The organism is Rhizobium sp. 007 (genome assembly GCF_015353075.1).
In the GTDB taxonomy this organism is placed as follows: Bacteria; Pseudomonadota; Alphaproteobacteria; order Rhizobiales; family Rhizobiaceae; genus Rhizobium.
This window is the reverse complement of the sequence record NZ_CP064189.1, coordinates 57672-173014: the sequence shown is the minus strand read 5'-3', so window position 1 is coordinate 173014 and position 115343 is coordinate 57672. Positions and strand designations below refer to the sequence as shown.

The window sequence follows — 115343 nt, the reverse complement described above, 5'->3', positions numbered from 1 at the left end:
CATTCTCGAATTTCTTCTGGTGTTCGAGGTCGATCGGCTTGAAGGCGGGGTCTGGCATGTCGGCAGGATCGAAACGCCTTAAATAGTCTTCCGGAGGATTGAGAGGCGGATGAGGCGCGTCTATGTTGATGGCCAGGTACCAATTGCGATCAGAATGCATCTGGATAAAACGCTCGGCCCGATCGCCCGCCCAGCGAACCTGCCGATACTCTGCTGCCGGTCCCGGGCCATAGTGTTGGTCAAGGTACGGTTTGTAGTAGGCCTCGGGATCGATGCCTTTTGACCACAACCACGCATGATAGTCGTGATTCCCCGACCACTCCGGAAATGGCTCAGGGCTCCAGTAGAATTCAGCATATCCGTCGTCGGGACGCTTTTCGATCATTTGACGCGTGGCGGACAGATGCAGCTTGCCGATATGCCCTGTATAGTATCCCGCACTCGCCATCAGTTTCGGGAGCAAAGTGAGGTGGGAAGGAAACACACCTGCACCGTTCTGATGCACTTGATGGGCGATCGGATACATTCCCGTCAGGAAGCTCGTCCGGCTCGGCGTGCAGATCGGGCTTTGACAATAGGCGCGAGCGAAGACTGTACCTCTGGCCGCCAACCTGTTGATATTGGGCGTTTGCGTGCCTTTGAACCCCAGGCACTGCAACGTGTCCCAGCGCTGTTGATCACTGCAAATCCACACGATATTAAAGTTGTTCAACTCTGATCTCCCAAAGGCCAACCGAGGGTCGTCAAGGCGCGTCATCGGTGGCGATATGATAAGGAGTTCAAGTATCCAGCCCGGATACCTCCGCATGGTTCTAACCAAGGTCCAAGGCGGCGTTCGGGCCAGGTTCCAACAACCGCCTTTTTCATAACTGCAGTCGTCTTCTGAGGGACCCAACAAGAAGCACGCTCCGAGCAAGTATCCTCGACAAACGGCAGGGCCAGCGCGACCTGGTCTAGGGGTGTAGCGTCTGTTCGAGCTCAGCTATACTCTTGTCGAACAGGTCCGCCAGCTCATCCGCCTCATCCTCAGACAGAATAAGCGGCGGTGCGAAGCCCAGGACGTCACCCATGCACCGTGCGATAAGCCCGTTGCGGTAAGCAATCCGGTCAAATGTCGCTCCGACCTGCTGATCAGCGTCAAACGGTTCCTTGGTGTGCTTGTCCTTAACGATTTCGATTCCCAACATAAGACCCGCACCCCGAACTTCCCCGATGACGGGAGATCTTGCCGCTGTCTCTTCGAAGCGGTTGCGCAGCCGGCGGCCAATCTTCTGGACCTGGTCCGGAATATTCAGTTCTTCATAAATCTTGATGGCTTCCAGGGCGACGGCAACCCCCACGGGATGGCCCGAATTGGTGAAGCCATGACCGAACGCCCCGCCTTGTTTGTTGAATTCGGATACGGCGTCATAGATTTTGGGAGCGAGAACGACTGCAGCGATCGGGAAATACGAGGACGAAAGACCTTTTGCCAATGCCATCATGTCGGGCTGCATGCCAACAAGATCCTTGCCGAACCACTTGCCTGTGCGCCCAAAACCGCAAACGATCTCGTCATCCAGGCACAAAATGTCGTACTTGTTCAAAACCTGCTGAATGCGCTGAAAATAACCTGCTGGCGGGACGATAATACCACCGCCGGCGTAGACAGGTTCGGCTATGAAGGCCGCAATGGTCTCGGGGCCTTCGCGGACGATCAGGTCTTCAAGCTCATGCGCAAGCCGTTCCACATACGCAGCTTCATCCTCCCCTTCCTGCATTCCACGATAGCTGTACGGTGCGCAGGTATGCACGAACCCGGGGAATGGGAGGCCAAATTCCCGATGCATGAAATTCAGTCCGCACATGGAGGCGGCCGCAATGGTCGAACCATGAAATGCGCGGTCGCGGGCGATTACCTTCCGCTTGCGCGGCTTGCCATGCACCGTGTGATAGATCCAGGCGAGTTTCACCATCGTCTCGTTTGCCTCGGAGCCTGACGTGGTGAAGTAGCTTTTCCCCCCTTTCATTCCGCACAGGTCTACAAGTTTCTCCGAGAGGTTGGTGGCGCCCTCCCCGGTACGCTGAAAGAATGTATGATAGTAAGGCAGTTCGTCGTACTGGGCCTTTGCGGCCGCGATCAGACGCTCATTTGAGAAACCGAGCGTCGCGCACCAGAGCCCCGCCATTCCTTCGATATAGGCTTTGCCCGTGTTGTCATACACGCGGACACCCTCGCCTCTCGTCACAATCAGCGGCCCTTGTTCCTCAAAACGCATGGGGTTCGTCTGGGAATGCAGCTGGAACTGAACGTCTCGCTGCGCGATTGAGTTCGATATAGTCGTCATTGGTATGCCTCGTTTGGACAGTGTTACACACGCAGACCAGTCTTCTGGTCGAACAGAAAAAGGTGAGAAGGATCTATGTCGAAGCCGATCTGGCTGCCGGGGTTCAAGCGGATGAACCCGGGAACGGAAGCGGTAAGCCGCCCCCCGGCCCACCGTAGCGCCACATGCGTAGAGGGACCCACAGGTTGAACGAAGAGAACTTCCGCTTTCCGTTCGAAGTCACCCAGTTTGACGTGCTCCGGCCGCAGGCCGACCTCCACACTTCGCGTGCCTTTCGGAAGGTCAGGTCGTTTTAGTCGCAGTTCGACGCCATTGATTTCCAGAATCGAGGTATGGTCCGACACGCGCAGCTTGGCCGGCAACAGTTCGATTTGCGGATTGCCAATGAACGTGGCGACATACCGCGTTCGAGGTTGAAGATAAATTTCGTCTGGCGACCCGAACTGCTCGACCCGTCCTTGGTACATGACGGCGATCCGGTCGGAGATTGAAAGTGCCTCTTCCTGATCGTGGGTCACGAAGATCGAGGTAACCCCCAGTCGCTCATGTAGTTGTTTTATCTCTGCCCGCGTTTTGACGCGCAGCGATGCATCCAGATTCGAAAAAGGCTCGTCGAAGAGAAAGAGCCGCGGTTCGCGCACGATCGCGCGGCCGATTGCCACGCGCTGCTGCTGCCCGCCGGACAGTTGCCCGGGCAACCGCTGCAAGACGTGTCCCAATTCCAAAGCTTCGGCGACGACCGCGACGCGCTTTGCAATTTCAGGACGGTCTAACCCGCGCATCTTGAGCGTAAAGCCGATATTTTGGGAGACGGTCATGTGCGGATAAAGCGCATAGTTCTGGAACACCATGGCAGCGTCGCGCTGGACAGGCGAGAGCTCGTTGATCCTCTTCCCGTCCAGAAGTATATCGCCCGAAGAGCAATCCTCCAGGCCGGCAACCATGTTAAGAGTTGTCGTCTTTCCGCAGCCTGAAGACCCAAGGAGGGTAATAAACTCACCTTTATCGATCGACAGGTTTATGCTCTTGCAGACCTGGACCGCGCCGAACGACTTGCAGACGTCTTTGAGAATGATGTGAGACATGGAACACCTACCCTTTTGTCATGCCGTCTGCGAAGCCACGGATGATCCTGTTACGGAACACGATCGCCAGCAGCATGACTGGCAAGATGCTGAGAGCTGCCGCAGCCATCATCTGGCCGAAGACGGTCTGGTATTGCCCGGCGAAATTGGCGATCACGAGCGGCACTGTCTGCGCGTTCTGGCGCGTCAGAATGAGAGCGAAGAAGAATTCATTCCAGGCCTCGACGAATGCGAATACGGCGGCGGCAGTAAGTGGAGGAACCGAAATCGGCAGGACGATGTACCAGAAAGTCTGAACCGCATTCGCTCCGTCGATTGCGGCAGCTCGCTCTATGCTTGGGGGTATCGCCTGGAAAAACCCGCGAAGAATCCAGATAACGATCGGAAGGTTGAAAGAGAGATATACAACACCCAAAGCCAGAACGTTGTCGATCAGGCCCAATTTGCTGATCAGCAAGAACAACGGAATGGCAATGGCGATCCCGGGCAACATTTGTGTCGCCAGCACCAAAAAGGCGATTGCATTGGCGCGTGGCAGGGAAAGGCGTGCCAGAGCATACGCTGCCGGTGCACCGAGCGTCAGGGCTATCGACGTCGAAAACGCGGAAACTACGAATGAATTCAGGATGCCGGATGCCAGCGATGCCGCGGATTTTGAGACCGTCACATAATTCTCTTTGGTTAGATCCGAAAGTGACAAATTCAACGGCTGCGCAATGAGCGCGTCTTGCTTGATGACACTGGAAAGGAAGAGCCAAACAATGGGCGCCGTCGACCAGACGACGAACAACGCAAGGCACAGGCCGATGAAGCTTTGAAAAAGCCATCCACCGTTTCGATGATGTTGGAAGCTCATCGGCCAGCCTCCATGCTCTTAGGCGAAATGACTGCGATGTAGACGACGGCAAGCGCGAACGTCGTGACAAAAATCAGATTGGCAATCGCAGCTCCGCTTCCGAATTGGAGGAAGTTGAAGGTCGTCCGATAGGCAAGAAAGTTCATGGATACCGTTCCATCTGCCGGGCCACCGCGGGTCAGAACAAAGACGATATCGAACACGCGCAGCGCCCAGATGGTCTGCAGGATGACCGCGATTGCGATTGCGGATTTCATCGAGGGCAAGGTGACCGCGAGAAACGTTTGCATGCGGCTTGCGCCATCCATGTACGCAGCCCGATAGAGCGTTTGCGGCACTCTTTGGAGACCGGCCAAGAGCAGCAGCGCAATGAATGGGACTGACTTCCAGATATCGACAAGGAGAAGGAAATTCAGCGCTGACCGCGGCGTTCCGAGCCAAACCTGGTTGTGCTGAATAAGGCCCAGGCCGGTCAGTAGACTATTGAGAATGCCGTAGTTGGAGTTGAGAATCCACTTCCACAACACGGCGTTGGCGACAGGCGCAATCGCCCAGGGAACGATCAACAGAATGCGAAATATGCCGTGACGCGCCAGGGGATGTTGCAGGAGAAGCGCGATACCAAGGGAAATGATTGCAACGCACACCACTTCGACAACGGTGAAGTATGCTGTGTTACCGAGCGCTTTTATGAACGTACTATCGCTGAATAACAACGCGTAATTGTCGAAGCCAACCCAGGATCGCTCAAGAAGCCCTCCCGCCAGACGGACCCGCTGAAAGGCAAGTCTGAATGATTCAAGGATCGGGAATGCGAGAACCGCAGTGAGTACGAATAAAGCGGGCGCGACAAAGACAACACCGACCAGCCGCCGGTGTCGCTCAAAAGTGTGAGAGGCGGACATCACATCGCCTCAGCCGCGTTGCTTCACAATAGCGGCAACCAGATCGTGGGCAGACTTCAACGCCTCAGCGGCCGTCGCTTGCCCCTGCAGCGCCTTTTGTATTTCCGTACCGAGCGCCTGCGTAACCTGATTATGCTCTGGTGTGATAAAGTTGTTGTAGGGATGTTTCGCCTGCTCCAGAACAGTTGCAGCGTGAGGCAGCTTAGCCTGGACCTCCGGATCTTGAAGAACGGACAGCCGGATCGGGAGCCAGCCGGTGTCAAGCGCCTGCCGTTTCTGAACATCCTTATCCAGATAAAATTCAACCAGTTTCTCAGCTTTGCCGATGTTCGGGCTGGTCTTTGAAATCACCCAAGCGTCGGTGCCATCCACCGAGGCAGTGCCGGCCGGACCGGCCGGTAACAAGGCACATCCCAGTTTGCCTGCCACTTTCGATTGCTTTGGATCCTGCGCGGGGTTCCACATGAAGGGCCAGTTCATCATCATCGATGCACGGCCAGACATAAAAACGTTGCTGGCGTCATTGATACCGACATAGGAAATGGAACCGGGATCTGTACCGGCAGCCGTCAGGTCGATCATCATCTGCAGTGCGGCAACGCCATGTTCGTTGTTGAAACTCGGCTGTCCGGCGTCGTCAAACATTCTTCCGCCAGCTTGCTGCAGGAATGCCATCCAGTAAGTGCCGCCGAGGCTGGCCGGGTCGCCGTAGTTAGCCACAAAGCCAAACCTATTATCGCGCGACAGCTCTTTGGTGTAGCGCTTGAATTCGTCCCAATCTTTTGGCGGCTCTTTGATACCGGCCTGATCGAGATGCTCCTTGTTGAAGAACAGGGTCAGCAGGGACAATGTGAACACCGCACCATACCGCTTGCCGTTCCATGTCACGGTCTCGAAACTGGAAGGGGGCATGTCCTGGACGAGGGCGTTTGGGAGCCGATCAGCGAAGGGCTCAAGGAAATCTGCGAACTCCGGCACCCAGCCGCACATGTAGATGACGTCCCAGGGGGACGAGCCTGACGCAAAGGCGGTCGCCATACGGTCATGAAGCTGCGGCCACGCCAAAAGCTCGTAGTTGACCTCCGAACCGTTCGCGGCCTTCCACGCGTTGAATGCGTCAAGTGCGAATTGCGCAGCCCCCGGTGGCGCCGGGTCGGGCGGAAGTGGGCCGAAGATGCTGAGGCTGGCCGATTGCGCTTTTGCTGCATCGAGACCGGCGCTCTGCATCGCCAGTAGCGATCCGCAGGCGACCGCCGATGAGAGGAATGTGCGGCGCGAGACGGAATTTGGTGTTTTCATGTTTTTGCCCTCTGGTTTTGACAAGGGAAGCTTGTCACAAGGAGCATAATCGGTCAATAATTATTCTGTCAACTTGACATATTAAGGTGAAATGATGGCTTTAAGTGCGACTAATGCATTGAAATCAAAGTCGATAAACCTCTGGGTCGTCTTCGAGGAAGTGCGTCAAAACGGTCCCCTCCCCCGCATCCGAATTTCGGATGCGACCGGTCTGTCGCGTCAAGCAACGTCTGACATCGTGGAGGAGTTGATCGACATGGGCTTTCTGCGGCAGGAAAAGACGCGCGTGCGGCAGGTGGGAAAGCCCCCTGTGCCAATTGCGCTGAATCCAAAAGGCGCCTTCAGCTTCGGTTTTCATGTTGATGAGGGCCGGCTTGCCTATGTGGAGCAAAATCTTCTCGGTGAGGTAATCAGAGGTGGTGATTTAGCCGTTGCTCGAATGGATATCGAAGACGTTGGCGAGCTGATAAAGCAACAAACGATTTCCATGATCGAGAGCACCCGATTCAAGAAGAGCCACTTTCTTGGCATCGGGCTTGCTACGCCCGGACCTTTTGGGGGAAGCGTTATCCATCCCCCGCACTTGGCAGGTTGGGACGGTGCCCTCTTAAGAGACCACCTGGAACGTAATCTGGAATACCCTGTCGTTCTCGCTAACGAGGGCCAGTGCGCAATCACCGCCGAAGCATATTTCGGGGAAACCGCATCGAAGTATACGGACTTTGTCTATATTTCGCTTGGAAAGGGGCTGGGAAGTGCCTCGATGATCGATCGGATGGCGTTCGGCGGCGCTTATGGAAACGCCGGCGAATTTGGCCACACGATAGTGGTCCCAAACGGAAATAAATGTGTTTGCGGAAAGCAGGGGTGCCTTGAGACCTATGCATCGATGACCTCATTGAAGCGATTTCTTAACAGCCACGGCGACCCCGTCCAATCTTTCGCTGAACTGGAGGCGCGATATTCTGCTGAAAATCCAATTATTGCCAAATGGATTCAGCAAGCGGCGGAGGCTTTGCGCAATGGCCTGAGTACTTTGGAAAATCTCTTTGAACCAGAAACGATGATGTTCGGAGGAGATGCACCCATCTGGCTGATCGATGCACTTTTCCAAATGGTTCAGCCACTCTACCCTTCTCTTCGTCGAGCGGATTGTGCTCGGCCACGATTGATCAGGTCGGAGTTTGGGGCGGATGCCATGCCAAGGGGGGCCGCATATCTGCCCGTACTCGCGCACTTAAATCCGCGCTTCAGTGCCTCAAGTCATCGCGCAAGTCTCTTTTCAAAACCGGACGGCGACAGCAGTGATGTTTAACGAAAGGGGCGTGTAGCGAGCAGGTTGGGAGCCGGTGTGCCGTCAATGGGCGCCATCGTCGATCGATCCAGATGACACCGCCCTTAAACTGTCTGCAAGTTGGGCAACGGCGGCTTTGAAGTCGGGCCGCAGGGCCTCAACTTCCCTTCAGGCACCCGGCGATGCATTCGCTCAAGAGCGCCATTGAAGGCATGAGCCTTGCCGATCCGGCTTCCGGCCAAGGGCCCGAGGAGCTCAACAATAGAACCTCATCGGCGACTTCAGTGATCGCGGATTTTGCACGTGTCGTGATTGCGAGCGTATGCGCACCTCGGTCGCGAGCTGTCCTCAGAAATTCTACCGTCTCTTCGCTCATTCCCTCGTAGGAAATGCCGATGGCAAAAGTCGAAGCATCAAGTCCGTGCGCCAGACCGCGGCCGATGTTCACGATCCCTGTCGAATGAATGGGAATGCCGAGCCAGACCAGGCGATGCGTCAATAACTCGGCGCAGACTGCAGAGACACCCATGCCAAAGGCTTCGACGCGCGTTGCACCTCGCAGTCTCTTCGCGACGCTTTCGATCTGCTCATAGTCGAGAAGGCGAGCCGAGGCCGCTACCGAATGCTGGAGAGCAGCGCTCAGATTGCCAATTTCTGGCCTTACATGTTCATCATCACTGCCGAGATACTGGGTTGCTCGCCGGGCTTTGTCGCGCTCAATCTCTCCGGTGAACGCCATCCTGAACTCGCGAAACCCGGAAAAGCCGAGTGTACGACAAAAGCGCACGATCGACGCATCCCCGCTGTTGGTGTGACGGGCGAGCTCGGAGATCGATAGATCCCCGACGACTTCCGGATTCTGAGCGATGTAATGCGCGATTCGTGATTGCGAGCTGGGTCCGCTGGTGACCAGAGCGTATACGCCATCCCGCACCAAAGTTGGTGATGTATCCGCATTCTTCATTGTCTTGTCCGTAGGGTCGCCGGGCATTCCAGATCTCGTCTCACCACATTATCATTTCTGCATATCAACAATTCCATGGCTCAACGTTGCGACCGCCCGAGCGCTACGCCGTCAACACCCAACCAACTTCCCTCCTCGGGGTAGAGAAAAGCTTTGAGCTCCTCCAGGTTCAGGAACAGTGCCTCGGGCTCAAACGTCCGCAGGATATCCCTCAACGCGATGGAATGGTGGCGGCCGCCCCCGAATGCGCAGTAGCGCATGTTTGCGTTGCGCGCAGCATTGAGGCCGTTGACGCTGTCTTCGATGACGAGACAGTCGCTCGGGCATACGCCCATGACTTCCGCTGCAAAAAGCAGCACGGAGGGGTCCGGCTTGCGGACGCCGATGTCATCGGCGGAAAAGATCCGCGGGCCAACGAGCCCCAGGAGATTGGCAGCCCTCATGCGCCGGATGAGATTGAAGCGCGATGTGTTTGAGGCGACGCAAAAAGGAATGCTTAGCCACTCAAGCAGTTCTATCGCACCGGGTGTTGCCGCCAGCTGCGTCGAAGTGGCCTGCTGAATTTCCATCTCGACCGCCTTCATGAAATTTGTTGGCAAATCGACGCTGAAATAGCGCTCGAGACGAGATTGTAGATGGTCCCGCTCAATGCCCGACAGCTCGGTCGTGATTTCATGCGGATGTGCGTTAATCCCGCGTGCGGCGAGCTTTGCCGAAATAATCTCAGAGTCAATGATTTCCGTTTCCGCAAGGGTGCCGTCAAAATCAAAGATGATGAGCTGCGGGCGGGGACGAGCCAAGGCTGTGGTCGAGGGTGTCGCGGTCATTTCGGGTCACCGGGGCGAATGACGGGCAATGTTTCGAGCCCCTCGTGGCGATGGACGACGACGTCAATCCCATCCAACATGACGACATCATATGAGGGCGCGGCAGCAACGAATATCGGCTTCCCATACTGTTCCCAGTCAAGAACGATATGCTGCGCCGTGCCGCGGCTGGCGGTAAACGGTATGCCCGACAAGCTGCCTGCCGCAGCGACATGCCGATGACCGCACAGCATGTGGCGAACCGCTCCATTCCGCCTGGCAATGGAAAAGAACCGATCGATCTCCTTCATACCGCCCATTGCAAAGCAGGGCACATGCAGGTCCCCAGGGGTATGATGCATCGCGACCAGCACGGGGCGACCGTCGGCATGGACAAGCTGCTCTTCGAGCCATTCAAAGCGGCCACCGTCCAGGCATCCGAAATGACTTATCGCGTCCTTGGTGTCGAGCAGAACCACCCGCCAATCGTCGAGATCGAGTGCCGCCTGAACGAAGCCCTCCCCGCCGAAAACGGCTCGAAACGCCGTGCGATCATCATGATTGCCGATCGTCAAATAGACGGGCAGCTGAACTTGCGACAAAATCTCGCGCAAGAGGGCGTAAGCCGCCGGATCGCCCGTATCGGCAAGATCGCCGGTTATCAGGATGAGCTTCGCATCCGCGTGTACGCGTGAGACGTGGTCCAGGGTGTCCCGCAACCGCTGCGCCGGATCGATGCCGTAAAGCATCGTTTCAGGCGCAACTAAATGGGGGTCGGTTATGTGAATGATTTTCTGCATTTGCTCGACATTTACAAGGGCCCGACTCCTGATGGAGCCGGGCAAGAGAAAAGTTGAAACGGTCAGTTGAGGAGGCTGTTCGTCGTTGAGATCATTTCCTTCAGGCCTTCATCCGGGGACAAAGCTCCGCGCTGGACCTGATCGATGATTTTACGTTGCGCACGCCAGATTTCGGCACCTTTGCCACCTGGGTAACCGTACCATGGCGCGCTGAGCGGTACTTGGGCGAAAGCCGTCGCATAGATTGGATTGCTGGCGTAGAACGCCTTGAGAGCTTCGCCGGACTGCTTGTTGGTGGGCATATACCCCGTTGCTTTTGCCACGTCGGCTTGTGATTGAGCACTGGTGACAAACTTCACATAGTCCCACGCGGCTTTCTGATGCGCCGGGTCTTGGGCCGTAATGGTCACGACGTTGCCGCCGGTCGGCAAGGTGCCATTGGCTGCGCCGATCGGAAATGGCGCCGTTCGCATCGTGAACCTGTCGCCGACACTTTGAGCGAAGTTTGCAACAGCAGATGGTGAAGCAATTTTCAATGCCTCCATAGCCTTCGAATCTGCAGTCGAACGCAAGTCCGTAAGAATTGGAAGCTGCAACACAACGGGTCTGGTGCGGATTATCGATGCCTTGCAACGTGTTTGCAAGCCCACGGACCTGCGAATTTGTCTCGCGCGTAGTGCATCCGACACGGACAAAGCGTACAAGGGATCGCCGAATGCTTTGACATTGTCTCTCGGCCCATCACATCATGCAACTGACCTCAAGCGGTTCTTTCCCGACTTGTCGATTATCAGCTTCGCCTCACATGCCCCGACCAACCATGGTCATCTCATCCAACTTTTCGTCACTTGTACACACCCCGTCAGTGCTGCTGCGGTCCGTGACGCGCTCGCTACGAGCCCGCGCGTGGTTCTGCTGACGGGAGCTCTCGGCTCGACTGCCGATGTCCGGAATTTGGCTGGCAGCGGCTCCCGCAACGATGCGTACGCCGTTGTCGTCTGGGCCGAAAGTGTCGTCACCCAAGGGCACGAGATCGCCTTAACCGCAGCCGTTCACATGGAGGCGATTGTCGTGCCTGAAACAATTGACGCTATTAGAGCGATCGCCGGTCGCGAATGGTCAGCGAAAGACTCACGATACGCTACCGACTGCGCACTTCAGGTACGCTCCGGGCATATCGAGATCTCTGGTGGAGGCGAACCATGTTGATTGCTTACAGCGGCCAATTCTCCGCCGCCTTGCATGCGAATATAAGTCGGACCGCCGAGTTTCTAGCAATTGAGACCGTTCTCGCCGCAGGCCGCGGTGGCGAGGTCGCAGTTCTCGTCACACGAGGCAGTCTACGGGTCGATGAAGCAATCCTCGACTGCCTAAAGGATTGCTGAGGATTGTGAAAGCCGGATCCGGCCTAGATACGATTGATCTCGAAGCATGCGAACGCCGCGGAATTACCGTCTCGCGCACCGGTGGGTCTGAGACAAGCGTCGCGGAGTTGACCCTTGCCCTCATGCTGGCTTGTTTACGAGAAATCTCCCGTCTCGATCAGAGTGTGCGAGCCAGGAACTTCGCTGCGAAGACGGGGGCGATTGGAGGTACTTTAGACGGGCGCACTGTTGGCATAGTCGGCTTCGGAGCAATAGGTGCCAAAGTGGCGAAATTACTTGCAGGTTTCGGCGCCCACATCCTGGTTTTCGATCGCTCGATCCATCAGACCGACAAACGCACCATCCTTACCGCGCTTGGGGCCACCCCAAATTTTGACCTCGACACGTTGCTCAAAAAGGCACAAGTCCTCACCTTGCATGTGCCCCTCACGCCCGCCACACGTGGGCTGATTGATGAGCGGCGGCTTTCGCTCCTTCCTTCAAACGCGATTCTTGTAAACACGGCCAGAGCCGCTTTGGTTGATCGCCTGGCACTAGAGGAGGCCCTTGTTCAGAAGCGGCTCACCGCCGCCGGTCTCGACGTTCACTTTGAGGAAGATGGCGTGACCAATTCCCGGCTTCTGGACCTGCCCAACGTCATCTCCACACCTCATGTCGGTGCGCAAACGTACGAGGCACAAGAGGCCGTTGCGGGGCGCATCGTTTCCCTCATTGCGGACACCCGGAACAGATTGGAATTGGCATGACGCGACGCGAGAAACTCAAGCTCCTTCTTTTGCCCGGCGACGGTATCGGTCCTGACATCTGCGAGACTGCAAGATCCGTGATTGAGTTCCTGACCCGTAGCTACGATCTCGGGCTGATCGTTGAAACTCACCTCTGCGGTCTCGCAGCGCTCGAGAAAAGCGGCTCCACTTTTCCCCCTTCAACGATCGAGGCGGCCCTGCAAGCCGATGGCATCATTCTCGGCCCGCTTTCAACTCTCGAATACCCCCCAGAAAACGAGGGCGGCGTTAACGCTTCGGCTTGGCTTCGTACCCATCTGGGATTGTCCGCCAATATCCGGCCGTCAAAGGCACTCGTCAATTGTGCCGGGGAAGCAGCCAACATTGATCTAGTAATTGTCCGGGAAAACACGTATCGAGACGGAGTATTTCGACCCAACACAATTGGCTGATCTACAAGGGCGGCTTCGTGAAGGGCGTACCAGGTTGGTCTGGGTCGAGGCTCCTGGTTCGACAAGCATGGAAGTTTGTGACATCCCTGCCATTTCCCGCTTGTGCAAGACAGCGGGCGCGTTCCTCGGATGCGACAATACCTGGGCGACCGGCCTGTTGTGCAAACCGCTGGAACTGGGTGTCGACATTGTTGCCGAGGCGCTGACGAAATACGTCGGTGGACATTCGGATATCTTGCTCGGAGCGATCATACTGCGTGACATGGAACTCTACGGAAGAGTGCGCAACGCACTCGGCTGTCTCGGGGTGGGCGTCTCGCCTGATGAATGTTCGCTCGCATTGCGAGGCTTGCAAACCTTGGGCCTTCGATTGCGGCATGTGGGCGCGATTTCGGAAGAGTTTGCTCATCGCTTGACCGGTAGTGGCAGCTTCACGGTGCTCCACCCCGTTATAGCAGAAGCCTCTGGCCACGACTTGTGGCGGCGCGACTTCAAGGGCAGTTCTGGAGTGTTCAGTCTTAGGCTGGAAGAGTGCCCGCGGAGGCCATTGACCGTGCCTTGGATAGGTTGCAGACGTTCGCAATCGGCGCTTCATGGGGCGGAACGAGGAGTATCATCGTGCCGATCGTTCTGGCTGATCGTCATGTCATGCCATGCAGTGACACGGCAACCTATCTGCGAATTAGCATTGGTTTGGAAAACGCAGATCACCTCTGGTCGGATCTGGAACAAATGGTCGTTTCATTGCAATCGAAGTAGCAACTGCCTTACGCACTCGCACACCGCCCTGCAAATTCAGCTTTGTCTCGCCGGCGGAATCGCTGTCGGCGAACGCTTATCATGACAAGGAGCAACCGAGCTATGTCCGAGAAACTCAACACGGTCCCATTCGTGAGCGTCGACCATATGATGAAGTTGGTGCTCGCAACCGGCGTCGAACGCTTCCTCATCCAGCTTGCCGCCTACATCGAGGAAGATTTCCGCCGCTGGGAATCCTTCGACAAAACGCCGCGTGTGGCCTCTCATAGCGCGGAGGGTGTCATCGAACTGATGCCGACCAGCGACGGCGAGACGTACGGCTTCAAGTACGTCAACGGCCATCCCAAGAACACGCGCTCCGGCCGCCAGACGGTGACGGCCTTTGGTGTGCTCGCTGATGTTGGCAACGGCTACCCGATGCTATTGACCGAGATGACGATCCTCACGGCGCTGCGGACCGCTGCCATGTCGGCTGTTGCCGCGAAATATCTAGCGCCCAAGGGTGCGCGCGCCATGCAAGGCTGGGGCACTGTGATGAGCATCGTGACAATCCGTACAAGCGACGCCGAGGTCTGTCTGATGATCCGGCCCGCGTGATTGGGAAGGACGGCAGGTCATCGGCCGTTGGAGTGACGTTGCCCGTGAACAAAGACCTGAAAAGCTCCAACTTCGCCTTAGAGGTCATTTCGCCCCCAACCGGAACCGACCCCAGCTTCCGGCTTTGGAGAAGGGATCGGCGCCAGCAGCTGGTTCTGCGACCCAAACTCGCCCTGGCAAAAGGCTGTCGAGCACCAACAAGCGAATTCGACGCTTCCTGCCTGGCGATACATCTGTCTAACGTCGTTCAGCAGCAACTTGTCGACCTCGCCCATCTCCTGAATTCGCTGCCAAGAAAGTGCCTACAAGCACCGCGCCAAGGTGTTCATGGCGCACTTGCGTGAATGCGGCCGATCCCCTACCCTTCACACGCCCATGTTGCACTTGGTGTAGATTCTCCAAAACCGCGGAGAGTTTCCGATGAGAACAAACTAGGGATATTGGCGTTTGAGTTCATGAAATTGCGAGAACGGACTTGTCGATAGCGAATTTTTGATCTCCAATTTGCTGTCCGAAATAGTGGGGGCACACAGGTCAAGTGAGAAATCATGAAAGCGTGATTGAAGGCTGGGAGGCCCTAACTGAGGACGAGGCCATCGAAGCTGCGATCGACAAATTTGGCAAAGATCCGACGACATCAGTTGCCTATTGTGCGTTCGCCTCAGACAACGGTTGGAAGCCACCCGAATATCGGTTTTGGTTAGATCTGTTTCTTAAGCTTACAAAGGCGGCTCATGTGGGATGGGCGTAGGTATCGGTCCGTGGCAGGAGCATCCTGATGACCAAGAAACAGTCCGACAGCGACTTTCTCAGAGCCGCGAAGCAGAAGCTCCGGAATCGCGTTCTGGCGAACCTGTTCACAACCCTATTGACAGATTCAATGGCGCTGATCACCTATAAGCTGCGCTACACTATCGTCTCAAGTCACCGGATCGAACCGAACCTCACTGTTTCGACGACGGAGTCCGGAGATGAAGTTTTCCTACCGGATCAGGAGACGTCAAACTTTCCGGAAGATTTTTTAGTTTGCGGGCAGCCCAAGCCGCCAACTTTTCCTCATGCGTCATGCATGCGCTTACTATTTCAACGAGGCGCACAACGCTGGCAAGTCAGCTTCGGACGCCAATTCGTCCGTGATTTCAGAAACTTACGAACACGAGCGAAAGAGTTTATCCATCAATTTGAGGAACGGTAAGCAGAATTGTCTTCCATCGCTGACAGCGGCCAAAGTGGCGCACGGGTAGCCTATTACACGAAACTTGCAGAATTTGGCGTCGCTTACGGTTCGCTTGCCTTAGGGGTCGTCCTGGAGGATCAGATCAGTGGTCGCGTCGCCAATTCCTATTTCATGGCGGTGGCCGAAAGAGAAGGCGTTTCGGTCTCCTCGGCCCAATGGGCAGCGGTCGGCGACGCCTTGATGCACGCGGATATCGTGGCCAGACTTGCGGCGCCGACGACCATCATCAATGGCGAAGAAGTGACGCCGGACCTCGGGTATGAGGCCATCCGTAACTACCATCAAACAGTGTTTTCCAGCCTGGGCGGGACAGTCGCTGCTGGAGATGGCGTATCTATCAATGCCTGGACTGCCTATGCCCCGGTCGAAACTCTCGGTCCGGGGACCTGGACCCAGATGCTTTCCGATGCCACTCTCTACCAGCACGCCTATGGAGCAGCGCTGCTCGGCGATATGTGGTTCTATTCCATGTTCGAGAACGATTCGCTTGCAAGTGAATGTCGACGAAATCGACGGCGTTTTTGCAATGAGATATCCATTTCCCGACGAGGCTGATGGCGCACTTGGCTGCACTTTCAATGACATCTGGCCTCCGCACGTCAGACGCGGACGTCTTCGCAGTTGCACTTAATTTGAGATTTTCTTCGCCGCGAATCTCAAATTATCTGCCAAATGAGATGTAAACAGCCGCATTCTTACGTTTAAGTGCCAACCGACATAGCAGCATGAAGCTGGTTTTTGAGTTCAAACGCCTTGGACGTCAAAAGAAACACCGCGACCATTATCTGAGAGATAGGGGGCTGGGGCGCTTCGTCACGGGAATCTATAGTCGCAAGCAAGCTGTTGCCGCGATGGTCGGAGTACTTCTTGACGCCGAACCTGATGTGGTTCCGCCCATCAGAAAGGCGCTCGAAGAAAAAACTCTGGCGTCAATACTGCGATTGAAGCTAGCTCAGAGCGGAGAACCGTTCATCAAACCTTCGAGCCTTTTTACTGCAGCCGATTTCGATACCGAACACGAGCGAGATCCCTCCTTGGGTCCGACGCATGGCACTATCCGTGTGTCCCACTTCTTCTTTTCGTTTGGGTACCCAACCACAACGTCGAAGTCCAAGACGGCTAAATCAGGTCCAACGGAATAATACCCATCCGTCGACGTAGACGTGGCCGTCAACCACGCGAGCGCACTTCGTCAGGAAGAGCAGTTTCCACCCGCTCCCAGTCACCTAAGGTCCATTCTCTTTCGGTCGCTTCAACTCTGACCGTGTAGTCCAGCCGGCAAGCTTCATTTAAATCTTTGGCTTCCAATTCGAACGAAATGACAACTTCGAGCGGAAGCGGCCCCTCGGGTATGATGGCGATTTTGTCGGAGTGGCGCTTTCCCACACGAAACTCTTTGTTCGACAGATTGGCTCGCCGAGAGTTTTTGTCGTCGGGGACGATGTCCCATTCGAACGACACCGCGCCAGGAAATCTTATCCTGGGTATTTGCAAAGACGAAATCGCACCGAAGCGAACCCCGGAAAACCCGTATGATGCTTCAACGCTCGGCGCACTTGGGAACTCCAACGCCGAATTTTCCAGGTCATCCCTATCATCCTCAGGATTTTCTCCTTCATCAACGTAAAGGCGCGCATCGCCCTCTAAGCGAATGGATACGTCCGCGTTTTCGAGGGTGACACGACCACCGTTGATAACTTCAAAAGGAATCTCGAGCGCCATCGGGATCGCGTTCAGTTTTTCGTGGAATCCGGCGGCATGCTGTTTCACTCTTTCGACAAATGACGCATAGTTGATCTCATATTTCACCCAGTCGATTGGATGAGGCCGCCGCGACAAGGACGCTGTCCCGATGTCATTTCGTGGTTTCTTCAACCGCGGGTTTGCTTGAAGGATACGGCGCACAAGTTCGTCCTGCAGGTCCTCAGGCATTGGCGGTAGAAGCGGTCTGACTAGGACGACGGGATCACTCGGACACCCGAGCTTCAACAGCATGCGTGGCCGCTTATCTTCCAGATTTTTGATGATTTGTGTAAGTTCGCGGACTTTCTTCTTGTCAGGCGACTCCTCGGGAGGCAGACGGAACGCCACCGGCGGCTGAAGTGACTTAACGCCGTATTTTGATGCCTTGATGCGGGGGCCGCTGTCATCGGAAACGAGCACCGCATGGCTGTCTTCAATTAGATGCGCAACGAGCCGATCGTCAGGATCGTTTTCGTCCAGCAGGTGGTACTCCTGCCATTCGTGTAAGCGCGGAAAAGCTATCTCCAGCGTGACAACGTAAGGCTGCTTTCGGAGGATCGATTTGCCCTCATTCGGAATGCCGTCAATTAGATGAAGCGCCGCGCGCGTGCGCTTGCGACGACGTTCGGTGCGGTCATTTTTGAGCTTGTCGAGCTCCTTTATGACGTGCATCGAGACCACAATGCGCAGCTCTTCGAGACCGGGAAAGAGTGCGGTCCAGTCGAGCGATCCAAGATCCTTCATCTCAATGAATATGTTCGCGTCAATAAAGACCCTGGTAACGCTCATTCAGTCTGCCTGCGTATTCCGATGAAGCCGGCCATCGATTCCGATTTGAAGCCGGCCAGTCATTCCGATTTCATTCCGGCCAGCATTCCGATTTGAAGCCGGCCATTTTCCGGACTGATCCTGGGTCTCGTTGATGTTTGGGTTGGGTTTCGTTTCAGGTCAAGCTTGGAGTGTATCGGACGGTATTGGTGGTCGCTGTTTTCGCATGCTCTCGCCAGTGAGATCGATGCGATAGGCGTTGTGAACGAGGCGGTCCAAGATGGCATCTGCCAGGGTCGGGTTTGCGATGATCTCGTACCAGCGATCCAAGGGCACCTGACTGGTGATGATCGTCGAGCGACGCTCGTAGCGATCTTCGATGATCTCAAGGAGATCGCGGCGCTGATCATCGTTGAGTTTTTCCGGGCCCCAATCGTCGAGAATGAGAAGGTCGGTCTTGGCGAGAGATTTGAGGATCCTGCCGTATCGCCCGTCACCTCTTGCAAGCGCGAGCGTGGCGAACAGCCGGGGAACCCGGTGGTATGCGACGGAGAAATCCTCCCGACATGCCTTGTGGCCGAGTGCGCAGGCAAGCCAGCTTTTGCCAACACCGGCTGGCCCGGTGACAAGAAGACTGTGATGCTTTCTGATCCAGTCGCAGCCGGCAAGCGCCATGAACAGATTGCGGTCGAGGCCGCGTGCAGCGCGGAAATCGGCATTCTCGATCTGTGCATCGTGACGCAGCTTTGCAGCCCTGGCGCGGGCCTCGAAACGCTTCTGGCGGCGCATGGTAGCCTCGCGTTCGAGCAGTATGGCAAGCCATTCTCCGTGCTCGAGGCCGCGCGCTTCGGATTGCGCATCGAGTTCCTGGAAGGCCGTGGCCATGCCGTAAAGGCCGAGTTCACGCAGCATGTCGATAGTAGGATTGATCAGCATAGGTTTGTCTCCTCAATGAAAGTAATCAGGACCACGCAGATTGGCGTGATCGATAATGGCAGTTGGTTCGGTGGAATGGCGTGCGGCCTTGTGATTGGCGATGAGCGAGGCGATGCTCTTGCAGTTCAGGCCACCGATCTCGACGGCGCGGGCTGACACGGCCTCGGCCCGATCGCGTGTGATATCGCGAAACAGGCGCAGGATGCCCAGGCATGTTCGGAAGCCCTGTTCGGGATGCGGACGGCTGGCGAGAACAGCGATGACCAAACCTTCGGTCTGGGGACCGATGGATGCGGCCCAGCGCCGAAAGCGATCCGGTGTCCACTCAGCATATCGCCGGTGGGAACTGGGCATATGATCCGGATCAGTTCCATGGTGAGGGCCGCCATACCGGCGCTGATGCACGGCAATGCGCTTGCCGCGGTGGAAGATCTCGATGGTGCGTGCCGTAGCCCTCAGATCGACCTGCTGGCGAATGAGGTTGTGCGGCACGGAATAAAAGAAGGTCTTGAACTCGACGTGGTAATCCGTCGACACGCGGACCAAACGCCATTCGGCGAATTCGTAGTCTTCGCCCGGAAGGCTGGCGAGTGCGGGACGCTCGACACTCTCAAACAGCTGCCGGCGACTGACGCCCAGCCGGCGCATGACGTGGTCGTTGATGCGATCGAGTGCCTGGCCAATGGCGGCATTGGCTTCAGCAAGCGAGAAGAAGGTCTGATTGCGCAGACGCCCCAGAATGCATGACTGGGCGAAACGGACGCCGTTCTCGACTTTCGATTTGTCCTTCGGCCGTCGCGGCCGTGCCGGAAGAACACCAACGGCGTAGTGGGATGCCATCATGCCGTAGCTGCGATTGATCTCGGGATCGTAGAAGCTGGCGCGGCTGACGCCCGACTTCAGATTGTCAGGGACGATCAGTCGGGGAACGCCCCCGAAGAAACGGAACATCCGGACATGCGAGCCAATCCAGTCGGGGAGTGTTTGCGTCCAGGTCGCTTCGGCATAGGTGAAACTGGAGGCACCGAGCACTGCCACGAAGATCTCCGCCTCGCGGATCTCACCGGTCTTGCGATCAACGATCGGGATCTTCTTGCCGGAATAGTCAACGAAGACCTTGTCGCCGGCCGCATGCTCCTGGCGCATCGTCGGCGAAAGTCGCTGTTCGAAGCTACGAAAGAGTTCGCAGAAGCGGCTGTAGCCGTATCCTTCGGGGTGCGACCCACGATACTCCTCCCAGAGAATGAGCAAGGTGACGCCTGGCTTTTTGAGCTCGACGGCAAGATCGGCCCAGTTCGGTTCGGTGCGTCGTCTCGTGCCCTGTTTGATGCCGTTGCGAGCGAAGAGTTTGTTCTCGAGCGCATCGTCAGTGAGTTCGCCCGGCAAGGGCCAGCTCAATCCAATTGCTGCTGCGCGCTGAAGGTTATCCTGCACCGTACTTCGTGCAATTCCCAATACGACCGCAATCTCGCGGGAACTGGTCCCGCTTCCGGCAAGCCGCAGCATTTGTCGTAACTGTCTCATGGTCAGCCTTCTCTTTGCCGGCATCAAAATCTCCACGTTTATCGTGGGGCATTTGATGCCAAAGTTGCTGACCCAGGGGGAATGTTCAGTGCCGAAAACTGGCCGGTCTTTGATTGGAATGGTGGCCGGCTTCAAATCGGAATGGTGGCCGGTCTTTGATCGGAATGGCGGCCGGCTTCACGTCGGAATCCGCAGTCTGCCCAACTTGTTGCTGCCATGTACCGGTCAGAGGGTGAGATCTACTCGGCAACGATGGAAACAACAAGCGGTCCTGGTGAGGCAGTTTTACCTCCTTCTCGGGATCGTAACGGCCGGCGTGCGATTGGAGCGTGATCAGAAGGAACTATGCTATAGGCAGGGCCGAAAATAGATACAGTCCAAGAAACCTCAGAAGCGGCCATTCGTTTCGCAGGAAGGCCGAAGCGCCCTAGTCGGTCATGCCGTCGACGATGACTGAAAGCCCGGTGTGAGAGCCCGCAGTGGGGCGGCGATTTACCGCACTCAAAGATCAGTGCTCAGAATATCAAAACGAACGAAGAATTCCTTTGGCGCCGTCCCGACTTGGAAATCTTCACTAAGGATCTCCGGGATCGGAATGAAAATCCGGCCTTTGGTGATCAGCGTTGTCGTCGGAAACATTGCGCCACCGGTCTTCGATTTCTGAATCTGACCCTTAAGCTCAATGTCGTAGTACAGGCTCAACGTTTCCGTCTCTTCCGTAAAAATGTAAACGACGCGGTGGCCGCCCCAGATGATACGGGTCGTGTGCGGCCGGTTGAAAAACTCCGCTTCGCTCTTCATGAGCTTTTCGGACACACCGAGGAACATGGTGAAGTTGTTCAGCAGCGGGTAGTGTTCGTTCGTCGTCAGGATCTTCATCTCCGAGACGACGTTGTCGCGGACGATCGGGGGGCTAGCATTGAACCCCTCGCCTGCGGGCGAGGGATTGGGCGCTGCATCCAGCACGGGTGAATCGACAATTCCAGGAAGTTCGGTTTCGATCCGCCCAACCTGTTCGGCCGACACGCGCTGGGTTTGCGGACGCGTCTTCGAGCGGGCCACATTCAGGACCTTTGCAAAGCTCGACTCTCCCGAAAGGTAATCCCCGAGGATGCCCTCGATATCTCCGCGGTCGGCCTCTTCGTAGCGATAGAGCTCCTTGCTTTTCAGCAACAGCTTACGCAGGGCGTCGACGCCTCCCTTGGTCGAGCTTGGGACATATTGCTGCACCGACGGATAGATGGCGACCCGGACATAGTCTTTCATGAACTGGGAAAACAGCGTGTAGGCAGTTTCGTAAACGCCAAGCAACGGCAGGATCGCCGGGCTCGATCGTGCTATGGAGATTTTCAGCTGTTCGCCGGCCTTTTCCGGCAACACCGTTACATTATGAGAGATATTGGCGAACCGGACTTCGACTTCGGGGATGAGATAATCGTCCCGAAGGATGGAGGCGATCCTCAACAGCACCGAAGCCTCTGCGAACGTCAGATCGCTCGCCGCGTAGATCTTGAGGATCTGCGCAGACGTCGGAACTTGCGACACCTTCAATACCTCCGTCACATAGTGCAGTTGCACGCGTCGCCGGGGATTGTTCTGGGAAACTTGCAGGACACTGCAACTCTCATTGGCAAATGTATTGATAACCTGCCCGGTTGTACCAGTGTAATAGAGATATTGATGTTGCCCGATCGTCTCCCTCAGCTTGCCGAGCGGAACACTGTCTTGCCCGGGATGGACTGAAATCGTGATGTTTTCGGCGAGATCGTAACGGCTATGGGCGACCAGCCATCCAAGGAAAGCATTGCTGCGATCGGCCATAGCAAGAGGGGCGATGGTCTCTGATGCCGCTCCTTCGGCAAGATTGATGAGGCGGTTGACCTGTTCGATACTATCCCGGCTGAGCGCCTCGCGACCTGCTGTCGGATGCAGGAAACCGAGGTTGGCGTAGCCGCCAAATTGGTAATGGCCGCTTGCCGGAATGGGTGCGAGCCCGAAGAACGACCTTAGTCCCATCAGCTGACCGCCGGTTTGCAGCAGTGCCATCGAGCCCTGGATCTCTGTTCCCTCGACCTTTACATTGTCGACCAGCACGAGAACCTGGGAATTGGAATCGACATGAACACTGAAGTCAGCCGATAGCGTTCCGTCGCCCAGCGATTGCGTCCCGAGCTTTGAGAAACTGCGTCCCTGCTGGTAAAGCTCTTCAATCTTTTCTCCGCTGATGAGCTCGTCATTGATGTAGACCGGAACCGGCAACATCCGCACATAAGGCCTAAGATAGTCGCGTGCCTGCGAAAGCGTGATCGTGCTACGATCGTCCAGCGTTGCCGTGATCGTCGTACCGAAATCGCGTTCGGTCTCGACAATCTCAAAACTGATGCATTCTTCCCCGATCTTCAGCGTTTCGAGCTCAGCGATGCTACGCAATACCTTGTCCTGGTCGAATGCCCGGGTTTCGACGACCAACCGGCTGCAAACGCCGAAGTTCGCCATCGCGCCAATCCCGAAAGTGCCGACGACACCAGCCCTGCGGGCGCGATCAGACCGCTTTCCGCTCGATCCAGCCTTCCAGAAGTTCTCCCGCAGGGTCTCTTCCGACATTCCGATGCCGTTGTCGACGATCGAGACAGATCGATCGGTAAGAGTTACTCGGATTTCGCCGCCGTCGGAGAGGGTTCCGTCCATCGCAAATCTTTGGCGAACCGCGTCATAGGCGTTCTGCAGGTTTTCCCGCAGCATCGCCAGGGGCGAGTCATAGATCTCATTTGCCAGGATGGCCAACACGCGCGGTGTGTCGACCTGGAAAACGATCCCACTCATTTCGCGATCTTCCTCTTCAAACGGGTTTTGATTTCCTGCAAGCTCGCATCCGTCTCGCTCATGACGATGTCAAGCTCAAGAAAGCGACGAGCGTCACTCGCCTCGCCGCTTTCAATGATTGCTGTTCCAAGGATGACCGCCTCAACAAGATTCTGCGGATTGCTCAAGCCGTGCATGGTGTGCGAGTTGTCGCCGAGCTCGGCCAAGGCTTCAACGAAAAACCGGCGCGCCAGCGGATCTTCCGTTGCACCATCTAATGCCTCGATCACTTCCTGCCATTTCTTCTGGCCAAAAAGGTCCGATACGCGTTCGAGGACGAGCTGCAGGTCGAGAGAAGGCGATCGCCGTTGGATCGGTGGGCTTAGATCGAAATCCATGTAGGATTTACCGGTATCGATGAACTGGCCCGGCCCCCAGGTCGGAAGGTTTTGCAGTTGATTGACCATCTGTCGCATGTGAACGCGTCCAGCCAATCGGTCGTGGTCGACCTCCACGACATTGTAGCCTCGCGGTATGCCCGGACTGAGATTGGTTGGACCGGCGCACAGCGTACCTGCAGCGACGATCGTCATCTTTCGGGGATCGTCGCCAAGCCTGTTCTTTTGTTCGAAGCAGTCCGATCGGTGGCGGTGGCCGTGGAACCCAATGGTGACTCCAGCATCGATGAGCAATTGGATGAAGCCGGCGTCGAGGAAATCTTCGTGGCCGGCTCCGCCCGCAATATCGTGATGCCAGCTCGCTCCAAGGCACCATCCGGCGCGGGATGGGCTTCGAAGCGCTCGGCAGGCTGCGGCAAGTGCGGCCGGTTGAATCGTGCCGACGCGGTTCATCGGGTCGTTTCTATGACAGCTATTGAGTGCCAGAAGGCAAAAGCTCAGGTCGGGAAAATCGAAGACGTCGAATTGTTGGGACGGGTCGAGGGAATAAGTGCGCTCCCCCTTGTAGAAGCGCTCATACATGCGCGCGAATTGGCGGAGCCGACTATTGTAGAGTTTTTGGTCGTCAACGCGAAAAAACTGCAGTTTCGACCATGACCATCGCAACGCCGAGTTGGCTGAAAACAGTTCGTTGACGAGAGCACCCTTGTCCTTCGCCGACTTGGGTATTGCCAGATAGCTTCCCGACTGAATCATGGCCGAATAGTCGACATCATGATTTCCGGGCAGAAGCACGACGCGATCACGCTTGCCCTCGAAGAAGCGATTACACAGTCCGACGAGAAACTCATGCGCCTGTTCGTACTGGCGTTCGAGTTCATCGGCCGCGTTTGCAGCACCGGGTCCCACGCCATAGACCAGATCGCCGCTGACGACGCAAAGGTCAGGGAAAGGGATATGCGGCGGCTCGGTGCGCGCATACCGCTTGAAGTCATTGTCCAGCGTATCCAGTAGCCAATCCGGAGGGATTTCGTCTTGCAGGTTCTGGTGAAGGTCGGAAATATGCAGAATTGAAAACATGTTCCTCCCCAAATGAGCGGCGTGAAGACTCGCCTAGATGACGGTATAGCGCTCCACTGCAATTACAACATGTATATTCCTTTCAAACTCATCTTGTTGCAAAGCAATACTCTCGATTGGCCAGGGGGGCTTACGCACCGGATTGCCCCGCCGATGTTGCACCTTAGCTTGCTCTCGCTTTCTCTCGACCTCGAAGCAGCTGAACCGAAGCCGAACGAGATTCATGTCGTTTTGCAACCAATCGTAAGACTCTCACTTCAATAGTTTCAATATGATAGCGCGGCACTTAATTTGAGACGAGGCAGTTAATGTGAGATATTCGTGCGGATTTTAGCATTTAATATGAGAACCAGTCGTCGACGAAATCGACGGCGTTTTTGCAATGAGATATCCATTTCCCGACGAGGCTGATGGCGCACTTGGCTGCACTTTCAATGACATCTGGCCTCCGCACGTCAGACGCGGACGTCTTCGCAGTTGCACTTAATTTGAGATTTTCTTCGCCGCGAATCTCAAATTATCTGCCAAATGAGATCTAAACAGCCGCATTCTTACGTTTAAGTGCCAACCGACAAAGATGCCATCGACTCCGAGATCTGAGTGGCATCAGGTGCGCCTAGAGTCCACACCACCTAAGGCTCGTGATATGGAGCGTGCCAGAACTACGCGGTTTTGTGGAACGCTCATCAATGTTTCGTGCCTACCTGGGATCGGCACAGCATGAATGGCCGCCGCACCTAGAACCCGGTCCCAACCGCGCATGGGTGAGCTTGCCTCTGGACCTATTGAGGCTTCATCAGGTGGTACCCGACGACTGATGAGAGGCTCAGTGGCATAAAACTGATGTACCTCAATTGGCAGCGACGGAACCCGATACGACTGTAGCGCCGCATGAAATTGCGCGCTTTTTTCATACATCAGAACAACGTTTTGGAGATCACGATCCAGAGGTATCGCCCCGATTTGCTGTGCCTTTTCAAGCAGCTGTGCGATCGAACTTTGTCCAGTAAAGCGTTCCAACACTTCGAAGCTCTCATCATCCAAGGATTCAAAAGAATCCAGTACTACTTCTCGTATCATTTGGGTGGGCGATATGCTTGATGGATTTGCAGGTAGCGTAACATCGATGAGAGCGATGAACGACACAGCGTCATCGAGACTCAGCAAGCGCTGTGCGATTGCGTAAGCCAATATTCCGCCTGATGAGTATCCAGCCAAGCGATATGGACCCCGCGGCTGAATCTCTCTGATCGCCACGATGATCTCCGCGGCTATCGCCTCAAGGGTTGGTGGACGAACTTCATCGAAAGACGGCCATGGCAAAGCATAGACGGGACAGTCTACGTCCATTTCCTTTACCAAACTGGGGACATAGGAACAATCGCCCAAACCTGTGGGAACAAAGAACAGCGGCGGCTGCGAGCCGGTTGCTTGAACGGATATCACTCCTGGATTGCTGAGCTGTGGTTCCAAGTCAATCTTCGATGCAAAGTCCGTCAGAACAGGGGCTTGGAAGAGGTCGGCGGTGCTGAACTTCAGCCCAAGATCTGATGCTCGGCTGAGCAGCTGCATCGCCAGCAAGGAATGTCCGCCGAGCTCGAAGAAGTGGTCGTGGCGTCCGACCCGCTCGACCCCGAGGAGCTCCGCCCAGATCTCGGCCAGCGCCGTCTCGATCCCGCCCTGCGGCGCCTCATAGCTGCGGCGCGCATAGGCGTCGTCGGCCGGCGCCGGCAGCCCCTTGCGGTCGAGCTTGCCGTTCGGCGTCAACGGCAGCGCCGATAGCCGCACGAACGCCGACGGCACCATGTAGTCCGGCAGCCGCCCGCCCAGATGCGCCCGCAAGGCGACGGCCAGCCCGCTTCCATCCTCGTCGTCCGATCCGGCCTCGGGTCCACACACGACATAGGCGACAAGGTGCTTGTCGCCGGCGCGGTCCTGGCGCGCCACCACCGCCGCCTCGCGCACCCGGGCGTGCTCGCAAAGCCGGGCGGCGATCTCGCCCGGCTCGATGCGGAAGCCGCGGATCTTCACCTGGTCGTCGTTGCGGCCGAGAAACTCCAGATTGCCGTCCGGCAGATACCGCCCCAGGTCGCCGGTCCGGTACAGCCGATCGCCCGCCACAAAGGGACTGGCGATGAACCGCTCGGCCGTCAGCTCCGGCCGGTTGAGATAGCCGCGCGCCACTCCCGCCCCGCCGATGTAAAGCTCGCCCACCGCCCCGAACGGAACCGGCTGGCCATGAGCGTCCAGCAGGTACACCCGCGTGTTCGATATCGGACGGCCGATCGGGACGACTGACCCATCAAAATCATCGGGACAACTCCAAACCGTCGCGCAGACTGTTGCTTCGGTCGGGCCATAAGCGTTGACGATAGATGCCGGGGCCAGACTTCGGACGAGTTCTGCTTTCGGCAGTTCGCCAGCAAGAATGAGAACTTGCGATGCCAAACATCCCGGATCCCTGCTTGCCTGAAGCAAGGCTGGAGGTAACGTCGCATGGGTGATGGATTCGCTTCGCAGGTAATCCGATAGCTTGTTACTCGCGTGGCGGAGCTCGTCCGCAGGCAAGTGCAATGCGGCGCCTGAGCCAAACGCCATGACAAGCTCCCAAGCACTTGCATCAAAACCGAAGGAGGCGAACTGCACGACACGGCTTTTGGAAGAAGCGCCAAAAAGCCCGATCTGAGCCAACCCCAGATTGACCAACCCCCGATGCTCGACCATGACGCCCTTTGGGGTTCCGGTTGAGCCTGAGGTGTAGATGACATAGGCGAGATGGCGTGAGGTCAGGCCAAGGGCGCTCGGGTCCGGGTTCGAGGCCAGCAGTTCGGCCCAGGCCGGGGGCGCCGTCTCCAGATCGACCACCGTCAGATCGGCCGTCGCCTCCGGGCCGAGTGCTGCGCGTCCGACGGCATCGCAAAGCAGCAGGTGCGGTGCGGCATCCTCGAGCACCTGCCGCAGCCGCGCGCACGGATAGGCCGGGTCCAGCGGAACATAGGCGCCGCCCGCCTTGAGGATCGCCAGCAGCCCCACCACCATCGCCGGGCTGCGCTCCAGGCAGATCGCCACCGGCTGGTCCGGCCTGACCCCGAGCCCGATCAGATGATGCGCCAGCCGGTTGGCGCGCTGATTGAGCTCGCCATAGCTCAGACGCTCGTCCTCATGGACCACCGCCACCGCCTCCGGCGCACGCTGCACCTGTGCTTCGAACAGTTCATGGATGCACCGCTCCGACGGATAGGCCGCTTCCGTCCGGTTCAGCTCCTCCAGCAGATAGGTCCGCTCGTCGGATGACAGCAGCTCGATGCGACCGACCGGCTGCCCTGCATCGGCAGCCATCGCCCGCAGCAACGCCAGCAGATAACCACGCTGCCGCTCGATGGTCGCTTGATCGAACAGCGCCGTGGCATAGCCGAACGTTCCGGCGATCTCCTCGCCATGCTCGCCAAGGCTCAGCTCCAGATCGAACTTGACCTGATCGAGCCCCTCCCCGGCCGCCTCCACGCTCAGCCCGGCAAGGTCGAACGACCCGACGGTGTTGTTCTGCCAGGCCAACATCACCTGGAACAGCGGCGTGTGATCGAGATGCCGGGGCGGCTTGACGATCTCCACCACCTGCTCGAACGGCAGGTCCTGATGCTCCTGCGCAGCCAGGGCCGTGCGCCGCGTCCGTTCCAGAAGCTGCGACACATCAGGCTCGCCCGACAGGTCGACCCGAAGCGCCAGGGTGTTGACGAAGAAGCCAATCAATTCTTCGATCTCGCGCCGGCCACGATTGGCGGTCGGCACACCGATCACAATGTCGTCCTGCCCCGACAGACGCGACAGCACCGCCGCCCAGGCCGCCAGCACCGTCATGAACAAGGTCGTGCCATGCTGCCGGCTTAGCCGCTTCAGCCCCCGCGTCAGGTCCTGATCGATGACAACAGGCACACTGGCCCCGGCAAACGACTGCTGGGCCGGACGCGCACGGTCCGTCGGCAAGGCAAGACGGGCCGGAGCGTTTGCCAAGGCGTTGCGCCAATACTGCGCCTGGCTCTGCAGCCGTTCCCCCGACAGCCATTGGCGTTGCCAGGCGGCATAATCCGGATACTGGATCGCCAGCGGCGGCAAGGGATCGTCCTCTCCAGCCTCGAACGCCCGGTAAAGCTGACTGAGCTCCCGCACCAGCACGCCCATCGACCAGCCGTCGGAGACGATATGATGCTGGGTCAGCAGGAAGACGTGTTCGTCCTCCGCCAGCCGGATCAGCCGGCCGCGGATCAGCGGCCCGCGCGCCAGGTCGAACGGCGAGTGCATCTCTTCGTCGCACAGCTCGGAAAGCACGGCATCCGCATCCGGCAGCCCGTGCAGATCGTGCACTGTCACCGGCAGCCCCGCATCCGGCGGCAGAACCTCAACCCGGGGCTTGCCCTGCGGTGCGACAAAGACACTGCGCAGCGCCTCATGACGGGCAAACAAACGGTCAAGGCTGCGCTGCCAGACGGTGCGGTCGAGCCTACCACGCAGCCGCAAGGCCAGCGGAATGTGATAGTTGGTGCTGCCCTCGTCCAGCTGCGCCAAAAACCATAGCCGCTGCTGCGCAAACGACAGCACAAGCGGCTCATGACGTGACACGGCCACAATCGCCGTCAGCTCTTGCGGACCGGCGCGGCTCAACACCTCGACGATGCTTTCTGCCAGATCGGAAAGCACCGGCGTGGCAAACAGCCTCGTCAGCGGCAGTTCCACACCAACAGCCTGTGACAGCCGGCTCAAGAGCTGCACCGCCAGCAAGGAATGGCCGCCGAGCTCGAAGAAGTGGTCGTGGCGTCCGACCCGCTCGACCCCGAGGAGCTCCGCCCAGATCTCGGCCAGCGCCGTCTCGATCCCGCCCTGCGGCGCCTCATAGCTGCGGCGCGCATAGGCGTCGTCGGCCGGCGCCGGCAGCCCCTTGCGGTCGAGCTTGCCGTTCGCCGTCAACGGCAGCGCCGATAGCCGCACGAACGCCGACGGCACCATGTAGTCCGGCAGCCGCCCGCCCAGATGCGCCCGCAAGGCGACGGCCAGCCCGCTTCCATCCTCGTCGTCCGATCCGGCCTCGGGTCCACACACGACATAGGCGACAAGGTGCTTGTCGCCGGCGCGGTCCTGGCGCGCCACCACCACCGCCTCGCGCACCCGTTCATGCTCGCAGAGCCGCGCGGCGATCTCGCCCGGCTCGATGCGGAAGCCGCGGATCTTCACCTGGTCGTCGTTGCGGCCCAGGAATTCCAGATTGCCGTCCGGCAGATACCGCGCCAGATCGCCGGTCCGGTACATCCGGGCGCCTGCCTCATCGCTGAACGGATCGGCCAGGAACCGCTCCGCCGTCAGATCGGGACGGTTGAGGTAGCCACGCGCCACCCCCGCCCCGCCGATATAAAGCTCGCCCACCGCCCCGAACGGCACAGGCCCACCATGACCGTCCAGCAGATACACCCGCGTGTTCGATATCGGACGGCCGATCGGGACGACTGACCCATCAAAATCATCGGGACAACTCCAAACCGTCGCGCAGACTGTTGCTTCGGTCGGGCCATAAGCGTTGACGATAGATGCCGCCAGACTTCGGACGAGTTCTGCTTTCGGCAGTTCGCCAGCAAGAATGAGAACTTGCGATGCCAAACATCCCGGATCCCTGCTTGCCTGAAGCAAGGCTGGAGGTAACGTCGCATGGGTTATGGCTTCGCTTCGCAGGTAATCCGATAGCTTGTTACTCGCCTGGCGGAGCTCGTCCGCAGGCAAGTGCAATGCGGCGCCTGAGCCAAACGCCATGACAAGCTCCCAAGCACTTGCATCAAAACCGAAGGAGGCGAACTGCACGACACGGCTATTTGAACAGACGCCAAAAAGCCCGATCTGAGCCAACCCCAGATTGACCAGGCTGTGATGCTCGACCATGACGCCCTTTGGGGTCCCTGTGGAGCCGGAGGTGTAGATGATGTAGGCGAGATGGCACGCGGTCAGGCCAAGGGCGCGCGGGTCCGGGTTCGAGGCCGGCAGTTCGGCCCAGGCCGGGGTCGCCGTCTCCAGATCGACCACCGTCAGATCGGCGAGCGCCTCGGGGCCGAGTGCGGCGCGGCCGGCCGCATCGCAAAGCAGCAGGTGCGGTGCGGCATCGTCGACAACCTGCCGCAGCCGCGCCGACGGATAGGCCGGGTCGAGCGGCAGATAGGCGCCGCCGGCCTTGAGGATCGCCAAAAGTCCCACCACCATCGCCGGGCTGCGCTCCAGGCAGATCGCCACCGGCTGGTCCGGCCTGACCCCGAGCCCGATCAGATGATGGGCCAGCCGGTTGGCCTGGGCGTTGAGCTCGCCATAGCTTAGGCGCTCCTCCTCATGGACGAGGGCGACGGCTTCGGGTGCGCGCCGGACCTGCGCTTCGAACAGCTCGTGGATGCACCGCTCCCACGGATAATCCGCCGCCGTCCGGTTCAGATCCTCCAGCAGATAGCTGCGTTCGGCGGCCGGCAGGATGTCGAGCTCGCGCACCGGCCTATTGGGGGCATGCTCCAGCGCCTCGGCCAATTGCTCGAGCACCTGCTGCATGTAGCCGCAGACCCGATCCGCAGACACGGGCTCCGCCACCTGCGCCGTCAGGCCGAGCGCCTCGCCAAAATCCTCCACCGACAGGGTCAGCGGATAGTTGGTGCGCTCCTCGCCGCCCAGCCATTCCATGCCGGACAGGAGATCATCCGCTTCGCAGGCGAGCGCCGGCGTGTTGTGACGGTAGTTCAACAGCGCGCTGAACAGCGGCGCCGGCGCCGCCACCCCGCTGCAGCGTTGCGCCAGCGCCAGCGAGGCATGCTCGTGCGCCAGCAGCTCGGAAAGCCGCGCATGGGTGGTCCGCACGCTCGCCTCGACCCCGGTCCCGTCGAGGTCGAGCCGCACAGGCAGGGTGTTGATGAACAGGCCCAGCGCCCGGTCGGCGCCCGCACCCGCATGCATGCGGCCGAACAGCACCGTGCCGAACACCACCTGCTCACGGCCGCTTGCACGCGCCACCACCTGCCCCCAGGCCAGATGGCAAAGGCTCGCCAGGCTTACCCCGAGCCGCCGCGCTTGTTGCCGCAGCCGATCGTTGAGCGCCTGCGGCAGCATCCGCCGCGCCTCGTGAGACCCGATGCCATCACCATAGACCTCGCTCAGCCCAAACGGCATGGTCGGCTCGTCGATGTCGGCCAACTGTTCCTGGAAGAACTCTTCATGCGCCTTGGCATCAACCCCCAGCCGCGCCTGCGCCACCAGATTGCGGAACGGCTGCGGCGCTGCCAGCTCATGCGCACGCCCGTCGAGCACGGCCCGCACCTCGGCATGCATCACTTCCAGCGTCGTGTGATCCCCGATCAGATGATGCTGCAGCTCCAGCAGCAGCCAGCGCCCGCTGCCCGGCTCGCGCGCGATCACAAACCGCAACAGCGGCGCCCGGCCAAGGTCGATGCGCTGCCGGCGTGGATCAAACCGGCGCCGGAGCTCCTCGGCGCCGGAACCGTCACAGTCATCCAGCTCGACCTCGCTCACCTGCAGCGGCGCTTTCCGCCAGACCACCTGGGCCGGGCTCGACAGCCCCTCCCAGACAAAGGCGGTGCGCAGGATGTCGTGCCGATCCACGACTTGCTGAACCGCCGCTAGATAGCGCTCCAGCAGACCCCGGTCGGCGAACGCCATCTGCGAGACCAGCAGATATGGATCGCCCCGGCTGGCCAGCAGATGATGGAACAGGATGCCGTCCTGCAGCGGCGACAGGCCATAAATGTCCTGGATGTTGCCGACGCCGCCGGGAACCGTGGCGACGATCCGGTCGATCTCCTCCTGGGTCAGCGCGATGAGCGGCAGCATCTGCGGCGTAATCGCCGTACTCTCCTCGGTGATCAGGTTGGCAGGCACCGCCACCTCGTGATGGCTGCCCAGGCTGGCGGCGAGATCGGCCAGCACCGGCCTGGCGAACAGGGTGCGCACCTCCACCCCCAGCGACAGCCGCCGCAGCCGCTCCATCAATTGAACCGCCAGGAGCGAGTGGCCGCCGAGTTCGAAGAAGTGGTCGTGGCGTCCGACCCGCTCGACACCGAGGAGCTCGGCCCAGATCCCGGCCAGCGCCGTCTCGATCCCGCCCTGCGGCGCCTCATAGCTGCGGCGCGCATAGGCGTCGTCGGCCGGCGCCGGCAGCCCCTTGCGGTCGAGCTTGCCGTTCGCCGTCAACGGCAGCGCCTCGAGCCGCACGAACGCCGACGGCACCATGTAGTCCGGCAGCCGCCCGCCCAGATGCGCCCGCAACGACGCAGCAAGCCCGGCGCCATCGGCTTCGTCCGACCCGTCCGTCGATCCCGCCACCACATAAGCGACCAGGCGCTTGTCGCCGGCGCCATCCTCGTGCGCCACCACCGCCGCATCGCGCACCCGTTCATGCTCGCAGAGCCGCGCGGCGATCTCGCCCGGCTCGATGCGGAAGCCGCGGATCTTCACCTGGTCGTCGTTGCGGCCCAGAAACTCCAGATTGCCGTCCGGCAGATACCGCGCCAGATCGCCGGTCCGGTACATCCGGGCGCCTGCCTCATCGCTGAACGGATCGGCCAGGAACCGCTCCGCCGTCAGATCGGGACGGTTGAGGTAGCCACGCGCCACCCCCGCCCCGCCGATATAAAGCTCGCCCACCGCCCCGAACGGCACAGGCCCACCATGACCGTCCAGCAGATACACCCGCGTGTTCGCTATCGGACGGCCGATCGGGACACTGAGAACTCCCCCCTGAATCGGACGCACAGTGTAGGTAGCCGCAAAGGTCGTCGTTTCAGTCGGACCATAGCAGTGAATGAGACGTACAGGACCTTGTTCTCTCAGCAACTTTAGGAAGGCGGGGGAGGCATTCCGCTCGCCTCCACACAGGAGGTATTTAAGCTGTGCTAACGTTGGGGCAATCGATGACGTATACTCGTTGAATAACGCCGTTGTTAGAAACAGGGATGTCACTTTCTGACGTTCGAGCGCTTTGGAAAAGCTTGCTGCATCTAAGACTGTGCTGGAATCCATTGCAACAATGCAACCACCGTTAAGCAGCGGCGCCCAGACTTCAAATGTGCTGGCATCAAAGGCAGGATTACCCGCCCATGCCACACGATCTCCGGCATCGATCTTCGCATATCCATTGCTGATCACGAGCCGGTTGACGGCACGATGAGGCACAACAACTCCCTTCGGAAGGCCAGTTGAGCCAGACGTGTACATCACGTAAGCGGCAGCGTCGGCGCTCAATGCGATGCCAAGATCGGCACTGGCCCCGGTTCCAACCATGAGCGGCTCAATGGGCAAAACAGGGATCGTCGCCTCGACCAAATCCCCATCGTCACTCTCGCTAAGCACCAAGCGTGCAGCACAATCGGCAATCAGCCATTCTTGTCGCGCAGATGGAAGAGCGCGATCGATCGGCACATACACTCCCCCAGCCTTCAAGATCGCCAGCTGCGCCACCACAAGAGAGACGGAGCGGTCCAGCATTGTTGCAAGGCTATCACCGGGCTTGACCCCGAGGGCGATCAGATGATGGGCAAGGCGGTTGGCACGGGCATTCAGTTCCCCATAGCTCAGCGTCTCGTCCTCATGAACCACCGCCACGGCATCCGGCGCACGCTGCACCTGCGCCTCGAACAGTTCGTGGACGCACCGCTCCGACGGATAGGCCGCGTCCGTCCGGTTCAGATCCTCCAGCAGGTAGGTCCGCTCCTCGGCCGGAAGAATGTCGATGCGGCCGACCGGCTGCCCGGCATCGGCAACCATCGCCCGCAGCAGCGCCAGCAGATAACCACGCTGCCGCTCGATCGTCGCTTCATCGAACAGCGCCGTGGCATAGCCGAACGTTCCGGCGATCTCCTCGCCATGCTCGCCAAGGCTCAGCTCCAGATCGAACTTGACCTGATCGAGCCCCTCGCCCGCAGCCTCCACCCGCAGCCCCGGCAGGTCCAATGACCCGACGGTGTTGTTCTGCCAGGCCAACATCACCTGGAACAGCGGCGTGTGATCGAGATGCCGGGGCGGCTTGACGATCTCCACCACCTGCTCGAACGGCAGGTCCTGATGCTCCTGCGCAGCCAGGGCCGTGCGCCGCGTCCGTTCCAGAAGCTGCGACACATCAGGCTCGCCCGACAGGTCGACCCGAAGCGCCAGGGTGTTGACGAAGAAGCCAATCAATTCTTCGATCTCGCGCCGGCCACGATTGGCGGTCGGCACACCGATCACAATGTCGTCCTGCCCCGACAGACGCGACAGCACCGCCGCCCAGGCCGCCAGCACCGTCATGAACAAGGTCGTGCCATGCTGCCGGCTCAGCCGCTTCAGCCCCCGCGTCAGGTCCTGATCGATGACAACAGGCACACTGGCCCCGGCAAACGACTGCTGGGCCGGACGCGCACGGTCCGTCGGCAAGGCAAGACGGGCCGGAGCGTTTGCCAAGGCGTTGCGCCAATACTGCGCCTGGCTCTGCAGCCGTTCCCCCGACAGCCATTGGCGTTGCCAGGCGGCATAATCCGGATACTGGATCGCCAGCGGCGGCAAGGGATCGTCCTCTCCAGCCTCGAACGCCCGGTAAAGCTGACTGAGCTCCCGCACCAGCACGCCCATCGACCAGCCGTCGGAGACGATATGATGCTGGGTCAGCAGGAAGACGTGTTCGTCCTCCGCCAGCCGGATCAGCCGGCCGCGGATCAGCGGCCCGCGCGCCAGGTCGAACGGCGAGTGCATCTCTTCGTCGCACAGCTCGGAAAGCACGGCATCCGCATCCGGCAGCCCGTGCAGATCGTGCACTGTCACCGGCAGCCCCGCATCCGGCGGCAGAACCTCAACCCGGGGCTTGCCCTGCGGTGCGACAAAGACACTGCGCAGCGCCTCATGACGGGCAAACAAACGGTCAAGGCTGCGCTGCCAGACGGTGCGGTCGAGCCTACCACGCAGCCGCAAGGCCAGCGGAATGTGATAGTTGGTGCTGCCCTCGTCCAGCTGCGCCAAAAACCATAGCCGCTGCTGCGCAAACGACAGCACAAGCGGCTCATGACGTGACACGGCCACAATCGCCGGCAGCTCTTGCGGACCGGCGCGGCTCAACACCTCGACGATGCTTTCTGCCAGATCGGAAAGCACCGGCGTGGCAAACAGCCTCGTCAGCGGCAGTTCCACACCAACAGCCTGTGACAGCCGGCTCAAGAGCTGCACCGCCAGCAAGGAATGGCCGCCGAGCTCGAAGAAGTGGTCGTGGCGTCCGACCCGCTCGACCCCGAGGAGCTCCGCCCAGATCTCGGCCAGCGCCGTCTCGATCCCGCCCTGCGGCGCCTCATAGCTGCGGCGCGCATAGGCGTCGTCGGCCGGCGCCGGCAGCCCCTTGCGGTCGAGCTTGCCGTTCGCCGTCAACGGCAGCGCCGATAGCCGCACGAACGCCGACGGCACCATGTAGTCCGGCAGCCGCCCGCCCAGATGCGCCCGCAAGGCGACGGCCAGCCCGCTTCCATCCTCGTCGTCCGATCCGGCCTCGGGTCCACACACGACATAGGCGACAAGGTGCTTGTCGCCGGCGCGGTCCTGGCGCGCCACCACCACCGCCTCGCGCACCCAGGCGTGCTCGCAAAGCCGCGCGGCGATCTCGCCCGGCTCGATGCGGAAGCCGCGGATCTTCACCTGGTCGTCGTTGCGGCCCAGAAACTCCAGATTGCCGTCCGGCAGATACCGCGCCAGATCGCCGGTCCGGTACATCCGGGCGCCTGCCTCATCGCTGAACGGATCGGCCAGGAACCGCTCCGCCGTCAGATCGGGACGGTTGAGGTAGCCACGCGCCACCCCCGCCCCGCCGATATAAAGCTCGCCCACCGCCCCGAACGGCACAGGCCCACCATGACCGTCCAGCAGATACACCCGCGTGTTCGATATCGGACGGCCGATCGGGACGACTGACCCATCAAAATCATCGGGACAACTCCAAACCGTCGCGCAGACTGTTGCTTCGGTCGGGCCATAAGCGTTGACGATAGATGCCGCCAGACTTCGGACGAGTTCTGCTTTCGGCAGTTCGCCAGCAAGAATGAGAACTTGCGATGCCAAACATCCCGGATCCCTGCTTGCCTGAAGCAAGGCTGGAGGTAACGTCGCATGGGTTATGGCTTCGCTTCGCAGGTAATCCGATAGCTTGTTACTCGCCTGGCGGAGCTCGTCCGCAGGCAAGTGCAATGCGGCGCCTGAGCCAAACGCCATGACAAGCTCCCAAGCACTTGCATCAAAACCGAAGGAGGCGAACTGCACGACACGGCTATTTGAACAGACGCCAAAAAGCCCGATCTGAGCCAACCCCAGATTGACCAGGCTGTGATGCTCGACCATGACGCCCTTTGGGGTCCCTGTGGAGCCGGAGGTGTAGATGATGTAGGCGAGATGGCACGCGGTCAGGCCAAGGGCGCGCGGGTCCGGGTTCGAGGCCGGCAGTTCGGCCCAGGCCGGGGTCGCCGTCTCCAGATCGACCACCGTCAGATCGGCGAGCGCCTCGGGGCCGAGTGCGGCGCGTCCGGCCGCATCGCAAAGCAGCAGGTGCGGCGCGGCATCGCCGAGCACCTGCCGCAGCCGCGCCGACGGATAGGCCGGGTCGAGCGGCAGATAGGCGCCGCCGGCCTTGAGGATCGCCAAAAGTCCCACCACCATCGCCGGGCTGCGCTCCAGGCAGATCGCCACCGGCTGGTCCGGCCTGACCCCGAGCCCGATCAGATGATGGGCCAGCCGGTTGGCCTGGGCGTTGAGCTCGCCATAGCTTAGGCGCTCCTCCTCATGGACGAGGGCGACGGCTTCGGGTGCGCGCCGGACCTGCGCTTCGAACAGCTCGTGGATGCACCGCTCCCACGGATAATCCGCCGCCGTCCGGTTCAGATCCTCCAGCAGATAGGTGCGCTCGGCGGCCGGCAGGATGTCGAGCTCGCGCACCGGCCTATTGGGGGCATGCTCCAGCGCATCGGCCAGATGCTCGAGCACCTGCTGCATGTAGCCGCAGACCCGATCCGCAGACACGGGCTCCACCACCTGCGCCGTCAGGCCGAGCGCCTCGCCAAAATCCTCCACCGACAGGGTCAGCGGATAGTTGGTGCGCTCCTCGCCGCCCAGCCATTCCATGCCGGACAGGACATCATCCGCTTCGCAGGCGAGCGCCGGCGTGTTGTGACGGTAGTTCAACAGCGCGCTGAACAGCGGCGCCGGCGCCGCCACCCCGCTGCAGCGTTGCGCCAGCGCCAGCGAGGCATGCTCGTGCGCCAGCAGCTCGGAAAGCCGCGCATGGGTGGTCCGCACGCTCGCCTCGACCCCGGTCCCGTCGAGGTCGAGCCGCACAGGCAGGGTGTTGATGAACAGGCCAAGCGCCCGGTCGGCGCCCGCACCGGCATGCATGCGGCCGAACAGCACCGTGCCGAACACCACCTGCTCTCGGCCGCTTGCACGCGCCACCACCTGCCCCCAGGCCAGATGGCAAAGGCTCGCCAGGCTCACCCCCAGCCGCCGCGCCTGTTGCCGCAGCCGATCGTTGAGCGCCTGCGGCAGCATCCGCCGTGCCTCGCGGGATCCGCGGCCGTCGCCGTAGACCTCGCTCAGCCCGAACGGCATGGTCGGCTCGTCGATGTCGGCCAACTGTTCCTGGAAGAACTCTTCATGCGCCTTGGCATCAACCCCCAGCCGCGCCTGCGCCACCAGATTGCGGAACGGCTGCGGTGCTGCCAGCTCATGCGCACGCCCGTCGAGCACGGCCCGCACCTCGGCATGCATCACTTCCAGCGTCGTGTGATCCCCGATCAGATGATGCTGCAGCTCCAGCAGCAGCCAGCGCCCGCTGCCCGGCTCGCGCGCGATCACAAACCGCAACAGCGGCGCCCGGCCAAGGTCGATGCGCTGCCGGCGTGGATCAAACCGGCGCCGGAGCTCATCGGCGCCGGAACCGTCACAGTCATCCAGCTCGACCTCGCTCACCTGTAGCGGCGCACGCCGCCACACCACCTGGGCCGGGCTCGACAGCCCCTCCCAGACAAAGGCGGTGCGCAGGATGTCGTGCCGATCCACCACCTGCTGAACCGCGCCAAGATAGCGGTCCAGCAGGCCACGCTCGGCGAACGCCATCTGCGAGACCAGCAGATATGGATCGCCCCGGCTGGCCAGCAGATGATGGAACAGGATGCCGTCCTGCAGCGGCGACAGGCCATAAATGTCCTGGATGTTGCCGACGCCGCCGGGAACCGTGGCGACGATCCGGTCGATCTCCTCCTGGGTCAGATCGATGAGCGGCAGCATCTGCGGCGTAATCGCCGTACTCTCCTCGGTGATCAGGTTGGCAGGCACCGCCACCTCGTGATGGCTGCCCAGGCTTGCGGCCAGATCGGCCAGCACCGGCCTGGCGAACAGGGTGCGCACCTCCACCCCCAGCGACAGCCGCCGCAGCCGCTCCATCAATTGAACCGCCAGCAAGGAATGGCCGCCGAGCTCGAAGAAGTGGTCGTGGCGTCCGACCCGCTCCAGCCCCAGAAGCTCGGCCCAGATCCCGGCCAGCGCCGTCTCGATCCCGCCCTGCGGCGCCTCATAGCTGCGGCGCGCATAGGCGTCGTCGGCCGGCGCCGGCAGCCCCTTGCGGTCGAGCTTGCCGTTCGCCGTCAACGGCAGCGCCTCCAACCGCACGAACGCCGACGGCACCATGTAGTCCGGCAGCCGCCCGCCCAGATGCGCCCGCAAGGCGACGGCCAGCCCGCTTCCATCCTCGTCGTCCGATCCGGCCTCGGGTCCACACACGACATAGGCGACAAGGTGCTTGTCGCCGGCGCGGTCCTGGCGCGCCACCACCACCGCCTCGCGCACCCGGGCGTGCTCGCAAAGCCGTGCGGCGATCTCGCCCGGCTCGATGCGGAAGCCGCGGATCTTCACCTGGTCGTCGTTGCGGCCCAGAAACTCCAGATTGCCGTCCGGCAGATACCGCCCCAGGTCGCCGGTCCGGTACAGCCGATCGCCGTCCACAAAGGGACTGGCGATGAACCGCTCGGCCGTCAGATCGGGACGGTTCAGGTAGCCCCGCGCAACGCCTGCCCCGCCGATGTAAAGCTCACCCGCCGCCCCGAACGGCACGGGCGCACCATGACCGTCCAGCAGATACACCCGCGTGTTGGCAATCGGACGGCCGATCGTCTCAACGACAGCCTCTCCCCTCGGCATGCAAATCCAGGTCGAGTACGTCGTCGTTTCCGAAGGAGCGTACAGATTACAGATCTTCTCTACGCCACTGCTCTCGAAGACCCTCTCGATCAGATCTGCCTTCAGCCGCTCACCCGCCAAATTGATCACGCTGGTCGAAGCCGGCACGGCTTGCTGGTCGACCAGAGCGGCGATCGCCGAGGGGACCGTGTTGATCAAGGAGACATCCAAAGGCGTCTGCGCCAGCGCCAGTGCATCCTCGACAAGATACAGCGTGCCTCCTTGCGACAGCGGAACGAAGCACTCATAGACGGACAAATCAAAACTGATCGAGGTAGAAAACAGCGTGCGGCTGATCTCTGACTCCGCAAACACGCCGCTGCTCCAATGCAGCAGGTTGACGGTGCTGGCATGCTCGATCATGACGCCCTTGGGCGTCCCTGTGGAGCCTGAGGTGTAGATGACATAGGCGAGATGGCGTGAGGTCAGGCCAAGGGCGCTCGGGTCCGGGTTCGAGGCCAGCAGTTCGGCCCAGGCCGGGGGCGCCGTCTCCAGATCGACCACCGTCAGATCGGCCGTCGCCTCCGGGCCGAGTGCTGCGCGGCCGGCCGCATCGCAAAGCAGCAGGTGCGGTGCGGCATCCTCGAGCACCTGCCGCAGCCGCGCCGACGGATAGGCCGGGTCCAGCGGCAGATAGGCGCCGCCCGCCTTGAGGATCGCCAAAAGTCCCACCACCATCGACGGGCTGCGCTCCAGGCAGATCGCCACCGGCTGATCCGGCCTGACACCCAGCCCGATCAGGTGATGGGCCAGCCGGTTGGCCCGCGCGTTGAGCTCGCCATAGCTCAGGCGCTCGTCCTCATGGACCACCGCCACGGCCTCCGGCGCCTTTTGCACCTGCGCCTCGAACAGCTCGTGGATGCACCGCTCCGACGGATAGGCCGCCGCCGTCCGGTTCAGATCCTCCAAAAGATAGGTCCGCTCCTCGGCCGGAAGAATGTCGATGCGGCCGACCGGCTGCCCGGCATCGGCAACCATCGCCCGCAGCAGCGCCAGCAGATAACCACGCTGCCGCTCGATGGTCGCTTCATCGAACAGCGCCGTGGCATAGCCGAACGTTCCGGCGATCTCCTCGCCATGCTCGCCAAGGCTCAGCTCCAGATCGAACTTGACCTGATCGAGCCCCTCGCCCGCAGCCTCCACCCGCAGCCCCGGCAGGTCCAATGACCCGACGGTGTTGTTCTGCCAGGCCAACATCACCTGGAACAGCGGCGTGTGATCGAGATGCCGGGGCGGCTTGACGATCTCCACCACCTGCTCGAACGGCAGGTCCTGATGCTCCTGCGCAGCCAGGGCCGTGCGCCGCGTCCGTTCCAGAAGCTGCGACACATCAGGCTCGCCCGACAGGTCGACCCGAAGCGCCAGGGTGTTGACGAAGAAGCCAATCAATTCTTCGATCTCGCGCCGGCCACGATTGGCGGTCGGCACACCGATCACAATGTCGTCCTGCCCCGACAGACGCGACAGCACCGCCGCCCAGGCCGCCAGCACCGTCATGAACAAGGTCGTGCCATGCTGCCGGCTTAGCCGCTTCAGCCCCCGCGTCAGGTCCTGATCGATGACAACAGGCACACTGGCCCCGGCAAACGACTGCTGGGCCGGACGCGCACGGTCCGTCGGCAAGGCAAGACGGGCCGGAGCGTTTGCCAAGGCGTTGCGCCAATACTGCGCCTGGCTCTGCAGCCGTTCCCCCGACAGCCATTGGCGTTGCCAGGCGGCATAATCCGGATACTGGATCGCCAGCGGCGGCAAGGGATCGTCCTCTCCAGCCTCGAACGCCCGGTAAAGCTGACTGAGCTCCCGCACCAGCACGCCCATCGACCAGCCGTCGGAGACGATATGATGCTGGGTCAGCAGGAAGACGTGTTCGTCCTCCGCCAGCCGGATCAGCCGGCCGCGGATCAGCGGCCCGCGCGCCAGGTCGAACGGCGAGTGCATCTCTTCGTCGCACAGCTCGGAAAGCACGGCATCCGCATCCGGCAGCCCGTGCAGATCGTGCACTGTCACCGGCAGCCCCGCATCCGGCGGCAGAACCTCAACCCGGGGCTTGCCCTGCGGTGCGACAAAGACACTGCGCAGCGCCTCATGACGGGCAAACAAACGGTCAAGGCTGCGCTGCCAGACGGTGCGGTCGAGCCTACCACGCAGCCGCAAGGCCAGCGGAATGTGATAGTTGGTGCTGCCCTCGTCCAGCTGCGCCAAAAACCATAGCCGCTGCTGCGCAAACGACAGCACAAGCGGCTCATGACGTGACACGGCCACAATCGCCGTCAGCTCTTGCGGACCGGCGCGGCTCAACACCTCGACGATGCTTTCTGCCAGATCGGAAAGCACCGGCGTGGCAAACAGCCTCGTCAGCGGCAGTTCCACACCAACAGCCTGTGACAGCCGGCTCAAGAGCTGCACCGCCAGCAAGGAATGGCCGCCGAGCTCGAAGAAGTGGTCGTGGCGTCCGACCCGCTCGACCCCGAGGAGCTCCGCCCAGATCTCGGCCAGCGCCGTCTCGATCCCGCCCTGCGGCGCCTCATAGCTGCGGCGCGCATAGGCGTCGTCGGCCGGCGCCGGCAGCCCCTTGCGGTCGAGCTTGCCGTTCGCCGTCAACGGCAGCGCCGATAGCCGCACGAACGCCGACGGCACCATGTAGTCCGGCAGCCGCCCGCCCAGATGCGCCCGCAAGGCGACGGCCAGCCCGCTTCCATCCTCGTCGTCCGATCCGGCCTCGGGTCCACACACGACATAGGCGACAAGGTGCTTGTCGCCGGCGCGGTCCTGGCGCGCCACCACCACCGCCTCGCGCACCCAGGCGTGCTCGCAAAGCCGCGCGGCGATCTCGCCCGGCTCGATGCGGAAGCCGCGGATCTTCACCTGGTCGTCGTTGCGGCCGAGAAACTCGAGATTGCCGTCCGGCAGATACCGCGCCAGGTCGCCGGTCCGGTACAGCCGATCGCCTTCGACAAACGGGCTGGCGATGAACCGCTCCGCCGTCAGATCGGGACGGTTGAGGTAGCCACGCGCAACGCCTGCACCGCCGATATAGAGCTCGCCCTCCGCCCCGAACGGCACCGGCTGGCCATGAGCGTCCAGCAGGTACACCCGCGTGTTCGATATCGGACGGCCGATCGTCTCGACGACGGCCTCTCCCCTTGGCATGCAGATCCAGGTCGAATATGTCGTCGTCTCGGATGGAGCATACAGGTTGCAGATCTTCTGTACCCGACTCTCCCCGAAGATCCTCTCGATCAGCTCCGGCTTCAGCCGTTCGCCTGCTAGATTGATGATGCTTGCCGATAGCGGCACGGTTTTCCTGTCGAGCAGGGATGTGATCACCGAGGGCACCGTGTTGATCATGGAGACATCCAGGGACGTCTGCGCCAAGTCCAATGCATTCCCGACGAGATAGAGCCTGCTTCCCTGCGACAGCGGCACGAAGCACTCATAGACGGACAAATCAAAATTGATCGAGGTGGAGAACAGCATGCGGCCGATCTCTGACCCGGCGAAGGCGCAGCTGTTCCAAAGCAGCAGGTTCACGGTGCTCGCATGCTCGATCATGACGCCTTTTGGTGTTCCGGTTGAACCGGATGTGTAGATGACATAGGCGAGATGGTGTGCGGTCAGGCCGAGCGCCTGCGGGTCGGGGTCGGAAGATGGCGCATCCGCCCAGGCGGGTATTGCCGCATCCACGTCGACCACACTCACGGCCGCAAGCGCCTCGGGGCCGAGTGCGGCGCGTCCGACGGCATCGCAAAGCAGCAGGTGCGGTGCGGCATCGCCGAGCACCTGCCGCAGCCGCGCCGACGGATAGGCCGGGTCCAGCGGCAGATAGGCGCCGCCCGCCTTGAGGATCGCCAAAAGTCCCACCACCATCGCCGGGCTGCGCTCCAGGCAGATCGCCACCGGCTGGTCCGGCCTGACCCCGAGCCCGATCAGATGATGGGCCAGCCGGTTGGCCTGGGCGTTGAGCTCGCCATAGCTCAGACGCTCGTCGTCATGGACCACCGCCACCGCCTCCGGCGCCTTTTGCACCTGCTGCTCGAACAGCTCGTGGATGCACCGCTCCGACGGATAGGCCGCCGCCGTCCGGTTCAGCTCCTCCAGCAGATAGCTGCGCTCGGCGCCCGGCAGGATGTCGAGCTCGCGCACCGGCCTATTGGGGGCATGCTCCAGCGCCTCGGCCAATTGCTCGAGCACCTGCTGCATGTAGCCGCAGACCCGATCCGCAGACACGGGCTCCACCACCTGCGCCGTCAGGCCGAGCGCCTCGCCAAAATCCTCCACCGACAGGGTCAGCGGATAGTTGGTGCGCTCCTCGCCGCCCAGCCATTCCATGCCGGACAGGACATCATCCGCTTCGCAGGCGAGCGCCGGCGTGTTGTGACGGTAGTTCAACAGCGCGCTGAACAGCGGCGCCGGCGCCGCCACCCCGCTGCAGCGTTGCGCCAGCGCCAGCGAGGCATGCTCGTGCGCCAGCAGCTCGGAAAGCCGCGCATGGGTGGTCCGCACGCTCGCCTCGACCCCGGTCCCGTCGAGGTCGAGCCGCACAGGCAGGGTGTTGATGAACAGGCCAAGCGCCCGGTCGGCGCCCGCACCGGCATGCATGCGGCCGAACAGCACCGTGCCGAACACCACCTGCTCTCGGCCGCTTGCACGCGCCACCACCTGCCCCCAGGCCAGATGGCAAAGGCTCGCCAGGCTTACCCCCAGCCGCCGCGCCTGTTGCCGCAGCCGATCGTTGAGCGCCTGCGGTAGCATCCGCCGTGCCTCGCGGGATCCGCGGCCGTCGCCGTAGACCTCGCTCAGCCCGAACGGCATGGTCGGCTCGTCGATGTCGGCCAACTGTTCCTGGAAGAACTCTTCATGCGCCTTGGCATCAACCCCCAGCCGCGCCTGCGCCACCAGATTGCGGAACGGCTGCGGTGCTGCCAGCTCATGCGCACGCCCGTCGAGCACGACCCGCACCTCGGCATGCATCACTTCCAGCGTCGTGTGATCCCCGATCAGATGATGCTGCAGCTCCAGCAGCAGCCAGCGCCCGCTGCCCGGCTCGCGCGCGATCACAAACCGCAACAGCGGCGCCCGGCCAAGGTCGATGCGCTGCCGGCGTGGATCAAACCGGCGCCGGAGCTCATCGGCGCCGGAACCGTCACAGTCATCCAGCTCGACCTCGCTCACCTGTAGCGGCGCACGCCGCCACACCACCTGGGCCGGGCTCGACAGCCCCTCCCAGACAAAGGCGGTGCGCAGGATGTCGTGCCGATCCACCACCTGCTGAACCGCGCCAAGATAGCGGTCCAGCAGGCCACGCTCGGCGAACGCCATCTGCGAGACCAGCAGATATGGATCGCCCCGGCTGGCCAGCAGATGATGGAACAGGATGCCGTCCTGCAGCGGCGACAAGCCATAAATGTCCTGGATGTTGCCGACACCGCCGGGCACCGTGGCGACGATCCGGTCGATCTCCTCCTGGGCCAGCGCGATGAGCGGCAGCATCTGCGGCGTAATCGCCGTACTCTCCTCGGTGATCGGGTTGGCAGGCACCGCCACCTCGTGATGGCTGCCCAGGCTTGCGGCGAGATCAGCCAGCACCGGCCTGGCGAACAGGGTGCGCACCTCCACCCCGAGCGACAGCCGCCGCAGCCGCTCCATCAGCTGCACCGCCAGGAGCGAGTGGCCGCCGAGTTCGAAGAAGTGGTCGTGGCGGCCGATCCGCTCGACCCCGAGGAGCTCCGCCCAGATCTCGGCCAGCGCCGTCTCGATCCCGCCCTGCGGCGCCTCATAGCTGCGGCGCGCATAGGCGTCGTCGGCCGGCGCCGGCAGCCCCTTGCGGTCGAGCTTGCCGTTCGCCGTCAACGGCAGCGCCTCGAGCCGCACGAACGCCGACGGCACCATGTAGTCCGGCAGCCGCCCGCCCAGATGCGCCCGCAACGACGCAGCAAGCCCGGCGCCATCGGCTTCGTCCGACCCGTCCGTCGATCCCGCCACCACATAAGCGACCAGGCGCTTGTCGCCGGCGCCATCCTCGTGCGCCACCACCGCCGCATCGCGCACCCGTTCATGCTCGCAGAGCCGCGCGGCGATCTCGCCCGGCTCGATGCGGAAGCCGCGGATCTTCACCTGGTCGTCGTTGCGGCCCAGAAACTCCAGATTGCCGTCCGGCAGATACCGCGCCAGATCGCCGGTCCGGTACATCCGGGCGCCTGCCTCATCGCTGAACGGATCGGCCAGGAACCGCTCCGCCGTCAGATCGGGACGGTTGAGGTAGCCACGCGCCACCCCCGCCCCGCCGATATAAAGCTCGCCCACCGCCCCGAACGGCACAGGCCCACCATGACCGTCCAGCAGATACACCCGCGTGTTCGCTATCGGACGGCCGATCGGGACACTGAGAACTCCCCCCTGAATCGGACGCACAGTGTAGGTAGCCGCAAAGGTCGTCGTTTCAGTCGGACCATAGCAGTGAATGAGACGTACAGGACCTTGTTCTCTCAGCAACTTTAGGAAGGCGGGGGAGGCATTCCGCTCGCCTCCACACAGGAGGTATTTAAGCTGTGCTAACGTTGGGGCAATCGATGACGTATACTCGTTGAATAACGCCGTTGTTAGAAAAGGGATGTCACTTTCTGACGTTCGAGCGCTTTGGAAAAGCTTGCTGCATCTAAGACTGTGCTGGAATCCATTGCAACAATGCAACCACCGTTAAGCAGCGGCGCCCAGACTTCAAATGTGCTGGCATCAAAGGCAGGATTACCCGCCCATGCCACACGATCTCCGGCATCGATCTTCGCATATCCATTGCTGATCACGAGCCGGTTGACGGCACGATGAGGCACAACAACTCCCTTCGGAAGGCCAGTTGAGCCAGACGTGTACATCACGTAAGCGGCAGCGTCGGCGCTCAATGCGATGCCAAGATCGGCACTGGCCCCGGTTCCAACCATGAGCGGCTCAATGGGCAAAACAGGGATCGTCGCCTCGACCAAATCCCCATCGTCACTCTCGCTAAGCACCAAGCGTGCAGCACAATCGGCAATCAGCCATTCTTGTCGCGCAGATGGAAGAGCGCGATCGATCGGCACATACACTCCCCCAGCCTTCAAGATCGCCAGCTGCGCCACCACAAGAGAGACGGAGCGGTCCAGCATTGTTGCAAGGCTATCACCGGGCTTGACCCCGAGGGCGATCAGATGATGGGCAAGGCGGTTGGCCCGCGCGTTGAGCTCGCCATAGCTCAGACGCTCGTCCTCGTGGACCACCGCCACCGCGTCGGGCGCCTTTTGCACCTGCGCCTCGAACAGCTCATGGACGCACCGCTCCGACGGATAGTCCGCGTCCGTCCGGTTCAGCTCCTCCAGCAGATAGGTCCGCTCGTCGGATGACAGCAGCTCGATGCGACCGACCGGCTGGTCGGCATCGGCAACCATCGCCCGCAGCAGCGCCAGCAGATAACCACGCTGCCGCTCGATCGTCGCTTGATCGAACAGCGCCGTCGCATAACCCAACGTTCCGGCTATGACCTCATCACACTCGCCAAGGCTCAGCTCCAGATCGAACTTGACCTGATCGAGCCCCTCGCCCGCAGCCTCCACGTTCAGCCCGGCAAGGTCGAACGACCCGACGGCGTTGTTCTGCCAGGCCAACATCACCTGGAACAGCGGCGTGTGATCAAGATGCCGGGGCGGCTTGACGATCTCCACCACCTGTTCGAACGGCAGGTCCTGATGCTCCTGCGCAGCCAGGGCCGTGCGCCGCGTCCGTTCCAGAAGCTCCGACACATCAGGTTCGCCCGACAGGTCGACCCGAAGCGCCAGGGTGTTGACGAAGAAGCCTATCAACTCTTCGATCTCGCCCCGGCCGCGATTGGCGCTCGGCACGCCGATCACAAGGTCGTCCTGCCCCGACAGACGCGACAGCACCGCCGCCCAGGCCGCCAGCACCGTCATGAACAACGTCGTGCCATGCTGCCGGCTCAGCCGCTTCAGACCCCGCGTCAGATCCTGGTCGATGACAACAGGCACACTGGCCCCGGCAAACGACTGCTGGGCCGGACGCGCACGGTCCGTCGGCAAGGCAAGACGGGCCGGAGCGTTTGCCAAGGCGTTGCGCCAATACTGCGCCTGGCTCTGCAGCCGTTCCCCCGACAGCCATTGGCGTTGCCAGGCGGCATAATCCGGATACTGGATCGCCAGCGGCGGCAAGGGATCGTCCTCTCCAGCCTCGAACGCCCGGTAAAGCTGACTGAGCTCCCGCACCAGCACGCCCATCGACCAGCCGTCGGAGACGATATGATGCTGGGTCAGCAGGAAGACGTGTTCGTCCTCCGCCAGCCGGATCAGCCGGCCGCGGACCAGCGGCCCGCGCGCCAGGTCGAACGGCGAGTGCATCTCTTCGTCGCACAGCTCGGAAAGCACGGCATCCGCATCCGGCAGCCCGTGCAGATCGTGCACTGTCACCGGCAGCCCCGCATCGGCCGGCAGCAGCTCGACCCGGGGCTTGCCCTGCGGCGCGACAAAGACACTGCGCAGCGCCTCATGACGGGCAAACAAACGGTCAAGGCTGCGCTGCCAGGCGACGCGGTCGAGCGCTCCCCGCAGCCGCAAGGCCAGCGGGATGTGATAGTTGGTGCTGCCCTCGTCGAGCTGCGCCAAAAACCAAAGACGCTGCTGCGAATAGGACAGCGCAAGCGCACCATCACGTCCAACTGGCATAATGGCCGGTGCTGCCTGCGCACCAGAACCGTTCAGCACTTCGCCAACACTTAGCGCCAAATCGGCCAATGTCGGCCTGGCGAACAGGGTCGCCAGCGGCAGCTCCACTGCCAAGGCCTGTGTCAACCGGGCAAGCAGGCGCACCGCCAGCAATGAGTGGCCGCCAAGTTCGAAGAAGTTGTCGTGGCGGCCGATCCGCTCGACCCCGAGCAGCCCTTGCCAGATCCCGGCCAGCAGCGTCTCGACCTCGCCCTGCGGCGCCTCATAGCTGCGGCGCGCATAGGCGTCGTCGGCCGGCGCCGGCAGCCCCTTGCGGTCGAGCTTGCCGTTCGCCGTCAACGGCAGCGCCGATAGCCGCACGAACGCCGACGGCACCATGTAGTCCGGCAGCCGCCCGCCCAGATGCGCCCGCAAGGCGACGGCCAGCCCGCTTCCATCCTCGTCGTCCGATCCGGCCTCGGGTCCACACACGACATAGGCGACAAGGTGCTTGTCGCCGGCGCGGTCCTGGCGCGCCACCACCACCGCCTCGCGCACCCAGGCGTGCTCGCAAAGCCGCGCGGCGATCTCGCCCGGCTCGATGCGGAAGCCGCGGATCTTCACCTGGTCGTCGTTGCGGCCCAGAAACTCCAGATTGCCGTCCGGCAGATACCGCGCCAGATCGCCGGTCCGGTACATCCGGGCGCCTGCCTCATCGCTGAACGGATCGGCCAGGAACCGCTCCGCCGTCAGATCGGGACGGTTGAGGTAGCCACGCGCCACCCCCGCCCCGCCGATGTAAAGCTCGCCCACCGCCCCGAACGGAACCGGCTGGCCGAAGCGATCCAACAAGTACAACCGAAGATCGGGGATGGGCTTTCCGATCAGATTGGCCGAGTTGGAGGTGTCAGATTGATTTAGAGGCCGATAGGTTACATGCACGATCGCTTCCGTGATGCCGTACATGTTGATCAATTGCGGGGCACTGTCTGAATGCCTTTCATACCACGGCTTTAGAATGGATGGCTGCAGAGCCTCCCCACCAAAAATCACATATCGAAGGCGGTTTCGAACATTGCTCGGGAATTCTACATCCATGAAAGCTTTAAAAGCCGAGGGCGTCTGATTGAGAACCGTGACGCCAGACTTGCAGACTAGCTCATGGAAGTCTGGAGCAGAACGGGCGGTATTACTCGGCACAAGAATCAAACGCCCGCCATAGCGCAGTGCGCCCCACAATTCCCACACCGAGAAGTCGAACGAGATGGAATGGAACAGGCACCATACGTCGTGTTCGGTGAAGCCATACCAGTCCTGGGTCGCCTCGAACAGACGAGCCATCTGAGCATGCTCGACCATGACGCCTTTGGGCGTTCCGGTGGAGCCTGAGGTGTAGATGACATAGGCGAGATGGCTGGGGGTCAGGCCAAGGGCGCGCGGGTCCGGGTTCGAGGCCGGCAGTTCGGCCCAGGCCGGGGTCGCCGTCTCCAGATCGACCACCGTCAGATCGACAAGCGCCTCGGGGCCGAGTGCGGCGCGGCCGGCCGCATCGCAAAGCAGCAGGTGCGGTGCGGCATCCTCGACAATCTGCCGCAGCCGCGCCGACGGATAGGCCGGGTCCAGCGGCAGATAGGCGCCGCCCGCCTTGAGGATCGCCAAAAGTCCCACCACCATCGCCGGGCTGCGCTCCAGGCAGATCGCCACCGGCTGGTCCGGCCTGACCCCGAGCCCGATCAGATGATGGGCCAGCCGGTTGGCCCGGGCGTTGAGCTCGCCATAGCTCAGCTCTTCGTCCTCATGGACGAGGGCGACGGCATCCGGCGCACGCTGCACCTGCGCCTCGAACAGTTCGTGGATGCACCGCTCCGACGGATAGGCCGCCGCCGTCCGGTTCAGATCCTCCAGCAGATAGGTGCGCTCGGCGGCCGGCAGGATATCGATGCGGCCGACCGGCTGACCGGCATCGGCCGTCACAGCATATAACAAAGTTTGCAAATGCTGCGTCATACGGTCGATCTGCTCCGGTGCTAATCGACTTGCATCAAAATGCCATCGAAGGCTCCCATCCAGAGCGCAAACCTCAAACGTCAGCAAATCGCCGCATGGGGCTGACCCAGCACTTTGGCTTGTCGTCAGATCGCCATCGAGAGAACCGCTGTCTGTGGTGATTGTGATGCCAATCGGCCAGGGCTGGTGCGACCGTAGCGCCTCCACACCACGCAATGTCGGGCAGCGCGCGATAAGATCCCGGGCAAAGCTACCGTGCTCCCTCAACTGAGCGAATTCGGCCGCCACGACTTTGCGCATTTCCTCAAAATCATGTGCAAGGCCAATGGTAACTTCCATCGGCACGACAGAGGCGATAAGCACCTCCACCGCTTTCAAACCGGCTTGCGATCGATCCGATGCAGGCGTCCATCCCAGTTGAAGCTCTGTTTCTCCGGTGATGCGGGCGAGATAGATCAGCCAAGCCGTTACCAAGTATTCCGTGCGATCATTTGGCGACAGCTTAGCCAAAGCACTTGCAATGAACCACGAACTCGACTGCCGTTTGGGCGGCGCCTCAGCCACGCACGACGACAGGAAAGGAAACTGCAATATTCTAAGCTGCTCTAGCCGCTGTCGCCAAAAATCCTCTGAAGGCGCCAGCAATTCATGGGTCGCAGTTATGCTCCGCGCCTCATCTTCGCTCAAAATTGGAAGGCGACCACCTTCATCCAGATTGGAGTGCCTGGCGAGGGCTCGCGCGTCCAGCCCCTGACCATCGGAGCTGCCAAGGCAAACATCGACATCCTGTGTACCCGTCGCCACCCGCCAGTGGCTGGAGTGGATTTCAAGCAGAGAACCTGCCGGGAGGCCCGAGCGTTGAGGCAGCACCTCCAAGCGTCTGACTGTGACCACCTCATCGCCTACGAGAGCCTTGGGCAGACCCAATGGATTGGGATGATATGGGCCCAAGTTCAAGGCACGCGTCATCGCTGACAGATCTTGCGCGGGCCGATCCCATCGCAGACAGCCTGCCGCATCCGGGCGTCGACGTCTCGGAAAGTAGCTTCTGCTCACCAGCGCCTGCGGATAGGCAGTAAGCTCTCCCTTCGCCAAGCCAGTTAAAAGCTCGCGGAAGCCCTCGATCGCGGCTTCATAACATTTAAGGTTCAGGGTCAGTGCCGTATCGGCCGGCGCAATCAGCACTTGGCGCTGAACCACGACGTCACCCGTATCAACACCATCATCGATCCGATGCCACGTGATGGCATATTCGGTCTCCTGCGCCAGCAGCGCCCAGGACGTCGCGTGCGTTCCCGCATATCGTGGCAATGGACCGTCGTGGTAATTGAAAGCACCTTGACGCACTCGCCCAAACACGTCCGGTGGCAATATGAACGGATTGGCAACGGAGAAAATCCAATCTACCGGTTCGGCCTCCAAAAAAGACGAGAGCTCTTCAACGCTCCCTACACACGGGATGTTGGCGCGCGTCGCCCACTCTGCGAATATGGCGTCGTCGCACAGGGCCGCACCAATGACGTGGCCCATCTCCATTGCCAGCTGAGCGCAGCGGATAGCAAGCGTACCACTGCCAACAACGACGCTGGAGGAGATCGATCGGGCTGCAGGATCCATGCCCTGATCGCCAGGTTGACAGGCACGGCCGCGCGTCGGAGAAGACCGATATACCATCTTCACCCCTCAGCCAGTCCACCCAGTAGGCCGGGCAGTGCCCGCCCTAGGCGCCTCGCCACGTAGTGGCCCAAACCAGTCACAGCGGTTCGGATCTGCTCGGGGGTAACCGCGCTGAACGCTAATCGCATCCGGCAGTCTTGAGAGTTATCCAACGCAAAGAAGCTCATCGGCATAACAATGACATTGTCACACCTTACTCGTCCACGCTGTCCGCGCCAAATCTGAAAGGAAGAGTAAGAGTCAGGAAGAAGCCGCCAGAGGGTCGATTCCATCGAATCTGCTCCGGGAAACGCGAAAACACACTACGCAACATGACGTCGCGCTTCGCACGATACCAATCCAGCGCCGGCTGAACCCAGCCACGCAAACTTATCCCCTGTTCGATCAACAGCCCTGCCACGATCGCTTGTGTTATTTGGCTCGTATTGAGGGTAACGAAACTCTTGCGCTGAACCAGATCTTCCCAAAGTGCCCGGCAAGCCCCCGCGTCTCCAAAGATCGTCTCGGGCAGTATCGCTGCTCCCACGCGGAGAGCTGGGCTTAACGTCTTGGAGAATGTGGACAGGTAAACGTCCGCACACATCAATCCCGTTCTTATCTTTTATGTGCAAACGACGTCTGAGCGTAACGCCAAGGACATCTCGAAACAGACAGATAGCGTCATCCAATTTATGCACCGCTGCAATGTGATCAATGCCATGAAATCGTGGGCTCAGATGGCCGACCACTTCGCAAGCGCTTTCCGGACCACCATCAATCGACGAATTCACATAATCAGTCATTTTCAGTCCTTCTATTTAGTGACGTAGTCAATTTAGTGATCACCAAATGCTTTGGCGACAAGCTAATGAGATGAGTAGCTTTGAGAATCTTTGAACGGTCCGTTTTAGACTACCGAGTACCTTCTGACGGACTCGTCACGCTGGGAGACATCACCTGCCCATCATCGCTTGTGAAATGCGGCAGATATAGCGCAGGGCACTTGCCCGCAGCGAGCCCAAACGCGGCATTCGGCCACGCAGGGCCACTGAATGCCGAATTGGTCGGTCCAGCGCTATCCTTTGTTGGCCATCGAAATCAGCAGGCACCCGAAAGCGGAGAGTAACGGCGCTTCCCAAAGTGCTTAGCAAGCCCCCGCCCTCTGCAATACTGTATCGGCAGTATTGCAACCACCTTGACTTCGTCTGGCTTCCAGTGAGCGTGATCAAGGGACCATTTCTCCTTATCCATGCGCGTTCATAGGTGAACGCGCATATACCGTGCCAAAGGAGAAAGTCATTTTAGAACAATATGGTGGCGTTAACACTGCTATGTCGCATGTTCGACATTGTCGGACATCGGACAACGCGGACCCGCCAGCCGCAGCTCCTTCACCAAGCGGTTCTAATTCAATCTATTTCGATCAGGATCTCAAATACGCCAAACCGATTACATTTTTGGAAATAAGTAGCTCTAGGAAAAAAGGCGCGACACGCGGCGGAAGCTTTTGGTGCAGCGTTCGCGCAGTGGCACGCCTTGCAGGCGGCGCGGTTGGTGTAGTCGATCTTCACATTGTCGCGTGACTTGCCGTAATGACGGGGCGAGAGCACCTGCTCTCCGGGGCAAAGGAAAATGTCCTTGTCCGGATCGTAGCGGAATTCCTCCTTGGAAAAGAAGCCCTCGCGCACGGCAGGGCCCGGATCGGCTTCGGCACATAGGCGGTGATGTCCGCTTTCTCGCAGGCCTCGATATCCTCGATCTTGAAGTAGCCCCGGTCAGCAACCGCTTCGATCCGATCGACGCCGAGTGTTTCCATCGCCGCCTCGACCGTCGGTGCAAGAAGCCCCATGTCGAGAACCTGGTTGCTCACCTCTTGCTCGGCGATAAGCTTGTGCTTTACATCGACGGCGAGTTGGAGGTTGTAGCCGACGCCGACCTTGGTCATACGCGCCATGGCGCGGGCATCCGGATCGGTCAGCGATATCTGGTCCTCGCCGCTGCGGTCCAACTCGTCCAGCAGCGCCTTGTGGCGATCTCGCTTGCCCTTGATCGCCGCGATCTTCTCCGCCATGCCGCCGCCCGAACCGTTGCTGCCGGTTGCCTTCTCCTCGTCAGCATCGCTCTCGTCGAGGCGCTTCATATAATCGGCCAGCTTCTCATCTGCCTCCCGGATGAACTTCGAGAGCGATCCGCGCGTGAAGTTGCGATCCTTGTTGTTCACCGCCTTGATCCGGGTGCCATCGACGGCCAGAAGCTCACGACCGAACAGGTCGAGCTGACGGCACAGGATGACGAACTCCCGGAACACCTGGCGGAAAGCCGACCGGTTGACCCGTCGGAAATCGGCAACGGTGCGAAAGTCAGGCTTCAGGTGTCTGAGCAACCAGATCACCTCGATGTTGCGGCGCGTTTCCGCTTCCAGTCGCCGGCTGGAACGCACACGGTTGATATACCCGTACACGTAAAGCTTCAAAAGGTCGGCTGGGTCGTAACCCGGACGGCCGGTCTCCTTCGCCGCCACTCGCACGAACCCGGCGGCTTGGAGATCGAGGCCGTCAACGAAAGCCTCAATTGCGCCTCGACCTCTCAGGGAGTTGGTTACGCGTCGCTCGATCGTCGTGATCAATCTCGATGTCCCCGTCAGGCAGCAATGCTCTGCCGGTAGCGCGGCCGCAAAGGCTCATCTGTTACTCGATAGCGAGGCGCAAATTTTGAACGAGATGAAAGCGATCCGCCACCTGAGACGCTTGCGGCGCCCCTTCACGAGCCGCCTGCGCGTAAAGCCCGCATCGATCTCGGCTCACGACCTCAATAGAGGGGGGTGCCGCTTCAACCATTGTGCAACGCTTATCACGCTCCGATCTTTGAGAATGTCCACGACCTTTCGACGCTCAAGATCGACGATGATCGTGCCGTAGCGCCATGATTTCCTCCAACTCCAGTCATCGATGCCGACGATCCGCGGCGGGGCGTCGTCGTCGGCTCGTGCAGCATTGCGCTTCAAGTGCCGAAGGATGGTGTCGTCGCTGATCGACATCCCAAGCCGCTTCATCAAGCGCTCTCCGGGCCGCCCGCCCGTATTTGGCCAAGAAGTCCGACCATTTCGGCGACCCTCGTTGTCCTGCGGGCATAGGGGGAGGCTATCGCTGGGATCCGGTCAGTGAACGTTTGCCGTCCGCACTGCCGATATGTGCAACGCCAGCGGCTCAACTGGAGCTTCACCGTCACGGCACTGCCTTGGATAGGCAGGTCCTGAAAGTTGCGGTACGACCAGCCGTGTCGACTTCTGCTCCGGCATCGGCAATCAGGGCATATGCCAGACGTTGGCCCGTAGGCAGACACAACCCAGTCGCCTTCATCGCTAAATACAACGCTCTGCACTTTAATACCCGGACCGGGCGACCATTTCGATTTCGTTCGCATGCCAGCCCATAGCGGCGTCACTGCTAACGATTTGTTAACCACACAAAGTGAGGAAGACCCGATTAAATGCCATGGGCTGCAGGAACCGCCGCATTCTTACGATTAACTTCTGTGGTTGCCGTCCGTTGCGCAAGTAGTGTCTGACCCTTTTTGACGTGTGATCGAGTGCGGTCTTCTGTCAGGCCTTTATTTGCGGCACTTTCAGCAGCCGCGGGCCGGTATGGTGATCTGCGGATCGGGTCCAAATCTGCCAAACGAGCTCTACGCCCTCAGTTAATTTCTGGTTTTCCCGGTCCAGATCTGTTCGATCATGCGCCCCATTCAGGTCATCGACTTCTCACACCTCCTTGCCAGTCCTGGTTATCCGCGGTGGTTCCTTGTCACGCCGCTACAGCCAGAGCCGGGTCTCGATAATCTTCCTGCTTCGTCAGCATGGCCCATATTTTCCGAGCCATCTTGTTCGCCAGTGCGATCGCCACCAGCATGCGCGGCTTCTTCGCGAGCATCCGCGAAAGCCACGATCCTTGGGCTGGCGGTTTGCGACCCGCCCAACTCACGCGGGCCATTGCCCCGAGGATCAGGAGCCTGCGGATGTCGGCCTGACCAGCCTTCGACACCCGGCCGAGCCTTTCTTTCCCGCCAGAAGAGAACTGTCGTGGAACGAGGCCGAGCCAAGCGGCAAAGTCCCGACCGCATCGGAAGCTCTGCATCGCTGGCGCGAAAGCTTCGACGGCCAGTGCGATCAGCGGCCCCACACCCGGCATGGTCTGAAGCCGGCGCGCGGTTTCGCTCTGCCGGGACAGTTCCGCGAGCTTCTTCGCCTTTTCCTCGATCCGGGCCGTCTTCTCGCCGATCTGAGCCAGAAGGTCGCGGCATTCCTCCTGCACAAGCTCGGGCAGGCCGATCTCAGCATTCTCGACAATCGCCTCAATGCGCTTGATGTGACCAATCCCCTGCGGAATGACCTGCCCATATTCGTAGAGAACGGCGCGCAGAGCGTTCACCAATTCCGTTCGCTGATGAACTATACGCTCGCGCGCCCGAAACAGAACGCCCGCGCTTGCTGATCGGCGGTCTTCGGCTCGACAAAGCGCATTTCAGGCTGACGGGCCGCAATGACGATTGCCTCGGCATCGGCCGCGTCGTTCTTCTGCCGCTTCACGAACGGGCGCACATATTGCGGCGCGATCAGCTTGACTGCATGGCCCAGCTTCACCAACTCGCGCGCCCAGTAATGGGCGCTGCCGCAGGCTTCCATAACAACAAGTGCCGGTGGCTGCTCTGACATGAACCGGAAGAACTGCCCGCGAGACAGTTTCTTGCGATACTTCACATCGCCTGTCATCGACGCCCCGTGTAGCTGGAAAACATTCTTTGCCAGATCCACTCCGATCAACGTATCCTTCATCCGCCGTCCTCTCTGTTCTGTGTGGCCTACACCACATCACCTTGGCACATTGCGATGCCGTTAGGGGAGGACGGCAACCACCCCATCTGCCAAACGACATTGTGGGTGCCCAACGATCAAATTGGATGACCGTTTATCGAGTTTCACCTTACATCTCGGGACTTGCCGGGATCGACGTTTGTACCGCGCAACTTCTTGACAGATTAGTTAGTTTGCGCTACGTACAAACAAACTATTCAGGTAATGGCTTTCAGATCCAGGGTCGGCAAACAACGAGGAGGTTTTGACAATCTGTTGGCTATGTCGCGCCCGGTTCTCCCGCGCCACGCCGCGCCGTGCTTTGATAAAGATGCCTGCCTTTCGTGGGCCCGGAGCGAGCGTCAGCGCATAGTTCACACATTTAAGCAGTCACAACTGGAGCTAGGGATGCATTGCAATCAATATGCCGCAAAAGCCAGCCTGCTCGCGAACCTTTCTAACAAGGTTCGCCTGCAACTGCTTTCGATTATCGTAGAAAAAGAGGTGTCAGTCGGCGACCTGGCGCAAAAGTTGAACATTAGCCAATCGGCATTGTCACAACACCTTGCGAAGTTGAGGGGAGAAGACCTCGTCAGTACCCGCCGAGAGGCGCAGACTGTATATTATCGGTGTGAGGATAAAGCCGTCCAAAACATTCTTGGGGCTTTGGAAGAGATCTTCAGGCCAGAGACCGGCCCCAGGGCCGCTGCAACGGCTCTTAGCCCCCTCCGACCGACCGACTAAACAGTCATGTGCGATATTTGGAGCGCTTGTCCACTAATCGTTGCGGCTTGCGGCGCCCGTGAGGTTTAACTGCGCTGCCGAGGCCCCCCAACGTTACATTTCGCCTTCGAAGCTATCTAAACCTCCGCGCGTCCAGACGTGCGTTCAAAAACATCCGGTAAGCATTTCACGAGATTGAGTCAAAGCGGCCCTCAGTACCCTTACGCCACATTGACACGCATGTGTTGTACACCCTTTCCTGAGCGAGGTTTTGCGACGCACGCGCTCGACTGCTTCAACATATTGGGTTTATTAAACAAATAAGCCAATATTCACAAAAGTGTGAGCGGGATATGTCGCTATTAGAATTATTCTTCTTCCCTGATGGCTTTGTGTTTATTAAACCATAGGTAGGGTATATGGAGAGCCGCATCAGGCGTATGAGCCTCCGGGGACAAAACCGGCACTACGCCTGACATTCGGCATCCAACGGCTTTCCGTCATGCAAAGCTGCAAACGCTTCGTTGATTTCCAGCAGCGACTTCACTTTTTCGAAAGGCAGTTCTTCAATGTATCTCATCAGTCAGTGGCGAAGGTTCGCCTCATCCTCCGATCCTCCCAACGAGTAGAGAGCCGCCGCAAAGATTAACCCTAGGCGTTATAACTAAACAGTCTGCCGAGCTCGATTCCTCCCTCGTCCGGCTGGCGGCGAGGCTGGACCTCCCTCCACCATCCAAGCGGCCTGCCCTCATCGAGCTTTTTAAGGAGGCAAAGCTGGTTCAAGCTTTGATTGTCTGCTTATGGATACCGACGCACACGACGTCCACTGCATATTCCGGAAAATTGGCTCCGCAGGCATCGTCATTCTTGAGCGAGATGGCATTCTCCTAAAGCACAAGCTTCTTCAAAGGGATCTGATGCTGGGCGATATCAATGATAAACTTGTCGAGATGCTGCGACAGCTGCGCGAGCAGAATGTTCTCTTTGGATTCCTCTCGCGCCAAACAGGCGTAGCGGGTGGCTTCGATGATTGGTCGGAATATGTCGGCCTGACGAGGATGCTCGACGAGTTGCTGAACGTGCGAGGGGCTTTGCCTGATTTCTGGCTCGCCTGGTCTGCTCGAAGAAGGAAAGCCGAACCTCAACATCGAAATAATACGTGGCGCAGGCCGGACGCCGGAACGATCTTGCGAGCTATCGAGTGGTATGGGATTGATAAGAACAGAGCTGTGGTTGTCAGTAGTTCCTCAGCAGGCGTTCTCGCTAGCAAAGACGCCGGCATCACGGGCATCCAATATTCTGGCTGGCGAAACTATCAGGCCGATCCTGGCAGGGCTACAGAAACGCCTCGAGTTGCGTTGCCGCCTGAGATAACCGAGGTGCGAGGGCTTCGCGCCACCCTCGAACGAATTCTGGGATTGGGTCGTTGAGCGGCGTTTAGCATCTCGTAGCGATGCCGGGACCGTAGCCACTCTAACGCAGGCAGCTACGGAGAACCGGCTCACACTATTCCATGCATCCCGCTGGCCGATCATCAGTAGCTCAGCGGCTTCGGTCCCGGTCCTTATCTTGGGGCGGGCGAAGCTTGATCGATTTCGGTATCTCGCGATCGCGCTGTTGGGTTTTCTCGCGCTTGCGATCCAAACGATCCGTTTCCGGCCGATCTTGCTCGGCGTTGGACCGGGCCACGCGCGATGCATCGACCGTACGATTGTTCGAGCTCCTATTGACGGCGCCCTGCTCCGCAATGTGATCGCGACCGGCGGCCGACTTGGTTTCCAAGCTTTCCGAGTTGCGTTTGTCTCTGCCATCTTCAGCGCGAACCCGGTTCTTCGCCACCCGCGAATCGAGCTGTAGCCCAATGACCTTTCCGATGATCTTCGTCGCCTGCTCGAAGATCAAACGATCGGACGGATTGGTAATTTTCGCGGCAACGCTGAGGGCGGTATTTGCCAGCGTTTCCTTGGCTGCCTTTGCCTGGGCGGCATTGATGGGTGTGGCGCGTAACATGTGCTCTTCACCTTTCTCTCCAGTGGGGTCGCGTCCTTCACGGACGGCCGTTTCAAGCCGCCGGTATTCACGTTGCAATCCGATCGATAGGTCATGGCTTAGTTCCCGCGCCGTGCTGGGCGCAGTTCGATCTTTAGCAATCCCTTCCAGCATTTGAATGACCCGACCGACCGAGCGCCGGCTCCGATCGAGCCGCTTTGTGGCCTCTTCAAGCTTCGGCGCCGTTGGAAGGTCACGAACCTTGGAGATCACCTTTTCAACGACGTTGCTCGGCGCCGTTGCTCCCATTCGCCGGAACATTTCCCATTCCCATCTCTTGACGGGTGGTGGTCCTGCACGCTCGAGACGCTTCTGACGATCGATTGCAATGCCACGCTCACGCGCCTTGTCAGCAAAGCGCACACGCCATTCGGTAAAATCGCGGATATTAGGATTGAGCATCTTTCCGTTGCTGTTGCGCAGTGCGACGATCACGTGCAGGTGTGGATGCTTCGCGAGGTCGTTCCGATTGTGGATGGCATAGGCATAACGGTGACCGGAAAACTGTTCCCTCAGAAAATCACGACCCGCCAGGATAAACCGATCGCGATCGACGTTGGCCGGCCCCGACAGCAATAGGTGCATGAAATCCCGCGGTTGCCTGGTCTCCATAAGAGCACCGACGATCTTGCCCTCGGCCGTGAGCTGCTTGTGATCCTTGGTCATGATCTCGCGCCGCTCGGCGCCGTGCTGGTATCGGCCGCTCTTGCCAGGGCGCTCCTCGATATGCGTTTTCGTCGAAAGCGTCACCTCAACGCCTGCACGCTGCATAGCGTGGAAGGTGGCAATCAAGCCTTTCGGACCGGACGCGAACTCGGCCGGATAGCGCGAGATCGGCGTGATCCCTTCCCCCCGCATAGCCTTGTCCAGGCGAGCATCGATCGCGTGGACGTTGTCGATGTCGGCAGCAATGCGATTGCGACTGCTCCGATCCGATCGGTCCTTCTTTTCATGGGCAATGACCAGAGCGAAATGGAGACGGGTCTGTCCCTTCACCCCTTCGCTCACGCTAAAGGCATAGGTCCTATCGGTATCGCCCGCATCACGAAACCCCTCCTCCGCGAGCGAGCCAAGCGCGCTGGCAACGCGTTCCCGATCGGTGTTTTCGAGTTCGTAGGTCAGACGGAGAATGTCCTTGCTGCCTTTCCGGTTGCCAAACTCCCGCTCCCAGGACCGCAAGGCGGCATTGAGGTCGGTGACTTCACGGCCGTCCTGGTCGTGTGCCTTTTCTTCCTTGCTCTGGTAGGCAAGGACGTTGCGAGCCGAACTTGCGCCGGCGCCGTAGGACAGGACTTTGACAACGACGGCGTTGTTGCCGGCCGCACGGCTGACAGCGGTGGCGGCGCCGGCGTGTCTCGCGGACGGTAGCCCAGTTTTGGCCGATACCGGCCTCTTTTTCGCACCTCCACCGCCGCCGCCCCGCCGACGCAGTTCGTCTTCGATCAGATCGAGATAGCTCGGCAGCCGGCGACCTTCAGGTCTAGACCGGGAGCGACTTCTGGATAGGTCGTTCATCGTGCTTCCTGATCAGGTCGGCGATATAGGTGGATGGTCGGACGAAGGCTGCGTCGCGGATGGAATCCAAGGCGACCATCACCTCGTCCAATTTTGTTATGATCGTCTCAGCCGCGGCGATGTGTCCTCCCTTCTCGGCGAGGAATTCCTCGTTTCGAAAGGCAAGTTCCCGCAGAAATTTGTGCATGTTTCCCAGTTGCCGGTCATGCTCTTCCAAGATTGCCGGAATATGCATGATCTCCCTGGTGACGATCAGCTTGGCGACGATGTTGACGGAGATATCGAGCCGCCTGGCAAGGGCCTCGACATTGCTCAGGACGTGAGCAGGCAGGCGGAACATGACGGCTGGTTCCCGCATCTTCCTACAGCCCCCTCGCCTTTAAAGCCTCGAGGATCAGCCTGTGCGTGGCGGATGACAGTTGCTCGTGCCGTTCCAACGATACCCGAAAGATCTTCGTCAGCACGTTGTCGTCGAGATAAAGGGAGATACGCTTGCGTTTCGTGGCCCCGCCGACCGCCGTCGCCTGGCCCTTCGTCGCCAATCGCTCCCTGCGTTCGTTTTTGCTTGGAGAGCGCCGTTCCTGTGCACCGGCGTCCGCAATGACGCTTTCCTCTGGTGCTTGAGGAAAATCCTCGGGCATGAGCTTTTTGAGATCGACATTGATCGGCATATAAGAGGTCGCGGTTTCCTCCACGTCCTTCGCCTGGTCCTCTCTCGATCGAGCAAGAGCGAGGATGTTGCCGGCCGGCGTCCTTTCTCTCGACATCGCGCTCAAGCGGCCTCCGCCTGCAGGAGACTGATGAACTCGTTGTTGATCCTCTTCACGAGATCGATCGCGTCGAGCACGCTTTCGGAGGCCCGACGCTTGGCCGACGGCGTTAGCGACGGATTACTCTCGATGCTGGCCAGCTTGGAATAGAGCGACCCGAAGCCGGCGCCGACATCGCTGAAATGGTTGCTCTTCCGGATGACGGTATCCACCATCGGGATGCTGCCGCTGGTCAGGATCGCGTGGACCTCGGGAAGCGAGCGGTTGTGTTTGAGGGCAATCATGTCCACGTAATTCCAGATCGCCGCGTAAGGGATCGGTCCCCGGGCCCGCTTCCGGGAGATCTCCTTCAAGATTGTCGCCACTTTGATGGCGGAAGTCGCAGCCGTCGGTTCCGGTATGACGGGGATCAGAACGGCATCGCACTCGTGATAGACTTCGATCGCACGTTGGTGGACGTATCCACCAACGTCGTAAATCCGAATGTCCGCCTCCGGGGAGTTGGCGAGGCGATCCACAAATCTGTCGTCTGGGGCGACCCGCAGATGCAGCAGCGTGCCGTCGGTCGGAAGCAATCCTCTTTTCATGGATACGTTGTACCAACGGGTCGAGGATTCCTGTTCGTCGCAATCGATGAGCAGTGTTCGATGTCCCTGTTGCGCGAACTCGGCTGCGAGATTGACGTTCAAGGTCGATTTCCCGGCGCCGCCTTTGAAAGTCGAGATGGCAAGCGAAAGTGGTTTGATTGTCATGGAATCCTCAATCCCGCCGCTTCGCTCGTAGATGCTCCTGCTGGCTCGCCGCTATCAGATCGTCATTAAGCCTCGTCGCTTCGCGCTGGCGAGCCGCATCCGTCTGCGGGTCCCTAGCCGGCCAGAACCTCAGGATCGGTAGAAAAAGAAACACGAAGCAGGTGATCGTCGCGGCCTTAAACCAGATGGACTGCGCATAAAGATCTGCGGCCCACTGCCACAGCGCTTGCGTCCATGCCGCCGGAAGGAAGGCGTATGAAATCGTCAAAGCCAGAGCGTAGGCAATGAAGGCCGCGAATACGGCGCAGACGGCCGATACCAGCAAGAAGTTCGCAATTAGAACCAGGATCCAGACTGCCCAAAAAGGAAAAGTTGCGATCCTGACGGCATTTCGGTAAGCCGACATCTGCCTTTCTCCAAACGCTCATTCAGTGTCTGAGTAGACATATCGCAATCCATGAGCGTTTTCCAGACTTGCACTGCAGTATAATTTGTGCATGCTTGAGATAGCCAACTGACGACGGATGCGAGCATGAATCTTGGCGCGTGGCGGCTCGACAGCCTCCCCTTCTCCACCCTTGCAATCACGATGATCGCCCTGCCGCTCTCCGCGCGGGACGACACGGCTACGACGTTTGTCGGCTATTATCAGGCTGCCTACGCGCAGGGACGAGACCTGATCCTCCCACCTCAAACAGCGCTCGATACGTCATCCCTCGCCACTCGGCTTGACCTGCAAACGATCAGACCCGAAGCGGCGCTGACCGGCAGCGCGTTTCTGTCCTCAGATGGAACGATCGTCAAATTAGCCGGTGCCCAAGGCTGCCTCTCGACCGAGCCAATGGAATTCGCTGGCCTGCAGGCGACATGCGCCATGGTCTCGCTCGCCGGCATGACCAAGACCCTCGATGAGGCAATGGCTGCCGCCGGCAACGCTTTTCCGTGCCATTTCCTCGGGCAAAATCCAGGCACGCCGACTGTGCGCTTTGCCGAGTGCTTTTTCGTCAAAGACGGCACGGTGCAATCGCTCTCCGAGACGCTCATCAGCAAGGGGCTGGCGTTCGCCGCCCGTGACCGGGCGGGCCGGGCAGTATTTCCGGAATATTTGCAAGTGGAGGAAGACGCACACAGGGGAAGAGCTGGAATTTGGGCGAACGCTCATTTCATGCATCCCTACGGCGAACGCTATCGCGCCAATCCTTCAACGAACTGATGCGGATGAGGTCCTTCATGTTGATGTCCACACTCACCGCTTCCGGCCTCTATGCAGGTATCACCGTCATGCCCATGCTTGGCGGCGCCGGTCACGTTGAAGGCTCCCATCTTCAGCCTTCGATCATTCCTATTCAGGCACACCAAAGCGAGATTCCAGCCGAAAGCGGCCAGGGCGGCGATCAATCCGGATTCACCCCATTTCCGGCTGAGGCGCAATTCGAGACCGGCGACACCTGGATCTCAGGCAGCCGGCGATATCGTCTGTATGGCCTGCAGGCCTGTCTTCGAGGAACCGCTGCCACGATTTCTCCCGGCGTTGTTCGAGACTGCGGAGAACTCAACCTGATCATGGCGCAGGCATTGATCAGAGATGCGAGACCGGTTTGCACGAGCATCAAGGAGATCGACCAGAACAACGCGGTGGCCGTATGCCAGACGACGACAGGCAGGCGGCGTTATGATCTGGCAACCTATATGATCGCCCAAGGATGGGGCTTCGCCGCCGTCGACAATGCCGGCCATTTGATCGTTCCTGGCTACAGGGTCGCGGAGGAAAGTGCGCGATCGGCGCGCGCCGGGCTTTGGGCCTACTCGGACATGCCGCACCCAGTCTCGATCCTCACCCAGCAGGCCGGAGCGCAGCGATGAAAATTGCCTCGATCTCGATCATATTGCTCACGTTGAGCCCGACGGCTTCGCTGGGACAGAACCGGCCAGCCGACTTGCCCCGCCAGATTTATGGCAAGGTCCAAGTCGTGGACGCTACCACGTTAGAATTCAAGAAAAGCGGACAGACCGTCCGCCTTGCTGGATATGAAGCATCCCGCCTTGAGCAGACGGCAACGAGCGATGGAGTGGAGTGGCCGGCCGGTCAGGTCGCGCGCGCCTGGATGGTCCTTCGCACCCTCGGGCAAGACGTCAACTGTGCACCGATTGCCCGTGATGCGAACGGTGTGATTATCGCTCATTGTTTTGTCGGAGAGACGAACCTTGCCGCCACCGCGATTGCGGAGGGTATCGGTTACGCTTTCAATTATCGCAACGAACCTCAGGTCCCCGCCTATTTCGACATCGAGAGGAAAGCCCGAGGCCTAGGATACGGCGTTTGGTCTTCGCCCGACCTGCTTCCTCCGTGGCTCTACACCGCATCGATGGCCAATGAGAACATGGCCAAAATCCCTTCCTCAGAACCCGACAGCGGCTTGCCCCTGCCGTTGCCTGTAACCCCTAACAATTCGCTATCGCTCAATGATGTGCACGGAGGTTGAATGTATCGCTTTTTTGGAACCGTCGCGATGATGTCGTTGCTCTCCGTATTTTCTCCTTTGGCCACCGACGCACAAGACGGCGCCACCCAAAAGCAACTCGAGCAGCGCGATCCTGACTTTTGTGGTGCGGGAGGCGCTGGCTGCGATCCGGCGGACGTGCAGCGGTGGAAGGCGGTTGGCAACAAGCTTGCGGACCTGTCTTCGGCGGACCTCAGCCAATATGCCTACGCCTGCGCCAAACATCGCGACTGGAAGAGGGACTGTGAGACCGATCCGGTTCTTATCCTGAAGCGCCTGGGAATTGAAGGATATTGAGGGTACCGATGAGCAAGTCCCCTGATAGAGCGGTTTTTGCTGCGGCGATCGCCTTCCTCCTTGGAACAGCTGGAGGCTACGCGATCAATGAAATGGTGAAAAGCGGCCAGACGGAGGAGCTCGAACAAGAGATCGCCCGGCTGCAGAACGAGGCTCAGCGAAAAACGCAGGTAGACGCTCCCAACGACGAGGAGGCAAGTGCGGCGATTGCGAAGTCCGGACGTTCGATGCGGATTTCGGAGTGCACGCCGCGCGAAGCTCTGCCTGGTGTCACCTGCACCGGCATCATTACCACCACGACAGGCTCATTTGCCGGAACCACGCAGCCAGGAGTGCTGTCGTTTGCAAAAATCGACGGCGCCTGGACGCAGATTCAATGAGGCATTCGAAAGGAGACGAATTGTGAGACCGTTCGTGATCGTGGCCACAGTCCTGGCTGGCTCAACCTTTGCACCGCCGGTCACGCCAGCAAACGCCGAGGACGCCTCTTGGGGATGCCAGGTTCTACTCTGCGCGGCATCGCAGAAACCCTCCTGGCACGGCGTTCCCTATTGCGTTCCGCCCATGACAAGGCTGATTGCTGCAATGTCGAAGCCCGGTTTTTCGTGGCCGATTTGCCATGAAGCCAATGCTGGCAAGCCGGGGCGCGAGACCTACGAGGATTGCCCACCCGATACGACGGTCGGCTACAGCTCGCAGGGCGACAATGGTTGGCGGGGAGAACCTGACCAATGCATCAAGACGGTCGATATTTGTCGGTCTCCGAACAAGCGCGGTATCGATACAGAGCTGAAGAGTGCAACGGTTCGCCGCGTTTTCGGTGACCGAGGCGATAACTGCATCCGGCAAATCGCAATACCGCGGCCGCGACGCACGGACCCCTACTTCTTCGATATTCCGAACGACAAAGGCGTGAAGGAAAGATTTTGGTTCAATCTGAACAACTAGGCGCAGGGCAGCAGATGCTGGCACGACGGCGAAGCTCAGGACGATGGCTGGGCGGTCTTCCTTTTCGTGCGGCGCGCTTTCGCAGCCGCGATCCGGGCGAGATCGTCTTCAGTGACCGTGAACAGATCTTCGATCGTGACATTCCATTCGCGCGTCATCTTGTCGAGCGTGGTCAGCTTCACGTCCCGCATTCCACGGGTCACTTGCGACATATAGGCTTCCGACACGCCGAGTTGCTCAGCCAAATCCTTGTTCGTCAATCCGCGCTCAGACTTCAGCCGCCCCAAACCGATGGCAAGTCTATCCTGGAACGAAAGGGTGTTCAGGTCCGTGACGTTCACCGCCTTGCCGGGGATGTCGCCTTTCAAACGAGGCATGGGACGTCATCCTTGGCCGCAGATGCCATCGAGTTGGCATGATGCCGAGGACAGCGGATCCTGCCATGGCTGAAGGCGCGTAAGGTTCTTGAAACTATATTGCTCATCCGATGCCCGACGTCGTCCAGAAACCGGCCAAGCGTCAACGCTGTGTTGCCTATCTCTCGCATTCAGCTATTCCCAAGTTATCAGGCGTCTTACACCGCGACGATCGGCCCGTGCAAGAGGACCGGAGGCGGCGTTTCGGATCGCAACGCCACCGTCGCGAGAAACTGCCTCCCGCTGGCGACGAGTACCGAAGCGTCCGCCTGCGCCAGACTTGTCGGTTGACCGATGCTCCAATCTCAAAACTGCAATTTAACTGCAGTCAAAGTTCTGCTCAATTCAGCTTAAAGGAGGCGGTTGATGACATTGCTCGAAAGGTTTGGCTACCAGTTTGACTTGCGGCGGCTGGCAATAGCGATCTTGATCCTTGCGCTGGCCTTCCTGATTTTTCGTGTTGCAATCAGGGATAGCCTTACTTTGGGCTATGCCATGGTAGTCCCTTCCTATGTCTTCCTATCGGCTGCAATAGAAGGTGCTCGTCTCGAAAAGAGTAGCTTTCGCGAGATCCGTGGGTGGGCAGAGACGATCGTCGCTGCCGTTGGGGCAGCTGGCGTGGGATATCTCGGTTATAGCCTTTGGTCCCTCGGTTATTGACCGCGCAACATGCGTATTGTCGTTCGCAACAGCCCGGCTCACGCATTGGCGGAACTGACAGAACGAGAGGCCACCGCGTTGCGTGCCTGGTACGGCAATGCGGCTTCCAACGAGGACGAGGCAATCGCGCTTGCTATTATCCGGCGCGTGAAGGTGATGAACGGCTGGATCGAGTGCGACTGCTTGGTCGGTCGACACCAGCCGTTGCTCGCACCAATCCAGCAGGAGCGCACCTTTGCCCTGCGACGGCTAACGCCGAAGGATGAGACCCCTGACCGACATGAAGAACGCCCGAACCATGCCCCTACCTGCCCATTTCACGTCGACAAGGATACCGACCCCGCCCTCTTCGATCGCGGCTATCACCTTCGCCCGCTGCCTAGGTCCGATCGCACCTACATCGATGCACTTCCCGCCATTCCCACCCGCCTCGCCGATGTCGCGAACCGAGATCAGTCCCGATCGACGGAGAGGAACGACAGGCCGTCTAGACTTGGTGGCATCCTATGGCGAATGATCGAGAAGGCGGATACGAACGTCATCCCGCCGCTGCAGGACGATCCCGATCTTACGCTCGGCACTCAGCTCGCCAGGCTCCGTTCGGCGGCACGCGAATTCAGAGTGCTGCGGACTTGGACGCTGAACGCGCTTTTGTCGACGTGGGCCGCAGACTATTGGAATCCTGGCAGCAGATGGCAGCGGTTGCTTGGGACGTCGCGCCCGGACTGGCCGGAGGCGCTTCGCCGAACCGGCTTCATGTTGCTGTTCTCGACGAGCGTATCCGCACAGGCGATCATGCCCGCCTCTTCGTCGCGAACAATCGACATCCTTGCCAAAGTGCGGCAGCCGCTGCGGGGCGATCCAGCACGTCGTGGTCCATTCCTGACTTTGCTGAATGTGGATTTTCAGGAGGATGACGAGGGGCCGGTTCGCGCGGTGCAGGCCTACGCCCAGCCGGTCTACAACGGCGACACGCTATTCCCGGTCGAATCGGGGTTTGAGCGGGATGTATCGCACCTTTTGTTCTGGCTCCAGCAATCGCTGTTCGACGCCGCGCCGGAGCTGCGGGTCAAGATCACCAAACCGCTTTTCGCATCGGAAACGCGCGTCGGACTCTGTAGGCCGGACTTCGTTTTGGAGGTGAGGTACAAGGACTATCCACCCCGGAGACTGATTGTCGAGGCCTTCGGGATGGAGACGGACGAATATCGGGAAGCAAAGGAAAAGACGATCCCGCGAATGAAGCATCTTGGGCCGATCTTTAGTATTTTTCCAAAGGATCTCGCCGAGATCAATTCCGAAGGCACCGGGCGGCGGCTGCAGGCGTGGGTCGTCGATCAGATTCGCACGGGCTGAAACAACGACGCGACGAGTGGTTGATGGGCGGAAAGGATAGCTCGGAGATTTTCAGGGGTTTTAGGTCGGCTGCGCCATGTCTGCATCCAGCTCGGATTCCGCAGCCAAGAGCAAAGCCGCCTGAGCACGGGACTGCATGTCTGGCGGGCAGCTTCCGAATATGGTGGACACAAGCTCTTCCGTGAGTTCGGTGATCGTCGGCGTCAACCTCGTCGGAAACAGGCGATCAATGTCGCTTGCGTCCACTCCCAACCGTCCGAGCTCGGACTTGAGCGCGCGCGTTTCCATCGCGCGCTCTTTGACCATCGGCCAAAGGCCGGCGTTGGACCTGGCTGCTGCGACTATCCGGTCGAGAACGTCATGTTTCGAAAGATCCCGATTGGCGAGGTATCTGATTTCGCCCACGGCATTTTCCTCCCTCTATCAGTCGGACCGGAACTGCAAAAACGCTTGTAAGATTTCCTATCGAACGCTGCTCTCGCGGACATCGTCGCCACCTATTCGAAGCGGTTCTCGGTCTCGGTTGGCTCTGTGTCTTCGCGTAGCGGATCCCGAGCAAGATCGGCAAATTCGCGCAGATACGTTTTCGAACTATCCTCGGTCAGACGCTCGGAGAGGGTTCCGATCAAGAGCTCAACGTCTGCGTTCAGCTCGATCGGCTCGACTAAGCCCGCGTCAGCCTGCTCAAAAATCGCGGCGTTCAAGGCTTGGATGTCACCCCCGAATGCGTCGCGAACGTCCTGTCGCCGCAGGAGAGCCGAGGTGCCCGCTTCGGCCTCGACAGCAGAGGCGCGATCACGCCGATTAAGTGCTCCTCGCGGAGACCCTGTATAGACGCTGCGATCCAGCTTCGCCTGATCGATATCGAGATTGACGCCATCAACTGGGATGGCTCCGGAAGCTTGGGGAGCGCTCCGCTTTCCTTGCCGGCCGGCCGTCGCAGCCTGTTGCTTCTTCCGCGTCACTTCCTGCTTTTCTTTGTGAAGTTCTTCCTCTGTCACTCCAGCCTCGCGCTTCTCGTCGAGATCCAGACGCCGACGGAGTTCGTCGAGCGATGATATATAGACATGGCGCACGCCGTCCTTGACAATGAAGCGCATATTCTGTGGTTGCTGCGGTCGGTTGACGGCGCCGAAATCGATGTCCATTCGAGGGCCAGGCGACGGGCTTCTCTTTTTCCGAGGTAGGGCCGTCTCAGCGTCCGACGCGATTGGCTGAAATGCGTCGCTATCCGCGATCGTCCATTCGACCGGCTCCATACAGGGCCTAGTTACCGGCTTGAACTTCCGCACCTTCGAAAACATCCGCTCGCCGCCGGAATCGAGTTTCATGATGCGCATCAGCGGCATGCCGGTGACCTGCAGGATTGCCTCCTCGGGTTTCATCATCATCAGCGTGTTGACGGGAAGAAGGTCGACCGAGATCGGCACTTTCGCAATCGACCGGTCTCGACGCCCGTGGCGATGGGTGTAGGAGGATTGCTCAACCCATTCCGTCGTCCTGCCGGCGGCCATCGACACCGCCGTCGCATCCCCCTGGTTCTGGAAGTTCATGAACAGCTTGATCGTCGAAGCGCCCATCAGGATCTTCTGGCCAGAGCGCTGGTAAAGCCGCTCGAGCTGGGCGCCGTCCTGCAGGATGAAGACGAAGCGGACGCCGTTCTTGCGGATCAGCGGAGCGAGCGTCAGCACCGTGTCGATGCGGCCGCCATTGCCGAATTCGTCGAGCATCATCAGCACTTCGTGCTCGCCATTGCGCAGCGGTCCCATCTGCACGAGCTTGTCGGCCATTTGCTGGATGAACATCGAGATCAGTCGCTCGTAGATCTGGATGGCGTTCCAGTCGGCCTGGACGAAAGTCACCATTTTCCGCTTTCTGATGCTGTCGATCGGGATTGACGTGATCGATGTCAGGGCCTCGACGAGCGGGTTCTGCAGGAAATTGAGCTTGGCGACGATCTCCGCCGCGATGCCCTCCCCCAACTTTTCGTGGCGGCCGGCGAACTTCGTCAGCTGCATGCGGGTCTGGTCGGAAAGGACTGTCTCGTAGTTTTCCAGGAGTTGGATGATCGCCTTCCGCTCGTCCGACATCGAATTGAGGATGCGGTAGAGTTCGCTCAGCGACTTGCGGGTATCAGGGCATTCGAGCACGAAGCCGAGCATCGCCGTCAAAAGGATCCTGGCGCTCTCTTCCCAGAAGTCGGAGGAATCGGAGCGCAGGCGCTCCGGCAGCAGCATCTGCGTCAGCTTCTGCAGGTCGGTAATTCTCTGGTTCGGATCGGCGCTGATCAGATCGAGCGGATTATAGCCGTCGGTAAATTTCGATCCCGGCGCCAGCAGGAAAATCTCGTAGCCTTTGTCCTTCAGATAGCCCGAGGTTTCCTCGAAGAGCTCGCCGCTCATGTCGAGCACGACCTGCGACCCCTGGAAACTCATCATGGTGGGGATGACGAAGCCGCGCGACTTGCCCTGCCCCGGCGATCCGATGACCATCACATGCTGGTCGCCGTCGTTGCGCAAAAGCAGGCCCTGTTTGAGCCCGAGCACGATCCCGTGCTTGTCGCGTAGCCGGAAGTCGGCGGCATCTTTCAACGTTGCCAGCCGCGCCTTTCCCATGATCATACGCTGGCGTTTCTGGATCGCAGCGCTGATCGGAAAGCCGACCAGCGCGCCTGCGGCCGCTAGACCCGCCAGTGCCGCCAGCACCGTCTGTCGCGAAGGCCGCTGATAGGAACCGGCCGCGTCGGTGGCTCCAAAGGGCGCCTGATACATCGCCGCAAGGTGGTTGCCATAATAGTCGGCGATCGCGGCGAGCCCACCAGCCCTGCTCGCGACAAGGTAAAAGATAATTCCGTAGACGATCGCGGCGGCGTAGGCGGCCGCGAAAATGAGTGCCGAGTGCGCAATCAGGGTAAACATCGACCGGATATGCAGGAGGTAGAGGATCTTGCGCGACAGCGCCCTGCCGCCTTTGAGCATCCACAAGCACAAAAGGAAAAACAGAAACGGCGAGGCGAGGACAAAGGCCAGGATCGAAAGCCCGACCGTGTTGCGGACCCGGATGATCGACCATGTGTAGGCGATGCTGTCGAGAATGGAAGCCTGTGCGATGTAGTCATAATAGGAGGTCGACTCAAAGGACGAAACATAGGCGTCGTAGATCAGCGTGAAGAACAGCAGCCATATCGCGGCGGCGCCGAACACGGCGACCGGAAATGTGAAGACCGAAACCTCCTGAAGCTTCGTCCACTTCGGGCGTTCAGCCCCTGCGTCCGTGTATACGCTTGCCATCTTCGTCCACCTCATCGGCAAAGTAGATCTCGCTGACACCGCGGCCGCCGGCGGCATCGCTCTTCTTCAACTGGACCACGATCGGAATGATCGAGCGGATGTAGCGGATGATATCGTCGCGCTCCATCCGGACGTTGCTGTTCAGCACCAGCGTCGACAGCCGGTTGAAGGCGTGATGCGGCGAATTCGCGTGGATTGTCGACATCGACCCCGGATGACCGGTGTTGATCGCGTTCAGGAAGTCGAAAGCCTCGTCGCCGCGCAACTCGCCCATGAATATCCGGTCGGGTCTAAGGCGCAGTGCGGAGGCAAGAAGGTCGGTCATCGTCACCCGCGCCTCGCCCTGCCCGCCTTTCGAAACGAGCAGCGAGACGACGTTTTCCTGGCGTGGCTCCAGTTCGGCCGTGTCCTGCATGAGGATGAAACGCTCGTGGTTCGGGATTGCGGTCAGCATCGTGTTGAGGAATGTCGTCTTGCCGGTGGACGTGCCGCCCGAGATCAGCATGCTGCGGTGATTGATCGCCGCGAGCTGCAGGAACGCGCGCGCCCTTCCGGCCCGCAGCATCCGCGAGAGCTCGATGTCGACATCATCGATATAGTCGTCTCCCGTCACCTTGGTGAAGCGGAATGCCCCCGCCTTCTCATAGTCGTCAAGATCGAAGCGCCGGATGAATTGCTTGCGGATCGAAAAAGCGTGGCCGGTCGCAGAGGTCGGACCCAGCACAAACTGGACGCGCTCGCCGTTGGTGAGCGTCGCCGACAGCAGCGGATTTTCGGCATTGACCGTCTGCTTGGTGAACGAGGCGGCACGCGACGCCATGTGGCGAATGGCATCCTGATCGAGCCCATCGATCTCCTCCCTCACCATGCTGAGCTGGCCGATCCGCTCGAGCCAGATTTCGTTGGAGCGCTGGCATGAGATTTCGACCACGCCGGGATCGTGGAGAAACGGCTTGATAGGTTCGAGCGCCTCGGAAAGGAAATGCTGCTCGGCGGAGATCGACGGGCGCGCGTTCATTTGCCGGCCTTCTTTCTGCGCAGGCGGTCGAATTCCTCGCGCACTGGGTCCGGATAGAGGTCCGAGAAATCGAGGTCCCGGGTGACGAACACGGTGATGTCGGAGCCCTGGGCAATATGGATCGTTGGACGGATATTGCTTGTGTCCTGGAAGGCTTCCGTCGCCAGCTGCTGGATCCCCGACGCGATGGTCTGGGCGGCGATCTCGCGTGCCCGATCTTGCGAGGTGGTTCCGTTATCCTGAAGAATAGTGGTCACAGTCCCGTCCGTATTGACGATCGTGATGTTGCGATCCTGTTTCTGACCGAGCTGGGCGATATACTGCGTCACTCCGCCGATCATCGTCATGAGGGCCGGTGGACCAAACCGCTCCCAGTATTTTCGGTCGACGTCGCCTGTCATGCCGGAGCGGCCGAGACGGTCCGTGCCGTAGGAGCCGAGCTGCACCGAAACGCCGTCGCCGCGGATCATCCGCGTCCAGACGATGAACAGGCGCTCCTGCCCGCGCTCGACACCGGACTTGTAGTCGCCGATCAGCGAGGAGCCGGCGGGTATCAGGATGCGCAGACCGTCGAAGGAATAGACATCCTCCCGGACGATCGCCCTCACCATGCCGGCGAGATCGGAATTGACCGCTGTCTCCAGCGTGCCGCGGATCATCGTGCCCTGCGGGATCCAGGCATCGATACGGCGGTTCTCGGCGGCAACCGAGACCTCCACGCCCTGCCCACCCATCGCCTTCAGAAAGGCGCGATCGCCATCGACGGCACTACCTGCATCCGGGCTTGCGCCGGCGGCTGTCCCTGGCGAGTCATTCGCGCCGAAAAGCCCGGCTCCCGAGGTATCGGACGAAGCCCGTGCGGCCCCGTTCGTCTCGTCGGACTGATCGAAGACGACGGCGGTCGAGCGCACGCGCTCGAGAAGCTTGGCCTGCCGGGCGAGCTCGATGCATCTTGGATTGTCCGGATTGTTTCCCCTGGAGCAATCGACATCGACCGGCGGCGCGACCTGGGCGGGGACCGGACCCACAGGAGCGGGAGGCGGGGGTGGTGGCGGAGGCGGCGCCTCGGGCACCTGAACTGTCGGCAAGGGCGGCGGCGCCGGCGGGTTGAAGCCTTCGTTTCTCGGCGCCTGGACAGGACGGAACTCTTCCCGAAGGGTATTGTCGACCGTCGGTTCCCGCTCGCCGCGGGAAAACAGGAAATAGAGAACGACACCGATACCGGCGATCGCCAATGCCACCGCAACCGGCCGCATCAGCCCGATCCCGGAGCGCCTCACCTGCCCGCCAATCGCGGTGTCGTTTTCGATCGAATGATAGTTCGGATCAGACATCGTGCCTCCCTATCGCGATTTTGATGCGGCGCTGACGCCTGCCGAGCCCAGCCGCTTGGGCGCGACAGCACCCTCGATCGGCGCCGGCACATCGGCTGGAGCGGTCCTGAGATTGAACAGGCAGGTCTCGTTCTCGGTGCCATAGCGCAGCGTCCACTGCCGCGAGACCGTGTCGATGACGATGTAGTCCGCCTCACGGCGATAATTGACGAGGCTCTCCCGCCGCTTGTTATCGACGATGAAGATCGCCGGCACATCGCCGGTGAATTTCATGAAGGTCTTCAGTCCATCGTCGAACACCCACAGCGGCTTGGCGGCATCGCTGCCCTTGAAGCCATAGTCGTAGTTGACCTTGTCGCGGCGGATGTTCTTGATGTTGGGATTTCGTTCGGCGTCTTGGGCCTGTTTCCACAGTTCGGCCGTTCCTTTCAAGCCGGCATCTTCCGGATACATGAACTGCAGCTTGAAGGTCTGGTTCTGGATCGCCTTGCTGTCATTCACCTCCAGATCGAACGAATAGGTGCGCTTCGTCGTGACGACCGAGAGGTTGGTCGGCGCATCTTTTTCCATCGGCTTCAGGGTGAGCGAGCGCCTGTCAGCCGATGTGAGGATCTGCCAAGAGACCGTGTCACCGGCCACGACCTGGGTGATCTCCTCATCCGCACCGAAGAGGATCGTCGTCACCATCCCGTAAGTGCCGGTCACCACGAAGACCTGCTCGGCCGAATAGGGCAAGGTGCGCACGCGCGGATCGAGCCTGCCCGGCCGGGCAATGAGTTCGGCCTGTGCCGATGATGCTGCCAAGAGCAGTGACATGATAATTCCTGCCGTCCTCCGCCTCATTGAACGAGCCCCGAAGGCATGGTCTCGGGAACCTTCACATATTCGGTGACGACGAAGCCGAGCGGGTTATAGAGCCGAACCCGGTTGCTGGCGGGCAGATTGATCTGCCGGTAGCGAACCGTGGCGGACCAGCGATTGACGACTTCGCCACCGCGCCGCCGCTCTCTCGTCTCGAAGCGCACCGACATCGTCGTCTGATTGAGCGGATTGACCGAGAGGATTTCCGGGCGGATCTCGCCGGTCGTACCCATAGCCTTGACCGGTCCTCTGGGATTGGAAGGGTTCATCCCCTCCGAGTAGTCCTTGAAGGCCGAGGCGTCAGGATCCGACCAGAGGGCGATCATGTCGAAGTTTTCCGAGAGATATCGTGGATCGTAGGTCTCGCGGCGGATGACGTAGTTACCGACGAAGGAGGCGCGTACGGCCTGGATTTCGGACACGTTTGACCGGTCCTTGTCGAGTGTCGTTACGGTCTCCATGTAGCCGGTGTTCCTGTCGACGATCAGCGGCACGACCTCTGTGCGCACGAGCGGGAAAAGCTGTGCGACGGAAAAGGACAGCACGCCGGCAACGATCCAGCCCGCCACCGCGAAGACCAGCAGGATGAGACCGATCAATGTCCGCAGCGAGCGGTTCTTCTCACCCCATGAGAGATGTTGATCATAGATGTCTTGCGGGCCCGGGATACGATCGGCCGGCGCCGACTTCAATTGCCTTTTGAACAATGCCAAATTTCAAACCTCGACGTCGCAATAGGTAAAATGTGAACGTTATCCTCGCAGCCAGCGCGTCATTCGCTGTTGCGGCGGCGATTGGTGAGCATGCGGCCGAGAGCGCCGGCGCCTGCGACACTGCCGCGGCCTGCAAGCGCAGCAGCGGTGACGGCGCCTCGTGGGCCGGCCAGCGTGCTAAGCGCTATGGCCGCAGCCTGGCCGGCGCGGGAATTGCTGGAGGAAAGGCGCCTGCGGGCGGTATTGTAGGCGGTGTCGACGCCACCTCCGCCCGGAACGCTGGAGAAGGCCGCGCCGTAGGCGAAGGTCCGCGCAAAATCCGGCACCTGAAAGATGAAATAGGAGATCAGTGCGAGGTAGAGCACCATGGCGAGCACGATCGCCAGTGCGTTCTCTTTCGTGGCCATGTCGCCATTGATCGTATCCATCATGCCGATCAGGAACCCGAACGACAGCCCGGCCATGATATAGGTAAAGAGCAGCATGAACATGCCGTAGGCAACGCCCCTCACCCAGGCGTCGAAGACGAAGCGAGTGATCCCAAAGAAATAGCAGAGGATGGCAATCGGTCCGATTGCCAGCATCACGGCGTTGACCATCTTGGCAAAGAGCGTGACGCCGGTGAGGATCAGCAGCATCGGCAGCAGTCCGAAGACAAGCACGATGAAGACGACGACGGCGCCTGTCACATTAGGCAGCCATCCGGACTCGTAGGAATTGAAGAGCTGCATGGCAAAGTCGTAGACCTTGCGCGCCATGCTGGCGACCTGCTGGGCGATATCCGCTCCCGCCGATTGGCCACCCATTGCCGAGGAAATGGCGGAGCCGAGATCCTGCGGCGCCGACAGCACGAACTGGCCGATATTGTCGTAGAACAGCGCCCAGGACATAATCAGGGCATAGGCGAGTGTGATCTTGAATGCGGTAATCGCCATATCCTGAAGGGATACACTCGAAAGTCCGAGCGCCCCCCAGAGAAAATAGAGGATCAAGAAGATCGCCAGGATGCCGGAAACCAGATTGCTGTTTTCGGCAAACAGCCCCCAAGCCCTTTCCAGAGAGGCCTCGTTGATCTTGTCGAAATATCGAAGCGCGTCGCCATAGAAATTTATCGCGTAGCTGACGGGATCCATATCTCATCCTGAAATTGATTGACTGGTCGCATCGGTCCGCAATCGTTCTTGACCGCGTCTGCCAGCGCATTTTCGGCCGGCGTGCTGTTAGGCTGGGTCTCGTATCCGAGGGCCGGCACGGGGTTTTCGTCGGCCGAGCATTTCGCCAGCTGTTCGTACTTTCCAGCACAACCGGTCAGCGCGGCGCAGCTTACCATCAGAGCGAAAATGGCCCTCACTGGGTCTGCTCCTCGAAGGCCTTCAACTGGTCGCGGACCGAGGCGCCCTGTGGCTCCGTGCCGCTGCCACGCATCACGCTGTCTGGAAGCGGAGCGAAGGTCTTGAGGTTCTGCGACGACGTCGCAAGCGCTGCCTTGTACTGCTGGTTCAGCAGCATGACCTGGTTGTTGAGCGAGCCGACGGCCTCGTTTGCCGTCTGGTTGCCCTGAAGCACCATCTGGGTGTTCTGCTCCAACGCTCCCTTCAGATCCTTTGCCGTTCCGATCTGCTGTGTGGCCTGCATGAACGAGTTCTGCCGGTCCTTGGTCGCGCTGTTCATTGCGTCGGTGAGGGCCGTCAGCGTCGTCAGGGCATTGATCCCTTGCGAATAGGCCTGGTTTGCGCCGGACAGCTCGCCGCCCTTGACGGTATCGACCACCATTTTCACGAGGTTGAGGCCGTTGATCAGTTTGGCTGCGGTGTTCTGGAATTGGCCGCCGATCCCTCCGAACACCGCCTGATTGCTCGACAGCACCGTGCTGAAATCCGGCGCCTGTCCCATGGTGAAGCCATTGCCTGTCGCAAGCTTGGCAAACTGGCTGGCATCCTGCGTCCGGTCGCCGGTGATCGCTGCCAAGGTTTTCGTCGTGTTGTCTTTGACGACGGAGGTGTCCTGCTGGATCTCGGACGACAGGCGCTTGATGTCCTCGCTGATGGAGATGTTCTCCGAATCTTTGACGGGGACCTGCGCATGTGCGTGCGAGACGAGTAGGATGGCGAATGCCGGTGCGATCACTGCTGTCTTCATATGCCTAACCTCTCTTCATTGTTCAGTTTGCTGTCGGTCGGGAATCGACGACCGTGACGAGGCCGAGCGCGGGATCCTGCATTGCCGCGAAGGTCGCGACCGTGCCGTTGGCGCGCGCCTCATCTTGCAGGTCGGAAAGCCAACGCTGGATCTGCTCGGTGGTGGCGCTTGAAGGAACGGCAAAGCAGCGCGTGCCGCCGGTGTCGATGATGTTGGTCGGGCACCGGATCTCGGCCATCACCAGCGAGCCGTCGTGATCTCCGGAATTTCCGCCGCCACTGCCGCGCAGGCTTGCCGATGACGATTGCAGCCCCGCTTGCAGGCGCTGAAGATATTGCTGGTTCGCCGCTATGGATTTACCGAGCAGCTCGTTCCAGACCGAACCTCGCTCGACCTGCGCCTGCGTGTTGCGGTCGACGGCCTTCTTCAACTGCTCGCCGCAGCCATTCCCGTAGCTTGCGGTTTCGGGCTCGGTTGTGCCCTCCGCCGGTGCTCGATCACCATTCTGAGCCTTGTTGCGGCGGTAATAGCTGGAGACTTTCTGGACGTAGTCCTGGGTCTCCGGAATATTGGGAATCTGACCATTCTGCAGCGACTGCCGATACGGTCCGGCATTGTAGCCAGCGGCGATCAGGTCGTAGCGGTCGCCGAACATCCCCTGGAGCTGCTTGATGTATTTGACGCCGCCGCGAATATTGTCGCGCGTATCATAGGGATTGACGCCAAGTTGCGCGGCTGTACCCGGCATCAATTGCATGACGCCCGTGGCGCCGACCGCCGACCGGGCGGACTGACGAAAGCGGGATTCCTGCTCCGCGATTGCGAGCGCGAAATTCGGATCGACACCCTGCCGGATCGCCTCCTCCTCGACCATGCGTGCGACTTCCTGCTGACTCGGCGTGCGACTGGATGGTGCCGCCAGCGCGGTGTCACCGGCCATGCCGTCCGCTGAGCAATCGGCGGGAGCGCCCGAGCCCTGGCCGGGCGCGACACTATCGGTCGTGCCGCCCGAGGCGCCTTTGACTTTGCGGGTATCGGCCTGATAGGACTGGTACCAGTTCAGGGTCGCCTGCTGGATCTTCTGGCGGGCCTTGTCGATCACCGGCACCTGGGCGTTGCTCGAGCCCCCGGCAAGGGTCAAGAACACCACCAGAGCGCTGGCCGCGGCTCTCTCAAGACGCTTTGCGTTCTTCATCGACCGCCACCCCATCCCAGTCGCAGAATTTCGAAAGCCAGTTCTTCGGATCGCCGCCATATTCGTCGAGCAGCATCTCGACCTCGCGCACCGTCTCCTCGCGACCGGACAGCACCTTGATGAATTCGGGCATGTGGGACATGTCCACGCGGGCAATCACGCTGTTCTTCGCCTGCTTGATCAGCATGAAACGCGAGCTCGGATCGCCGTTCTTGACCCATTCGAACTCCGCCCGGGATAGGCCGAAATGCTCCATGTAGGAGCTTTCGTCAGCCTTCGGATTGGCAAAGAAGATGTTCGTCGATGTCTGTTCGATGATTGTGCGGCTGACGCTCGAACGCACCACATCGTCGGCCGACTGCGTGCCGAAGATGACGAGACCATTCCTCTTTCGGATGGTCTTGAAGTAGTCCTTCATCGTGCGCTTGAACTCGTCGTCGTCGAGCAGCTTCCAGGCTTCGTCCATCAGGTTGATGATCGGCGCCTTGCCGTCGTAGATCTCGTCCAGCCGGTGGAACATATAGAGAAGGGCTGCGGTGCGCACGGTCGGATCGTCGAGGATCGACGTCATGTCGAAGCCGATCATCGGCCTGGAGATATCGAGACTGTCCTCAGCGTTGTCGAAGAGCCAGGCGTAGGGTCCCTTGTCGACCCATTTGTCGAGCCGGGCGATCAGGCTGCCTTCGGTCCTCTCGCTGCCGGCGAGCAGTGCTCGCAGCGACGAGAGACGGCGATACGACCTGTCCTTTGTCTTGAGGACGGATTTGATCGCATTGCGGATGATTGATTCTTCTTGCGGCGTCAGGCTTTCGCCTTCCTTCGACGGCTTCAGCATGAAGCTCAGGAGCCGGTAAAGAAAAACGCGGTTCTCCTCAGTATCCTCGAGCAGCAGCGGGTTCCAACCCGACGGCTGGCCGGGCTCCAGCGTCATGTAGGTTCCGCCCGCCGCCCGCACCATGATGTCGAGGCCGCGATCCTTGTCGAAGACGATCGTCTTCAATCGTGGGCTGACGCGATAGGCCTGTAGGATCAGGAAGGCCATGATGACGGTCTTGCCCGACCCGGTCGGGCCGAAGACGGTCGTGTGCCCGACGTCCCCCTGGTGGAAGTTGAAAAAGAATGGCGTACCGGAGGTCGTCTCAAAGATGGTGATCGCCGGTCCCCAATGATTGCCGTCCGGCTTGCCGTAGGGATAGGCATGGAAGCTGCTCAGCCCGGCGCAGTTGAGTGTCGAGATCAAGGCCCGGCGCGCGATATAGGCCTGATTGCCGGGAAGTTGCGCCCAATAGGCCGGTTCGGCATTTAGATCCTCGCGGACGTAGGAGGCGCCGAGAGCGCCGAGTTCGTTTCCGATTAGGGCCACCGCATCGTCGAGCTGGGCGATGGATTTTGCGACCGGCATGACAGTCAGATGATGCTCGGTGAAGGCAACGCGTTTGCGGGCGAGCTCGTCGCGGGCGATGTCGAGGTTGGCTTGGACGCTGGACCCACCTTCGTCGGCCTTCGACATCTGGCGGTCCAGCCGTTCGATCCGGCCGCGTGCCGCCATGTCGTCGACAAAGGACATCGACTGGGTCAGCACCAATTCGAATGGCAGCTTGAGGATATAGTCGAGCATGCCGGCGCCGGTTTCGGGCGGATACTCCTTCAGTGAGACTATCGCCGCATAGCGGTCGTCATCGGCGGTGTCACCCTGCAGGTGGATGATGCGGTTGCCGATCGACGTCCTGCGCGCCGGCAGCATCTCGTCGATCGGGATGTTCCCAAGCCGGATCGGTCGGACGCGTCCGCCATTGAGGAGCGTGTAGAAGAACTCGCACTGTTCGGAGAACCAGACTTTTCGCGCGGCCTCATCGACCACCATGTCTTCCGAGACGTCACGGAAGATCGTCCTGTTATCGCCGAGGTCCGCCTGCACGCGCTGCACATCGCGCAGGACCTTCGGGCCGTAGACGGCAAGCGATTTCTCCAGCGCCCGCGTCGCCTCGACCAGCTTGTCGCGCATCGCGCGGAATTGTTCCTTGCGCACGATAGTGCCGCCGGCGCCCATGATGCGCGAGAGAGCCGACCCTTTCCTGAACATGGGTCGCACGACCAGCGAGACATAGGTGTCGTTGACGAACATCTCGTTCTTCGAGATGCCCGCCTGATAGACGTCATCGAGACGCCGCATGAAGGGATCGGCGAAGGCCGAGGGCAGCGACGGTGCGACCTTGCGCCTGACGACATGGGTGTAGAGCGCAAAGCTGCCGATCGAGGAGATCGCGCGGAAGGCGGCGTTGCGCTGCCGCTGCAGCATGTTGATCGTCTCGATATCAGCTGTCTCGAAGGAAAACCCGGTCAGCTTCAGGGTCGAGACGAGGCAGTCGTTCTTCAGGCGGATGATGCCGTTCTCGATCGGCACATAGAAAGGGACATGGGTGGCGACACTACGATCCGCGAAGATCTCCCAGCCCTTCGACAGACTTCCTTTCAGCGATCTGGCCATCGTGTGCATCGCTCACACCCCGTAGGTTCTGACGCCGCCGCCGAGCTTCCGGCCGAGAGGATTGACGCCGCACATGCTCAGCCGACCGACGATTTCGAAAAACCAGAGGTCGAGCTTGACGGTGAGCACGTAAAGGATGCCGTGGAGAACGACGAAGGAGACCGGGAACCAGAGAATGGATCCGAGAATCATGAAGGCCATCAGCGAGACGAAGCACTCGGCCAGGAAATACGTATAGGGTATTCCCATGACGGTCGGTGGCCGCGTCAGCGCGAGGATGACGGGACAGGATTCGATGTAGTCGTCTCCGCTGTCAGTGTCGTTTCCGGCCGCCATGGTTAAGCTCCCCCACCGGCGAGGAAGTCGACGAGCTCGGCTGCAGCAAACATGCCGGCAAGGCAACCGGCAACGCGCAGGAGAGCGCCCCAGGACCAGTATCCGAAGGCTGCGGCAAGGAACATGCCGATGAAGGCGATCGCTCCGACAGAACGACCGAATGGGCCGGTGAAGAACTGCACCAGGCGATCTGCCGCCTGCTGGAGACGATCAAGATTCTGCGCCGCCGCCGGTTCGTACTGGCTGACGAGCAGGATCAAGCTCGCTGCAAGTACGATGGCGACATTGCCGACCCATTTCCGCCGGGCCATTGAGGACCAGGCGACGCTGCCATAGAGGACGGCAGTTTGGACTGCCAACGCGATGGGATTCATTCAAGCACCTCTTCCTTGACAATTTTGACCGGCCCACCAGGATCTTTTCGCCCCTCCTCATGCTGAGGACGGGCGTCTGGCGGGATCGGCTTTGCTGCAGAGAAAACAAGCATGGGAGATCTGGCTCGCTCGGCGGGTCCCACGCGGCGGGGAGAACCGGGCGCGGGCGTCGAAGTCGGGCCTGTGGGCGGAAAGGTCGGCCCGGCTGCTGTGCCGGTGTAATATCCGACGACACGCGTGACATAGTCGGCGGTCTCGCGGATCAACGGCAAGGAATGGCGAAGGTCGACGTTGGGTTCGCCGGCATTGTAAGCCGCAGCGACGAGGACCGGATTGCGATATTTGTCGATAAGTATCCGGAGAAACCGTGTGCCGGCGCGGATATTCTGTTCGGGATCGGTCAAATCCTTCGCACCGAAGGCCTCGCCGATCCGTGGCATCACCTGCATCAATCCGACGGCGCCGGCGGAACTGACCAGGCCTGGATCGAAACCGACATTTTCGGCCCGCATGACGGAAAGCACCCAGTTCGGATCAACCTCCTCCGCGGCGGCGATTGTCAGTGCGAGCCTGGCATAGTCCTCGGGGATGCCGGATAAAAGATCGGATCGAGCCTGTGCCGCTAACCCGCTAGCATCGACAAGTGGTTCGGTTACCGGATCAGTGATCGGAGAAGCCGGCATCCAGTCATGAGAGTAGACGCTGATGGGAGAATGCACGCTGCGTTGACGCCGTGCATTTGCGCCGTCAGCCGCTCCTGGTAATCTCGCAGAACTGCTATCAAACTCTCCAAGAATATCCAACGGAAGAGCCCTGGCCGCCCACATCCGATCTTCATCGTGCGGCCCGTCAAAGCGTTGGTTGAAGCTAATCCGATCGATTGTTGGGACAGCCGGCTGCTTTGTCGCAACAGCGGCAGACGACGCTAGGAGTGGCGCCGGCAGAGCCGCGAGCTTCCCCGCCTTCGCACTTGTGCCGCCAGATTTACTTGCCTGTGTAGGTATTCCGGAAGGGATGTGAAGGTTGCTGCCGCCAGGGCCGGATGCGAAGCCGGTGAGCAGGAAGGCCGACGTTCCGGCGATCCACAGCGCGCTTCGCGACCATGTCTTGTGCGGTCTGTTCACAGGCGAAAGCGGGATGCGATCCATGGCCGAACCAGTGCAAATTATACTGCGGTATAAGCTTTTGAACTGCATTCCGTTACGGAAATCAACCTAAAAGTTTCACTGGAGTATAATTATGCCATCATAGCACAACGTCAGGATGAGTGTTTCCTGAGAAAAATCAATCGCGTAGCCGGGACCATTTATCTGGAGTCCAGCGATACTGGAGCTGTTCCCAATCACCCAAAATGCGTGCGAGGCGCACGGCTGTACCGCCCTTGACCAGTACCGAACCGGCATCGGCGCCTGACCGGCCCGCAGAGATTCGGCACACGAAATTGGGTAATTCCTTCTGTATCCTCGCCACCGGATAGCAGGACTCGATCTGGTAGCGTCCGTCGTCGCTGGCAATCGACAGGCCCCTCTCCTGGACGGGGCCAAGACGCTGGCGTCCGAAGTCGGTGCCATATTCAAGCTGGCACTCGACGATATTGTCCCGATAGGCCCTGCAGGCGGCGAGGCTGAGATACGCAAATGGCGCCGGCGGCCGCGGGCGTGGCTGCTCGACCTGATGACCGCATCCGGCCAGCACGATCATTGCCGCCAGGGATCCGAAGAGCTTCGTGGAAATTCGCATAGCGTCGCTTTCTAGCTTGCCTGCCGATAGCCGGCCTGTTCGAGGGCTTCGAGGAAAAGGTCGCGGGCGAGCTCGCAATAGCGTGACGAGGCCTGTGCGAGGTGAAGCTGGGTGAGCACCAATCCGAGATCGGAAATGGTTGCCACGACGTCCTTTAGGTCATCGTTGAGGGCGTCCAGCAATATCTCGCGACCTTCGTGGCCTTTGACCACGATGGCGTAGTCGCCCCGCGCAACGCTGTGCCAGAGCTCGATCGTGCCGGTTTCGCCGATCGCGCTTTCGGTGTCACAAATGAGCAGGAGTGCATAGTCCGGATCCTGCATGGCACTTTCCGCGATCGAGGTTGCGCCACGAAATTCCGTCAGCACTACGTCGGACGCAAAGAACAGCAAGCGCTCGTTGACAAGAAGGCGCCTCTGTCCAAACCGGACAAAGCCGTTCATCACAGCGGAGCGAATTGCAGCGGGCGGAAGGCTTTCCGCGCAATGCTGGCAGATCGACGTCAACCGGCCATTCGTGAAAGCGAAAGCGCTGTAGAAGCGGTGGACCACAAAGCGTTCGACACGATCCGTCTGACCGCTCAGTGACTCGACGAATGCGAAGGCATCCAGTGGTCTCCAAGGCTTTGTGAGGATATCGCTCTCCGACACGGACCCGGCGTCCCCGACCAGGCTCGAAGGGCCAACCACGATCGCGGCGGACCGCGTCTGTGCGCCACAACCCGAGCAGTCCGCTGTAAATGGCACTTTGTACCATTCCTTCGTCAGGAGGGATCGATTGTGTATCAGAGTCAAACCCTATTATTGATGAAACGAAATATCGGTCTGCCCGCAGCTTTGATCGAATGAACAACTTATACTCCGGTATAATTTATCAGCCGCGGATGGCTTGCTCAAGCGGGAAAAAGCGAGGACTTCGCCACGACCGGCTCCATGGCGGTGATGTGAGAAAAGCAAGTCGTCATAACCAGCTAGCGCAACCATCCGTGAGATGCGGCATTTCCAGGCGTCGACATAGCGACGTCGGCAAAGCCTGCTAATGGCTTGGACGCGCTTTCACCGTTTCGCGAAATGGGTGATTCCCTCGCTCACCGATTCACCGGCTCGGTCAAATGCTCATTTCCGGAATGAGTTGCTCACCGAGCCGCCCAATTGCGCGTTCACGCAAACACCCAATCAGCGATCGACGCAATCACCTATTCACCGATTGCCGGGATCGGTCAGACGCACATTCGCCCGATCAGTGGCGCACCGTTTCGCGGATTTGCTTCGTTGCCGATCTGCCGTTTCACTCAATGGCATAAATACCGATCCCCTCATTCACCGACGTACCTATACGCTCAAACGGAGAGGCGCCTATTCGCGCAACGAGGATTTGCCTATTTGTGCATTCGCAGATTCGGCCAATCAGCGATTCACCGATTGGCAGGTTCACCCATTCGCTGTTTAGAGGAACCGGATAACTGCCGAATTGCCAGTGCATCTCCCGGCGGCTGGAAGCTCCCCGCTCCACGAAAGCGGTCGCCCAGCCTCAACCCCTCCTACCGGCCCGACGTCTATCCCTCGCGGCCTTGTTTCGTACCCAGCTCGACAAAATGAAAGATCGCTGAAGCCCTCGCTCGCCTTTGCGACGATCGCCCCCCCCGGGCGAAACGGCTAATGGTATACCATTAGCCTATCCTGCCATCTCTCACCAAACCGGGTCTGGCCAGCGTGCCCGAGGCGCCAATGCTGTTGCGAGTCGTCAGACAAAGCAACAGCGATCACAGGCCATGTGTCTGTGATCGCGCCGAAGCACCAGCACGCTGGCCAGACCGGTTTGGTGAGAGATGCTGAAGCGAGCCGTCGTCGTGAGGTGTCGGGATGTCCGGGACCGGAGGGAGCGGGCATCGATGACATCCGAACGATGAGACGGCTCGCGCACCGCAGGAAAGGACGTGCACCTGGAGCGGACGCCCGAAGCATGAGGGCGCAGCGCAAGGTGCACGTCCTTTCCGTCTTGTTTGGGGAAGTCGCGGCAGCGTCCGCCTAACGGCCCGAAAGGCCGGGCGGGTCTCGACCTGCACCACAGGGAGAGTTGGAGGTTCCAGGAGCGGATTGATCTGGGGGGTCTCCGCGTGATCGGCTTCGGCCAATTCGAGTTCGCCCATCACTGCGTTGATGCGCCATAGGCCGAAGTGTGCCCGGCGCAGGGCGACGAGGATGTCGACGGCCGTCTCGTCTGCCTCGATGGCGCGGATCGCCGCGTCCCTCGCATCCCATGGACCCAGGTTCTCGAAGGGGATCACATCGCCGTCCTCGTCATAGCCGCCGGAGATGTACATGGGCGCTCTCTCGACACGTGCCAGTGCCCTGTCCGCCTCGCGAATGAGGCGGACACCCTCAGTCCGCTGTCGCCAGTATTCCGGGCTGCCACCGTCGATATATTCGTTCTCTGACCGAAGGAGGGCCGCACCGTAAGCGCGAGGGGTCAGGGATCGCATCACGACCGCCAGCGGCGGCAAGCGGAGGAGCCGATTTTCTGGTGGCGTCCAAACGGACGTCGGCTGGAAAATTGGATGGGCCGCGCAGTCCTTAACGCAGGAGTGGCGGGTGCAAAATGGGAGGTCAGATGAAGAGCCCACGACGCCGGAGGCGTCGTGCCCACTCCCGGTTCGGCCGGCGAATGAACCTCTCCTGACTTGCTGAGGTCGCTTTATGCGCACCCATGGTGCCGCGACTGCGAGAGGGCCGTCACCCGACTGGGCGAGCAATAGCGAATAGCACCGTCCGCCGCAGGCGGCTCGTCCAAATCATGCCGCGTGTCCGACAACCCATCATCGTCATGAATCAATCGCGACCGACCGATTCAAATATCTCGTTGGACTCGGAATCCGCTGTGCGCAATCCTGCCGGCATGCTTGCACAACCTTATCAGCTGTATGTCGAACGCACGGACGCCACGAAAAACATGGCCCGCTATTATGCTATGTCGATCGAGCCGACGCTGTTCGGGGAGGCGTGCCTTATTCGTCGCTGGGGGCGCATCGGTGCGGGAGGTCAGAGTCTGGCGCATCATTTCACGCACGAGGAGGAAGCGGTCGCGCTCTTCCTGGACGTTCTCAGACAGAAGCGCTCGCGCGGGTACAGGCCTAAACCGCGCTCGCCAGCAGAGAGCATCGCCTAAACCCGAGACTGAAATCTTTGAGGTGACGTGTTGGGTCGCGGCGGCCAGACTGCAAAGTCGCTAAAGGCCTGACACCGAAAGATGTGGCAGTGATAAATTGTGGCGCGATCGGACGAACCTGATCGTTTCAGAGGATTTTGGCGCTCGGCAGTTTGGCGAAAAGACGCCTAGAAGGGCGGCTCAGCATCGATGCGGCCGTCGAGTTCGGCCCAGCAGATCTCGCGTTCGGCGATCGCCACGTCGAGCTCAGCCTCGATCGTTCGGCGTTCTTCAAGGGTCGATGCGTTGCGGAGTTCGGCGCGCAGTTCCTCGACGTGCTGTTCGATGGTCATCTTTGTCTCCTTGATGATGTGAAAGATGACGATCGCGGCCCTGAGGGGAGAAGTCGGGTCAAGGTTCGCGTAGCGACCGGCGGAGCCGGCGCGCGGAGGAACCGATTTTGTCGGAGCGCAGTGAAACGTAGCGGAGGCAAAATTGGAGGGGCCGCACGACCTTGAGGCGGCTTTTTCCCTCACGGCACAATCGCTGTCCTAAGCAGACAGGTTTGGTCTCTTGGGGCACCATGAAGGGTTTCCGCGCAACGAGAGAAAATCGGGTCAAGCGACAGTTTCAGATCGTCGACCGAGTCCTCTTTTGGACGGGGCGAGCCCAATACGTTCCCTGACCTCACCATACAGAAGCGCAATCGGGGTTATAGACCCCGCACATTCTGTGGAAATCCCCTCGTAGGCGCCTCCGATTCCATACCGCCCCCATGACAGCAACTTAATGAACTGGCAGTGATTCCGGTCTCAATGAAGATGCGGAGCCCAAGATGACCACTACGAACGAAATCGCCGACAAGATCGCCGCGGAACATGGCCTGACCAAGGTTCAAGGCAAAGCTATCGTCGAAGCGGTTGTCGCTTCGATTACCGAGGCGGCAGTTGCCGGCAACGAAACGTCGCTGCCCGGCTTCGGCAAGTTCAAGGTGAAAGCGACGCCCGAGCGCGAAGCGCGCAATCCGGCGACCGGCGCGACCATCAAGGTCGCCGCCGCCAAGAAGCTCACCTTTGCGCCGGCCAAGGCGCTGAAGGATGCACTCAGCAAGTGACATTAAGAAAAGCCCCGCTTGATTTCGCGGGGCTTTCTGGTTCCGTTCATCGGCGCGTGTTGCGCGACCAGATGAGCTGGAGGCCTTCCTGGCCCTGGACTTCGGTCAGCGTCGCGTAGATCGGAGCTGGGAAGCTCGGATCGTCGAGCTTGACCGAGATGTAGTCGCGCTCGGTTTCGCGGGCCTGTTTCTGCCAGCCGGCACCGAACTCGACATTACCGGCCAGGACCCGGAAGTCCGGGGCGTCTTCGGAGGAGCGTTCGACCCTGACGATCTTCGCCTTGACGTTGAGGTTGAGGGTCTTGATGGTGCCGGTAAAGCCGTCGTTCGAGGCGGTGAAAGAGCCGATGGTTGCCATTGTCGTATTCCTTTTCCGTTGCTCGGGCCGCGCCCATCGCGGCCTCATATGAGGAGCCACTCGTCAAGCTTCTGTTTCGAGCCGCGGGTGGCGGGTTTTCGTGACGCCCCTGGTGCGGGGCGTCACATCGTGATCAGTCAGTCGCCAGACCGGCGGTTCGGCCGCGACCAGATCAGGCTGAAGCCCTTGCCATCCTCGTCTTCGACCAGATTGGCGTAGAGCGGAGCGGTGAAGCTCGGATCGTCGAGTTTGAGACCGAGGTAGCTGCGGCCTTCATTGGACTGCTTGGACCAGGCGGCTCCGATCTCGATGCGGCCGACGAAGACGCGGTGGCTGGGAGCGTTTTCGCCGCTGGAGCGCGTATCGGAAACGATGCGGACGTTTTTGGTCTGGAGCGAAAGTGTGACGATCTCGCCGCTGAAGTCGTTGCCGGATTGTTGGAAGGTTCCGATGGTAGCCATTGTCGTTCTCCTTACTGGGTTGCCGAAGCCGTCCCTTGCGGCCTCGATAGCGGTCGTGAGGCGCCGATCGGGCCGACTGCATCCCATCGGGACCGCAGCGCCAGCGCAGGACGGCGAAAGCCGGACTTGTTGCCTCGCGAGGAATGCGGCGAAGCCGCAGGGGAAGAAGTTCGGCGAAGCCGTTGCAGGATCAGGACAGATTGGCGTCAGACCCGCCTGAAGAGAGGTCGTAAGGGACGGCTTCCGGACACCGGTCTCGCGAGAACGGTGTTGGCAACGGTCTTCCAACCATGAGCCGGCACTGGTGGCGCATCGGAGTTCGCCTTTTGAACCTGCGGTCTGAGCCCGTTCCTTGATCCGCGCCCTGCACGTATCAACCTCATATCCGGTCGCCGTTCCAACGGCCGCACCACAATCCCGCCTGCGGCGGCTAGGGCTCAGGAGGACGAGACCATTCTCGATGACGGCGTTTGAAGCCAGGCCGCAATTCGGTCGTCCACCTGGTTCCGGCGAGGCTGATCAGGCCGGTGCCGAACTGGTATGCGCTTAGATGGTCACGGTCTGACCACCGCGCCCTGGATCACGACGCCCGCGCTGGCATACTTCCACAACGCCACAACCAGCTTGCGCGCCAGTGCCGTGATCATCACCTTCTTGAAGCGGCCGCCATTTTGCGCGACCCGTTCATTGAACCAACGACTGAGCGTTGATGCTGGCTGATGCCTTAACCAAAGCCAGGCCATTTCCAACAGGGTCGAACGAAGCCGAGGATTCCCGGACTTGCCGATCCCTTGTTCCCGATCAATCGATCCGCTCTGCCAAGGCGTCGGTGCTAGCCCTGCGTACGCGGCGACCTGTCGCCGATTGTCGAAGCGTCGGAACAAGCCCTCACCCCAGAGAACCGCAGCAAACTCAGGCCCGATACCAACGACCTTCGACAGCAACACCACTTCGCGAGCAGATTTCCGTTCCTCCGCAAGCATGTCGTCGCGCTCTGCCTCGACATCTTTGATCTGGTCGATGAGCAGCTCCATTCGGGCCAGCTCGCGCAGAACCTGCTGCTTCATGTGTAGCGGCAGAGCCCGTCCATCCCCCGTACGAAGGGTCTCCAGCTGCTCATGGCGATCACGTCGCAGGGGATCGTAGCCCGTGATGCCCTGGGAGAAGAGCAGACCCTTGATACGGTTGCTATGTCGGATACGCTCTTCCATCAGAACTTTCCGCTCTCGGACGATGCGACGGCGATCTTCTTCATCGGGGGCCGGCACCCGCAACATCGAGCAGACTCGCGGCTCTCCCCGTTTGAAAGCGAGCAGCGTTCGGATCAAAGTCTCGCCGTCTAGCCTATCGGTCTTCACCCGCCGCTTGCGCCGTGATGTGGCAATAGAGGCCGCGTCAACAACATGGCTCTCATAGCCTTCTGCGGTCAGCGCCCGGTGGACCCAAAACCCATCGAGACCAGCTTCTTGGATGATGACGAATGGATATTCGCGGCCGGTTCGGTCGGATGCCTTTCGACGCAGTACAATGAGTTGGGCAAATAGAGCGGCGACGTCGCCTCCGGTAATAATGTGGCGAGACATCTTCTCACCGGCGCCCGGTGACATCGACGTCAGTAGCCAGGTTTTCTTGCTCAATTCGATCGAAACGAAAATCGCCCCGAGTTCCCTTTGAGGAGTACCTGCTGCATGAGCACCATCTTGCGACATCGTCCTGCTCCTTTCCGCAACGGCATTGACGTCAACCAGATCAGAACAGATCGCCGCCATTACTCATAGGATCTCGATGGCTGTCGATCAAACCGGGGACGATCGGCCCGCACCCGTAGGGCCGCAACGAAGTGGAGGACGGCCATGGGCCGAGGCTTTCTTGCTTCGCGAGGAATGAGGGCGATCCGGGGCCCCCGCGTGACCTGTCACGTGGGGTGGTCGCCGTCAGGGGAAGAAAACGAGCCGGCCGTTGCGGGAGGACGATCGAGCCGAGCAGCGCGAGGCGTTCTCCGGTCAGACATGCCCCATCGAGACCGCGGTGGGCGTGCCTTGCGCAAAGATTGAAGGGACCGACAATAGCAGACCCAGGCGCGTCAGCATCGAGGCTGCAAGTCGCGCGCGCCATCCCCTCAGCCCATGAGGCATGGCGTCAAGCATCAGGAGCGCGTGATACCAGCGAGCCTTCGGGCTGCGGCGGCATTTTTGACAGTCAGTGCGATTTTCTTGAGGAAGGCAGGACTAAAACTGCCAAGCGGCGCGGTCGATTCGAAGTCAAATGCCTTGTCGAGTTCAATCCGATTGTACTCGTCGAGAATGAGCCAGCACGGAAAATCCAGCCCTGCGCGACGGCATTCTATTTGGCTGATCGCAAGAGAAAGCCGCTCCGTGTCGGGCTGTTGTGATATGATGGGAGACAGAAACACAGTCCCGGGCAGCACCGCCGTGGCGCGAACGACGACGCACACGGGTCTCGCCTTGCGGCCGGACTCTTCGCCCGTCGTCGCTTGGCGCTTCGAGAGGTAGAAGAAGCGGACAATCTGCCCTGGCTCAAGCATTGTCGGCCTCGATAATATGATGTCTTCTGGAGCATCCATCAAGCCGTATGCAACGGTGGGAACGACCGATGAGCTTGTGGTATTCCTCTGCGGTCAGAATGACGAGCTTGTCTCGCTGCTGGCGACGGCTCATTTCGGCCGATGCGCATCCTGCACGTCGTCGTTCGGATCGAGGAAACGGGCTTCGCCCACGGCGATAATTGGCGCCAGTGACCCGAGCTCCACATTGGTCAAAGAGACCAGTTCCGGATAATCGACAGAGACACCGCTATCATCGACCGCCAAGACGTTGATCCAGCCTCCGTCATTGATGCGATATTCATGCGTCTCGTGGTCGATCTCGACGTCGTCCAACAAATCGATTGCGAAGCGCCCGAATATCTCAGTCTCGCCCTCCAGCTGGAAGGCGGCGAACTCGTCGTTGGCCAGAAGTCGCCGTTCCAATTCCATAATGATCCGAAGCCTATCGATAGCTGCCTGGAGTCCGTCGATCCGCCGATCATGGAGTTCCCGGTCGAAATCGCTGTCGCAGCAGAGGCGGTTTGCGAGGACGATGAGCCGGAAGCCGGCAAGTTTGGCGTAGAGCATGAGGCTATCGTTGGATGTCATAATGTGATCTCCTTCATCGTTGACGGAGATCAGCCACCCCCTGGCAAAGAGGGGTCAAGGACCGCGGAACGCGGCTTGCAAGCGGGGGAACCGATTTTGTCGCTTGCGGCAAAATTGGGGGAGACCGCGCCGTCCTTGACGCCGGATTTTGGAGTAGAATAGGACGTCAGAGAGAAGAGACCCGCGGCCCCAAAGGGGACGCGACCGTTTCCGACGCAGTCGGCATGCGCTCCTGAAACGATGCCTAGACCGTGCAAGTAGGCAACGGCGCGCTGCGCCTGAGCGGCCGCCTGAAATATGAAGCGCTTGTCGTTCTTCAGCACCGAAAGCCATGATGCGAGATAGCTCGCATGGTCCGGGCGCGGCTCCATTTCCGGAACGATGCCGAGGTCAGCCGCGAGAAACACCGCACCCAGTTCGGCGATATATCCTGACAGTCAAGCCAGACGATGGCCATCGCCGTAGCTGAGCATCAGGTCTCAGCGATTTTATGTTCCTCGCGGGCTGCTTCCCAGACTTCTCGCGCCGCATCGGCGTTCATGGCGGCAATGGCGAGCCCGACGATCAGGTCAGGCCATGCGGACAGGGTGTATGCCGTTAGGAGACCGGCCGCGATGATCGCGATATTCGCCAGCGCGTCATTGCGTGCAGAGAGGAATGCAGCCTTCGTGAGGCTACCGCTGTGCCGGCGGAAACGCGTCAGCATGATCGCGCAAGTAAGATTGACCGCAAGCGCGCCAAGGCCGGTCAATGATAACGCGAGCGCCTCGGGCGGGCTGGGCGTCATGAACTTTTCCCACGCTGTCCAGAGTGTTGCCAAGCCCGGAATGAGCAGAATGCCGGCAAGCAGCATTCCGACCTTGGCGCGGCGACGGGCAGACCACCCGAGTGCCACAAGGATGAGGAAGTTGACGGAGGCGTCCTCGAGGAAGTCCACGCTATCGGCGAACAGCGAGACAGAGCCGATGGCGCGCGCGACGGCGAACTCGATGCCGAAGTAGGCGAGATTGAGAAGGACGACTAGACGGACCACCCGCCGCAAATCTCGATCCTGTGTAGACGTATCCATCCCTTCCGGCTCCAATTAGCGATTCTCATCGTGTGCGTCGAAGACCTGCTGGGCATAGGCGTCGAGCAATGCCTCACAGCTTGGCGATCTCCGCCTCGAAGTCCCCGCACTTGTCGATGAACTCCCGATAGGCCTCGTCCCGGTCAGATTTGAATCGGGCAATAACCTTCTCTTCCTGGAATCGATCGAGCGCCACCATTTCCAGAATCACGGATTCCCCTGCCATCTCGTGGACGCCGTTCTCAATCATCTTCAGTCCGCGGACGTGATCGTCGGTCTTGGGGAGCAGGCAGACCCCGTTCTGTAGATACACCGCACCCATTCCCTTTAATCGGCGCCATAATGCGACCCGCTTCGCGGCAGGTTCGGGCGGGACTTTGTAGGTCAAAAGCAGCCAGGATGAAGTAGCCATGGCTGCACCATAAAGTTACGGCTGTTACAAATCAATCGTTCGAGCGCTGAAGTGCCGCTAGGCCCGGAGGCGATATAGCGCTCAACTCGGCGGCTGTTGCGCGTGCATCCAGTCGGCGGCAGCCTGCGCTTTGCTCGCGGCGGTGAAGATCGCCCGCGCGTCGTCCTTCAGCACTTTGAGCCAGGAGGCCACATAAGCTGCGTGGTCAGGTCGCGGATGATGCGCCAGACCCAGATCGGCCAGGATATAGGCTGCAGCAAGTTCGGCGGTCAGTTCTTCGACTGCCAAGGTCTGGCGAGTGAAGCGTTTGGTGAAGTCACGATCGAGCCGATGCTTGGCGCCCGTGGCATGCGCAGCCTCATGGACATAAGTCCCGACATGAGCGACAGCGTCGCGGAAGACGTTGAAGTCCGGCATAAAGATGTGGTCGAGATCGATGCGGTAGTATGCAGCGTCGGCGCCAAAGGTAACGGGGATGCCGAGCGCACTGATGAAGGCCTCCGCATGCGGGATTTGTTCAGAGTCAGGCAGCATCGGAGCGGCGGGAGGCGCGAAGCCCTCGACCTGAGAGCTGTTGAAGACCGAGAAGGCCCGCGCGAAGAGGCGTCGCTGGGGGTGCTCGTCGTCGCCGGCGACATCATCGTCACTGCGTGCGGCAAACTCCTTCCAGAGCACGACGGTCGTTGCGCGTTGGCCCTTGCGGACCTGGGCGTCGAGCGCCTGCCATTGCCTGTATGTGCCCCAGATGCCGCTTCCGAAGCCGTGAGCCTGGGCGGCGATCCAGAGGGCGAGCGTATTGACGCCGCGGTAGGCCTTTCCGGAAGAGATGTTGGTTGGGCGGGCAATCGAGCTTCCATCGTGGTGCCAGGGCATCCGCCATTCGCCGGCGCCGGCCTCGATGGCGGCAATGATCTCGGAGGTGATGGGGGTATAAACGTCGGTGCGGTCTTGCGTGTCCATGGTCGGAACTCCTGTCCCGCCGGGGCCAATCCCCGGCGGCGGAGCAGCCACCTGCGATGGCCCAAGGGCCGACCGCGCACTCGAAGAGCCGCAGCGTGAGCGAAGGACGGCGATCAGCCGTTGCGCGGGCGGACCTGACATCGCGCGCTCCGCCGAACGCCGGGGTTGGTCCGACGGGACACCCGATCAGTGGGCCGCAGACAAAGCCGCTACGCCGCCTCAGTCCGACGATCTAAGCCACCAAGAACCGCCTCGATCCGCTGGAGATCCTGCTTCACGATGGTCCGTTGCAGAGGCGACAGACGCTTCTCCCTCAGCAAAGTCTTGGCGTCCTCCGCAGAGCGCGACCATGCTGGCCGATGGCGTGCGGTGATGCAGGCATTGGGGCAGCGGGTTGGCTGGCAAAGGGCGGTCAGTGGCATCTTGCCGTCGTTCTTCGTCGCCTGTTTGAGGCAAATCGCGGTGCCCGGATCGAAGAAGCAATCGGCAAGCACGCCGACATGCAGCGTTCGTGCGAGGCTGGCGAGCATGGTTCGCAGTCGAGCCCGGTCAGCAATCATGGCCGGAAGCGGGGCGAGTTCGGCTGCCGCGGTATCGAGCGCATTAGATATCCGTGGTGCCGCTGGTCCAGAGAGGGTCGATCCGGTCTGGCGCTCATCGAAGTAAGTCAGCAAATCGTCGAGCTGCCCCAAGGCGCGTTGGTTCTCGACTTCAGCGCGGAATCCCGATGCGCTGGAACCTGCATAACCCTCGAAGGTGGCGACGGATGCATGCTTGTACTGGATCATCCCGGCAATGGTGCCAAACGGGCGGTTGGCGATATGCCAGGCGATCGTGCGGCGGAACTGCCTTGTGGTGATCCGCCATGGCGCGCCTTCGGGGCCATCGGGAACGACAGGATTCTCGGCTGCTCCGAACAGGTCATTGAGATGGTCGCGGTAGCCGTTGAGCTGGCGAACGATCTCAGCCGACAGGTGATCCTTGCAGTAGGACTTTCCTGCCAGAACAGGCCACAGCGTGGTGAGCCCGCGCGCGGCTGCCATCCGGGATGACAAGCGTTCCAGCACATCTATGGCTTGGGCGACAGGTTCGATCGTCACCCATTCGGCAGGCTCGCCCTGACTGGACTTGCCCTTGTAAGCGACCGACCTGACACGATGGCGCATGATGACGCCGTCCTCGCTGCGAACGATGGACAAACATCCACGCTGCATCGCCTGCACCTCGCAGTCGCGCATACCGGTCAGGTAGGCGCAAAGGATGTACGCCGCCGATTGCAACATCCGCTCTTCTTGCGCGAGCGTCTTGCTATCGAAGCGTGGCCGCCAGGGTCGGCCGGTCTCGGGCAGAATGGAGATGGGCGTGTCCATGCCGCCGGTTTCGACACCCAGTTCCCGCACCGCCGCATCGATTAGGTCCGGCGCGCCGCTCGAAAGCTGAACGTGCATCCGCTTCTCGGACTGAGCGTCAATTCCAATGTGGAGATGAAGTAGATGCGAGTTGATTGGTGGCGACACTTCTCCGGTCACAGGATGGCGCAGCACGATCCCGTTGTGCGCCTTCGTCCAGACGGGCACTCCTCGACCGGCACTTCGCAGACCGTCGAAGTAGCTCAGCAGGCGATCGCGTTGCCGGTCGCGGCGCTGTTGGCGATCGAGCGCCGCATCATTCCGGATAAGCGTAACCCGGTGCGCTTCGAGCCGCTGGAGTTCTTCGCGCGCGGTAAGGATATCGGGCGCAAAATCCGTGACATACCGAAGTGACCAAGCCAGAAGTGGGGCGATAATAGCCTCGGGAATGCGTGGGGTCAGATTCTCTCGCATGAAGCGGTACCCTGCGACACGTGCCGGTGGGCGACCGCCCCATGGCGGGAAGCGTATTCCACCGGAAGGTAGATAGTCACGGTAGACATGAAGATCGGTGACGACTTCAAGCAACTGGCTGTTTACAACGGGACGCCGCTCGCGATCGGCCTTGAGATGTCGGGCATAACGATCGAGCAGAGGCTGATCGACGCGCCGAAGATCGACCCCGCCGAGTTCTGCGTGAACGAACTCGAAGAAGCGGCGGGCTCGGTTGAAGACCTGCCGGACACTGGCAGGTGGCAGCTTCTTGCGATGGCCGGGAACGTCGGCGTTCAGACGCGCATAGAGAAACTCGCGAATGGCTTCCCTTGTGCCTGGGTCTTCGACGGATCCAAAATGCACCGTTACATGGCAGCGCCTGGCGTTCTCTCTGAACACGGCAGGACCGAGATCCCAACTTGCGTCGCCATATCTTGAGAGGCTGTTGCGGTCGAACCCCGGCTTGAGAGGCGCGGAAGCTAGCGTGGGGCGATCGCCCGACGCATGATCATGTGAGGCTGCGGCGATAATGATCATGGCCGCGCCTCCGGCGGGAGATAGAGCGCTTGGGCATCGGCCTCGATCCGTGCCTGGGCAATCAGCGTATCGGAGAAGGCCGGCAGCACCTGCTGCGTAATACGAGCGTGGGCGCGACCAAACTTGATGTTCCAGTCCGGCCCCGCAAGGCCGCTCCGCTCTTGCTCGATGAAGTCGAGGAAAGCCAGGATCGCCGGCAGCTTCCGGGCAGTGATGACCGCGTTACGGCACTCAAGGCATCCCCAGAAAGGCTGTGGACACGGTGAGCCGGGCTCGCCGAAAGGGCTGTCATGGAAACCTGAGCAGGCCGCGAGCCAGACATCTTGCTCTCCATCAAGAAGAGCGGGCACGACATCAGGCTGAACAGGGGCCGCGGTGACGTCATTGCGCCACCGGGCTTCCTCGTCTGGTCCGAGAATGATCGGTTCGGCCGCCGCCACGACCTCCGATAGAGCATCGGCGACCGTCGCCTCATGGAGCGGTCGCAATGAGGGGATATCGGCATAATGACGAGCGGCGACCTCAGGCGTGTGCCCCACCGCAAAGCGTGCCATATGGCCTTCGGTTTTGAGATACCACAGCGCCTTGTGCGTCTTGCGCAGCCGCGAAAGGGTCAGATAGAGCGGCCGACCGTCGTCATCGACTATGTTGTGGCTTCTCACCCATCGATCGACCATCTCTTGCGGATGACCGACGCCGGCACGGAGCTGGGCCCGCCCCGTATAATAATAGACCCAAAGGCTGTCGCTCCGAACGAACCGCCTGGTGAAGGCAGTAAGCTCGATCAGTTTGCGAATAAGGCCTCCCGGGGTCCCGATGCCTCCGTCGCGAACACGGAGATGCTTGTGCTCGGCGCCTCGCGCCCGACGCTTGACGTAAGCGATCTCGACCGTTCCAGCGCTCGGATTTTGGAGACAATCAACCGCCAATGTCTTGCAGCACTCGATCTCTAGCAGGCTGTTGAAGAAGTCTCCGGTTTGGCCTTCAGCACGGCCTCGTCTCCGTTCTCGTATGAGAAAGTGATCTCGATCGCGCCATCATCGAGTAACTCGGCATGACCGTCACCCGAGACTTCGTCCATTTCGTCGCTTCCGCCCCATCTGAAGAAGACCATGGACGGGCTGTAGCCGAGATCGAGGCTCGCTTGCATCGCACCGAAGGCGATTTCGCCATGTCCATTGGCCCCGATGGTGATTGTGGCGGGCTCGACCAGGTCGAGATAATCCCGATCCCAGAGATCGGCCTCTACAATCCGCCAACGGCCGATCAGGCGGCAGTTTGAAGCCGCGCTCATGACGACACCGCCAACAGTTTCGGTAACCGTACCAGATCATAGGCGGCGGCGGCGAAGGTGAAGGCCCATCCGACGCGGTCGCGGCCACGGAACTTCGTCTTGTCCTGCCCCGCGACGGTTTTGATCCAGCCGAACGCCTCCTCGATGCGCTTGCGGATGCGCAAGCTGATCCCATAGCCGGAATGGCGCGTCGTGCGCCCATCAATGGCCGAGCGGCGACCATTGATGTTCTGCGCCACATGGGGCGTCACCTTCATCGACCGCAAATCTTAGACGAAGTTTTTTGTGTCATAGGCCTTGTCGGCACCCAGCGTGATCGCTTGTGGCCGCTCAGTGAAGGGTTCGATCATGTGCAGCGCCGCGACCCGTTCGGCATATCCGCTAGCCTCCGTCAGGCAGGCATGGACCAGCAGGCCATGGCGGTTTTCCATCAGCCCGTGCCCCATGAAGCACAGCTTGGCCTCCTTGCCTTTACCCTTCTTATAAAGTCTTGCATCTGGGTCGGTCGTTGAAGCATGCGTCTCGTTGGAACGCCTTTCGCCATGAAAGTCTGCTTCCGCATTCCTACTACCGCCATCCGATGGTGGTTCGCCCGAGCCGTCCTTCGGCTTGAAGCTCTTCATCGACGCCCAGGCTTCGATCAGCGTGCCATCGACAGAGAAGTGGTCCGTTGACAGCAGCCGCTTTACCTTGGGCTGCGCCAGGATCGCACCCAGGAACTTCGCGGCGATGTCGCCTTCCAGCAAACGGTCGCGGTTCTTCGAAAACACCGAATGGTTCCAAGCTGGATCGTCAATGCCAATGTCGACGAACCAGCGGAACAGAAGGTCGTATTCCAGCCGCTCCATCAAAAGCCGTTCAGAACGGATCGAATAGAAGGCTTGCAAAAGCATGGCGCGCAGAAGCTTCTCAGGCGCGATCGATGGCCGCCCGATCGGTGAATAGAGCGCTGCAAACTCCCGTTCCAGCAGAACGAGCGCGTCTTTCACGATCTGCCGGATTGCCCGCAGCGGATGATCACGACGAACACGATCCTCCAGATCGACATAACTGAAGAGTTGACCCGTCCTCACATCGCCGCCGCGCATCCATCAACTCCGAATCTCGACAAAGCCAATGAATCACGACCAAAGTCTCCACGCCAGGGCCTTTTTCAACAGCCTGCTAGGGACCAGGACACGGCGCCCGCGATCACCCTTGGTGAGCGCCGCCGGCAGGTCGAGCCAGGCTTGTCGATCCGGAGCGTCCGGGCGATGGAGTGCGGCGAGGTCGGAAGCAAAGAGGAAGGAGGCTTCTTCGAGCCTAAGTCCCGTGGTGACCAGGAGATCGGCGAAAAGCGCGTTGCGAAGGCCGTTGCGATCGCGGGCACCTGGACGTTCGCTTCCGTCTCCCAACCGCGTGCGGAGCCCGACGTCACGGAACACCCGGTAGTCCTGAAGCGTGACGAAGCTGATGTCTGATCGACGCGCGGCCTGCTCATAGGCGTCGTTCCGGCCCACCATCTGCGAACGCCTCCCGCCATAGCCCTTCGCCAAACAGCTCGATGTGTGAACGGCGCCTGACGGGTCAGCCCTTCCTGAATGCCCCACCGATAAAGTCGGTCGAGACAGGCAACCGCCCGATTCCAGGAACTGGCTGCTATGCGCTGGGCGGCATCATGACGACGGCGGGCGCGGTGATACGCAATAACATCCTGACGGTCGGCCTCCCATACGGTCTTGCCGCAGGCTTCAGAAAGAAAGCGGAGCCAGACGAGCACGTCGTAGCCATAGGCGCGCAGAGAATGGCGGGAGCGGACCCCGTTAAAAGGGAGGTCGAGAAAGAAACGGTCGAGATCAGCATCGTAAGGCGCTCCGTCCCGGAGTATCATCGGGACGAAAGCATCAGGACCTTCATCTGATCTGCGCTCCTGAATGATGATGTTAGAAACCGAAGCGACGTTGTCCAATAGTCGTCCAACCTTCCCCCAGACCCCCATCCGGGAGCCCCGCATCAACGAAGGTGTTCAACTTGCCCGGCACTCTCCAGGCCGGCCTCCGCCAGCTATTTGGGAGCGCTGCGTCCGGCCTGGAAAGCGCCTCCGTCAGCGTGTGCATCAACGTCAGCATAACGCTGAGAGTCGGTGCAGACTGTCAAGATAAGGCGATCAGCTCTTCGCGGGCCCGCTCCGACCGGTCTTTCGCGTATCTGGAAAGATCACGATTAAGGCGATGGGGTGCACCGGCCCAGTGAATTTCTTCATGGGCAAGCGTTGCATAATAGCTTTCCACATCCCGGAACGTTTCGATCGGAGGCATCTGGATGTAGTCCGGGCCAGGCGCATAGAAAGCCTTGTCGCCACCATGGCGGATGACGGCGCCGGTTGCCGCGAAGAAGGCATCGGCGTGACCTATCCTGTCAACGGACCGCACGGTATTGTCCTCAGTCGGAACGGCGTAAGTTTCGGGGAGACCGTCGATCTGCTCGACATTGAAGACGGTATAGGCCTTGAGGAAGGGAATGTCGCGTTCGACCTCCTGCCCCTCACCGTCGGTTTCCGTCTTGCTGATGCGGTTGGCATAGACCACCGTCGAGCCCGTCTCACCCTTGCGGACACAAGCGCCAAGTTCCAATGCCTGGCGAAACGTCATCCATGTCGATGACGAAAAGCCGCGTGCCATGCTCTCCGACCAGAGCAGCAGCACGTTGATGCCCGAATAAGGCTCGCCATTATGGCGCAAGGGCCGCGAAACGCGACCGCTCAGATGCTTCGTACTCCACGGCTGCACCCATGGCCGCACACCCTCGTCGAGCACGGCAACGATCTTGTCAGTGATGCGTGCATAGATGTCTGCACGTTCGCCGGTATTCTTGTCTGACTTCTTCATGGTCTTCCTCTCAACCCTGCGAACCGCGCCCTTCGCGGTTCGTCACGGCGGTCGAGGAAGCGGAGGCGGGAGGCGGTGCACCCGCTGGCATCCCGGTTGATAGTTCGATCATCGCAGGCGGGCCGAAACGACAGTGGAGGACGGCTTGCCGTTGCGACCGTCCATCTCCGGGCGAGGCTAGACCGCAAACCGGGACGAACCGTGATGGGCAAAGGCCCATCGAGCCACACGGCAAAAGGCCGGTTCGCGCCGCGCACCGGCCTTATTTCGGAGATGAAGGGCTTTCGCCCCTTCCGGTCATTCGAAGGCGGACATCTGCAGCGATGCGGCCAGCCGACGAGGCGCTGCATGTGGATCTGCATGGCCTTTTCGGCGAGACCGTCTTTCAGTGCCGCAGCACTTTCGATGAGCTGGGCACGGTGGAGTTCACGGATACCGTCGCTGTCGACGACGGCCAGGCCGAAGCTCTCGGAGATGCGTTGTGCCTGCGCGCTGTCCGGGCAGGCTGACCATCTCGAGGGTGGTGGTGCGCTGGGCGGCTGGGCGGGCTTTCGGGGCGGAACGGTTGAGCGATGCCATGATGAATGTCCTTGTCCGTGTTGGTTGAGCGAAGCCCGGGGCCTGCCGTTTGTCCGGCGCTGTCCCTCGGGTGCGGTCGACACGAACTGGCGAAGCGGCCTGGCCCAAGGTCAGGACGATGCGAGGCGAGAAAGGTGGGGTTGCGGAGAATGCGGGCCGCACCCGCGGTCGGCAGTGGACGCGGCCACGCCTTGCGAAGAAGCAAGCGTCGAGCCTGCCGCCCCGCGGCGCGGAACGCGGCCTTTGACCGGGCTGCCGTCCGGTTCAGACCGCAGCAGAACCGAGGGGCTGCGCCGGATGAACCGCTCGACATGCACACTCGGCCAACGCGGCGGGAATATCATCGTCGCGCTGCGGTCCCTCGCCAAAGCTCCTCTCAGACCGCGCCGAACTCGGAGGTAAACCCGCCCGGCAGCTTCAGTCCCGCACTTCGTGTTGGAAAAGCTCCCCGCGGTGGTTCGACAGGTGCGGTCTGCAACGCCACCATCATGCGCTTGGCATCCGCGTGGCCAAGAGACCGCGGCCTGCGCCATGCAAAACATGCATTGGCAATCGCCTTGCATGCCTTCGGCAGTCCCGGACCGCGGTGTGCCGCTCGCCGGCCAAACTGACATCCGGCCGGCGCGTTTTCAGCTTGGCGACGGATGGCGGCTTCGAGGGTGCCTCATGGCGCGCTCCAGCCGATGAAGCTCGATGGCCCGGCATATCGCTCATCGCGGGCCTCGTCGATGACAAAGCCGAAGTTGCCGATATTGTAGAGCTCTCCGCCACAAGGTAGCGCCGCTGCTCGCCATCGTGGCGACCTCCGAGCCTCGCCACACATTCCACGAAACCCGGGCGGTGAGTGGAGAGCACGGCGGAGACAACAACCCAGCGATCGGCGTTTTCCCGTTCGAACCGTCGGCGGTCCTTTCCGCGGGACTGGCCAGCCTCCAGCATTTTGCCGTGAATCTCCTCCCAAGCATCGGGATAGTAGTGCCGGAGCGTTTCATCGGCGTGGCGTTTTTCGAGGTCAGTAAAAATCTCGGGAAAGGCGATCGCCACGGCCGCCCAGGCGCAATCCTCTTCGTAGTAGCCGTCGCTTGACCGCAGAAGGACGGGTACGCCGGCATTGCGCTCCGCTGTCAGGGCGAAGCCGCCATGGCTTGTGGTGCTGTGGACGACGGTGCCATCGGCATAGGCGACGGCATGTTGCGAAAGCCCCCATGGGGTCGAAGCCCTTGCGGCAATGCTACGGCGGCCGAGGAGCACCAGCTGCACGCTGGTGGTCCGCCCATTCCTCGACCGTTCGCCTGAATTCAGCCTCGTCGACCGGATCCCTTCTGTTATCGTGGAAGTCAGCCGCGGTCCAATCATTCAGAGTGCCGGTCAAGCCCCAGGCTTTGACGAGGTGGAACCCGCCCTCATGCGGACGCGTTGCAAAGACCTGGTCGCCGACCCGCGCAACGAGCATGCCGTCTCGGGTCCGGCCGTATAGTGGTGATGTGGTGGACATGTTCTCTCCAGTCCAATCGTTGGAAACGGAAACGCCGCCGGATGATGCCAGCGGCGCGAATGACACGTGCGATGGAACGCCCTATTCGGCTGCTTCCCGGAACTCGGTCTCCTCCTCGAGCGCATCCGCCTCGGTTTCGGGACCGCGAGACGCCTCGTCCTCCTCCGTCTCGGACGCGGGCTCGGACGTGCTGGAGGTGCATCGGGTAGCCCACCCAGCAACCTCGTCGACAGGCGGCGCGATCAGCGCCGCGGGATGGACGAAGCGGCCTTCCGCGAAATGCTCGATGAGGGCCGTGCGCGTGTCCTTGACCTTGATGCGGCCGGCAATACCCGATGCGTCCGCGGCGGCTTCAAGCGCCGAACGCGACAGGCATGAGAGGAACTCTTCTGTGGCGATGTTGGGAAGGAACTGATCGGCGCCGATCACCTCGCCGGCAATACGGGCGGCGATGCCGCTGTCTGACCGGTTGCGGCGGCACGACATCACGTCGATCAGCACCGAGCGCGCCACCTGCTGCAGTGTGTCGCGATCGAAGGAGAGCTCGCCTTCTTCATCGATCAGCCGGGCGGCATGCCTGCGGCAATCGGCATGACCGTAGGGATTGTCCGATGATCCGCTCGCGATCGTCACGTTGACACCGGCAAATGCGAGAATGAGGAGAGCGAGCAGCATATCGTCCTCGATCGGCGCGCGCGCGAACCCTTCGTGGAGAGCCGCCGTCCTGAGGTCACCGATCATGTCGAGGCCCTTCTGTGTGACGTCCGGCCGCGGCTTGGTCCCGACAGTTTCAGCATCAGCCTCCGCAGCCTCTCCAGATGCCAGCGCCGTCTTGTTCTCCGGCAGGCGATAGGCGACCGACTGGACCGAACCATCCCGCGGGCTGATGTACCAGCCGGTGTTGTCGCCCTTCCCAGGCTTCGAGTAGATCTGGCTCGCCTTCGCCGGCAGCTTCGGCTGGCCCCAATCGTTGACCTCGATGATGGCGCCGCGCTTCGGCAGATTGTTCGACAGCCATTCCTGCTGGGCGCCGAGGAACGCCTCGATATCCGTCGTATAGCGGCTGTCCTCGTCAGCCGGCGCGAAGAGATCCTCCTGCCAGACGATGCCGTAGGCTTGGGCCAAGTTGTCGCCGAAGCTCGCGTCCTTTGCAAGCATGCGGGTCTTGGTGAGCGCCCTGGCGATCTCCCACCAGGACGCATGCTCCTGCTTCTTCGGCTTGTACTTCTTCCAGACCTCGGCCTGCTCGTCGTGGCCCGCTGCGGCAATGGTGCGAAGCTGCTGCTCGGACGGCATGTCGCCGCGTGCCATGTGTTCGAGCATGGCCGGAAACACGTTGGCAAGCAGACGCAGGCGACGGATTTGGCGGACCGAGAGAGCCAAGGCGGCAGCGACCGACTCCTCCGTCCAGCCGAGCGCCACGAGGCGCTCGATGGCGCGCCACTGGTCGACGGGGTTGAGCGGCTCGCGGGCGATGTTTTCGACCGCCGAGCGCATCGCACCGCCATCGTCAGTGGCGTCATCGACGAGAACGAAGATTTCCGGCAGGTCCGCGGCGATTGCCTGCGCGACCCGGCGGTGACCGGCATTGATGACGAAGCCGTTGCCACCGTCCCGCTCCGCAGCGATCACGGGCGGCTGCACGATGCCGACCGCCCTGATGGATGCGAGCAGCACGGCGTCGGCCTGCGGCGATGACTTGGACCGGCGCGTCTTGTCGGGATTTTCCTTCAGAGCGCGGGGGTCGACTGAGATCAGATGCATGGGAGTGTCCTTTGGAAGTTTTCGAACGGCGCCGTTCGCCGTCCTTGCCTGTCTTCATCTCGAAGACATCTCCCGGACCGCAGGCCGAGGATCCGGTCGCAATTGCAACGGAGCACAGCCGGTTTGCGGGGCAAGCGAGGCGCACCGCCTTGCGCGGACCGCGGGCCTGATCTCGCGATCGTCGCGATTGAGCGTCAGCGTCAGCCGGTGCCTCGGCCTGCGAAAGACTTCTCTTCTTTCCCTTTTGATCCTTCCCGGGTTACAACCCAGCCGCACCGATCGGGCGTTAATGTACGGCAGTGGCAGAAACCGAGCCCACGGCACATGACACTTTCAGTTTTAGAACCTTGACAGCATATAACTTCGAGATCATATTTAATGGCAATGGATTGGACAGTTCTGCTCCACGACGAGTTCGACCCGGAGTTTTCCGCGCTGCCGGAAGAGGTGCAGGACGAGATCTTCGTGGCATTGCCGCTCTTGAAGGCCTACGGCCCGCAGCTCGGACGCCCCTATGCCGACACGCTGAAGGGCTCGGCCCATGCGAATATGAAGGAGTTGCGTTTCAAGGCGGCGGATGGAGTGTGGCGCCTTGCCTACGCTTTCGATCCGGAGCGCCGCGCCATCCTTCTGGTGGCGGGCGACAAGTCGGGAGTCAGCCAGGCGCGATTCTACAAAGTGATGATTGCGAAAGCCGACAGGCGATTTGCGCAGCATCTCGATGCAATGAAGGAGAAAAAGAATGGCTAGAACATTGGATGACGTTCTTCAGGATCTCCCGGCCGAGCGTCGCGAACGCCTCGAACGCCTGGGCAAGGCACGCCTGGAAGAATACCGCACACTTCAGGACCTCCGCAAAGCCCGGGATTTGACCCAGGTTCGCATGGCCGAAACGCTTGGCGTAAAGCAGGAAAATATCTCGCGGCTGGAAAAGCGAAGCGATCTGCTCTTGTCGACCTTGCGCGGCTATGTCGGTGCCATGGGCGGTACGTTGGAACTCGTCGCCCGGTTTCCTGACCGGGAACCGGTGATCTTGTCGTCCTTGTTCGACGATGACGCCGAGCCGGCGTCGAAGCAAAGAACGTCAAGATCTCGGGTAAAAAAACACCGTTCCGCTGCCTGAGCTCAATCGCCGTCGTCACTGGACTTGAGCGCGAGGGCATCGGACCGGCGTCAGGTCAATCAAAACAAAAAGGGCGCTCGACCCTTTCGGGGAGCGCCCTTTCGACCCGGACAGCATCGAACGCTCCGACCGGAGGTCGAGCAAGAGGCCGTCAGAACGGGAGTGGATTTTAGATGAGATCCGTATCAGCGGATTTCAAGTGGCACGAATCTTCAGCGATTGATATTCGGTAGGCCAGAATTCGAAGCCGGGAGCCGGACAGCATGACATCACGCAGATCCATTGCCGAGCGGGTGATTGCGCGGGCCAGTGCCCGCGGTGCGCCGGTCGACGCAGACGCCGAGTTCATGGCGATCGTCGAGCTATGGGTGGCCGGCGACATCGAAGCCGATGAGATGCGCGATCGGTATAATGCGTTGCTGGCACACCGTTCGCGCAGCAAGCGCAACCTCGGTCTCACCTCCGACTTCAGTCCGGAAATGTCGGAAGCAACGATTGTCCAAGCAAGCGACGAGCCCGCTGATGAGGCCACGGTCTGACTGCGGATTGCACCGAGCCATTGGAGAGAAGCATGACACGAACACCCCGCCGCCCCGCCAACCCGCTTGACGCCGCGGAGGCATTGTTTAAGCCGGCAAAGAAGGTCGCGCCGGCGCCTGCCATCGAACGGCGAGCGCTGCCGAATGTCAAGGAGCAAGTCTCCCTGAAACTCGACAGCGACGTGCTCGCCTATTTTCAGGCGGAGGGTCCGGGCTGGCAGGAGCGTATCAACGATGCGCTGCGTGCCGCCATGAAGGACGATCACTGAACCGACTGCGGTCACGCGGCCGCCCGTTCACCCGCACCCTTGTTCTGCGTGGCGGCGAGATCGCGTACGATGTCGTCGAGTTCCTCTCGCTTCCGAGTAAGCTCGGCGACGAAGGCAAACGCCTCTCCGAGGCGCGGTCGGTAGGATACGGGCCACCGCTCGGCATCGCTCCTTCGGTAGCCGAAACGCTCCGCCTCCATGTTCGAGAGAGCATGCTCGAGGCGCGTCACGGCGCCCCCCGGCGTGACGATGACCGGCCCCGGTCCGCTTCAGCATCGTTGAATACTGATAGCCGTCCCGGCCGAAACGCTCGCCGCGATATTATTCCAGCGCAACCCGCCGATCGTCGCTACCACGACGTCACCTTCCTGCTGGAGCTGGACGAGCGTCAGGATTTCCTTCATCAAGGCGCGTCCCGCAAGCTTCCTCTCGGCATGTTCGGCGGTCCTGACCGTCATCTTGAATTCATCGCCGGCGATCGGCAGATATCGCACAATGTCTTCGCCGATCTCACGATTCTGCGCTTGGAGACGTCGATATGACGCTCGGCATCCCGGACCGGCGGCTGCAAACGATGCCGTTGCGGACCTGGTCTGCGGACGTACACGACGCAAGTGCCGTGCAAAGGAGGTGGCCTCAGACGACCGGCGCGTTTGAGCGCAGCGTCAATCGTTGGACCGGGCTGCGAACACGCCAATTCTCATTTCCCTTTTTCGCTTCATCAGGCGCAGCGGGTCGGCGAAGCAATTAGGCTATCGCACCACCGAAAAGGTTTCCAAACAATGAGCCAGTCAAGACGGGGTCAACCCGAGGATATGTCGTCGAGTTCAGGCAGCGCCGAAGCGGCGCAACATCATTCGAAGCTGCAGATTCTGTTGGCGAAGGCGATCAGCCAAAAGCGTCTTCAATCGGCGATTTTCGGCTTCGAGGGAGGGCAATTCATCAATTGAAGCTTCGCTGGGAGCGTCCAAATGGGAAGTTACTAAGGTACCGACCTTGTCGCCGCCTTTAGGCGTAGTTGGCGACTGACGGCCTATCATCCCCGATGGACGGGGCTTTCTTGTCGCGACGGCGGCTTTTGCAACGACTTCGACGGCGGCCAGCGCTTGAGGCTCTGAGCGCGCTTCCACAGTAGCAACGGCGATCGCAGCGATTACCTCAAAAGTCTCAGCCACCGGCGTGAAGACCGGCTCTGCAACAGGCGCATTTTCCACCGCAGGCGCGACGACAATGTCTTCGACGGCGGGTTCAGTTTTCTGCCCGTTTTCGAAAAGCTGCGGCGCCACGCTGGCTGCCTGACGGGCAAATGCCTTCAGATCTGTGCTGCCCCAGATGGATCCCTGCCGGACTGCCGATCGGCGGCCCTTCGACTTGATCTCGACAACGAAATTTCTCTGCGGGGTCTTCATCTCATTCCGATCATACCAGCCTGACCGGCAGGCTATCGAATATCAAAGCGCTCGAGCATCTTTTTCAATTGAGCGTTCTGCAGTTTCAGCTTCAGCGCCAAGGCAGCCTTCAGCGCCGCGATTTCTTCATCGAGGACAACAACCTCCTCAAGAAATGTCAGAGGCTGCGCCGGAAGAGATGCGGCCTGTCGGTCGTCGCTCGGCTTGGACGGAGACTGCGTCACGACTTGAACCGAACTGGGCTTTATACGCTTCGACCGATTTTTGCTAGGGCTCGACAGGGCTTCCACATCGCCAAGGTTTGCCGGTGCTATTGCCACCGGAGTTGGATCTGGTCGCTCGATCGCGACTTCCGGCTTTACTATGTCAACCGGTCGATTCGACGGCAAATGGGAGGCGACTTCGCTCGGTTCGACTATGGTACTGACCACCGATGATGACATAACCGGCGACGCGGCGGCGGCGCTGTCTGTCGTTCCGAGTAAATGATCAGTCGGCTCCGCTATCGTTGCCGACAGCGCCGGCGCTACGTCCTGATCGCCTGTCTGGTCCTCGGCCGGTTTGTCTGAAGCCGGGGGAACCAACGGCGACGATTGCGTTTTACGGCGCGACGTCACGTCCGCGAGAAATCGCCATGGTGACTTCATAGTGCTTTACCCCCTGACTGAATGCGCAACGGCGCTGCGAGATCCTTGCAGATCCCGCTTGCCAAATTTCTTGGATCGGTATGCTTGCCGCTGTCAAAAGGCAGAACGACAGCACTGTTCGCGTCAGACGCGATCGAGCCGCTTGCGCAGATCGGCGTTTTCGTTGCGCAGCTTTTCGGCTAGCAGCTTGCGAAGGCGCTGGTTCTCTTCTTCCAGCCTGATCAGATCTTCAATCTCATCGAGCGCTGCGACAGGAATCGTTTGCGGCTGAAGACCAGCCTTGGGCGTGCGCTTGGCTATGGTAGCTTTTCCTGCAACCTCGGGCTTTGCAGCGACCGATTTGGCCTTCCTGCCACGGCCGCTGGCAGCCTTTACGGACTCCGCCGGTGCGGCAGCAGCTTGCGACGGAACGACCACCGGCGCGGCAACAGCCTTCTTCTGACGAGGTGCCCGCGTTTTCTTCACAGCGGGTGTCTCCACCGGCGCCGCTACGCCCACGGCAACAGCGGGGGCGGTGTTATTCTCTTCAGCCATCGATCATCTCCTTTACAGCCGATACCTTTTCGGCCGGGCGAGATACTCTGTCAACAGGCGATTGCGCGGGCCTTTCAGTGCTTTGGTTCGCGTGTCCGCGGACTATTGGGTCGTTGTCACCGATCTGCACCGCGCGTCGAAGGAGCTTACCCTAAAGCTATGAAACCTGATGTCTGTCTGTTTGTACATCGAACAACAAAATAGAAAGGCGCTCGACCCCCTTGCGGGGAGCGCCTCTTCTGGACCCGGACAGCACCGAACGCATGCCATGCGGCGATGCAGAATGCCATCGGTAACGGGTGATGACGGGGAGATATGAAATCGAACCGTCACATACAAGGGGTTCTGCGGATTTCTTCAGGCAGCTTTTGTCGCAGCTAGCATATCACTTTCCGCGTCCTCCATCTCCGTCGCGGCCAGATCCTTCTCGACCTCGGCCAGCCGTTCCCGCTTGAGCTCGAGGTCCGCCTCAAAAGCGAATGTCTCTCCAAGTCGCGGGGCGATAGGACGCCAGACGCCGCTCGCCATCGGCAAGTCGGAGCCGATAGCCGTCGCGTTCGGGCCTCGAAGCCGGACAGGGCGTGTTCGATCCGGGCGACGGCCCCTATTGGCGTTGTCGTCACCGGCAGCTCGATCTCGTAGTCGCCGGCAGTCCGCTGCAGCATCGCCGTGTACCGGTAGCCGTCCTTGCCAAAGCGCTCGCCCGAATAGATCAGGTCGAATCCTCCAATCGAGGCCAAAGCTGTTTCGCCCCCGTCGCGCATCTGCACGCGGGTGATGATCTCCTTCATGAGCGCCCGTCCGGCGAGCTTGCGCTCGGTATATTCCGCGGTGCCAACTACCATATTGAACTCATCGCCGACCGGTTGGCAGGTGGCGCTTGAGATCTTCGCCGATCTCGACGATCCTGCGCGTGGAGAGCTCGATTTCACGCTCGGCGTCACGGATCTGCCGGCGGATCGCATGCTGATCGTCGATATGGGCGGCTTCGAGCCGCTCGAGCCTGGCGATCTCGGATTCGAGCCCGGCTTTCTGCATCAGGCGGGGTCACCCGAGGCAATCGCCTTCGCCATGGCAAACTGGTTTGCCTGTCCCTCCCCCATATCCTCCAGCCGGCGTACCGAGGTATCACCGGACAAGGCTGCCGCAATGAACCGGGCCTTTCGCTCGTTGTTCTGCCACATCGTGGCATCGAGGCTGCCAAGCGTGGCATAGGCGAAGATATCGATCTCGTCATGCTGGTTACCCTGGCGGACGATCCGGCCCTCACGTTGCTCGATCTGCGACGGCAGCCAGGGCACGTCGAGGTGATGCAGCGCCTTCAACCGCGCCTGCACATTGACGCCCGTTCCCATGGTCTCAGACGATCCGATCAGCACCCGTACCTCGCCGGCATTGAAATCGTTGAAGAGCCGTTGCTTGGCCTGGGACTTCTTGAAGTCCTGCATGAAGGCGATCTCGGAGGCGGGCACGCCCAGTCGGATCAACTCGTCGCGGATCCAGCGATAGGCCGAAAAGCCGCGCGACGCCTCCAACGGAGATCGTGCCGAGATCAGAGAAGATCAGCTGGCCGGCGCCGGATCGTTCGAACGGCTTGCCGTCCTTACGGCGATATTCGGCCGCGCCTGTGGCCTGCCAGATGCGATAGGTATTGGCGACCAGTGCATTGAGCTTGTTCTCTGCCTCATTGTCGATCTCGGGATCGACGAGGCGTAGATCGATCGCCGCGTGCCGGCCGTCGGTGATGACGGACAGCAAAATGTCATCACCTGGTTTCGCCGGCCCATTGCGCATCTCGATCGCCTTGATGCGGGCATCGAGCGTCTTTTGGTTGGTAGGTCTTGAAGGCCGTGGTCGCCTCCGCCGTCACGATTTGACGGCGCCCCCCGGAAATTGAGGGTACTTTGACATATTGCCTCAGATCGGCCGGCAATACGACGTCGGCGAAGGTGCGGAACATGGCGATCAGTTCCGGCACATTGACGAACTGGGAGAACCGCGTGACGGGCTTGTATTTACCTGACGGCTGCAGCTCGAGCTCCGTCGAGGTGTCGCCGAAGGTCGAAGCCCAGGCGTCGAACTCGTGCAGGCCGCGCCCTGATAGAGCGGTCGCATCCATCAACCGCTGGACCGTGAACATTTCGCCGAGCGTATTGGTGATCGGCGTGCCTGAGGCGAGCACCAGCGCCCGGCCCGGGTTTTTCGTGTCGACGAAGCGGGACTTCACATAGAGGTCCCAGGCACGCTGCGAGCCGTTGGGATCGACGCCGCGCAGCGTCGACATGTTGGTGGCGAAGGAGAGCTTGCGGAACTCCTGCGCCTCGTCGACGATGATCTGGTCGATGCCGATCTCCGAGATGGTCAGCAGGTCGTCCTTGCGAGTGGCAAGCGCTTCGAGCCGCTCCTTGTGCCCTTCCTTCATGCGCTCGATGCGTTTCCGCGACAGCCGGTCCTCGCGATCGACCTTGGTGAGCAGATCCTCGTAGAGTTCCAGCTCGTCCTAGTCACCTGGAACTGAAGTAGGCATCATTTTATTATGCTTCTGCTGCAACAGCAGGAGTTTGATTGATGGTCGGCAGGCAAGCAGACCTCGTCGTTCTGAGCGACGAGGATAGGAATTTTCTTGAATCTCAGGTGCGCCGGCATAAAGCGCCGCGCTCGTTATCGGATCGATGCCGGATGGTTTTGCTGTGCGCGCAGGGCCTGCAGAGCAAAGATGTTGCCGAACGCCTCGGCGTCCACGAGCACACGGTTGGCAAGTGGCGCCGCCGGTTCGTGCAGGATGGCATTGACGGGCTGACTGACGAATATCGTGCCGGTCGGCCACGAACCGTCTCTGACGCGCAGGTAGCTGAGGTCATCGAACGTACGTTGAACACCACTCCGAAGGATGCCACGCACTGGTCTATCCGCTCGATGGCAGCCGACAGCGGGCTGTCGCACACCACCATCCGTCGGATATGGACCGCATTTGGTTTGCAGCCGCACCGTTCGGAGACATTCAAACTATCTTCCGATCCGCTGTTCGTCGATAAGGTGCAGGACATAGTCGGCCTTTACATGGCGCCGCCGGACCGGGCAGTCGTGCTATGCGTGGATGAGAAATCGCAAATCCAGGCACTGGATCGCGAGCAGCCCGTTCTGCCCATGGCGCCGGGTATCGCCGAACGGCACACCCATACCTATGTCCGCAATGGCACGACATCCCTGTTCGCCGCGCTCGACGTTGCGACCGGCGCGGTGATCGGCCAGTGCTACAAACGTCACCGGGCGACCGAATTCCTCGACTTCTTGAAGCGGATTGACGCGGAGATGCCCAAGGGGCCGGACGTGCATCTGGTGATGGACAACTATGCGACCCACAAGACGCCGAGGATCAAGGCCTGGCTCGCACGCCGCCCGCACTGGCATGTTCACTTCACACCAACTTCGGCCTCTTGGATCAATCAGGTCGAGCGTTGGTTTGCAGAGCTGACGCGCAAGCAATTGCAACGCGGCGTCCATCGATCAACGGCAGAACTCGAAGCCGATATCGTCGCCTTTATCAAGGCACACAACGAAAACCCCAAGCCCTATAGATGGGTCAAATCTGCCGACGAAATCCTCGCCGCCGTCAAACGCCTTAGCCAGAAAACAATGAACCGAACTTCAGATTCAGGTGACTAGCTAGATCATCTGTGCCTCGAACGCCGATGGCACGGAGATGAAGCGGAAGGCGGAATGAGTAATGATAACGGCGTCCCAATTGGCGGTCGCCGCCCGCGACAGGAAACGGTGGCGCTTCTCCTTGACGAAGTTGGTCTCGTCGGCGACCAGGATGCGGGCGTTCGGATAGAGCGCGAAAAACTCACGCGCCGCCTGCGCCAGGCAATGGCCGGGCACGACCAGCATCGCCTTGTTGATCAGCCCGAGGCGCCGCTGCTCCATGATCGCGGCGACCATGGTCAGCGTCTTGCCGGCGCCGACGGCGTGGGCGAGATGCGTCGCGCCTGCCGAGATGATCCGCCAGATGCCGCGTTTCTGGTGCCCATACAGAGAAAAGGCGTTAGAGGCGCCGGGAAGTTGAAGATGGGTGCCGTCGAAGGCGCGTGGCGCGATATTGTTGAAGGTGTCGTTGTAGATGCGCGCCAACAGGTCCGTGCGATCGGGATCGGACCAGATCCAGGATTGGAACGCTGTCTTGATTTTGGCGACCTTTTCCTTTGCGGCTTCCGTCTCGACGGTGTTGAGCACCCGGCGCTCCGTCTCGCCGTCGCGGAAGGTGTCGAAGATCTGCGGCACGGAGGAGTTCAACGCGTCCGACAAGAGCTGACCGGCATGGCGGCGATGCGTGCCCCATTCCGTGGTGCCCGCGGCCGACCATTCCAGCTGGCGGGCATTGACCGTCCAGGTGGCAAGCTCGGGCATATGGTGGATGGTGATCTCGGCCTCCATCGTCTCCTTCACGAAGGCGACCACATCGCCCGCCGGGATCCATGGAGCGCCGAGGCGGGCGGTGATATCGGAGGGACGCAGGTCTGCCGGCTGCACGGCAAAAGCATGGTCGAGCTCTGCGGCTGCCTTCGCGACGGCAAGCTTCGAGCGCACCGCGCCGGAGAGATAGGCATCTGCCGTCAGCCAGGCGCCGCTTGCCGGGTCCTGATAGATCGCCTCGCCGAGCTCGGCAATGACGTCAGCCACGTCACGATGCAGCAGCTCGGCGATATGGTCGGGATCGACATGGCCTCGTGCATTGAGGACCACGGCAAGCGCGTCCGCGGCCGAAGCGATTACCGGCGCCGGAGGCGGCGCGATCACCCGCTCGGTAAAGATCGGCCCTGGCTTGGCGGTATTGGTCTCGAGATCGTAGTCCTCGATCGAGGCGACGAGCCAGCAATCCGGATCGTCGAGGAAGGGCTGCAGGTTCGGGCGCCGATGCGTCTCGCGGACCTCGCCGGTCTCCGGATCTTCGACGCTCGAGACTGTGGTGAAGTTGATCGGCCCGAAATCGCGCACGAAGCTCGACCAGGCGATGCGAAGGCTGACCTGCGCGCGGGCATAGGGCTGATCTCGCTCCTGCAGCTTGAGGATCTCACGGACGGCGTCGCGGATCGGGA

Annotated in this window: 86 protein-coding genes and 13 pseudogenes (2 of these 99 cut by a window edge); 31 read left to right on the top strand and 68 right to left on the bottom strand. The window is 60.4% G+C overall.

Translation table 11 applies throughout. The features are described from left to right. From ISN39_RS32560 to ISN39_RS32535, 6 genes are all read right to left on the bottom strand, one after another. On the bottom strand, window positions 1–712 hold the start of the coding sequence (locus ISN39_RS32560) for a sulfatase-like hydrolase/transferase (RefSeq protein WP_194732112.1). It extends 767 nt beyond the left edge of the window; only the first 712 of its 1479 coding nucleotides appear in the window; the start codon lies at window positions 710–712; the stop codon falls past the left edge of the window. A 241-nt stretch (window positions 713–953) separates the two neighbouring features. Continuing rightward, window positions 954–2327 carry an aminotransferase gene (locus tag ISN39_RS32555; protein ID WP_194732111.1) on the bottom strand — a complete coding sequence of 458 codons (1374 nt, stop codon included), beginning with the start codon at window positions 2325–2327 and terminating at the stop codon, window positions 954–956. 23 nt (window positions 2328–2350) lie between these two features. Then, the gene (locus tag ISN39_RS32550) at window positions 2351–3412 is read right to left on the bottom strand and encodes an ATP-binding cassette domain-containing protein (RefSeq protein ID WP_194732110.1); all 1062 of its coding nucleotides are present in this window, start codon (window positions 3410–3412) and stop codon (window positions 2351–2353) included. Between the two features lie 7 nt (window positions 3413–3419). Further along, entirely contained in the window at window positions 3420–4268 is an 849-nt protein-coding gene (locus ISN39_RS32545) for a carbohydrate ABC transporter permease (protein WP_194732109.1), read from the bottom strand. Then, window positions 4265–4918, bottom strand: a complete 654-nt coding sequence (locus ISN39_RS32540) for a sugar ABC transporter permease (protein ID WP_246763545.1) — start codon at window positions 4916–4918, stop codon at window positions 4265–4267. The genes ISN39_RS32545 and ISN39_RS32540 overlap by 4 nt, the downstream gene beginning before the upstream one ends. A 264-nt stretch (window positions 4919–5182) precedes the next feature. Next, on the bottom strand, window positions 5183–6529 hold the full coding sequence (locus ISN39_RS32535) for an extracellular solute-binding protein (protein WP_246763544.1): 1347 nt from the start codon (window positions 6527–6529) through the stop codon (window positions 5183–5185). Between the two features lie 34 nt (window positions 6530–6563). Between ISN39_RS32535 and ISN39_RS32530 the strand changes: the two genes are divergently transcribed. After that, window positions 6564–7787: an ROK family transcriptional regulator gene (locus tag ISN39_RS32530; protein ID WP_194732107.1), complete on the top strand. Its 1224-nt coding sequence runs from the start codon at window positions 6564–6566 to the stop codon at window positions 7785–7787. A gap of 136 nt (window positions 7788–7923) precedes the next feature. Here the strand turns inward: ISN39_RS32530 and ISN39_RS32525 are convergent, their stop codons facing one another. The 4 genes from ISN39_RS32525 to ISN39_RS32510 all read right to left on the bottom strand — a co-directional run bounded on the left by ISN39_RS32525 (window position 7924) and on the right by ISN39_RS32510 (window position 10881). Beyond that, the gene (locus ISN39_RS32525; RefSeq protein ID WP_194732106.1) at window positions 7924–8730 is read right to left on the bottom strand and encodes a MurR/RpiR family transcriptional regulator; all 807 of its coding nucleotides are present in this window, start codon (window positions 8728–8730) and stop codon (window positions 7924–7926) included. 80 nt (window positions 8731–8810) lie between these two features. Next, a complete protein-coding gene (locus ISN39_RS32520) occupies window positions 8811–9557 on the bottom strand; it encodes an HAD-IA family hydrolase (protein WP_194732105.1) in 747 nt (248 codons plus the stop codon). Continuing rightward, the gene (locus ISN39_RS32515; RefSeq protein ID WP_194732104.1) at window positions 9554–10336 is read right to left on the bottom strand and encodes a metallophosphoesterase; all 783 of its coding nucleotides are present in this window, start codon (window positions 10334–10336) and stop codon (window positions 9554–9556) included. The genes ISN39_RS32520 and ISN39_RS32515 overlap by 4 nt, the downstream gene beginning before the upstream one ends. Window positions 10337–10398: 62 nt before the next feature. After that, window positions 10399–10881, bottom strand: coding sequence for an extracellular solute-binding protein (locus ISN39_RS32510; RefSeq protein ID WP_194732103.1), 483 nt, complete (start codon window positions 10879–10881; stop codon window positions 10399–10401). 833 nt (window positions 10882–11714) lie between these two features. Here ISN39_RS32510 and ISN39_RS32500 point away from each other — a divergent pair. From ISN39_RS32500 to ISN39_RS32470, 9 genes and pseudogenes are all read left to right on the top strand, one after another. Further along, window positions 11715–12467, top strand: coding sequence for an NAD(P)-dependent oxidoreductase (locus ISN39_RS32500; RefSeq protein WP_281438342.1), 753 nt, complete (start codon window positions 11715–11717; stop codon window positions 12465–12467). After that, window positions 12464–12898 carry an isocitrate/isopropylmalate family dehydrogenase gene (locus ISN39_RS32495; RefSeq protein ID WP_194732100.1) on the top strand — a complete coding sequence of 145 codons (435 nt, stop codon included), beginning with the start codon at window positions 12464–12466 and terminating at the stop codon, window positions 12896–12898. Before ISN39_RS32500 ends, ISN39_RS32495 begins: the two co-directional genes overlap by 4 nt. Continuing rightward, window positions 12843–13742, top strand: a complete 900-nt coding sequence (locus ISN39_RS32490; RefSeq protein ID WP_194732099.1) for a PLP-dependent transferase — start codon at window positions 12843–12845, stop codon at window positions 13740–13742. Before ISN39_RS32495 ends, ISN39_RS32490 begins: the two co-directional genes overlap by 56 nt. 17 nt (window positions 13743–13759) lie before the next feature. After that, window positions 13760–14164, top strand: a pseudogene (locus tag ISN39_RS32485) (ornithine cyclodeaminase); the annotation flags it as partial. A 219-nt stretch (window positions 14165–14383) separates the two neighbouring features. Further along, window positions 14384–14647, top strand: a pseudogene (locus ISN39_RS37050) (hypothetical protein); the annotation flags it as partial. 166 nt (window positions 14648–14813) lie between these two features. Beyond that, window positions 14814–15005, top strand: a complete 192-nt coding sequence (locus ISN39_RS37045) for a hypothetical protein (protein ID WP_246763568.1) — start codon at window positions 14814–14816, stop codon at window positions 15003–15005. Between the two features lie 27 nt (window positions 15006–15032). Beyond that, complete coding sequence (locus ISN39_RS32480; protein WP_194732098.1) at window positions 15033–15449, top strand: hypothetical protein; 417 nt, start codon at window positions 15033–15035, stop codon at window positions 15447–15449. Between the two features lie 6 nt (window positions 15450–15455). Beyond that, window positions 15456–16046, top strand: coding sequence for a hypothetical protein (locus tag ISN39_RS32475; protein WP_194732097.1), 591 nt, complete (start codon window positions 15456–15458; stop codon window positions 16044–16046). 170 nt (window positions 16047–16216) lie between these two features. Further along, on the top strand, window positions 16217–16633 hold the full coding sequence (locus ISN39_RS32470; protein ID WP_246763542.1) for a hypothetical protein: 417 nt from the start codon (window positions 16217–16219) through the stop codon (window positions 16631–16633). Window positions 16634–16661: 28 nt separating this feature from the next. Here the strand turns inward: ISN39_RS32470 and ISN39_RS32465 are convergent, their stop codons facing one another. From ISN39_RS32465 to ISN39_RS37040, 5 genes are all read right to left on the bottom strand, one after another. Beyond that, a complete protein-coding gene (locus ISN39_RS32465) occupies window positions 16662–18023 on the bottom strand; it encodes a PIN domain-containing protein (protein ID WP_194732096.1) in 1362 nt (453 codons plus the stop codon). Between the two features lie 159 nt (window positions 18024–18182). Continuing rightward, complete coding sequence (istB, locus tag ISN39_RS32460; protein WP_194730712.1) at window positions 18183–18938, bottom strand: IS21-like element helper ATPase IstB; 756 nt, start codon at window positions 18936–18938, stop codon at window positions 18183–18185. Window positions 18939–18950: 12 nt separating this feature from the next. Further along, a complete protein-coding gene (gene istA, locus ISN39_RS32455; protein WP_194730711.1) occupies window positions 18951–20486 on the bottom strand; it encodes an IS21 family transposase in 1536 nt (511 codons plus the stop codon). A gap of 477 nt (window positions 20487–20963) precedes the next feature. After that, entirely contained in the window at window positions 20964–23285 is a 2322-nt protein-coding gene (locus ISN39_RS32450; protein WP_194732095.1) for an ATP-binding protein, read from the bottom strand. Beyond that, window positions 23282–23740 carry a hypothetical protein gene (locus tag ISN39_RS37040; protein WP_246763541.1) on the bottom strand — a complete coding sequence of 153 codons (459 nt, stop codon included), beginning with the start codon at window positions 23738–23740 and terminating at the stop codon, window positions 23282–23284. The genes ISN39_RS32450 and ISN39_RS37040 overlap by 4 nt, the downstream gene beginning before the upstream one ends. Here ISN39_RS37040 and ISN39_RS37035 point away from each other — a divergent pair. Next, window positions 23720–24319: a hypothetical protein gene (locus tag ISN39_RS37035; protein WP_246763540.1), complete on the top strand. Its 600-nt coding sequence runs from the start codon at window positions 23720–23722 to the stop codon at window positions 24317–24319. The genes ISN39_RS37040 and ISN39_RS37035 overlap by 21 nt on opposite strands. Window positions 24320–24436: 117 nt before the next feature. Continuing rightward, complete coding sequence (locus ISN39_RS37030; protein WP_246763539.1) at window positions 24437–24676, top strand: hypothetical protein; 240 nt, start codon at window positions 24437–24439, stop codon at window positions 24674–24676. Window positions 24677–25348: 672 nt separating this feature from the next. Here ISN39_RS37030 and ISN39_RS37020 read toward each other — a convergent pair. The 5 genes and pseudogenes from ISN39_RS37020 to ISN39_RS32415 form a co-directional block, all read right to left on the bottom strand. Beyond that, window positions 25349–45493 (bottom strand): non-ribosomal peptide synthase/polyketide synthase, encoded by a 20145-nt coding sequence (locus tag ISN39_RS37020; protein ID WP_348652020.1) that lies wholly within the window; start codon window positions 45491–45493, stop codon window positions 25349–25351. Window positions 45494–45622: 129 nt separating this feature from the next. Then, window positions 45623–50694 (bottom strand): annotated as a pseudogene (locus tag ISN39_RS37720) (amino acid adenylation domain-containing protein); the annotation flags it as partial. A 3223-nt stretch (window positions 50695–53917) separates the two neighbouring features. Then, entirely contained in the window at window positions 53918–54976 is a 1059-nt protein-coding gene (locus tag ISN39_RS32425; protein ID WP_246763538.1) for a transposase, read from the bottom strand. 64 nt (window positions 54977–55040) lie between these two features. Further along, window positions 55041–55773, bottom strand: a pseudogene (locus ISN39_RS32420) (ISL3 family transposase); the annotation flags it as partial. A 380-nt stretch (window positions 55774–56153) separates the two neighbouring features. After that, window positions 56154–57181 (bottom strand): annotated as a pseudogene (locus ISN39_RS32415) (IS110 family transposase). Between the two features lie 426 nt (window positions 57182–57607). Between ISN39_RS32415 and ISN39_RS32410 the strand changes: the two are divergent. Further along, window positions 57608–57943 carry a metalloregulator ArsR/SmtB family transcription factor gene (locus ISN39_RS32410; RefSeq protein ID WP_194732093.1) on the top strand — a complete coding sequence of 112 codons (336 nt, stop codon included), beginning with the start codon at window positions 57608–57610 and terminating at the stop codon, window positions 57941–57943. A gap of 779 nt (window positions 57944–58722) precedes the next feature. Continuing rightward, a complete protein-coding gene (locus tag ISN39_RS32405) occupies window positions 58723–59352 on the top strand; it encodes a hypothetical protein (RefSeq protein WP_194732092.1) in 630 nt (209 codons plus the stop codon). A gap of 112 nt (window positions 59353–59464) precedes the next feature. Here the strand turns inward: ISN39_RS32405 and ISN39_RS37015 are convergent, their stop codons facing one another. Beyond that, window positions 59465–60637 carry a hypothetical protein gene (locus tag ISN39_RS37015; RefSeq protein ID WP_246763537.1) on the bottom strand — a complete coding sequence of 391 codons (1173 nt, stop codon included), beginning with the start codon at window positions 60635–60637 and terminating at the stop codon, window positions 59465–59467. Here ISN39_RS37015 and ISN39_RS37010 point away from each other — a divergent pair. Further along, complete coding sequence (locus ISN39_RS37010; RefSeq protein WP_246763536.1) at window positions 60623–61339, top strand: hypothetical protein; 717 nt, start codon at window positions 60623–60625, stop codon at window positions 61337–61339. The two genes, ISN39_RS37015 and ISN39_RS37010, sit on opposite strands and share 15 nt — an antisense overlap. A gap of 112 nt (window positions 61340–61451) precedes the next feature. On the opposite strand, the gene ISN39_RS32395 is transcribed toward ISN39_RS37010, so the two are convergent. The 4 genes from ISN39_RS32395 to ISN39_RS32380 form a co-directional block, all read right to left on the bottom strand. Further along, window positions 61452–61844, bottom strand: coding sequence for a hypothetical protein (locus ISN39_RS32395; protein ID WP_194732090.1), 393 nt, complete (start codon window positions 61842–61844; stop codon window positions 61452–61454). A gap of 4 nt (window positions 61845–61848) precedes the next feature. Further along, entirely contained in the window at window positions 61849–62181 is a 333-nt protein-coding gene (locus ISN39_RS32390) for a hypothetical protein (protein ID WP_246763535.1), read from the bottom strand. Between the two features lie 77 nt (window positions 62182–62258). Next, a complete protein-coding gene (locus ISN39_RS32385) occupies window positions 62259–63008 on the bottom strand; it encodes a ParA family protein (RefSeq protein ID WP_194732089.1) in 750 nt (249 codons plus the stop codon). Between the two features lie 7 nt (window positions 63009–63015). Then, window positions 63016–63414, bottom strand: a complete 399-nt coding sequence (locus tag ISN39_RS32380; RefSeq protein WP_194732088.1) for a hypothetical protein — start codon at window positions 63412–63414, stop codon at window positions 63016–63018. A gap of 126 nt (window positions 63415–63540) precedes the next feature. On the opposite strand from ISN39_RS32380, the gene ISN39_RS32375 reads away from it, so the two are divergent. From ISN39_RS32375 to ISN39_RS32350, 6 genes are read left to right on the top strand one after another with little or no spacing between them, the layout of a single operon-like run. Beyond that, window positions 63541–64221: a nuclease gene (locus tag ISN39_RS32375; RefSeq protein ID WP_194732087.1), complete on the top strand. Its 681-nt coding sequence runs from the start codon at window positions 63541–63543 to the stop codon at window positions 64219–64221. 17 nt (window positions 64222–64238) lie between these two features. After that, window positions 64239–64871, top strand: coding sequence for a thermonuclease family protein (locus ISN39_RS32370; RefSeq protein WP_194732086.1), 633 nt, complete (start codon window positions 64239–64241; stop codon window positions 64869–64871). Beyond that, entirely contained in the window at window positions 64868–65491 is a 624-nt protein-coding gene (locus ISN39_RS32365; RefSeq protein WP_194732085.1) for a thermonuclease family protein, read from the top strand. Before ISN39_RS32370 ends, ISN39_RS32365 begins: the two co-directional genes overlap by 4 nt. Continuing rightward, a complete protein-coding gene (locus ISN39_RS32360; protein WP_194732084.1) occupies window positions 65492–65806 on the top strand; it encodes a hypothetical protein in 315 nt (104 codons plus the stop codon). Window positions 65807–65814: 8 nt separating this feature from the next. Next, window positions 65815–66186 (top strand): hypothetical protein, encoded by a 372-nt coding sequence (locus ISN39_RS32355; RefSeq protein WP_194732083.1) that lies wholly within the window; start codon window positions 65815–65817, stop codon window positions 66184–66186. Window positions 66187–66220: 34 nt separating this feature from the next. Further along, on the top strand, window positions 66221–66754 hold the full coding sequence (locus ISN39_RS32350) for a hypothetical protein (protein WP_246763566.1): 534 nt from the start codon (window positions 66221–66223) through the stop codon (window positions 66752–66754). A gap of 35 nt (window positions 66755–66789) precedes the next feature. Here ISN39_RS32350 and ISN39_RS32345 read toward each other — a convergent pair whose 3' ends face one another. After that, window positions 66790–67131, bottom strand: a complete 342-nt coding sequence (locus ISN39_RS32345; RefSeq protein WP_194732081.1) for a helix-turn-helix transcriptional regulator — start codon at window positions 67129–67131, stop codon at window positions 66790–66792. A 405-nt stretch (window positions 67132–67536) separates the two neighbouring features. Here ISN39_RS32345 and ISN39_RS32340 point away from each other — a divergent pair, with 405 nt between their 5' ends. Continuing rightward, a complete protein-coding gene (locus ISN39_RS32340; RefSeq protein WP_194732080.1) occupies window positions 67537–67830 on the top strand; it encodes a hypothetical protein in 294 nt (97 codons plus the stop codon). 9 nt (window positions 67831–67839) lie between these two features. Beyond that, on the top strand, window positions 67840–69186 hold the full coding sequence (locus ISN39_RS32335; protein ID WP_194732079.1) for a hypothetical protein: 1347 nt from the start codon (window positions 67840–67842) through the stop codon (window positions 69184–69186). Between the two features lie 60 nt (window positions 69187–69246). On the opposite strand, the gene ISN39_RS32330 is transcribed toward ISN39_RS32335, so the two are convergent. From ISN39_RS32330 to ISN39_RS32255, 16 genes are all read right to left on the bottom strand, one after another. Beyond that, window positions 69247–69591, bottom strand: a complete 345-nt coding sequence (locus ISN39_RS32330) for a hypothetical protein (RefSeq protein ID WP_194732078.1) — start codon at window positions 69589–69591, stop codon at window positions 69247–69249. Between the two features lie 92 nt (window positions 69592–69683). Continuing rightward, window positions 69684–72476 (bottom strand): type IV secretory system conjugative DNA transfer family protein, encoded by a 2793-nt coding sequence (locus ISN39_RS32325; RefSeq protein WP_194732077.1) that lies wholly within the window; start codon window positions 72474–72476, stop codon window positions 69684–69686. Next, entirely contained in the window at window positions 72445–73494 is a 1050-nt protein-coding gene (gene virB11 / locus ISN39_RS32320) for a P-type DNA transfer ATPase VirB11 (RefSeq protein WP_194732076.1), read from the bottom strand. The genes ISN39_RS32325 and virB11 overlap by 32 nt, the downstream gene beginning before the upstream one ends. Beyond that, complete coding sequence (gene virB10 / locus ISN39_RS32315) at window positions 73491–74828, bottom strand: type IV secretion system protein VirB10 (RefSeq protein ID WP_194732075.1); 1338 nt, start codon at window positions 74826–74828, stop codon at window positions 73491–73493. Before virB10 ends, virB11 begins: the two co-directional genes overlap by 4 nt. Before the next feature lie 9 nt (window positions 74829–74837). Continuing rightward, window positions 74838–75644, bottom strand: coding sequence for a TrbG/VirB9 family P-type conjugative transfer protein (locus tag ISN39_RS32310; protein ID WP_194732074.1), 807 nt, complete (start codon window positions 75642–75644; stop codon window positions 74838–74840). A 23-nt stretch (window positions 75645–75667) separates the two neighbouring features. Then, a complete protein-coding gene (locus ISN39_RS32305) occupies window positions 75668–76402 on the bottom strand; it encodes a VirB8/TrbF family protein (protein ID WP_194732073.1) in 735 nt (244 codons plus the stop codon). 59 nt (window positions 76403–76461) lie between these two features. Further along, complete coding sequence (locus tag ISN39_RS32300; RefSeq protein WP_194732072.1) at window positions 76462–77535, bottom strand: type IV secretion system protein; 1074 nt, start codon at window positions 77533–77535, stop codon at window positions 76462–76464. Between the two features lie 214 nt (window positions 77536–77749). Further along, window positions 77750–78541: a conjugal transfer protein gene (locus tag ISN39_RS32295; protein WP_194732071.1), complete on the bottom strand. Its 792-nt coding sequence runs from the start codon at window positions 78539–78541 to the stop codon at window positions 77750–77752. Between the two features lie 22 nt (window positions 78542–78563). Beyond that, complete coding sequence (locus ISN39_RS32290) at window positions 78564–79736, bottom strand: transglycosylase SLT domain-containing protein (RefSeq protein ID WP_194732070.1); 1173 nt, start codon at window positions 79734–79736, stop codon at window positions 78564–78566. Next, window positions 79714–82233: a VirB4 family type IV secretion/conjugal transfer ATPase gene (locus ISN39_RS32285; RefSeq protein WP_194732069.1), complete on the bottom strand. Its 2520-nt coding sequence runs from the start codon at window positions 82231–82233 to the stop codon at window positions 79714–79716. The genes ISN39_RS32290 and ISN39_RS32285 overlap by 23 nt, the downstream gene beginning before the upstream one ends. A gap of 3 nt (window positions 82234–82236) precedes the next feature. Beyond that, window positions 82237–82560 (bottom strand): VirB3 family type IV secretion system protein, encoded by a 324-nt coding sequence (locus tag ISN39_RS32280; protein ID WP_194732068.1) that lies wholly within the window; start codon window positions 82558–82560, stop codon window positions 82237–82239. 2 nt (window positions 82561–82562) lie between these two features. Then, entirely contained in the window at window positions 82563–82934 is a 372-nt protein-coding gene (locus tag ISN39_RS32275) for a TrbC/VirB2 family protein (RefSeq protein ID WP_194732067.1), read from the bottom strand. Beyond that, entirely contained in the window at window positions 82931–83653 is a 723-nt protein-coding gene (locus tag ISN39_RS37005; protein WP_246763534.1) for a lytic transglycosylase domain-containing protein, read from the bottom strand. The genes ISN39_RS32275 and ISN39_RS37005 overlap by 4 nt, the downstream gene beginning before the upstream one ends. A gap of 565 nt (window positions 83654–84218) precedes the next feature. Then, a complete protein-coding gene (locus ISN39_RS32265; RefSeq protein WP_194732065.1) occupies window positions 84219–84674 on the bottom strand; it encodes a hypothetical protein in 456 nt (151 codons plus the stop codon). An 11-nt stretch (window positions 84675–84685) separates the two neighbouring features. Beyond that, window positions 84686–85420 (bottom strand): hypothetical protein, encoded by a 735-nt coding sequence (locus ISN39_RS32260; RefSeq protein WP_246763533.1) that lies wholly within the window; start codon window positions 85418–85420, stop codon window positions 84686–84688. Window positions 85421–86436: 1016 nt separating this feature from the next. Then, entirely contained in the window at window positions 86437–87156 is a 720-nt protein-coding gene (locus ISN39_RS32255) for a hypothetical protein (protein WP_194732064.1), read from the bottom strand. A 341-nt stretch (window positions 87157–87497) separates the two neighbouring features. On the opposite strand from ISN39_RS32255, the gene ISN39_RS32250 reads away from it, so the two are divergent. After that, on the top strand, window positions 87498–87839 hold the full coding sequence (locus ISN39_RS32250) for a WGR domain-containing protein (RefSeq protein WP_194732218.1): 342 nt from the start codon (window positions 87498–87500) through the stop codon (window positions 87837–87839). A 167-nt stretch (window positions 87840–88006) separates the two neighbouring features. Here the strand turns inward: ISN39_RS32250 and ISN39_RS32245 are convergent, their stop codons facing one another. Beyond that, on the bottom strand, window positions 88007–88171 hold the full coding sequence (locus ISN39_RS32245) for a hypothetical protein (RefSeq protein ID WP_194732063.1): 165 nt from the start codon (window positions 88169–88171) through the stop codon (window positions 88007–88009). Window positions 88172–88653: 482 nt separating this feature from the next. On the opposite strand from ISN39_RS32245, the gene ISN39_RS32240 reads away from it, so the two are divergent. Then, window positions 88654–88932 carry an HU family DNA-binding protein gene (locus ISN39_RS32240; protein WP_194732062.1) on the top strand — a complete coding sequence of 93 codons (279 nt, stop codon included), beginning with the start codon at window positions 88654–88656 and terminating at the stop codon, window positions 88930–88932. 46 nt (window positions 88933–88978) lie between these two features. Here the strand turns inward: ISN39_RS32240 and ISN39_RS32235 are convergent, their stop codons facing one another. The 19 genes and pseudogenes from ISN39_RS32235 to ISN39_RS32150 all read right to left on the bottom strand — a co-directional run bounded on the left by ISN39_RS32235 (window position 88979) and on the right by ISN39_RS32150 (window position 105726). After that, a complete protein-coding gene (locus tag ISN39_RS32235) occupies window positions 88979–89290 on the bottom strand; it encodes a DUF736 domain-containing protein (RefSeq protein ID WP_194732061.1) in 312 nt (103 codons plus the stop codon). Window positions 89291–89427: 137 nt separating this feature from the next. Next, window positions 89428–89751 (bottom strand): DUF736 domain-containing protein, encoded by a 324-nt coding sequence (locus ISN39_RS32230; RefSeq protein ID WP_037125231.1) that lies wholly within the window; start codon window positions 89749–89751, stop codon window positions 89428–89430. Window positions 89752–90305: 554 nt separating this feature from the next. Further along, complete coding sequence (locus tag ISN39_RS32225) at window positions 90306–91460, bottom strand: IS110 family transposase (protein WP_194732060.1); 1155 nt, start codon at window positions 91458–91460, stop codon at window positions 90306–90308. 437 nt (window positions 91461–91897) lie between these two features. Then, window positions 91898–92206, bottom strand: a complete 309-nt coding sequence (locus tag ISN39_RS32220; protein ID WP_246763532.1) for a hypothetical protein — start codon at window positions 92204–92206, stop codon at window positions 91898–91900. Between the two features lie 219 nt (window positions 92207–92425). Then, window positions 92426–92905: a hypothetical protein gene (locus ISN39_RS32215; RefSeq protein WP_194732058.1), complete on the bottom strand. Its 480-nt coding sequence runs from the start codon at window positions 92903–92905 to the stop codon at window positions 92426–92428. Window positions 92906–93156: 251 nt separating this feature from the next. Then, window positions 93157–93330: pseudogene (locus tag ISN39_RS32210) on the bottom strand (zincin-like metallopeptidase domain-containing protein); the annotation flags it as partial. A 47-nt stretch (window positions 93331–93377) separates the two neighbouring features. Beyond that, window positions 93378–93974, bottom strand: coding sequence for a cation transporter (locus ISN39_RS32205; RefSeq protein WP_194732057.1), 597 nt, complete (start codon window positions 93972–93974; stop codon window positions 93378–93380). A 15-nt stretch (window positions 93975–93989) separates the two neighbouring features. After that, window positions 93990–94386, bottom strand: a pseudogene (locus ISN39_RS32200) (Chromate resistance protein ChrB). An 81-nt stretch (window positions 94387–94467) separates the two neighbouring features. Then, complete coding sequence (locus tag ISN39_RS32195; RefSeq protein WP_194732056.1) at window positions 94468–95346, bottom strand: zincin-like metallopeptidase domain-containing protein; 879 nt, start codon at window positions 95344–95346, stop codon at window positions 94468–94470. Between the two features lie 209 nt (window positions 95347–95555). Beyond that, window positions 95556–97727: an integrase gene (locus ISN39_RS32190; protein WP_194732055.1), complete on the bottom strand. Its 2172-nt coding sequence runs from the start codon at window positions 97725–97727 to the stop codon at window positions 95556–95558. Further along, window positions 97724–98680 (bottom strand): annotated as a pseudogene (locus tag ISN39_RS32185) (hypothetical protein); the annotation flags it as partial. The gene ISN39_RS32190 and the pseudogene ISN39_RS32185, both read right to left, overlap by 4 nt. After that, window positions 98677–99021 carry a hypothetical protein gene (locus ISN39_RS32180; RefSeq protein WP_194732054.1) on the bottom strand — a complete coding sequence of 115 codons (345 nt, stop codon included), beginning with the start codon at window positions 99019–99021 and terminating at the stop codon, window positions 98677–98679. The pseudogene ISN39_RS32185 and the gene ISN39_RS32180, both read right to left, overlap by 4 nt. After that, a pseudogene (locus ISN39_RS32175) lies at window positions 99018–100109 on the bottom strand (IS5 family transposase). The gene ISN39_RS32180 and the pseudogene ISN39_RS32175 overlap by 4 nt, the downstream one beginning before the upstream one ends. A gap of 48 nt (window positions 100110–100157) precedes the next feature. Then, a pseudogene (locus ISN39_RS32170) lies at window positions 100158–100999 on the bottom strand (site-specific integrase); the annotation flags it as partial. Window positions 101000–101162: 163 nt separating this feature from the next. After that, window positions 101163–101888, bottom strand: a pseudogene (locus ISN39_RS32165) (ArdC-like ssDNA-binding domain-containing protein); the annotation flags it as partial. Between the two features lie 332 nt (window positions 101889–102220). After that, window positions 102221–102467: pseudogene (locus tag ISN39_RS37000) on the bottom strand (hypothetical protein); the annotation flags it as partial. Window positions 102468–102953: 486 nt separating this feature from the next. Beyond that, window positions 102954–103727 (bottom strand): hypothetical protein, encoded by a 774-nt coding sequence (locus ISN39_RS38065; protein WP_348652008.1) that lies wholly within the window; start codon window positions 103725–103727, stop codon window positions 102954–102956. Further along, the gene (locus ISN39_RS38060; protein ID WP_348652007.1) at window positions 103699–103962 is read right to left on the bottom strand and encodes a hypothetical protein; all 264 of its coding nucleotides are present in this window, start codon (window positions 103960–103962) and stop codon (window positions 103699–103701) included. Before ISN39_RS38060 ends, ISN39_RS38065 begins: the two co-directional genes overlap by 29 nt. An 81-nt stretch (window positions 103963–104043) precedes the next feature. Further along, complete coding sequence (locus ISN39_RS32150; protein WP_194732051.1) at window positions 104044–105726, bottom strand: ParB N-terminal domain-containing protein; 1683 nt, start codon at window positions 105724–105726, stop codon at window positions 104044–104046. A gap of 384 nt (window positions 105727–106110) precedes the next feature. Here ISN39_RS32150 and ISN39_RS32145 point away from each other — a divergent pair, with 384 nt between their 5' ends. The 4 genes from ISN39_RS32145 to ISN39_RS32130 all read left to right on the top strand — a co-directional run bounded on the left by ISN39_RS32145 (window position 106111) and on the right by ISN39_RS32130 (window position 107657). Continuing rightward, window positions 106111–106476, top strand: coding sequence for a type II toxin-antitoxin system RelE/ParE family toxin (locus ISN39_RS32145; RefSeq protein WP_194732217.1), 366 nt, complete (start codon window positions 106111–106113; stop codon window positions 106474–106476). Then, window positions 106469–106849, top strand: coding sequence for an XRE family transcriptional regulator (locus ISN39_RS32140; RefSeq protein WP_194732050.1), 381 nt, complete (start codon window positions 106469–106471; stop codon window positions 106847–106849). The genes ISN39_RS32145 and ISN39_RS32140 overlap by 8 nt, the downstream gene beginning before the upstream one ends. Window positions 106850–107112: 263 nt before the next feature. Continuing rightward, window positions 107113–107388, top strand: coding sequence for a hypothetical protein (locus ISN39_RS32135; RefSeq protein ID WP_194732049.1), 276 nt, complete (start codon window positions 107113–107115; stop codon window positions 107386–107388). 32 nt (window positions 107389–107420) lie between these two features. Then, complete coding sequence (locus ISN39_RS32130; protein ID WP_194732048.1) at window positions 107421–107657, top strand: BrnA antitoxin family protein; 237 nt, start codon at window positions 107421–107423, stop codon at window positions 107655–107657. An 11-nt stretch (window positions 107658–107668) separates the two neighbouring features. On the opposite strand, the gene ISN39_RS32125 is transcribed toward ISN39_RS32130, so the two are convergent. Further along, on the bottom strand, window positions 107669–107887 hold the full coding sequence (locus ISN39_RS32125; RefSeq protein WP_194732047.1) for a hypothetical protein: 219 nt from the start codon (window positions 107885–107887) through the stop codon (window positions 107669–107671). On the opposite strand from ISN39_RS32125, the gene ISN39_RS32120 reads away from it, so the two are divergent. Continuing rightward, a complete protein-coding gene (locus ISN39_RS32120; protein ID WP_194732046.1) occupies window positions 107870–108199 on the top strand; it encodes a hypothetical protein in 330 nt (109 codons plus the stop codon). The genes ISN39_RS32125 and ISN39_RS32120 overlap by 18 nt on opposite strands. Before the next feature lie 285 nt (window positions 108200–108484). On the opposite strand, the gene ISN39_RS32115 is transcribed toward ISN39_RS32120, so the two are convergent. The 4 genes and pseudogenes from ISN39_RS32115 to ISN39_RS32100 form a co-directional block, all read right to left on the bottom strand. Continuing rightward, window positions 108485–108943 (bottom strand): hypothetical protein, encoded by a 459-nt coding sequence (locus ISN39_RS32115; RefSeq protein ID WP_194732045.1) that lies wholly within the window; start codon window positions 108941–108943, stop codon window positions 108485–108487. A 155-nt stretch (window positions 108944–109098) separates the two neighbouring features. After that, window positions 109099–109713: a hypothetical protein gene (locus tag ISN39_RS32110; RefSeq protein ID WP_194732044.1), complete on the bottom strand. Its 615-nt coding sequence runs from the start codon at window positions 109711–109713 to the stop codon at window positions 109099–109101. Window positions 109714–109836: 123 nt separating this feature from the next. Further along, the gene (locus tag ISN39_RS32105; RefSeq protein WP_194732043.1) at window positions 109837–110247 is read right to left on the bottom strand and encodes a hypothetical protein; all 411 of its coding nucleotides are present in this window, start codon (window positions 110245–110247) and stop codon (window positions 109837–109839) included. A gap of 357 nt (window positions 110248–110604) precedes the next feature. Beyond that, a pseudogene (locus ISN39_RS32100) lies at window positions 110605–112747 on the bottom strand (helicase-related protein); the annotation flags it as partial. A 68-nt stretch (window positions 112748–112815) separates the two neighbouring features. Here ISN39_RS32100 and ISN39_RS32095 point away from each other — a divergent pair. Further along, window positions 112816–113913, top strand: coding sequence for an IS630 family transposase (locus ISN39_RS32095; protein ID WP_194732042.1), 1098 nt, complete (start codon window positions 112816–112818; stop codon window positions 113911–113913). On the opposite strand, the gene ISN39_RS32090 is transcribed toward ISN39_RS32095, so the two are convergent. After that, window positions 113914–115343 carry the 3' portion of an N-6 DNA methylase gene (locus ISN39_RS32090; protein WP_194732041.1) on the bottom strand. Its footprint extends 919 nt past the window's final position, so 1430 of the gene's 2349 nt are visible here — the last part of the coding sequence; its start codon lies beyond the right edge, outside the window; the stop codon is at window positions 113914–113916.

Coding starts and splice junctions, on each gene's coding strand:
- ISN39_RS32555 (WP_194732111.1), bottom strand. CDS start 2,327: ATGACGACTATATCGAACTCAATCGCGCAGCGAGACGTTCAGTTCCAG.
- ISN39_RS32550 (WP_194732110.1), bottom strand. CDS start 3,412: ATGTCTCACATCATTCTCAAAGACGTCTGCAAGTCGTTCGGCGCGGTC.
- ISN39_RS32545 (WP_194732109.1), bottom strand. CDS start 4,268: ATGAGCTTCCAACATCATCGAAACGGTGGATGGCTTTTTCAAAGCTTC.
- ISN39_RS32530 (WP_194732107.1), top strand. CDS start 6,564: ATGATGGCTTTAAGTGCGACTAATGCATTGAAATCAAAGTCGATAAAC.
- ISN39_RS32525 (WP_194732106.1), bottom strand. CDS start 8,730: ATGAAGAATGCGGATACATCACCAACTTTGGTGCGGGATGGCGTATAC.
- ISN39_RS32520 (WP_194732105.1), bottom strand. CDS start 9,557: ATGACCGCGACACCCTCGACCACAGCCTTGGCTCGTCCCCGCCCGCAG.
- ISN39_RS32515 (WP_194732104.1), bottom strand. CDS start 10,336: ATGCAGAAAATCATTCACATAACCGACCCCCATTTAGTTGCGCCTGAA.
- ISN39_RS32510 (WP_194732103.1), bottom strand. CDS start 10,881: ATGGAGGCATTGAAAATTGCTTCACCATCTGCTGTTGCAAACTTCGCT.
- ISN39_RS32495 (WP_194732100.1), top strand. CDS start 12,464: ATGACGCGACGCGAGAAACTCAAGCTCCTTCTTTTGCCCGGCGACGGT.
- ISN39_RS32480 (WP_194732098.1), top strand. CDS start 15,033: ATGACCAAGAAACAGTCCGACAGCGACTTTCTCAGAGCCGCGAAGCAG.
- ISN39_RS32470 (WP_246763542.1), top strand. CDS start 16,217: ATGAAGCTGGTTTTTGAGTTCAAACGCCTTGGACGTCAAAAGAAACAC.
- ISN39_RS32465 (WP_194732096.1), bottom strand. CDS start 18,023: ATGAGCGTTACCAGGGTCTTTATTGACGCGAACATATTCATTGAGATG.
- istB (WP_194730712.1), bottom strand. CDS start 18,938: ATGCTGATCAATCCTACTATCGACATGCTGCGTGAACTCGGCCTTTAC.
- istA (WP_194730711.1), bottom strand. CDS start 20,486: ATGCCGGCAAAGAGAAGGCTGACCATGAGACAGTTACGACAAATGCTG.
- ISN39_RS32450 (WP_194732095.1), bottom strand. CDS start 23,285: ATGAGTGGGATCGTTTTCCAGGTCGACACACCGCGCGTGTTGGCCATC.
- ISN39_RS37040 (WP_246763541.1), bottom strand. CDS start 23,740: ATGCGACAGATGGTCAATCAACTGCAAAACCTTCCGACCTGGGGGCCG.
- ISN39_RS37030 (WP_246763539.1), top strand. CDS start 24,437: ATGATTTCCGGGCAGAAGCACGACGCGATCACGCTTGCCCTCGAAGAA.
- ISN39_RS37020 (WP_348652020.1), bottom strand. CDS start 45,493: ATGCTGCCGCTCATCGCGCTGGCCCAGGAGGAGATCGACCGGATCGTC.
- ISN39_RS32410 (WP_194732093.1), top strand. CDS start 57,608: ATGCATTGCAATCAATATGCCGCAAAAGCCAGCCTGCTCGCGAACCTT.
- ISN39_RS32405 (WP_194732092.1), top strand. CDS start 58,723: ATGGATACCGACGCACACGACGTCCACTGCATATTCCGGAAAATTGGC.
- ISN39_RS37015 (WP_246763537.1), bottom strand. CDS start 60,637: ATGACCAAGGATCACAAGCAGCTCACGGCCGAGGGCAAGATCGTCGGT.
- ISN39_RS32395 (WP_194732090.1), bottom strand. CDS start 61,844: ATGCGGGAACCAGCCGTCATGTTCCGCCTGCCTGCTCACGTCCTGAGC.
- ISN39_RS32385 (WP_194732089.1), bottom strand. CDS start 63,008: ATGACAATCAAACCACTTTCGCTTGCCATCTCGACTTTCAAAGGCGGC.
- ISN39_RS32380 (WP_194732088.1), bottom strand. CDS start 63,414: ATGTCGGCTTACCGAAATGCCGTCAGGATCGCAACTTTTCCTTTTTGG.
- ISN39_RS32375 (WP_194732087.1), top strand. CDS start 63,541: ATGAATCTTGGCGCGTGGCGGCTCGACAGCCTCCCCTTCTCCACCCTT.
- ISN39_RS32370 (WP_194732086.1), top strand. CDS start 64,239: ATGTTGATGTCCACACTCACCGCTTCCGGCCTCTATGCAGGTATCACC.
- ISN39_RS32365 (WP_194732085.1), top strand. CDS start 64,868: ATGAAAATTGCCTCGATCTCGATCATATTGCTCACGTTGAGCCCGACG.
- ISN39_RS32360 (WP_194732084.1), top strand. CDS start 65,492: ATGTATCGCTTTTTTGGAACCGTCGCGATGATGTCGTTGCTCTCCGTA.
- ISN39_RS32355 (WP_194732083.1), top strand. CDS start 65,815: ATGAGCAAGTCCCCTGATAGAGCGGTTTTTGCTGCGGCGATCGCCTTC.
- ISN39_RS32345 (WP_194732081.1), bottom strand. CDS start 67,131: ATGCCTCGTTTGAAAGGCGACATCCCCGGCAAGGCGGTGAACGTCACG.
- ISN39_RS32340 (WP_194732080.1), top strand. CDS start 67,537: ATGACATTGCTCGAAAGGTTTGGCTACCAGTTTGACTTGCGGCGGCTG.
- ISN39_RS32335 (WP_194732079.1), top strand. CDS start 67,840: ATGCGTATTGTCGTTCGCAACAGCCCGGCTCACGCATTGGCGGAACTG.
- ISN39_RS32325 (WP_194732077.1), bottom strand. CDS start 72,476: ATGGCAAGCGTATACACGGACGCAGGGGCTGAACGCCCGAAGTGGACG.
- virB11 (WP_194732076.1), bottom strand. CDS start 73,494: ATGAACGCGCGCCCGTCGATCTCCGCCGAGCAGCATTTCCTTTCCGAG.
- virB10 (WP_194732075.1), bottom strand. CDS start 74,828: ATGTCTGATCCGAACTATCATTCGATCGAAAACGACACCGCGATTGGC.
- ISN39_RS32310 (WP_194732074.1), bottom strand. CDS start 75,644: ATGTCACTGCTCTTGGCAGCATCATCGGCACAGGCCGAACTCATTGCC.
- ISN39_RS32300 (WP_194732072.1), bottom strand. CDS start 77,535: ATGGATCCCGTCAGCTACGCGATAAATTTCTATGGCGACGCGCTTCGA.
- ISN39_RS32295 (WP_194732071.1), bottom strand. CDS start 78,541: ATGAAGACAGCAGTGATCGCACCGGCATTCGCCATCCTACTCGTCTCG.
- ISN39_RS32290 (WP_194732070.1), bottom strand. CDS start 79,736: ATGAAGAACGCAAAGCGTCTTGAGAGAGCCGCGGCCAGCGCTCTGGTG.
- ISN39_RS32285 (WP_194732069.1), bottom strand. CDS start 82,233: ATGCACACGATGGCCAGATCGCTGAAAGGAAGTCTGTCGAAGGGCTGG.
- ISN39_RS32280 (WP_194732068.1), bottom strand. CDS start 82,560: ATGGCGGCCGGAAACGACACTGACAGCGGAGACGACTACATCGAATCC.
- ISN39_RS32275 (WP_194732067.1), bottom strand. CDS start 82,934: ATGAATCCCATCGCGTTGGCAGTCCAAACTGCCGTCCTCTATGGCAGC.
- ISN39_RS32265 (WP_194732065.1), bottom strand. CDS start 84,674: ATGCGAATTTCCACGAAGCTCTTCGGATCCCTGGCGGCAATGATCGTG.
- ISN39_RS32255 (WP_194732064.1), bottom strand. CDS start 87,156: ATGCGATCCCTGACCCCTCGCGCTTACGGTGCGGCCCTCCTTCGGTCA.
- ISN39_RS32250 (WP_194732218.1), top strand. CDS start 87,498: ATGAATCAATCGCGACCGACCGATTCAAATATCTCGTTGGACTCGGAA.
- ISN39_RS32245 (WP_194732063.1), bottom strand. CDS start 88,171: ATGACCATCGAACAGCACGTCGAGGAACTGCGCGCCGAACTCCGCAAC.
- ISN39_RS32240 (WP_194732062.1), top strand. CDS start 88,654: ATGACCACTACGAACGAAATCGCCGACAAGATCGCCGCGGAACATGGC.
- ISN39_RS32235 (WP_194732061.1), bottom strand. CDS start 89,290: ATGGCAACCATCGGCTCTTTCACCGCCTCGAACGACGGCTTTACCGGC.
- ISN39_RS32230 (WP_037125231.1), bottom strand. CDS start 89,751: ATGGCTACCATCGGAACCTTCCAACAATCCGGCAACGACTTCAGCGGC.
- ISN39_RS32225 (WP_194732060.1), bottom strand. CDS start 91,460: ATGTCGCAAGATGGTGCTCATGCAGCAGGTACTCCTCAAAGGGAACTC.
- ISN39_RS32215 (WP_194732058.1), bottom strand. CDS start 92,905: ATGACATCCAACGATAGCCTCATGCTCTACGCCAAACTTGCCGGCTTC.
- ISN39_RS32205 (WP_194732057.1), bottom strand. CDS start 93,974: ATGGATACGTCTACACAGGATCGAGATTTGCGGCGGGTGGTCCGTCTA.
- ISN39_RS32195 (WP_194732056.1), bottom strand. CDS start 95,346: ATGGACACGCAAGACCGCACCGACGTTTATACCCCCATCACCTCCGAG.
- ISN39_RS32190 (WP_194732055.1), bottom strand. CDS start 97,727: ATGATCATTATCGCCGCAGCCTCACATGATCATGCGTCGGGCGATCGC.
- ISN39_RS32180 (WP_194732054.1), bottom strand. CDS start 99,021: ATGAGCGCGGCTTCAAACTGCCGCCTGATCGGCCGTTGGCGGATTGTA.
- ISN39_RS38060 (WP_348652007.1), bottom strand. CDS start 103,962: ATGTCCACCACATCACCACTATACGGCCGGACCCGAGACGGCATGCTC.
- ISN39_RS32150 (WP_194732051.1), bottom strand. CDS start 105,726: ATGCATCTGATCTCAGTCGACCCCCGCGCTCTGAAGGAAAATCCCGAC.
- ISN39_RS32145 (WP_194732217.1), top strand. CDS start 106,111: ATGGATTGGACAGTTCTGCTCCACGACGAGTTCGACCCGGAGTTTTCC.
- ISN39_RS32140 (WP_194732050.1), top strand. CDS start 106,469: ATGGCTAGAACATTGGATGACGTTCTTCAGGATCTCCCGGCCGAGCGT.
- ISN39_RS32135 (WP_194732049.1), top strand. CDS start 107,113: ATGACATCACGCAGATCCATTGCCGAGCGGGTGATTGCGCGGGCCAGT.
- ISN39_RS32130 (WP_194732048.1), top strand. CDS start 107,421: ATGACACGAACACCCCGCCGCCCCGCCAACCCGCTTGACGCCGCGGAG.
- ISN39_RS32120 (WP_194732046.1), top strand. CDS start 107,870: ATGCTCGAGGCGCGTCACGGCGCCCCCCGGCGTGACGATGACCGGCCC.
- ISN39_RS32110 (WP_194732044.1), bottom strand. CDS start 109,713: ATGAAGTCACCATGGCGATTTCTCGCGGACGTGACGTCGCGCCGTAAA.
- ISN39_RS32105 (WP_194732043.1), bottom strand. CDS start 110,247: ATGGCTGAAGAGAATAACACCGCCCCCGCTGTTGCCGTGGGCGTAGCG.
- ISN39_RS32095 (WP_194732042.1), top strand. CDS start 112,816: ATGGTCGGCAGGCAAGCAGACCTCGTCGTTCTGAGCGACGAGGATAGG.